This window comes from Roseovarius sp., assembly GCF_040219995.1.
Classification (GTDB): Bacteria; Pseudomonadota; Alphaproteobacteria; order Rhodobacterales; family Rhodobacteraceae; genus Roseovarius.
On the sequence record NZ_JAVJUC010000030.1, the window covers coordinates 1 to 88,343 of the forward strand.

General features: G+C 61.6%; 91 protein-coding genes. 53 read left to right on the forward strand and 38 right to left on the reverse strand.

What is annotated here, in order from left to right:
- Positions 1 to 540, forward strand: a 540-nt coding sequence (locus RID11_RS13370; protein WP_350139979.1) for an acetamidase/formamidase family protein, incomplete at its 5' end; no start/stop codon positions are given.
- 57 nt (positions 541 to 597) lie between these two features.
- Positions 598 to 933, forward strand: a complete 336-nt coding sequence (locus RID11_RS13375; RefSeq protein WP_350139981.1) for an FmdB family zinc ribbon protein — start codon at positions 598 to 600, stop codon at positions 931 to 933.
- A gap of 43 nt (positions 934 to 976) precedes the next feature.
- On the opposite strand, the gene mdoH is transcribed toward RID11_RS13375, so the two are convergent.
- From mdoH to RID11_RS13410, 7 genes are all read right to left on the reverse strand, one after another.
- The gene (gene mdoH / locus RID11_RS13380; RefSeq protein WP_350139983.1) at positions 977 to 2,860 is read right to left on the reverse strand and encodes a glucans biosynthesis glucosyltransferase MdoH; all 1,884 of its coding nucleotides are present in this window, start codon (positions 2,858 to 2,860) and stop codon (positions 977 to 979) included.
- Complete coding sequence (locus tag RID11_RS13385; RefSeq protein ID WP_350139985.1) at positions 2,848 to 4,386, reverse strand: OpgD/OpgG family glucan biosynthesis protein; 1,539 nt, start codon at positions 4,384 to 4,386, stop codon at positions 2,848 to 2,850. Before RID11_RS13385 ends, mdoH begins: the two co-directional genes overlap by 13 nt.
- The gene (locus tag RID11_RS13390) at positions 4,350 to 5,579 is read right to left on the reverse strand and encodes an OpgC family protein (protein WP_350139987.1); all 1,230 of its coding nucleotides are present in this window, start codon (positions 5,577 to 5,579) and stop codon (positions 4,350 to 4,352) included. The genes RID11_RS13385 and RID11_RS13390 overlap by 37 nt, the downstream gene beginning before the upstream one ends.
- A 36-nt stretch (positions 5,580 to 5,615) precedes the next feature.
- Positions 5,616 to 6,992, reverse strand: coding sequence for a tetratricopeptide repeat protein (locus tag RID11_RS13395; protein WP_350139989.1), 1,377 nt, complete (start codon positions 6,990 to 6,992; stop codon positions 5,616 to 5,618).
- 209 nt (positions 6,993 to 7,201) lie between these two features.
- Positions 7,202 to 7,672 (reverse strand): DUF302 domain-containing protein, encoded by a 471-nt coding sequence (locus RID11_RS13400; protein WP_350139991.1) that lies wholly within the window; start codon positions 7,670 to 7,672, stop codon positions 7,202 to 7,204.
- A gap of 78 nt (positions 7,673 to 7,750) precedes the next feature.
- Positions 7,751 to 8,926, reverse strand: a complete 1,176-nt coding sequence (locus RID11_RS13405; RefSeq protein WP_350139993.1) for a CaiB/BaiF CoA transferase family protein — start codon at positions 8,924 to 8,926, stop codon at positions 7,751 to 7,753.
- An 11-nt stretch (positions 8,927 to 8,937) separates the two neighbouring features.
- The gene (locus RID11_RS13410; RefSeq protein ID WP_350139995.1) at positions 8,938 to 10,566 is read right to left on the reverse strand and encodes a thiamine pyrophosphate-binding protein; all 1,629 of its coding nucleotides are present in this window, start codon (positions 10,564 to 10,566) and stop codon (positions 8,938 to 8,940) included.
- Positions 10,567 to 10,774: 208 nt separating this feature from the next.
- On the opposite strand from RID11_RS13410, the gene RID11_RS13415 reads away from it, so the two are divergent.
- The 6 genes from RID11_RS13415 (at position 10,775) to RID11_RS13440 (ending at position 14,583) form a co-directional block, all read left to right on the forward strand.
- Complete coding sequence (locus RID11_RS13415) at positions 10,775 to 11,386, forward strand: ribonuclease D (protein WP_350139997.1); 612 nt, start codon at positions 10,775 to 10,777, stop codon at positions 11,384 to 11,386.
- A 2-nt stretch (positions 11,387 to 11,388) separates the two neighbouring features.
- Positions 11,389 to 12,003, forward strand: coding sequence for an LPS export ABC transporter periplasmic protein LptC (lptC, locus tag RID11_RS13420; protein ID WP_350139999.1), 615 nt, complete (start codon positions 11,389 to 11,391; stop codon positions 12,001 to 12,003).
- Positions 12,004 to 12,044: 41 nt separating this feature from the next.
- The gene (lptA, locus tag RID11_RS13425; RefSeq protein WP_350140148.1) at positions 12,045 to 12,506 is read left to right on the forward strand and encodes a lipopolysaccharide transport periplasmic protein LptA; all 462 of its coding nucleotides are present in this window, start codon (positions 12,045 to 12,047) and stop codon (positions 12,504 to 12,506) included.
- Complete coding sequence (gene lptB, locus RID11_RS13430; protein WP_350140001.1) at positions 12,503 to 13,267, forward strand: LPS export ABC transporter ATP-binding protein; 765 nt, start codon at positions 12,503 to 12,505, stop codon at positions 13,265 to 13,267. The genes lptA and lptB overlap by 4 nt, the downstream gene beginning before the upstream one ends.
- Positions 13,268 to 13,509: 242 nt before the next feature.
- Positions 13,510 to 14,073, forward strand: a complete 564-nt coding sequence (hpf, locus tag RID11_RS13435) for a ribosome hibernation-promoting factor, HPF/YfiA family (RefSeq protein ID WP_350140003.1) — start codon at positions 13,510 to 13,512, stop codon at positions 14,071 to 14,073.
- A gap of 45 nt (positions 14,074 to 14,118) precedes the next feature.
- Positions 14,119 to 14,583 carry a PTS sugar transporter subunit IIA gene (locus RID11_RS13440; protein ID WP_350140005.1) on the forward strand — a complete coding sequence of 155 codons (465 nt, stop codon included), beginning with the start codon at positions 14,119 to 14,121 and terminating at the stop codon, positions 14,581 to 14,583.
- Between the two features lie 258 nt (positions 14,584 to 14,841).
- Here the strand turns inward: RID11_RS13440 and RID11_RS13445 are convergent, their stop codons facing one another.
- The 5 genes from RID11_RS13445 to RID11_RS13465 all read right to left on the reverse strand — a co-directional run bounded on the left by RID11_RS13445 (position 14,842) and on the right by RID11_RS13465 (position 20,372).
- Positions 14,842 to 16,269 carry a nodulation protein NodH gene (locus RID11_RS13445; protein WP_350140007.1) on the reverse strand — a complete coding sequence of 476 codons (1,428 nt, stop codon included), beginning with the start codon at positions 16,267 to 16,269 and terminating at the stop codon, positions 14,842 to 14,844.
- A gap of 6 nt (positions 16,270 to 16,275) precedes the next feature.
- Positions 16,276 to 17,976 (reverse strand): DUF5927 domain-containing protein, encoded by a 1,701-nt coding sequence (locus RID11_RS13450; RefSeq protein ID WP_350140009.1) that lies wholly within the window; start codon positions 17,974 to 17,976, stop codon positions 16,276 to 16,278.
- A gap of 19 nt (positions 17,977 to 17,995) precedes the next feature.
- Complete coding sequence (locus RID11_RS13455; protein ID WP_350140011.1) at positions 17,996 to 18,982, reverse strand: glycosyltransferase family 2 protein; 987 nt, start codon at positions 18,980 to 18,982, stop codon at positions 17,996 to 17,998.
- Between the two features lie 140 nt (positions 18,983 to 19,122).
- Positions 19,123 to 19,674, reverse strand: a complete 552-nt coding sequence (locus tag RID11_RS13460; RefSeq protein ID WP_350140013.1) for an ActR/PrrA/RegA family redox response regulator transcription factor — start codon at positions 19,672 to 19,674, stop codon at positions 19,123 to 19,125.
- A gap of 71 nt (positions 19,675 to 19,745) precedes the next feature.
- Positions 19,746 to 20,372: an SCO family protein gene (locus RID11_RS13465; RefSeq protein ID WP_350140015.1), complete on the reverse strand. Its 627-nt coding sequence runs from the start codon at positions 20,370 to 20,372 to the stop codon at positions 19,746 to 19,748.
- A gap of 89 nt (positions 20,373 to 20,461) precedes the next feature.
- Here RID11_RS13465 and regB point away from each other — a divergent pair, with 89 nt between their 5' ends.
- From regB to hslV, 10 genes are all read left to right on the forward strand, one after another.
- Positions 20,462 to 21,847, forward strand: coding sequence for a sensor histidine kinase RegB (gene regB, locus RID11_RS13470; protein ID WP_350140017.1), 1,386 nt, complete (start codon positions 20,462 to 20,464; stop codon positions 21,845 to 21,847).
- 70 nt (positions 21,848 to 21,917) lie between these two features.
- The gene (locus tag RID11_RS13475; protein ID WP_350140019.1) at positions 21,918 to 23,438 is read left to right on the forward strand and encodes a PAS-domain containing protein; all 1,521 of its coding nucleotides are present in this window, start codon (positions 21,918 to 21,920) and stop codon (positions 23,436 to 23,438) included.
- Between the two features lie 40 nt (positions 23,439 to 23,478).
- Positions 23,479 to 23,955 (forward strand): tRNA (adenosine(37)-N6)-threonylcarbamoyltransferase complex ATPase subunit type 1 TsaE, encoded by a 477-nt coding sequence (gene tsaE, locus RID11_RS13480; RefSeq protein WP_350140022.1) that lies wholly within the window; start codon positions 23,479 to 23,481, stop codon positions 23,953 to 23,955.
- Positions 23,948 to 24,958: an aminoglycoside phosphotransferase family protein gene (locus tag RID11_RS13485; RefSeq protein WP_350140024.1), complete on the forward strand. Its 1,011-nt coding sequence runs from the start codon at positions 23,948 to 23,950 to the stop codon at positions 24,956 to 24,958. The genes tsaE and RID11_RS13485 overlap by 8 nt, the downstream gene beginning before the upstream one ends.
- Positions 24,955 to 25,638 carry a nucleotidyltransferase family protein gene (locus RID11_RS13490; protein ID WP_350140025.1) on the forward strand — a complete coding sequence of 228 codons (684 nt, stop codon included), beginning with the start codon at positions 24,955 to 24,957 and terminating at the stop codon, positions 25,636 to 25,638. The genes RID11_RS13485 and RID11_RS13490 overlap by 4 nt, the downstream gene beginning before the upstream one ends.
- The gene (gene addB / locus RID11_RS13495) at positions 25,631 to 28,570 is read left to right on the forward strand and encodes a double-strand break repair protein AddB (RefSeq protein ID WP_350140027.1); all 2,940 of its coding nucleotides are present in this window, start codon (positions 25,631 to 25,633) and stop codon (positions 28,568 to 28,570) included. The genes RID11_RS13490 and addB overlap by 8 nt, the downstream gene beginning before the upstream one ends.
- The gene (gene addA / locus RID11_RS13500; RefSeq protein WP_350140029.1) at positions 28,567 to 31,923 is read left to right on the forward strand and encodes a double-strand break repair helicase AddA; all 3,357 of its coding nucleotides are present in this window, start codon (positions 28,567 to 28,569) and stop codon (positions 31,921 to 31,923) included. The genes addB and addA overlap by 4 nt, the downstream gene beginning before the upstream one ends.
- 60 nt (positions 31,924 to 31,983) lie before the next feature.
- Positions 31,984 to 32,304: a thioredoxin gene (gene trxA / locus RID11_RS13505; protein WP_350140031.1), complete on the forward strand. Its 321-nt coding sequence runs from the start codon at positions 31,984 to 31,986 to the stop codon at positions 32,302 to 32,304.
- 81 nt (positions 32,305 to 32,385) lie between these two features.
- A complete protein-coding gene (locus RID11_RS13510; RefSeq protein ID WP_350140033.1) occupies positions 32,386 to 33,534 on the forward strand; it encodes an amidohydrolase in 1,149 nt (382 codons plus the stop codon).
- Between the two features lie 63 nt (positions 33,535 to 33,597).
- Positions 33,598 to 34,155, forward strand: coding sequence for an ATP-dependent protease subunit HslV (hslV, locus tag RID11_RS13515; RefSeq protein ID WP_350140035.1), 558 nt, complete (start codon positions 33,598 to 33,600; stop codon positions 34,153 to 34,155).
- On the opposite strand, the gene RID11_RS13520 is transcribed toward hslV, so the two are convergent.
- On the reverse strand, positions 34,152 to 34,388 hold the full coding sequence (locus RID11_RS13520) for a BrnA antitoxin family protein (RefSeq protein ID WP_350140037.1): 237 nt from the start codon (positions 34,386 to 34,388) through the stop codon (positions 34,152 to 34,154). The genes hslV and RID11_RS13520 overlap by 4 nt on opposite strands.
- Entirely contained in the window at positions 34,372 to 34,680 is a 309-nt protein-coding gene (locus RID11_RS13525; protein ID WP_350140039.1) for a BrnT family toxin, read from the reverse strand. Before RID11_RS13525 ends, RID11_RS13520 begins: the two co-directional genes overlap by 17 nt.
- A 182-nt stretch (positions 34,681 to 34,862) precedes the next feature.
- On the opposite strand from RID11_RS13525, the gene hslU reads away from it, so the two are divergent.
- The gene (gene hslU, locus RID11_RS13530; protein ID WP_350140041.1) at positions 34,863 to 36,170 is read left to right on the forward strand and encodes an ATP-dependent protease ATPase subunit HslU; all 1,308 of its coding nucleotides are present in this window, start codon (positions 34,863 to 34,865) and stop codon (positions 36,168 to 36,170) included.
- 68 nt (positions 36,171 to 36,238) lie between these two features.
- On the opposite strand, the gene RID11_RS13535 is transcribed toward hslU, so the two are convergent.
- Positions 36,239 to 37,084 carry a DUF3037 domain-containing protein gene (locus RID11_RS13535; protein ID WP_350140043.1) on the reverse strand — a complete coding sequence of 282 codons (846 nt, stop codon included), beginning with the start codon at positions 37,082 to 37,084 and terminating at the stop codon, positions 36,239 to 36,241.
- On the reverse strand, positions 37,075 to 37,860 hold the full coding sequence (locus RID11_RS13540; protein WP_350140045.1) for a HipA family kinase: 786 nt from the start codon (positions 37,858 to 37,860) through the stop codon (positions 37,075 to 37,077). The genes RID11_RS13535 and RID11_RS13540 overlap by 10 nt, the downstream gene beginning before the upstream one ends.
- A 395-nt stretch (positions 37,861 to 38,255) precedes the next feature.
- Between RID11_RS13540 and RID11_RS13545 the strand changes: the two genes are divergently transcribed.
- Together RID11_RS13545 and RID11_RS13550 are read left to right on the forward strand one after the other, a co-directional pair.
- Entirely contained in the window at positions 38,256 to 38,843 is a 588-nt protein-coding gene (locus tag RID11_RS13545; RefSeq protein ID WP_350140047.1) for an NYN domain-containing protein, read from the forward strand.
- Positions 38,844 to 38,957: 114 nt separating this feature from the next.
- Positions 38,958 to 40,181, forward strand: a complete 1,224-nt coding sequence (locus RID11_RS13550; RefSeq protein ID WP_350140049.1) for an MFS transporter — start codon at positions 38,958 to 38,960, stop codon at positions 40,179 to 40,181.
- Here RID11_RS13550 and RID11_RS13555 read toward each other — a convergent pair.
- The 3 genes from RID11_RS13555 to RID11_RS13565 are packed head-to-tail and all read right to left on the reverse strand — an operon-like array spanning position 40,164 to position 42,456.
- Positions 40,164 to 40,760, reverse strand: a complete 597-nt coding sequence (locus RID11_RS13555) for a Smr/MutS family protein (protein ID WP_350140051.1) — start codon at positions 40,758 to 40,760, stop codon at positions 40,164 to 40,166. The two genes, RID11_RS13550 and RID11_RS13555, sit on opposite strands and share 18 nt — an antisense overlap.
- Positions 40,757 to 41,800, reverse strand: a complete 1,044-nt coding sequence (gene mltA, locus RID11_RS13560) for a murein transglycosylase A (RefSeq protein WP_350153162.1) — start codon at positions 41,798 to 41,800, stop codon at positions 40,757 to 40,759. The genes RID11_RS13555 and mltA overlap by 4 nt, the downstream gene beginning before the upstream one ends.
- Positions 41,797 to 42,456, reverse strand: a complete 660-nt coding sequence (locus RID11_RS13565) for a Tim44/TimA family putative adaptor protein (RefSeq protein ID WP_350140055.1) — start codon at positions 42,454 to 42,456, stop codon at positions 41,797 to 41,799. Before RID11_RS13565 ends, mltA begins: the two co-directional genes overlap by 4 nt.
- A 109-nt stretch (positions 42,457 to 42,565) precedes the next feature.
- Between RID11_RS13565 and RID11_RS13570 the strand changes: the two genes are divergently transcribed.
- Together RID11_RS13570 and secB are read left to right on the forward strand one after the other, a co-directional pair.
- A complete protein-coding gene (locus RID11_RS13570) occupies positions 42,566 to 43,039 on the forward strand; it encodes an FxsA family protein (RefSeq protein ID WP_350140056.1) in 474 nt (157 codons plus the stop codon).
- A 65-nt stretch (positions 43,040 to 43,104) separates the two neighbouring features.
- A complete protein-coding gene (gene secB / locus RID11_RS13575) occupies positions 43,105 to 43,602 on the forward strand; it encodes a protein-export chaperone SecB (RefSeq protein ID WP_350140058.1) in 498 nt (165 codons plus the stop codon).
- A gap of 1 nt (position 43,603) precedes the next feature.
- On the opposite strand, the gene dnaQ is transcribed toward secB, so the two are convergent.
- From dnaQ to RID11_RS13595, 4 genes are read right to left on the reverse strand one after another with little or no spacing between them, the layout of a single operon-like run.
- A complete protein-coding gene (gene dnaQ / locus RID11_RS13580; RefSeq protein ID WP_350140059.1) occupies positions 43,604 to 44,332 on the reverse strand; it encodes a DNA polymerase III subunit epsilon in 729 nt (242 codons plus the stop codon).
- Complete coding sequence (coaE, locus tag RID11_RS13585; protein ID WP_350140061.1) at positions 44,325 to 44,918, reverse strand: dephospho-CoA kinase; 594 nt, start codon at positions 44,916 to 44,918, stop codon at positions 44,325 to 44,327. The genes dnaQ and coaE overlap by 8 nt, the downstream gene beginning before the upstream one ends.
- Positions 44,915 to 45,748 (reverse strand): shikimate dehydrogenase, encoded by an 834-nt coding sequence (locus RID11_RS13590; protein WP_350140063.1) that lies wholly within the window; start codon positions 45,746 to 45,748, stop codon positions 44,915 to 44,917. Before RID11_RS13590 ends, coaE begins: the two co-directional genes overlap by 4 nt.
- Positions 45,745 to 46,344, reverse strand: a complete 600-nt coding sequence (locus RID11_RS13595) for a Maf family protein (protein ID WP_350140064.1) — start codon at positions 46,342 to 46,344, stop codon at positions 45,745 to 45,747. The genes RID11_RS13590 and RID11_RS13595 overlap by 4 nt, the downstream gene beginning before the upstream one ends.
- A gap of 546 nt (positions 46,345 to 46,890) precedes the next feature.
- Here RID11_RS13595 and rho point away from each other — a divergent pair.
- The 6 genes from rho to RID11_RS13625 are packed head-to-tail and all read left to right on the forward strand — an operon-like array spanning position 46,891 to position 53,674.
- Entirely contained in the window at positions 46,891 to 48,162 is a 1,272-nt protein-coding gene (gene rho, locus RID11_RS13600; protein ID WP_350140066.1) for a transcription termination factor Rho, read from the forward strand.
- Between the two features lie 21 nt (positions 48,163 to 48,183).
- The gene (gene mnmE, locus RID11_RS13605) at positions 48,184 to 49,470 is read left to right on the forward strand and encodes a tRNA uridine-5-carboxymethylaminomethyl(34) synthesis GTPase MnmE (RefSeq protein ID WP_350140068.1); all 1,287 of its coding nucleotides are present in this window, start codon (positions 48,184 to 48,186) and stop codon (positions 49,468 to 49,470) included.
- Positions 49,471 to 49,482: 12 nt separating this feature from the next.
- The gene (gene mnmG, locus RID11_RS13610; RefSeq protein ID WP_350140070.1) at positions 49,483 to 51,345 is read left to right on the forward strand and encodes a tRNA uridine-5-carboxymethylaminomethyl(34) synthesis enzyme MnmG; all 1,863 of its coding nucleotides are present in this window, start codon (positions 49,483 to 49,485) and stop codon (positions 51,343 to 51,345) included.
- Positions 51,342 to 51,947: a 16S rRNA (guanine(527)-N(7))-methyltransferase RsmG gene (gene rsmG / locus RID11_RS13615; RefSeq protein WP_350140072.1), complete on the forward strand. Its 606-nt coding sequence runs from the start codon at positions 51,342 to 51,344 to the stop codon at positions 51,945 to 51,947. The genes mnmG and rsmG overlap by 4 nt, the downstream gene beginning before the upstream one ends.
- Positions 51,940 to 52,749: a ParA family protein gene (locus RID11_RS13620; protein WP_350140075.1), complete on the forward strand. Its 810-nt coding sequence runs from the start codon at positions 51,940 to 51,942 to the stop codon at positions 52,747 to 52,749. The genes rsmG and RID11_RS13620 overlap by 8 nt, the downstream gene beginning before the upstream one ends.
- 19 nt (positions 52,750 to 52,768) lie before the next feature.
- Positions 52,769 to 53,674, forward strand: a complete 906-nt coding sequence (locus tag RID11_RS13625; protein WP_350140076.1) for a ParB/RepB/Spo0J family partition protein — start codon at positions 52,769 to 52,771, stop codon at positions 53,672 to 53,674.
- A gap of 12 nt (positions 53,675 to 53,686) precedes the next feature.
- Here RID11_RS13625 and hemW read toward each other — a convergent pair whose 3' ends face one another.
- From hemW to rph, 3 genes are read right to left on the reverse strand one after another with little or no spacing between them, the layout of a single operon-like run.
- Entirely contained in the window at positions 53,687 to 54,871 is a 1,185-nt protein-coding gene (gene hemW, locus RID11_RS13630; protein ID WP_350140078.1) for a radical SAM family heme chaperone HemW, read from the reverse strand.
- Positions 54,834 to 55,442, reverse strand: coding sequence for an RdgB/HAM1 family non-canonical purine NTP pyrophosphatase (gene rdgB / locus RID11_RS13635; protein ID WP_350140080.1), 609 nt, complete (start codon positions 55,440 to 55,442; stop codon positions 54,834 to 54,836). The genes hemW and rdgB overlap by 38 nt, the downstream gene beginning before the upstream one ends.
- Positions 55,435 to 56,151, reverse strand: a complete 717-nt coding sequence (rph, locus tag RID11_RS13640; RefSeq protein WP_350140082.1) for a ribonuclease PH — start codon at positions 56,149 to 56,151, stop codon at positions 55,435 to 55,437. The genes rdgB and rph overlap by 8 nt, the downstream gene beginning before the upstream one ends.
- A gap of 116 nt (positions 56,152 to 56,267) precedes the next feature.
- Here rph and hrcA point away from each other — a divergent pair, with 116 nt between their 5' ends.
- Positions 56,268 to 57,332, forward strand: a complete 1,065-nt coding sequence (gene hrcA, locus RID11_RS13645) for a heat-inducible transcriptional repressor HrcA (RefSeq protein ID WP_350140084.1) — start codon at positions 56,268 to 56,270, stop codon at positions 57,330 to 57,332.
- Between the two features lie 9 nt (positions 57,333 to 57,341).
- Complete coding sequence (locus RID11_RS13650) at positions 57,342 to 57,902, forward strand: nucleotide exchange factor GrpE (protein ID WP_350140086.1); 561 nt, start codon at positions 57,342 to 57,344, stop codon at positions 57,900 to 57,902.
- Between the two features lie 15 nt (positions 57,903 to 57,917).
- On the opposite strand, the gene mutS is transcribed toward RID11_RS13650, so the two are convergent.
- Positions 57,918 to 60,536 (reverse strand): DNA mismatch repair protein MutS, encoded by a 2,619-nt coding sequence (gene mutS / locus RID11_RS13655; protein ID WP_350140150.1) that lies wholly within the window; start codon positions 60,534 to 60,536, stop codon positions 57,918 to 57,920.
- 164 nt (positions 60,537 to 60,700) lie between these two features.
- Between mutS and RID11_RS13660 the strand changes: the two genes are divergently transcribed.
- A complete protein-coding gene (locus tag RID11_RS13660) occupies positions 60,701 to 62,956 on the forward strand; it encodes an NADP-dependent malic enzyme (RefSeq protein WP_350140088.1) in 2,256 nt (751 codons plus the stop codon).
- A gap of 60 nt (positions 62,957 to 63,016) precedes the next feature.
- The gene (locus RID11_RS13665; RefSeq protein ID WP_350140090.1) at positions 63,017 to 63,886 is read left to right on the forward strand and encodes a ribokinase; all 870 of its coding nucleotides are present in this window, start codon (positions 63,017 to 63,019) and stop codon (positions 63,884 to 63,886) included.
- Here the strand turns inward: RID11_RS13665 and msrA are convergent.
- The gene (msrA, locus tag RID11_RS13670) at positions 63,877 to 64,551 is read right to left on the reverse strand and encodes a peptide-methionine (S)-S-oxide reductase MsrA (protein WP_350140092.1); all 675 of its coding nucleotides are present in this window, start codon (positions 64,549 to 64,551) and stop codon (positions 63,877 to 63,879) included. The two genes, RID11_RS13665 and msrA, sit on opposite strands and share 10 nt — an antisense overlap.
- 148 nt (positions 64,552 to 64,699) lie before the next feature.
- Between msrA and RID11_RS13675 the strand changes: the two genes are divergently transcribed.
- Positions 64,700 to 65,608, forward strand: coding sequence for a D-amino acid aminotransferase (locus tag RID11_RS13675; RefSeq protein ID WP_350140094.1), 909 nt, complete (start codon positions 64,700 to 64,702; stop codon positions 65,606 to 65,608).
- On the opposite strand, the gene tmpT is transcribed toward RID11_RS13675, so the two are convergent.
- Positions 65,605 to 66,243, reverse strand: coding sequence for a thiopurine S-methyltransferase (tmpT, locus tag RID11_RS13680; protein ID WP_350140097.1), 639 nt, complete (start codon positions 66,241 to 66,243; stop codon positions 65,605 to 65,607). The two genes, RID11_RS13675 and tmpT, sit on opposite strands and share 4 nt — an antisense overlap.
- Before the next feature lie 118 nt (positions 66,244 to 66,361).
- Between tmpT and RID11_RS13685 the strand changes: the two genes are divergently transcribed.
- A complete protein-coding gene (locus tag RID11_RS13685; protein ID WP_350140152.1) occupies positions 66,362 to 67,084 on the forward strand; it encodes a sulfotransferase-like domain-containing protein in 723 nt (240 codons plus the stop codon).
- 110 nt (positions 67,085 to 67,194) lie between these two features.
- Complete coding sequence (locus RID11_RS13690; RefSeq protein ID WP_502949358.1) at positions 67,195 to 67,608, forward strand: DUF7282 domain-containing protein; 414 nt, start codon at positions 67,195 to 67,197, stop codon at positions 67,606 to 67,608.
- 57 nt (positions 67,609 to 67,665) lie between these two features.
- On the opposite strand, the gene RID11_RS13695 is transcribed toward RID11_RS13690, so the two are convergent.
- Positions 67,666 to 68,892, reverse strand: a complete 1,227-nt coding sequence (locus RID11_RS13695) for an argininosuccinate synthase (RefSeq protein ID WP_350140101.1) — start codon at positions 68,890 to 68,892, stop codon at positions 67,666 to 67,668.
- A gap of 105 nt (positions 68,893 to 68,997) precedes the next feature.
- Here RID11_RS13695 and ilvA point away from each other — a divergent pair, with 105 nt between their 5' ends.
- Positions 68,998 to 70,236, forward strand: a complete 1,239-nt coding sequence (ilvA, locus tag RID11_RS13700; protein ID WP_350140103.1) for a threonine ammonia-lyase IlvA — start codon at positions 68,998 to 69,000, stop codon at positions 70,234 to 70,236.
- Here the strand turns inward: ilvA and RID11_RS13705 are convergent.
- The gene (locus RID11_RS13705) at positions 70,233 to 70,568 is read right to left on the reverse strand and encodes an Hpt domain-containing protein (RefSeq protein WP_350140105.1); all 336 of its coding nucleotides are present in this window, start codon (positions 70,566 to 70,568) and stop codon (positions 70,233 to 70,235) included. The genes ilvA and RID11_RS13705 overlap by 4 nt on opposite strands.
- A gap of 141 nt (positions 70,569 to 70,709) precedes the next feature.
- Between RID11_RS13705 and RID11_RS13710 the strand changes: the two genes are divergently transcribed.
- Positions 70,710 to 71,993: a PP2C family protein-serine/threonine phosphatase gene (locus tag RID11_RS13710; RefSeq protein ID WP_350140107.1), complete on the forward strand. Its 1,284-nt coding sequence runs from the start codon at positions 70,710 to 70,712 to the stop codon at positions 71,991 to 71,993.
- Here RID11_RS13710 and RID11_RS13715 read toward each other — a convergent pair.
- The gene (locus RID11_RS13715; RefSeq protein WP_350140109.1) at positions 71,968 to 72,411 is read right to left on the reverse strand and encodes an NUDIX domain-containing protein; all 444 of its coding nucleotides are present in this window, start codon (positions 72,409 to 72,411) and stop codon (positions 71,968 to 71,970) included. The genes RID11_RS13710 and RID11_RS13715 overlap by 26 nt on opposite strands.
- A 78-nt stretch (positions 72,412 to 72,489) precedes the next feature.
- Here RID11_RS13715 and hslO point away from each other — a divergent pair, with 78 nt between their 5' ends.
- The 5 genes from hslO to RID11_RS13740 all read left to right on the forward strand — a co-directional run bounded on the left by hslO (position 72,490) and on the right by RID11_RS13740 (position 77,023).
- The gene (hslO, locus tag RID11_RS13720; RefSeq protein WP_350140111.1) at positions 72,490 to 73,485 is read left to right on the forward strand and encodes an Hsp33 family molecular chaperone HslO; all 996 of its coding nucleotides are present in this window, start codon (positions 72,490 to 72,492) and stop codon (positions 73,483 to 73,485) included.
- Positions 73,454 to 74,077, forward strand: coding sequence for a CoA pyrophosphatase (locus RID11_RS13725; RefSeq protein WP_350153159.1), 624 nt, complete (start codon positions 73,454 to 73,456; stop codon positions 74,075 to 74,077). The genes hslO and RID11_RS13725 overlap by 32 nt, the downstream gene beginning before the upstream one ends.
- Positions 74,074 to 75,219, forward strand: a complete 1,146-nt coding sequence (locus RID11_RS13730) for a CCA tRNA nucleotidyltransferase (RefSeq protein WP_350140113.1) — start codon at positions 74,074 to 74,076, stop codon at positions 75,217 to 75,219. Before RID11_RS13725 ends, RID11_RS13730 begins: the two co-directional genes overlap by 4 nt.
- On the forward strand, positions 75,216 to 76,439 hold the full coding sequence (locus RID11_RS13735; RefSeq protein ID WP_350140115.1) for a class I SAM-dependent RNA methyltransferase: 1,224 nt from the start codon (positions 75,216 to 75,218) through the stop codon (positions 76,437 to 76,439). Before RID11_RS13730 ends, RID11_RS13735 begins: the two co-directional genes overlap by 4 nt.
- Positions 76,440 to 76,522: 83 nt before the next feature.
- Positions 76,523 to 77,023: a L,D-transpeptidase family protein gene (locus tag RID11_RS13740; protein WP_350140117.1), complete on the forward strand. Its 501-nt coding sequence runs from the start codon at positions 76,523 to 76,525 to the stop codon at positions 77,021 to 77,023.
- Here the strand turns inward: RID11_RS13740 and dalA are convergent, their stop codons facing one another.
- Positions 77,024 to 77,542, reverse strand: a complete 519-nt coding sequence (gene dalA, locus RID11_RS13745; protein WP_350140119.1) for a divisome-associated lipoprotein DalA — start codon at positions 77,540 to 77,542, stop codon at positions 77,024 to 77,026. It lies immediately after the preceding gene.
- 169 nt (positions 77,543 to 77,711) lie between these two features.
- Between dalA and RID11_RS13750 the strand changes: the two genes are divergently transcribed.
- Together RID11_RS13750 and RID11_RS13755 are read left to right on the forward strand one after the other, a co-directional pair.
- Complete coding sequence (locus RID11_RS13750; RefSeq protein WP_350140121.1) at positions 77,712 to 78,314, forward strand: L,D-transpeptidase; 603 nt, start codon at positions 77,712 to 77,714, stop codon at positions 78,312 to 78,314.
- Between the two features lie 144 nt (positions 78,315 to 78,458).
- Positions 78,459 to 78,647, forward strand: coding sequence for a hypothetical protein (locus RID11_RS13755; RefSeq protein WP_350140123.1), 189 nt, complete (start codon positions 78,459 to 78,461; stop codon positions 78,645 to 78,647).
- Between the two features lie 76 nt (positions 78,648 to 78,723).
- Here RID11_RS13755 and hemH read toward each other — a convergent pair whose 3' ends face one another.
- Both hemH and RID11_RS13765 read right to left on the reverse strand, forming a co-directional pair.
- Positions 78,724 to 79,788 (reverse strand): ferrochelatase, encoded by a 1,065-nt coding sequence (hemH, locus tag RID11_RS13760; RefSeq protein ID WP_350140126.1) that lies wholly within the window; start codon positions 79,786 to 79,788, stop codon positions 78,724 to 78,726.
- Between the two features lie 60 nt (positions 79,789 to 79,848).
- On the reverse strand, positions 79,849 to 80,667 hold the full coding sequence (locus tag RID11_RS13765) for a methyltransferase domain-containing protein (protein ID WP_350140128.1): 819 nt from the start codon (positions 80,665 to 80,667) through the stop codon (positions 79,849 to 79,851).
- Between the two features lie 15 nt (positions 80,668 to 80,682).
- On the opposite strand from RID11_RS13765, the gene RID11_RS13770 reads away from it, so the two are divergent.
- Genes RID11_RS13770 through RID11_RS13785 form a run of 4 tightly spaced genes read left to right on the forward strand, consistent with a single transcriptional unit; the run spans position 80,683 to position 82,978 of the window.
- Positions 80,683 to 81,414: a double zinc ribbon domain-containing protein gene (locus tag RID11_RS13770; protein WP_350140130.1), complete on the forward strand. Its 732-nt coding sequence runs from the start codon at positions 80,683 to 80,685 to the stop codon at positions 81,412 to 81,414.
- Between the two features lie 30 nt (positions 81,415 to 81,444).
- Positions 81,445 to 81,702 (forward strand): glutaredoxin 3, encoded by a 258-nt coding sequence (gene grxC / locus RID11_RS13775; protein ID WP_350140132.1) that lies wholly within the window; start codon positions 81,445 to 81,447, stop codon positions 81,700 to 81,702.
- A 4-nt stretch (positions 81,703 to 81,706) separates the two neighbouring features.
- The gene (locus RID11_RS13780; RefSeq protein WP_350140134.1) at positions 81,707 to 82,537 is read left to right on the forward strand and encodes a carbon-nitrogen hydrolase family protein; all 831 of its coding nucleotides are present in this window, start codon (positions 81,707 to 81,709) and stop codon (positions 82,535 to 82,537) included.
- Positions 82,538 to 82,978: a MarR family winged helix-turn-helix transcriptional regulator gene (locus RID11_RS13785; RefSeq protein ID WP_050663809.1), complete on the forward strand. Its 441-nt coding sequence runs from the start codon at positions 82,538 to 82,540 to the stop codon at positions 82,976 to 82,978.
- Here the strand turns inward: RID11_RS13785 and ubiG are convergent.
- On the reverse strand, positions 82,962 to 83,711 hold the full coding sequence (gene ubiG / locus RID11_RS13790) for a bifunctional 2-polyprenyl-6-hydroxyphenol methylase/3-demethylubiquinol 3-O-methyltransferase UbiG (RefSeq protein WP_350140136.1): 750 nt from the start codon (positions 83,709 to 83,711) through the stop codon (positions 82,962 to 82,964). The genes RID11_RS13785 and ubiG overlap by 17 nt on opposite strands.
- 49 nt (positions 83,712 to 83,760) lie before the next feature.
- On the opposite strand from ubiG, the gene pip reads away from it, so the two are divergent.
- Complete coding sequence (gene pip / locus RID11_RS13795; RefSeq protein ID WP_350140138.1) at positions 83,761 to 84,735, forward strand: prolyl aminopeptidase; 975 nt, start codon at positions 83,761 to 83,763, stop codon at positions 84,733 to 84,735.
- A 46-nt stretch (positions 84,736 to 84,781) separates the two neighbouring features.
- Positions 84,782 to 85,843: a cell division protein ZapE gene (gene zapE / locus RID11_RS13800; protein WP_350140140.1), complete on the forward strand. Its 1,062-nt coding sequence runs from the start codon at positions 84,782 to 84,784 to the stop codon at positions 85,841 to 85,843.
- Here zapE and RID11_RS13805 read toward each other — a convergent pair.
- Positions 85,840 to 86,769 carry an ABC transporter ATP-binding protein gene (locus RID11_RS13805; RefSeq protein WP_350140157.1) on the reverse strand — a complete coding sequence of 310 codons (930 nt, stop codon included), beginning with the start codon at positions 86,767 to 86,769 and terminating at the stop codon, positions 85,840 to 85,842. The genes zapE and RID11_RS13805 overlap by 4 nt on opposite strands.
- Positions 86,770 to 86,843: 74 nt before the next feature.
- Between RID11_RS13805 and RID11_RS13810 the strand changes: the two genes are divergently transcribed.
- Complete coding sequence (locus RID11_RS13810) at positions 86,844 to 87,023, forward strand: zinc-finger domain-containing protein (protein WP_350140142.1); 180 nt, start codon at positions 86,844 to 86,846, stop codon at positions 87,021 to 87,023.
- 9 nt (positions 87,024 to 87,032) lie between these two features.
- The gene (locus RID11_RS13815) at positions 87,033 to 87,767 is read left to right on the forward strand and encodes a DsbA family protein (RefSeq protein WP_350140144.1); all 735 of its coding nucleotides are present in this window, start codon (positions 87,033 to 87,035) and stop codon (positions 87,765 to 87,767) included.
- A gap of 368 nt (positions 87,768 to 88,135) precedes the next feature.
- On the opposite strand, the gene RID11_RS13820 is transcribed toward RID11_RS13815, so the two are convergent.
- The coding region (locus RID11_RS13820; RefSeq protein ID WP_350140146.1) for a hypothetical protein at positions 88,136 to 88,343 on the reverse strand (208 nt) is incomplete at its 5' end.

The window sequence follows — 88,343 nt, forward strand, 5'->3', positions numbered from 1 at the left end:
CGCGGGGCGACCTGCTATTTCCCGGTCTACGTCGACGGGGCAGGCCTTTCGATGGGCGACCTGCACTTCAGCCAGGGCGACGGCGAAATCACCTTTTGCGGGGCCATCGAGATGGCCGGATGGCTGCATATCCAGGTCGAACTGATCAAGGGCGGGATGGAGAAATACGGCATCAAGAACCCGATCTTCAAACCCTCCCCGATCACGCCGAAATACGACGATTACCTGATCTTCGAGGGCATTTCCGTCGATGAGAGCGGGCACCAGCACTATCTCGACGTGCATGTCGCGTACCGTCAGGCCTGTCTGAACGCGATCGAGTATCTCAAGAAGTTCGGCTATACCGGCGCACAGGCCTATGCCATCCTCGGCACCGCCCCGGTGCAGGGCCATATCTCGGGCGTGGTGGATATTCCCAACGCCTGCGCAACGCTCTGGCTTCCGAACGAGATTTTCGAGTTCGACATCATGCCGGGCTCTGACGGGCCGACCAAACATCTCGATGGCTCGGTCGATATCCCGCTCGCCCCCGATCTCTGATCATGCGTTCGGGCGGGTCGCTCACGGCCCGCCCAGCCCCCAAACCCGGAGACAGACATGCCCTATTATGACTATAGCTGCCCCGATTGCGGTCCGTTCACCGGCTTTGCCGCCATGGCCGACTTTGACCGACCCTGCGCCTGTCCGACCTGCGCCGCATCCTCACCCCGCGTGCTGCTACGCGCGCCCGCCTTCGCCAACATGGACGGCGCGCGGCGCACGGCCATCGCCACCAATGAACGCGCGCAACATGCCCCGAAATCCACCAAATCGCACGGCCCCGGCTGTTCGTGCTGCGGTTCGGCGTCAAAGAAACTGCCCAGTCGTACACTGCACCGACCCGACGGCTCCAAGAGCTTTCCGGCGGCACGGCCATGGATGATCTCGCATTGATCCGAGATCCCGCGCCGCCCGCTCCCGGACCACGAAACAGTCTCTATTCCGCCGCAATCGGCGGCGCATCCGCCGCGCGGAACAGAGCGCGATGCGCGCGCGCATCCTGCAGGATCGGCGGCGTGTCGATCATCTCGGGCGTCGCCATCACGTCACGCAAACCGCGCCATTCGCCCAGCCGCAGCCCCGACAGCATCGACAGCGGCACGGCGGCGATCAGGCTGATCGCGATCGGCAACAGCCAAAGCGATACCGTGCCCGCCGCCATCCCGACGACAAGCAGCGCCCCGCTCACCGTCTCCAGCAGGTGGAATTTCAGCACCGTGCCGGGGCTGTAATCGCCGCCCTTGCGCGCCTGCGGGGACCAGATCGGGCGCATCCCGATGACCGAACGCAGCACCGCCACCAGCTGTTGCACCATCATGATCGGCGCGAACAGGATCGACAGCAGGATCTCGACCACCAGCGACACGGCAAAACGTGCCGCCCCGCCAAAGCTTCGGATCGGCACATCCGTCAGCCCAAGCGCCACCGCGCCCATCAGCTTGGGGGCCAGCAACATGCCATACATGAAGAGCAGGATCAGAACCGAACTCACCCGGCTCATTTCCGGCCACACCGGGTAGAGCGGGTTTTCCAGCGAGAAATAGCTGATCACGCTGTTATGCCCATTGCCCAGAAGCGCCCAGATCACCAAGAGCCCGAACCAAGCAGGCGACAGAAGATAGCTCATCGCGCCGTGAAAGAGGTGAAAGCGCGACACCGCATGAAAGCCGCGCGTCGCCAGCAGGCTCAGGTGTTGCAGGTTGCCATGGCACCAGCGCCGGTCGCGCAGCGCATAGTCGATCAGGGTGGCAGGCGGCTCCTCATAGCTGCCCTTGACCGAGGGCATGAAGCGCACCGCCCACCCGGCCCGCCGCAACAGCCCCGCCTCAACGAAATCATGGCTCAGGATCAGCCCACCCTGCCCGGTCAGCGACGGCATCTCCGGCAGCCCCGCGCAATCGGCAAAGGCCCTTGTGCGCAGGATGGCGTTATGGCCCCAGTAATTGCCCTCAGACCCGGTCCACCCTGCCAGCCCCTCGGACAGCAGCGTGCCGTAGACCGCCGCCGAAAACTGCTGCATCCGGCCAAAGAGCGTGTCCGACCCCACCACCATCGGCGCCGATTGAATGAGGCCCGCCGTGGGATCTGCCGACATCTCGTCCGACAGTGCGACAATCGCCTCGGCGCTCATCAGGCTGTCGGCGTCGAGCACCAGCATCGCGTCATGCGCCGCCCCCCAGTTTTCCAGCCATTGCCCGATATTGCCCACCTTGCGCCCGGTATTCTGCACCCGGCGGCGATACCAGACCGCGCAATCGGGCGGCAGTGCCGCGCGCAACGTGGCAAAGGCACGCTGCTCGGCCATCGCGATGGCCGCGTCCTGCGTGTCCGAAAGGATGAACAGATCAAAGCGGTGCGCAGGCCCCGCCGCGCGCAGCGCCGACATCATGGCGCAGGCATTGCCGAACACCTCTGACGTGTCCTCGTTATAGATCGGCACCAACAGCGCCACGTTCAGCGGTGCGGGCGTGGCACGCGCCTGCGCGCGCTTGTGCATCATGTGACAGGCCAGCCCCAGCGTCGCCGTGCCGACGGCCAGCGCGATCCAGAAAAACGTGACCATCACCAGCGCCAGAAGCACCCATTCCAGCCACCACATACCCCCGACCGACAGCCAGTCGCCAAAGGCAAGGCCCAGCGCGCCAGTGGTCAGCGTGGCAGGCAGAAAGGTGGCCGCGCGCCGCCACCAGTAATTCAGATTGGGTCGCCAGGCGGGCGCGTTGGGGTCGTGATGCGCCCGGTTCAGGCTCTGAATCGGGTGATCCAGAGGGGCAGGCGGCGGCATATGCGCCGCGCCGGGAAAGGGGCTCAGGCGGTCCATCGGTAGAGCCACACCTCCGACACGCCGCGCCCCTCGTGGAACAACTGCGCCCGGATTTCAGCCGCCGTCACCTCGCCGGGGTCAAACGAGAACGCAAGGCGCGGACCGCCGGTTTCGGGATTGCGCTGCACCAGACCCTCCGAGGTCTCAAGCCGGTTGGAATAGACGTAGAGCACCAGATCTTCGTACTCCTCGGGCAGCGCGTCATGCGGGGCAAAATCGACCGTCACCACCTGACGCATGTCATTGGGAAAGCCGCGCCCGATCCGGGTCTCGATCACCCGCGCCACCGGTTTTTTCTCCTCGATCCCACCGGTCCATGTCATGCCGTAGCTGAAACTGTGCTCGGCCCCCTCGGCCAGCGGCTCACGCGGACGCCAATAGGCCACGATATTGTCGTAGATTTCCTTGTCGGTCGGGATCTCGACCAGCGTGACCGCCCCGCGCCCCCACCCCTCGCCCGGCGTGATCCACAGGCTGGGGCGCTCATGATAATGCGCCTCAAGATCGTGGAAATCCGAATAGGCGCGCGACCGCTGCGACAGGCCAAAGCCCTGCGGATTGGTGTCCACAAAGCTCGAGATTTGCAGATCGCGCGGATTGCCGAGGGGCCGCCAGAGCATTTCACCATTGCCGTTGAGGATGCTGAGCCCATCGCTGTCATGCACAGCGGCACGGAAATCATCGAAGCGGTGACGATTGGTGGCGTCGAAATAAAACATCGATGTCAGCGGCGCGATGCCGACATTCTCCAGCGCCACGCGCGGCAGCAGCGTGCAGCGCACCTCCACATCGGTCTCCGCCCCCTCGGGACGCATCGTGAAATGGTAAATCCCGGTCACCGACGGGCTCTCCATCAGGGCGTGCACCTTGTGAGTGCTGACGCCGGGGGCGGGTTTCTCGATCCAGAACCGGGTAAAATCGGGAAATTCCTCACCCTCCGCCCCGCCGGTATCTACCGCAAGGCCTCGCGCCGACAGGCCATAAACCAGATCGCGCGCGATCACGCGGAAGTAGCTGGCCCCCTGAAACACCGCGTATTCCTGGAAAATCCCCGGTTTCTCCAATTCCGCCCGCAGGCGCAGGCCGGAATAGCCCAGATGCCCGTCAAGCGGCAGATCGGGGGCCTGATCGGTCTTGTCGAACAGCGAGAAATCGAACGGCAGGGTGCGCGTCATCCCATCTTCGACAAGGTTCACCTCGACCGTATGCGGGAAATACAGCCCCGGCAGAAAGAGATCGACTTCGAGCGTGCTATCCGCCTCGGACCAGATCGCATCCTTGCTGCGAAACCAGATCGAGCGATATTCGTCATAGCTCATGTCACGCCACGCCTGCGGCACGGTCGGGCGCTTGGCAAAGGGCTTTGCCGCCACCTCGCGCGCAAGGTCCAGCAGCATAGCTTCGGAAAACGGCTGCGCCTCCTGCGCGTGGGCGAAACCCGGCCAGAGCGCAAAGGCACTCAGCGATTTCAGAAGATCCCGCCGGATCATTTCGCGGCCCGCCACGGCTGCGATTTGAACCATGCGACGCTATAGGCCACCACGATCAACGCGCCAAAGCCCACGAAATTGGCCAGTACCATGTTCCACGTCGTGCGCCCGATCTGGTCCATCACGAACCCCGAAAGCCGGGCAAACACCATCGAGAACACGAACACCGCCAGCGATTGCTGCCCGACCTTGAGGATCATCTTCAGAAGCCCGCCCCAGATACGCGAAAATAGCCCGCTGCCCACCGCCCTCAGGCGCGCGCCGCCGTCACCTGCCGCAGCCCAGCACAGATAGGCGAGGGCAAGGAAATGCACGTAGCGCAGAATTCCGAAATCTGACTTGTTGAACAGGCCCGTGTTGTCGATGCGCCAGCCGCGCGCCCAGTCAAAGCCGAACTCGCGCATGCCGATATGCGACAGCGGCACATTGGCGATGACGATCACCAGCGCCAGCCCGATCAGCCACATGTTCACCGGCGGTTTCGGAATCCAGCCGCGCATCAGGGCAAAGCCGGTAAAGAACACAAGCTGCCAGCCGAACGGGTTGAAGAACCACTTGCGATCCGACCACGGCTCGGCCGGAAAACCGAGATGCAGGTCGATCAGGCCCAGCGTATCTAGCAGCGCGCGTTGCGCGAACAGCCAGATCAGCGCCATCGTCCCGAACACCGCCCAGACACTGATCCGGCTCAGCGCCATCATCAGCGGCATCATCACCAGGATGACCATATACATCGGCAGGATGTCGAAATAGTTGGGCACGTAGGTCAGCGTAAACAGCCCCAGCAGCTGCGGCCCCGGATCGGCAAAGAACTTCCACAGGTTCAGCGTGCCGATATAGGTCTTGTCGAAGTCGCCAAAGCTGTCAAAGGCCGCCAGCAACGTGGCGATGGCAAAAAACATGCCCAGATGCGCCCAGTAGACCTGCCACACACGATAGCCGACGCGCCCGGTGCCAAGCGTCCATCCCGCCCGGTCAAAGGTGCGGCCAAAGGCGATCGCCGAAGCCATGCCGGAGCAGAACACAAAGATCTCGGTCGCGTCCGAAAAGCCCCAGCGCGCCGGAATCCAGCTGGTAAAGAAATTGCTCGGGGTATGGGCGCAGAGGATGATGAACATCGCCAGCCCGCGAAAGAAATCCAGCCGGATATCGCGGGTCGTGGCAGCCGGGGCAGCCGCCTCTTTGGCACGGCGCTGTAGCATGGCCGGATCAGCAACACTCGTCATCGCGGTGTCGGCTCCTTCTGAGATGTCGTGCCGGGTCTACTCGGCGGGCAGGCGGTCGGCCTCGTCCCACTCGCCGCGCGAGGCGTTGATCAGGTCCAGACGCGTGCTTGCATAGCTGTCGAGACGCCCGGCGCGCTGCGTCGCGCGCTCCTGCAGGATGGTCTCTGCCTCGTCGAGAAAGCCGCCGCGGATCGCACAATCAATGGTGAGCCGCTCAAAGACATCACGTTGGGCATGACTGCCCCCGGCCAGTTGCATGGAACGACGCGCCCTTCCAAGGTTGAGAAACGCCGTCTTGTAATCCCCTTCCCCGAAGGCCTCAAGCCCCGTCGCAGCCGACAGCCCCGGATTGGCCATGCGCGCCATCAGATCACCTGCATTGGACTTCTTCGCATCGCGGTGCAGCCGCGCCATCATCTGCTTGATCGCCGTTTCACGATTGTCGCCAACCAGCGCCAGCATGTAATGCAGATCCGCGAAGATCAGGCAGGCATCCTCAGAGCGCCGCTCGGAGATATCAGCCAGTTCCTCCCAGCGGTCGCCCACGTCATGGCCCTCCAGCTCCAGCCGCATCAGCAGCGAGGTGGCGTTGGAAATATCGCGGAAATCGTCGGTTTTGTCTTGGCGAATCTCATGGTCATAGAGGGCGAAAACAGACTCTATCTCGCCCTGATCGAGATGCATCAGCGCCTTGTGCCACCACACGTGGTAGCGAAAATTGTTGCAATGCGCCCAGGCCCCTTCGCGCCCCTCCAGCCAGTCGAGCCCGGCGCGCGCATTACAGGTCATGTCAAAGACATGCGCCACCGCATGCAGCCCCCAGGCATCGTCGGGCGAAACGCTCAGCCCCATGCGCCCGGCGGTTTCCGCACGGGCGTAATCGCCGGTTTCCTCAAGCGAGAAGGCGTGACAGCCAAAGAGATAACCGCGCGCCGGGTTCTGCGCATCATAGGCGGGCAAAAGCGCCTCCAGCGAGGCCCGCATGCCGTGCCGGTCACCGAGGATGAAGCGAGTGGCGTGGCTGATCTTCATCGCCAGCGCATCCTCGGGCCAGCGCGCCAGCACCGCCTCCATCTCGCGCACCGTCTCGGAGGGGCGCCCGTCGAGCCATGCGCCAAGGCCGCGCACATAGCCCATCTCGCGTGCGGTAGGATTGCCCTCGCGCGCACAGGCAAGCGCCGCCTGATAGGCCTGCTGTGCGGTCTCATTCATCTCGGACTTGCCCAGCATCAGGCAGAACAGCCCCTTGGTGGCATGCGCCATCGCGAATTCCGGCGCCTCTCTCAGCACCGTGCCAAGATAATCGGGCGTTGTCGCGGCATGGGCAAGAAACGCCAGCACCATCCGGTCCCATGCCGCAAGGGCCACGGGGGACGATACGGAGATCTCGTACCCGAATTGATCATTACGCATAGCCCGGTATCCTTTTCGCCAATCATTCACTACTCAGCTAGCCCGCTATGTATGACACCCGCAACAAATGCGGGACGGACCTCACCAACACGTTATCCCGAGTTTAACTCATATGATGGGACCAGGGCAGGGTTGCTGCCGCATAAGGCGAACGATATCGGCGTCTTTCTGCCCAAAGGCGGAACAGGCCGCCGACCGTCGCCCAAGGATCACTCCGCTATGGCGGATTTCGCGACAGTTTCGAAAACCCCGTCCAGTTCCGACGCAAGATCGCGCAATTTTTCGCCGCCCTCGTCGAAATAGGGCGAGAAAACCGCCGTCGGCGTCTTGTAGCTCAGGCTCGCAGTGCCGTCGGCGTCTTCGGTCACATACATCCGAATCGGGGCCTCGATCCCTGCGGCGACGCTCGCCTCCAGCATCCGGCGGGCATAGTCGTTGCGGTAGAGGCCAAAGACCCGGTTGCCGGGGATGGTATGCCCCTGCATCCTCGCCCCGTCCGAGGCGCTCGCCTGCGTGACAACGGCGATAGGCGCGGCACTCACCGCGTCACGCACCGCCTGCACCAGATCGGCAAAGCTCTTGCCGGTGTCGTGGATCACCCAGCCCTCGCGCGGCTCCAGCGCCTGCGCGGGCGCGGCAAGAACAGTGAGGATTGCGAGAAGTTTCAGAAATCGTTGCATGAATACACCTCCGGGTTGATACCCCGAGGGCTACGCGGAACCACACGCCGCAGCAAATCACGTGCCCGCGAGCCGAGGTTACAGATCGTCCCTTAGCCGCTTCAGCACGGTGTCTGTATCGGCCCCTGTGGCAGGCGGGGCAGAGCGATAGCTGACCGGCGTGCGCGAGAATTTGAGCGGATTGCCAATCAACCGCACCTCGCCCGTCGCGGTCTGCGGCGCGGGCAGGGTGACGGTCATCCCGCGCGCCTGCGCCTGATCGCTTTCCAGCGCCTGCTCAATCGTGTTGACCGGCCCCACAGGCACCTTGCGCGCCTCCAGCCCGTCGATCACGTGCTGCATCGTGCGCTCCGCCAGTGCCTCCGCGATCATCGGCACAAGGGTGTCGCGATGCGCCAATCGCGCCGTGTTAGTGACGAAACGCGGGTCGGTGGCCCAGTTGGGCTGCTCGAGGTAATCGCAGAACCGGGCATATTGGCTGTCATTGCCCACCGCGACGATCACATAGCCATCCGAGGTGGCAAAGACCTGATAGGGCACGATATTCGGGTGCGCGTTGCCCGCCCGCGTCGGCGCGGCGCCCGAGGTCAGGTAATTCAGCCCCTGATTGACCAGCCAGGACATCGTCGTATCCACCAGCGCCAGATCAATATGCTGCCCCTCACCGGTCGCATCCCGGTGCCGCAACGCCGCCAGAATGCCAGTCGCCGCATAAAGCCCGCAGACCACATCGGCCACCCCGACGCCGACCTTCATCGGCTCTTCGCCCGCCTCGCCGGTGATCGACATGATCCCGCCAAAGCCCTGCGCCATCAGGTCATAGCCGGGCTTGTCGCGGTTCGGCCCGGTCTGGCCGAAACCGGAAATCGAGCAATAAACAAGCCCCGGATAATCGGCGCAAAGCGTCTCGTGATCGAGCCCGTATTTGCGCAGGCCCCCAGGTTTGAAATTCTCGATCACCACATCCGCGCGCCCGGCCAGATCGTGCAGCATGCTCTGCACTTGGCAGTCGGTCAGGTCCACCGCCACCGATTTCTTGTTGCGATTGGAGGACATGAAATAGGCCGAGAGGTCCGTCGCCTGCCCCGCCGCATCCACCGCAAAGGGCGGCCCCCATTGCCGGGTATCATCCCCCTCAAGGCTCTCGATCTTGATCACCTCGGCCCCCAGATCACCCAAGAGCTGCGTGCAGGTCGGCCCCGCCAGGATACGGCTGAGGTCGAGAACGACGAGACCATCCAATGGGCCGGGCATGGACACCTCCTTCAGATACGGTTGTCGTAAGAGCCGCGGTCGATCTCGGCGGCGATGACGGTGAACCTGTCGGCCTGTTGCGCCTCTTTCAGCGCCGCGCGCAACTCCGCCCGGTTCGTCACCCGCACGCCATTGCCGCCAAAGGCGCGCCCGATAGCTGCGAAATCGTGATGGCCGAAATCGACGGCGAGATTGAGCATCTGCCGCTCGCGCTGCTTCTTCTCGATCAGCGAAAGGCTCGCATCGACAAAGACGACGAAGATCACCGGCAGGTTCAACTCCGCCACGGTCGACAACTCGCCCGCCACCATCAGGAACCCGGCATCGCCCGAGAAACTCACCACGGTGGCCTCGGGCGTGGCAATCTTGGCCCCCATGGCCAGCGGCACGGCGCAACCCATGGTGCAAAGCGCCGTGGATTGCAGCACCGAGCGGGGGTGATGCGTCACCCACATCTGCGACAGCAGGATGCGATGCGCGCCGCTATCGACAGTAATAATGCTGTCCTCGGGCAGCACCGCACGCGCCTCGGCGATGACGGCAGCAGCGCCCCAGTCATCATCGCTCGGAAAGGCCCGCGCCAGCGCCGCGCGCGCATCGCCCACCTCGCCGCCGGGCCATGTGGCGCGGGGCGTCACCCCCTCGGCAATCGCCGCCAGCGACGGCCCGCAGGCACCCACCACATTCATCGTCGCCTGATGCATGTATTGATCATTCGGCACGGCGGCGATGTCGATCACCCTCACCTGCGCCGGGTCCCAGATCTCGCGCCAGCCGGGGCGCATCTCAATGGGGTCGTAGCCGACGCAGAGGATCAGGTCGGCCCGCTCCACGAACGGGACCAGCACCCCATCGGCGAGCGGCGAAAGACCCGCTCCGCCAAGGCACAGCGGGTGCGTCTCCGGGATGATCCCTTTGGCCTTGTAGGACGTGATCACCGGAATGTTCAGGCGTTCCACCACCTCCAGAATCGCCGCCCCCGCGCCCTCGTTGACGGCATCGAGCCCCACGATCATCACCGGCCGCTCCGCCCCCGCCAGCCAATCGCGCGCCTTCTCCGGCGCCGCAGGCACCATCGGCACCGCATCGGGGCGGCGGCGCAGCCGTGGCAGGGTCACGCGGCTGTCGGCCACGGAAATCGGCACGTCGATAAAGACCGGGCCGGGGCGGCCCTCGGTGGCGATGCCCACCGCCTTGTCGGCGATGATGTCGGCCCCTTGGGCGGTCAGGCGAAACGTCGCCTTGGTGATCGGTGCCAGAACCGCCTCGTGATTGAGGATCTGATGGCTATAGGTCAGCGCCTCATCGGCATCGACACAGCCGGAAATCACGATCAGCGGCACCCGGTCCTGATGGGCGTTGGCGATGGCGTTCACCCCGTTCAGCACCCCCGGCCCCAGCGTGGCAATCAGAATGCCCGGCGCGCCGGTGCGATGCCAGACCCCCTCGGCCATGAACGCGGCGGCATTCTCATGCCGCGCCAATGTCACCTCAATCCCGGCTCGCGCCAGCGCATCCATCACTGTCAAAACCTCGCCCCCCGGCATGCCGAATGCGTGGCGGCAGCCCGCCTCATAGAGCCTGCGTGCAAGGTAATCGGCGGCGCGATTATCGGTCTGGTCGGGGTTGTTCACGAGCATGGGGTCTGTCTCCTCTTGCGGCACTTTGTGGCCGAGCACCGGGCCGACCGCAAGCCGCTTTGCCCCTCCCCGCTGCGGCCCGGGCTGGAATTCCCGCCATGGGCGGCTTAAATCCGGGTTGAGGCAAGGGTCGAAACGGCCTAAGCAAATCGGGATTTCGATCCCGTATGACAGTCAGCCCGCGCCGCGCGGGGCACAAGGATACCCGATGGCAAACCACCTTTATCAGAACGACCTGCCCGACGGGCTGGATCTCGGCCCCGTCGTGGCGATCGACTGCGAGACGATGGGCCTCAACCCGCATCGCGACCGGCTGTGTGTCGTGCAGCTCTCAGGCGGCGACGGCAACGCACATCTGGTGCAGGTGGCCAAGGGTCAAACCAGCGCGCCCAACCTGGAGCGGCTGTTGCGCGACCCGGATGTGCTCAAGCTCTTTCACTTCGGGCGGTTCGACATCGCGGCGATGTACAATGCCTTCGGTGCGTTGGCCGAACCGGTCTATTGCACCAAGATCGCCTCGAAACTCATCCGCACCTATACCGACCGGCACGGCCTGAAATACCTGCTTCAGGAACTCTTGGGCGTCGATATCTCCAAGCAGCAGCAGACCTCTGATTGGGGTGCCGAGGCGCTGACTGAGGCGCAGCTTGAATATGCCGCCTCCGACGTGCTCTACCTGCACCGCCTGCGCGAGGAACTCGACAAGCGGCTGGCCCGCGAGGGGCGCACCGACATGGCGCAGGGCTGTTTCGCGTTCCTGCCGATGCGCGCGCGGCTCGATCTGACCGGCTGGCCTGAAATCGACATTTTCGCCCATTGAGCATGGCGCGCGCGGATAACACCTATTCGCGGGTCGTGGCGGGGATGAAGGTCCTTCTGCCGCTCATCGCGCTGGGCCTGTTATCGACGCTGTTCCTGATCTCGCGCACCGTCGATCCGTCGAAATCCGTGCCGGTGGCACAGGTCGACGTGGAAAAACGCGCACAGGACATGGGCGCCTCCAACCCGAGCTTTGCCGGGGTCACCGATACCGGCGACGAAATCCGCTTCGACGCCGATATCGCGCGGCCCGGCCGCGACGTCGACGGCCCGATCACGGCGGATGCCGTCACCGCGCAAATCCGGCTCGTGGCGGGCACCATCGTCGATATCACTGCACGCACGGCCGAATTCAATCAGCGCGCGATGCAGGCGCAACTGCGCGGCGATGTGCGGATCACCACCTCGACAGGCTACGTGATCGACACCCAACGCCTCGATACCGACCTCGACGCGCTCAACGCGACAACCCCCGGCACCGTCACCGCAACCGGGCCGCTGGGCGATCTGACAGCGGGGCAGATGGTGCTGCGAAACGCAAACGGGGATGGCGCGGCGGAATTGCTTTTCACCGAGGGGGTGAAGCTGATATACCAACCGCCAGATGTGGGGGACTGAGGCCAGTGGGTAAGATCAAACTTTTCGCCGCGGCGGTCGTGATGGGCTGCCTGCCGGGTCTGGTTCTGGCGCAGGGTGCGCAAGTGGCCTTCGGTGACACTCAGCAGGATCGCAGCCTTCCGGTCGAGGTGACGTCGGACAATCTGAACGTCAACCAGAACGACAACACTGCCATTTTCACCGGCGACGTGGTTATCGCGCAGGGCGAGATGCGTCTCGCGGCCCCCCGCGTCCTCGTGGTCTACCTCGAGGATCAAAGCGGGATCGAACGGCTCGAGGCCACCGGCGGTGTCACGCTGGTCAGCGGCGAGGATGCCGCCGAGGCCGCCCGCGCCGATTACAACATCTCTACCGGCATGATCGAGTTGCGCGGTGATGTCCTGCTCGTGCAGGGCCAGAGCGCGATCACCGGCGAGACGATGCTGGTCGATACCGGGGCCGGCACCGCGCGGGTACAGGGCCGGGTCAAGACCGTGCTGCAGCCGGGCGGTGACGATCAATGACCAAGCCCGAACTTGTCCTTGCGCATGAAAACGATGGTGGCGGCCTGCGAGTCGAACATCTGCGCAAGAGCTACAAGAAACGGGTGGTGATTCGCGATGTGTCGCTCTCGCTCGGCCAGGGTGAGGTGGTGGCGTTGCTGGGGCCCAACGGCTCGGGCAAGACCACCACGTTCTACGCCATCGCCGGGCTGATCTATCCCGAGGGCGGCCATATCTATATCGACGGGCGCGATGTCAGCGCGTTGCCGATGTATCGCCGCGCCAAGCTGGGCATCGGCTATCTGCCGCAGGAAATGTCGATCTTTCGCGGCCTCTCGGTCGAGGACAACATCATGGCGATCCTCGACATCGCCGAGAGCAAGCGAAAGCGGCGGCGCGAGCGGCTGGAACAGTTGCTCTCGGAATTCTCGATCGAACATCTGCGCCGCGCCCCCGCGATGGCGCTTTCGGGTGGCGAGCGGCGGCGCGTGGAAATCGCCCGCTGTCTGGCGGCGAATCCGAAGTACCTGTTGCTCGACGAACCCTTTGCCGGGGTCGATCCGATTTCGGTGGGCGATATCCGGCATCTTGTGGCCGATCTCAAGAAACGCGGCATCGGCGTGCTGATCACCGACCACAACGTGCGCGAGACCCTCGAGATCGTCGACCGTGCCTATATCCTGCATGACGGCAAGGTTCTGATGTCGGGCAGCCCTCGGGACGTGGTCGAGAACGAGAATGTCCGCCGCGTCTATCTCGGCGACAGCTTCCGCATTTCGTGATCGTCCCCGTGTCGGCGAATCCGCTCTTCCGTGTCGCAAATCCGATTGACAAGACGCCGGGAAAGCGCGTCAATTGGGGTATGACATGTTGTATTCTCGCGCTGTTCCCCGAATGGCCCCCGCGTCGCGGGCCTGTCTCGGGACAATCGAGACACATGTCGTTTATCAGCATCCGAGGCTAGGAACGTTCGCGGCGCAGGCGCGCCGCGCCCGGACCCGGTTCGTCAAGCGAAGGAGAGAAGATGCGTTATCAAATCAGTGGAAAGCAGATCGATATCGGCGAGGCGCTTCAAACGCATGTCAAGGATGAGCTGGGCGCAGCGGTGGCCAAATACGCCGAACGTCCGACCGATGCGCATGTCATCTTTTCCAAGAGCGCGAGCGAATTCGCCTGCGAGGCGATCGTGCATCTTTCCACCGGATTGACCGCGCAGGCCAGCGCCAAGGCGCATGAAATATACGGAGCCTTTGACGCCTGCTGCGAGAAAATGGAAAAACAACTCCGGCGATACAAGCGCCGCCTGAAAGACCACCATCGCGAGCGTGCGGAGCCGGTTGAACTCTTCGGCGCTTCCTCTTATATCCTCGCGGCGAATGGCGGGGAGGTGGAATCGGAACCCGAAAGCCTGCAACCGATCATCGTGGCCGAGATGGAGACGCAAATCCCCTCTCTTTCGGTCGGCGAGGCGGTCATGCAGATGGAGCTTGCAGGGGCACCGGTTCTTGTCTTCCGCAAAGAGGGAAAAGAGACGGTCAATGTCGTGTACCGCCGTGATGACGGCAATATCGGCTGGATTGACCCGTAACATAAGGTGACGGGCGGCAATGCCCCTGTCAGTGCGGTTCGACAGATGGACTTACCTATGATCCTCAAGCCTGAGGCCGTGCGCATCCTGTCCGGTGCCACCAGCAAGAAACGCCTGATGCAAGAGCTTGGGTTCATCGTCGAATCGGCCTACGGCGTGCCGCATGGCACCGCCGTCGAGGCGCTCTTGGAACGCGAAAGCCTCGGGCCCACCGGGGTGGGAAATGGCGTTGCCCTGCCGCATGCCCGGATCGACGGGCTCGATCATGTCGTGGGCGTGCTGACGCTGTTGGAAAAGCCGATTGATTTCGACGCGGTGGATCGTCAGCCGGTCGACCTCGCCTTTGCACTTTTCGCGCCCATCGACGCGGGGGTCGAGCACCTCAAGGCGCTCGCCCTCGTCTCGCGCACGCTGCGCGATACCTCGCTCTGCGCCAAGCTGCGGGCCAATACCGATCCGATGACGCTCTATACCATCGTCACCGAGGCGCAGGCGGCACAAGCCGCCTGAGCACCTCCGGGTTAAAGTGATCGTTTGGCTTGGTGCTGCCGTTGCCGTTATGCCCCTGCGCGGAATCAAGGGCGAAGCCCGCCGCGCATCCCCGGGCCGCCCCCCCGCCCGGCGATTTGGCTGCAACCATCGCTGCACGGGGATGTGTTTCGGATTAGGCGGAAATAAAGCGCTACAAAACTGTGGTTGGATCGCCGCACCGCGGCCCGTCGATGCGCGGCTCACAGCAACGGCAGCTCCATGCCAATCCCGACCGCGCTAACGCCAGGCCCCAAACCCGAACAGCACATAATCACGCTGATAAACCGTGCGCGCCAGATCCTCGATTCCATCGTCGTAGATATCGACAAGCGCAAAGGGCGCTTGCGGTGCCACCTTTGGCGGCGCGGGCGGTTTCGCGTAACCGACTTGCCGCGCAAGCGCGGCAAGATAGCCCGGCATCTCGTCCTCGCGCAGGATCATGTCAGGCGCACCGAACTGCGCCATCCCCTCGACGGCCGCCGCCTGCGTGCACCAATGGGCATCGACCCGGATCGCCGTCTGCCCCGCCAGATTGGCCTTGAGAAACTCCAGAAACGCCACGAACGCGGCCTTGTGCGCCGCCAGATCATAGCCCTCATCCGGCACGGTGCCCGGGATCGGCAGCTTGTGGAAATTGCGCAGGGTGCGGCGGATATCGCGATAGCATCCCGGCCCCTTGATCAGGATTTTCTCGCAAAACGCGGCATGCGCGCGCGCCACCGGATGACGCAGCACCGTGAACCGCCGATGCCCCGGCTTGCGCCGCATCCACTGACGCAGCGCCTTTTGATTGAGCTTGGTGGGCAGCGTCTCCTCGCGCACCTGATCGAGCGCCGCAAGCCACGCGCGCACTTCGGCCTCCGGCCCCGACCGGATCGGCATGTAAAGCAGCGGCGCCCTTGCGGCACTGACAAATCCGGGCACGGCGGCCCCGCGGCGCGGCTCGAAATTCGGCGTCCGGGTCACGTTGTAGGGGTCGCGCCCCGCCAGCGCGTGCTCCATCTCCTTGAAGTTCGAAACCTTGCTCTCCAGCGGCTCGGGGTTCTGCGGCTTGAGCGAGGCGTCGAGCGCCCCAAGCCGTGCCTCACAGCCCAGATACCGCGCCAGCCCGTTCATCACCTCCAGGCTCTGCAAATCCTCGTAGGCGACGTAAAACGCCGTCTGCCCGGTCGCCTGTAGCCGGTTTAGCAGGAACACCTGAAACGCCTGCAACGTCGCCACATGTGTCTCGAACTCGCCCGGATCAAAGGCAATCGGCGCATCGCGGCGGCGTTTCACATTGGTCAGCTTCCACTGCCCGGTGGCCTGCGCGATCTTCCATGACACGTAGCTGTCGACCGGGTTGCGCGTCAGGATGATCTTGGCGCAACGCGGATCATCCAGCGCATGATCCAGAACGCGCGGGTCATGGTCGTGAAAGAACCGAAAGCCGCCAATGCCCTGCGATTGCCCCTTGATCGCACCGATCAGGCGCGCCGGCTCCTCGTCCCGCTCGGCCTGTGTCAGCCCCAGCAACTCGGTCTTGTTGGGATAACCGATGAAATGCGGGTTGAACGCCTCGCCATGGCATTCAATCCCGTCAAAAGCGTTCAGATTGCTTTCCAGAAAATTGGAGCCGGTGCGCATTTCCGCGAACACGACGAAATAGTCAAACGGGCCTGTCATTCACTCTTACCGCACCAGATAGGGTTTGCGCGCGTCCTGCTGCGGACTGTGGGTGCCCTGCTCAACCGGGAAATCGCCCATCAGATAGGGATGCATCCCCTGATTCTTGAGGTTCTGCAGGAATTGCCCGAATCCGGTCAGGTCAGCCATACGCGGCACCTCGGCCAGACCGCGCAGGTTCTGCTGGCCGATCTCGTCGATAATGGTCTGCAACGGTTCCATCGGGGCCTCGATGAATTCCGCCATGGTCCAGATCCGCACCCGCGCCTTGATCCAGGACGAGCGCAACACCTTGAGGTGCTGGCTCTCGATCTGCTGCAAGAGCGCCGCCTCGCGCCGGATATCGGCAAAATTACGGTTCGACTTGAACAGCGGCACCGCCCATGCCCCGGAGATCACCGAGATCTGCGCATTCGGGTCCTTGGCGATATACCACTCGATATCCTCGATCATGTCGCGCGGCCCGAACTGGAAACACTGCCGCTCGCCGCGCGTGTTCCAGATCAGGCTGGCCAGAAACGCCCGCGGGTTGTAGTCGCGCAGCGCCGCGCTGTCCGAAAGCGCGCCGTTCATCACCGTCTGCCCATCCGAGAACTCGGCCCGTTCCGGCGCGAAAAGATGGCCATGCACCCGCATCCCGGTCATCCGCGCCAGCCACGGCTCGAAATTCTCAAACAGATCGCTGAACCCCTGAAACACCGAATAGGGCGCACAGGTCAGCCCGTTTTCGCGGGTCTCCACCGGAAAGCGGCTCTGCATGTAAAGACCGGGCCGCCCGCGCGTGCGCCGCTCCACCGCCTTGGCGAAAATGCGGTCGATCTTGCCGGGGTTGGGCTCTGTGCGCTTCATCGCCCCCGCCTGATCTGTCAGAAACGCCTCATAGAGACGGTCGGCAAACGGCCAGATCTTGCGCGCCACGAAACAATCAGAACGCCGCAAAAGCTGCAGGTGATCGTCGTAGAAAATATGCGGCTTGCCCTGATAATCAAACTTCGACAGGGTCAGCGACCGGCTCTCGATCTGACGCGAATATTGCCGGGCAAGGGTCTGGAAATAGCTCTCGTCCGGGATCCACACCTTGGAAAAATACCGGTCATAGACCCGCCGGTAAGGATCATCCAGAATGGCCGACAGCGTCTGCCGCGTCAGACACCACCACTGGCTGCCCATATGCGGCACGATGCCGTTGGGAATGCGCCGCTTGAACCCGATAAGGCGTTGCAGCCCCACGTATTTATCAAAGAGATAGCGATGGTTCCGCCAGGAAAACGGAAACCGCAGGGTAAAGCGTTCCTGATCCAGCCCCCCGATCGTCCACGGCACATCCGCCGTCGTCGCGCTCTCGATGAAATCGGTATGCGGGCGCACGGCAAGATAATCGATCAACTCCTGCACCGGCCGCAACGGCAGGCAGGACCCCGAGGCAAGATAGACATGGCGCACGGTCTGGAACTCGCGCAGCATGATCTCGGCGGCGCCCTGCGTGGCCGCGACCAGGCCCCAGGTGCCCCATTCACAGCGATGCCGGGGCGCAAACCGCACATCCTCGATATCCGACAGAGCATTTACAAAGGCGCTATAGGTCTTGCGCGGCACCGCCTTGTCGACATGGATCACCAGCGGACAGCCCGACGCCGCCCAATGCCGCGCCACCTGTTCGGCCCGGCCAAAGGCGGTGTGGACCAGCATGATAATCCCGACGCTCATGCGTGTACTGCCCCGTTGCTCATGCCCAGTTCCCCTTGGACATCAGCCCGAGGATTTCTAGTTGACGCCAGTTTATATATTTTTCCGACCATTTGCACCAAAGTTCGGGATTGTGCTGAACCACCTCGGCATAGGCCTTGTATTCGACGCTCGCCGAATAATGCTGGCGGCGGGTCAGTTCCTCGGCGGCCTTGGCGGTAAAGGTATCCAGAAACTTGGCATGGAGCAGGATACCGCTCGCCTTTTCGCCACCCCACTCGTCATAGGTCAGGTTCAGACCACGCGGCAGCACCATATGGGTTGAGCTTTCGTAGGCATAGCGCCGATGCCACTTGATCAGCGGCGTCTTGTTGAGCGCGGGCGCCTTTTTCGGGTTGTCGGGAAAGAACACGCGGGCGCGCGGCCCGCCCTGAATCCACAGGTTGCCGTATTTCTTGTTCTTTTCGATCATGTAGTTGCCGGGATCGAACCAGGCGGCAATCTCCAGCGGGTTCTGCCCGGCGCGGTAGGGCACCGCGTCGATCCGCCCCTTTGGATACATATCGAGCAGCATCGCGCCAAAGGACTTGACCTGAGAGGTATCCAGCCAATCGGTCAGCGCGCGAATGGGCCGGGTGTCACAGAACGGGTAGACAAAGAACTCGTCGGGGTCGACCACCAGCGTCCAGTGCCCGTGCCCGTATTTCGATTGCAGCCAGTTGAGCCAATCAATTCCGAACCGCGCGCCCTTGTAACTCGCCTTGGTGGACCACAGCGACACATCCTCCTGCTGCGCCAGATAATCCGCACCGCCATCGGTGCTGTCATTATCCACAATCAGGAAATGCGTAATCCCCAGATCGCGATAGTAACGCAGGAAATAGGGCAGGCGGACATGCTCATCCCGCATGGTCGAAAAAAGCAGCACGTCACCGGGGCGAATACGGTCGGTGCGGTCCACGACAGATCGCAACGAGAAATGCTTGCGAAAGGCACGCACCTTTGCCCGTTTGCGCCGCAGCCGCATCCGGTATGATTGCCACGCCCCCACGAGATCGGACCTCCGTTTATCTTTTTTTGATCGCCACAGTCTATCTAACGGCTGTTAATACAACCTTTTTGAGGACAAATTCGATTAATTTCCGGAATCGTTGCCGAAATCAACGGTCAGCGCGGCGAGCGTTTCGCCAGAATCCGCTGCAGCGTGCGCCGGTGCATGTTCAGCCGACGTGCCGTCTCGCTGACATTGCGGTCGCACAGCTCATAGACCCGCTGAATGTGTTCCCAGCGAACCCGGTCGGCGCTCATCGGGTTCTCCGGCGGCGGCGGCAGGTCCGCGCCATTGGCCAGAAGCGCATTGGTGATATCCGTGGCATCGGCGGGCTTCGACAGGTAATCCGTCGCCCCGATCTTGACGGCGGCCACCGCAGTGGCAATCGCGCCATATCCGGTCAGCACCACGATCCGGCTGTCGGGCCGCTTTTCGCGGATCACCTCGACCACGTCGAGCCCGTTGCCATCCTCAAGCCGCAGATCGCAAACCGCATAGGCAGGCGGCCGCGCCGTCGCAATGGCACGCCCGGCGGCCACCGATCCGGCAGTCTCGACATCGAAACCGCGCTTTTCCATCGCCTTGGCCAGACGGCGCAGAAACGCCTCGTCATCGTCCACAAGAAGCAGCGTCTTGTCGTCACCGATATCCTGCATGCCCTCGGCCATGCCGCTCCTCCTGTTTACGCGCCGTTGCCAGATGTTCTAGCCCGCACCCGGCCCCCCGTCAAAACAAACGCTTAGCTGGCTTCGATAAAACATTGCACCCGGTCTGCCATCTGCTCTGCCGTGACGTCGCGGCGAAAGAACTCGACAAAGCCGTGTTCGGGCAGCGACAGGTAGGTCATGGTCGAATGATCGACGAGGTAAAACTCGTCATCGCCCTCGTCACGCGCCTGAAAGAAGGTGCGGTATGCCTTCGATGCCTCGCGCACCTGCTCTTCGCTCCCGGTCAGGCCCAGCATGCGCGGATGCAGGTAATCGGTAAACTCCGCCATCACCTCCGGCGTGTCACGCTTGGGGTCGATGGAAATGAACACCGGCTTCACCATATCGCCCCGCTCTTCGAGGGTGTCCACCGCTTCGGCATTGCGCGCGGCATCCATCGGGCAGACATCCGGGCAGAACGTATAGCCGAAATAGATCAGCGTCGGCTGGTCGATCACGTCCTTGTCGGTAACCGTCTCGCCGGTCTCGCTCACCAGCTCGAACGGGCCGCCGATCTGCGCCGCACCGCCCGCCACATTCGACGCCCGGCATTGCGCGAACTGATCCGCGTCACCGGACCCGGCGGTCACCATGTAATAGGTCGCGCCCAAACCCAGGACAACAACAACGGCAGCGGCAATGGCAAACAGGCGGGTCATGTGGATTTCCTTGCGTTTCGGTGGACGGGGTGCAACCTTCCTTCTATCTAGCATCCCTGACCACGCACGCAATGGACATGCCCCCTGATATGACCGATACCGCGCCCGGTCTCTTCAAGGCCCGCAACAGGGGCAACTGGATTCGCCTGCGCACGCTCGTCCTGTTGCGCTGGTGGGCGATCATTGGGCAGGCCAGCGCGCTGATCATCGCCGACCGGGTCTATCAGCTCAACCTCGAAATGGGTCTGTGCTTTCTGGTGATCGGGGTGTCGGTCGCCTCGAACCTTGTCGCCGGCTTCGTCTTTGCCGAGAACAAGCGCCTGTCGGAACAGGACACCTTCCTCGTCGTGCTCTTCGACATGCTCCAGCTTGGTCTGCTGCTCTATCTCACCGGGGGCATGCACAACCCCTTCACCATCCTGATCGTCGGCCCCGTCACCGTCTCCGCTTCGGCACTGTCAGGGCGCTCGACGGCGTTTCTCGGCATGATGGCCATCGTGATCGTGACATTGCTGATGCAATTCTACCTGCCCCTGCGCACCGAAGAGGGCTTCGTGCTGCGCGTGCCCGACGTGTTCCGCTTCGGCAGTTGGGTGGCGATCGTGATCGCAGTGCTGTTCCTCGGCGTCTATTCGCGCTGGATCGTGCAGGAAATGCGCGCCATGTCCGATGCGCTTCAGGCCACGCAGATGGCCCTCGCCCGCGAGCAGAAACTGACCGATCTCGGCGGCGTCGTCGCTGCCGCCGCGCATGAATTGGGCACGCCGCTGGCGACGATCAAGCTGACCAGCGCGGAATTGGCCGAAGAGCTGGAAGACCATCCCGAACTGCGCGACGATGCCCTCCTGATCCGCGAACAGGCCGACCGCTGCCGCGATATCCTGCGTTCCATGGGGCGGGCGGGCAAGGATGATCTGCACCTGCGCCGCACCCCGCTCACCGCCCTTGTCGAAGAGGCCGCCGAGCCGCATGTCGACCGCGGCAAGCACATTCATTTCGATCATGCCGCAGGCGGCGCGGATCTGCTCGACCAGCCCACCGTGTTGCGCCGCCCCGAGGTGATCCACGGGCTGCGCAACCTGATCCAGAACGCGGTGGATTTCGCCCGCGCCAATGTCTGGGTCGAAACCCGTTGGGGGGACAATACGATCACCCTGCGCATCATGGATGACGGGCGCGGCTATCCCGCCGATATGCTGGGCCGGATCGGCGATCCGTTCATCCGCCGCCGCGCCCCCGCAACCGACCCCCGCCGCCCGGAATACGAAGGCATGGGCCTCGGCCTTTTCATCGCCAAGACCCTGCTGGAACGCTCCGGCGCGGATCTGACCTTCGCCAACGGGGCCGATGCAACCGGGGCAGAGGCGCTCGATGCCGCCCGCAGCGGTGCCCTGGTCGAGGTGACATGGCCGCGCAAGGCCTTCGAGGTGCCCGATACGCCTGCGCTGGGCGAAAACCAGCCCATCCGCGGCTGACGGATCAACGTTAAGACGGTCTTAACCAGTTTGCGTCACGCTTGTCGGAAACGGCTCGACGAGGTGCCTGATGGCGACGATCACTACAACGGAAATCGCGGCCCTCCTCGCTGGCGCAGCGCTGGTCTCGCTCGCCGTGATCTGGCTCGTGGGGCTTGTGCCCAACCGGGCCCGGCCCAGCGCCGAACGTCCCGCCGCGCCGGAATGTCATTTCCTGTTTCGCGGCGCGACCCTCATCGACCATGACGCCGGTGCCCTCTGGCCCGAGGACAGCGATGCCGCCGATGACGACTGGTCACGGTTCAGCAGCTGGCTCGGGTTCCGGTTCGGCACCCTCCCCACCGATCCGCTCAGCATCACGGTGGGCAAACCGCTGACCTTCGACAGCACCCTGCCGGATGATCCCGCGCGGCTCGAACTGAACGCCAGCGCCCACAGCCTGCGCGCCACCCTGCACGAGGGCGGGCCGTCCTGCCCCGCACATCTGCACGAAGGGCGACGCCGCCTGATGGTGCTGGATGTGCCCAAGGCGGCGCTGCATGCGGCACCGCAACCGGTCTGGATTCACGGCACCGGCGGTCACCTGATCTGGCAGAACGACGCGGCCCGCGCATTCCACCCCGAGAGCATCGCCCGGATGACCGCCGCGCTCGGCCCGCTGCCCGAACCGACCGAAACCCGAACCCAGCGCATCAGCGTCCCCGATGCCGACGGCGCCGCACCGGATCGCTGGTTCGATCTCACCGTCACCCGCATGCAGGCGGGACACGCCTTTTATGCCTGCGACGTCACCGCCCTTGTCAGCGCCGAAACCGCACAGCGCGATTTCGTGCAGACCCTGGGGCGCACCTTCGCCGACCTGCCGACCGGGCTGGCGGTGTTCGATCGCGCCAAATCGCTGGCGCTGTTCAATCCGGCCCTGATCGACCTCACCGGCCTGCCGGTCGGCTTTCTCAGCGCCCGCCCCAATGTCATGAGCTTTTTCGACATGCTGCGCGATGCACAGGTCATGCCGGAGCCCAAGAATTACGCCAATTGGCGCAGCCAGATCACCGATATGGTCAGCGCCGCGCGCGGTGGGCTCTATCAAGACTGCTGGAGCCTTGTGACCGGCCAGACCTATCGCATCACCGGGCGGCCCCATCCCAACGGCGCTGTGGCCTTCCTGTTCGAGGATATCACGCCCGAAGTCTCGGAGGCGCGTCATCACCGCACCGAAATGGACTTGCGGCAGGCCGCGCTCGACCATCTGACCGAGGCGATCGCCGTGCTGTCACCGGATCGCCGGGTGATGTTCTGCAATGCCGGTTTCGGCGCGCTGCTCGGCATCGACCCGGACAGCAGCATCGCAGAGACGACGCTGCGCGACGTCATCGCCGCCTGTCAGGCACGTTTCCCGCAGACCACCGCCTGGCCGGCGCTGGAGCGCAAGATCGCCACCGGTGCCGCCACAACGCAGAGCATGACGCTCGCGGACGGGGCCGGGCGGCTCGATCTGCGGCACGCCCCGCTCGGGCGGGGAAACACCATGCTGTCGCTCTGCCATCACGCGGCAAAAGGCGCAGCCCTGATGCACGAACGCACCGGCTGATCCGGCTTGCGGGCAGGCGTGGCGCGTGTAGTGTCGGGCCATGTCCGGACCCTGCCGCACCCTCACCCTCGCCAGCCCCGATGCGACCTGCGCCTTTGCGCAGGCGCTTGGCTCACGGCTGTCGGCCGGTGACGTCCTGCTCCTCTCCGGCGGGGTCGGCGCAGGCAAGACCCATTTCGCCCGCTGCCTGATCCGCGCGCTCCTGCGCACGCCCGAAGACGTGCCTTCGCCCACCTACACGCTGGTGCAGACCTATCCCGGCACCCCCTGCGAGATCTGGCATGCCGATCTCTACCGCCTCAGTGACCCCACCGAGGTGATCGAACTCGGCCTCACCGAGGCGTTCGAGACCGCCATCGCCCTCGTCGAATGGCCCGACCGCCTCGGCGATCTCGCCCCTCCCGGCGCCCTCACCCTTGATTTCGCGCCCGCTGAGGCCGAGGACACACGCCACCTCACGCTCACATGGTCCGATCCACGCTGGACGGCAAAGCTTAACGGCCTCACCGATGACTGACCGCAGCGCCGCCATGGCCGATTTCCTCGCCGCGACCGACTGGCACACCGCCGAGGCACGCCCGCTCGCCGGTGACGCCTCGAACCGCCGCTACCTGCGCCTGCATCGCCCCGATGGCGCGCGCGCCGTGTTGATGGATGCCCCCCCGGACAAGGGCGAGGATACCCGCCCCTTCACCCGCATCGCCCGCTATCTGACGGGCCTTGGCCTCTCCGCCCCGGCCATTCTCGCCGAAGACGCGACCCGCGGCTTTCTCATCCTCGAGGATCTCGGCGACGCGCTCTTTGCCCGCGTTCTGGAACGCACGCCAGACGATGAAATGAGGCTCTATACCGCCGCAACTGACGTCCTCGTCGCGCTGCACCACCACGCCCCACCGGCCGATCTGCCCCCCTACTCCCCGCAACTCATGGCCGACATGGCCGCGCTCAGCTTCGACTGGTATCTCAAGGGTGCCACCGGCGAGGACAGCCCCAGGCGCGCCGCGTTCCACACCACGATGCACGACCTGCTTCAGCTCCACGCTCCGGAACAGGACGTGCTCATCCAACGCGACTATCACGCCGAAAACCTGCTCTGGCTGCCCGAGCGGTCGGGTGTGGCCCGCGTCGGCCTGCTCGATTTTCAGGACGCGATGCGCGGCCACCGGGCCTATGATCTGGTCTCGGTCCTGCAAGACGCCCGCCGCGATGTCGCCCCCGCCACCGAATCCGCGATGATCGCCCATTACATCGCCGCCGCCGATGTCGATCCCGACAGGTTCGCCGCCGCCTATTCCGCCTTGGGCGCACAGCGAAACCTTCGCATCCTCGGGGTCTTCGCCCGGCTCTGCCTGCGCGATGGCAAGGCCCAATACATCGACCTCATCCCCCGCGTCTGGCACCTCCTGCAACGCGACGTCGCACATCCGGCACTCGCCCCCCTCGCCTCCCTCGTGCACAGCACATTCCCCACCCCGACCCCCGCAATCCTGACCCGCCTCAAGGAGCAGCGCGCGACATGACACTGCCGGTCATGCTCTTTGCCGCCGGGTTCGGCACACGGATGGGCGCGCTCACGAAAACGCGCCCCAAACCGCTGATCGAGGTTGCGGGCAGGCCGCTCATCGACCACGCGCTCGATCTCGTCACCGCCTACGGCCCGCCCCGCACGGTGGTCAACCTGCACTACCTGCCCGACCAGATCACCGCGCATCTGGCGGGGCGCGACATTCTCTTTTCCCACGAGACGCCCGACATCCTCGAAACCGGCGGCGGCTTGCGCGCCGCCCTGCCGCTCCTCGGCCCCGGACCGGTCTTTACCATGAATACCGATGCGGTCTGGCACGGCCCCAACCCGCTTTCGCTGCTCGCCGACGCGTGGCACCCTGAGCAGATGGACGCACTGCTGCTCTGCATCCCCAGGGCTCAGGCCATCGGCCATTCCGGCACCGGCGATTTCCTGATCGCCGAGGACGGGCGCGCCACACGCGGCCCCGGCCTGATCTATTCCGGCCTGCAAATCATCAAACCCGACCTGCTGCACGAGATCGACGACCCCGCCTTTTCGCTCAACCTCCTCTGGGATCGCATGCTGGCCAAGACCCGCCTCAGCGCCCTGCCCTATCCCGGCCAATGGTGCGACGTCGGCCACCCCGACGGTATCCCACAGGCCGAGGCGATGCTGGGACACGGCGATGTTTGACCCCACCGACACCCCCCGCGTCTTCGGCCTCGCCCCCGGCGTCGATTTCCCGCGCGCGCTGGTCGAAGGCCTACGCGCCCGCCATGCCGGTCAACCGCCCGAGACGCTCGCCCGCGTCACCCTCATCGTCAACACCCGCCGCATGGCCCGTCGCATCCGCGACCTCTTCGATCAGGGCCCGCCCTGCCTGCTGCCCCGCATCAGCCTCGTCACCGATCTGGGCGAGATGTGGGATCTCGCGCATATCCCCGACCCGGTGCCGCGCCTGCGCCGGCGGCTGGAACTGGTGCAGCTGATCTCGACCCTGCTCGACACTCAGCCCGATCTCGCCCCGCGCAGCGCGATCTTTGATCTCTCCGACAGCCTCGCCGGTCTGATGGACGAAATGCACGGCGAAGGCGTGCCGCCACAGGTGATCGAGGATCTCGACGTCACCGATCAATCCGGCCACTGGGCGCGGATAAAATCGTTCCTGGGCATAGTTCGTCACTATTTCGAGGCCGATCCCGAAAACCCAGACGTCGAAACCCGGCAGCGCCTCGTGATCGAACGGCTGGCCGACCTCTGGGCCGAGACCCCGCCGCAATCGCCGATCATCGTCGCGGGATCCACCGGCTCGCGCGGGGCCACGCAACTCCTGATGCAGGCGGTGGCACGCCTGCCGCAAGGCGCGGTAGTGCTGCCCGGCTTCGATTTCGACGCGCCCGCCCATGTCTGGGACGCGCTCGCCGATCCGATGACCTCCGAGGACCACCCGCAATACCGCTTCGTACGGTTCGCCCAAGGCGCGGGCATCGCCCCGCAGGACATACGCCCATGGTCCGACGACACCCCCCCGCACCCCGCGCGCAACGCGCTCGTCTCGCTCGCCCTGCGCCCCGCGCCGGTCACCGATCAATGGCTGCGCGACGGGCCAAACCTGTGCGATATCGGTCCCGCCATGGCCGATGTCACGCTGATCGAGGCGCAATCGACCCGCACCGAGGCGCTCGCCATCGCGATGCGCCTGCGGCAGGCCGCCGAGGACGGCCAGACCGCCGCCCTCATCACGCCCGACCGCACACTCACCCGTCAGGTCACCGCCGCGCTCGACCGCTGGCACATCCTGCCCGACGACAGCGCCGGTCAGCCACTGCACCTGTCGCCGCCGGGGCGGCTCCTGCGGCACGTGGCCGATCTCTTTCGCCACCCGCTCAGCGCCGACGCGCTGCTGACCTTGCTCAAGCACCCGCTCACCCATCGCGGCACCGCGCGCAACGATCACCTGCGCCTGACCCGCGATCTGGAACTGCACCTGCGCCGCAACGGGCCGCCCTACCCGACCCGCAATAGCATGATGGAATGGATCAAGGACGACGCCGACCCGTTCCTTGTCGATTGGGTCGACTGGCTCTGCGATTGCTTCACCGACCGCGCGCAACCCGACGATGCCCCGCTCGACACCCGCGTCGAGGCGCATGTCATGCTCGCCGAACGCATCGCGCAGGGCTGTCACGAGGACGGATCCGGCACGCTCTGGCAAAAGGAGGCGGGGCAACAGGCCCACAAACTCATCACCTCCCTGCGCGACGAGGCAGGCGCGGCAGGCGCGCTAAACGCCACGGATTACGCCAGCCTCTTTCACAGCATCCTCTCCGGCGAAGAGGTCCGCGACCCGGCCGAACCGCACCCCCTTATCCTGATCTGGGGCACGCTCGAGGCGCGGGTGCAGGGCGCCGATCTGCTGATCCTCGCCGGTCTCAACGAAGGCAGTTGGCCCGAGGCCCCCAAGCCCGACCCGTGGCTCAACCGCGCGCTGCGCCATCAGGCCGGGCTCTTGCTGCCCGAGCGCCGCATCGGCCTCTCGGCGCATGATTTCCAGCAGGCGGTCGCCGCGAAAGAGGTCTGGCTCACCCGCTCGGTGCGCTCCGACGATGCCGAAACCGTGGTGTCGCGCTGGCTCAACCGGGTGCAAAACCTGCTCTCGGGCCTGCCCGGTCGGGGCGGCCCCGAGGCGCTCACAGCCATGCGCGCCCGCGGGCAGGCCTGGCTCGATCAGGTCGCAGCACTGGAATCCCCCGGCGAGGTGCCCCGCGCCCCGCGCCCGGCCCCCGCACCCCCCGCCACCGCGCGGCCCGATCACCTCAGCGTCACGGAAATCAAGCGCCTGATCCGCGACCCTTACGCGATCTACGCGCGCCACGTGCTGCGCCTGCGCCCGCTTGATCCGCTGATGAAACTGCCTGACGCGCTCCTGCGCGGCACCGTGTTGCACGAGATACTGGAGCTCTTCGTCAAGCACGCGCTCGATCACCCCGAACAGGGCACGCGCGAGGCTTTGCTCGCCATTGCAGACGCTGTTCTGGCCCAAAAGGTACCCTGGGGCGAGGCGCGCGCGCTCTGGCTCGCACGACTGGAACGGGTCGCGGACTGGTTCATAGAAACCGAGGCCAAGCGCCGCGCACAGGCCACGCCCGCGCGGTTCGAGGAAAAGGGCCGCGCCGAGATCCCGGAACTCGGGTTCACCCTCTCGGCCAAGGCCGACCGGCTCGATCTCGACGCGCATGGCCGGATGTATATCTACGACTACAAGACCGGCACGCCCCCCACGGCCAAGGAACAAAAGAATTTCGACAAGCAATTGCTGCTCGAGGCCGCGATGGCAGAACGCGGCGGCTTTGGCGATATTGGCCCGGTCCCGGTGATGCGCGCCGCCTTCATCGGGTTGGGCAGCACCCCCAAGGAGGTCGCGGCCCCGCTGGATGAGGAGCCCCCCGATCAGGTCTGGTCAGAGTTCAAGGAGCTGATTTCGGCCTATTCAGTGCCGCATAAGGGCTATGTCGCCCGCCGCGCCATGCACAGCTCCGAGGATCGCGGCGATTACGATCAACTCGCCCGCTTCGGCGAATGGGACGTGACCGATCCCCCGGATGAAAGCGGGGTGGGCCAATGACCGCGCGCGACGCCGCCACGCAGGCGCAGGTCGATGCCGCCCGGCCTGACCTCTCCACATGGCTCTCGGCCAATGCCGGATCGGGCAAGACCCGCGTGCTCACCGACCGCGTCGCGCGCCTCCTGCTCGACGGGGTCAATCCGCAGCATATCCTCTGCCTCACCTATACCAAGGCCGCCGCGAGCGAGATGCAGAACCGCCTGTTCCAGCGGCTTGGCGCTTGGGCGATGCTGGGCAATCGCGATCTGTCGGACGCGCTGCGCGAGTTGGGCCACGAGGCCGTGATCGACGATGACACCCTGCGCCGCGCCCGCCGCCTTTTTGCTCAGGCGATCGAGACCCCCGGCGGCCTGCGCATCCAGACCATCCACTCCTTTTGCGCCGCCCTCCTGCGCCGCTTCCCGCTTGAGGCGGGCGTCTCGCCGCAGTTCACCGAGATGGAAGACCGCACCGCCCGCCTCTTGCGCACCGAAATCGTCGAGGATCTGGCCGCCGGCCCGCAGGCCGACACGCTTTATGCCATTGCCCGGCACTATTCCGGCGAAACTCTCGATGATCTGACCGCAGAGATCACCCGCCACCGCAGCGGTTTCGCCCGCCCGGTCAGCGCGGCCGATCTTGCCGACGCCTTCGACCTGCCCGAGGGACTGAGCATGGCCGAGATCGAGGCGCGCGTGTACCTCGGCAATGAATCCAGCCTGCTCGATCACCTCATCCCGGCACTTCAGGCGGGATCGTCCAACGACACCAAGGCCGCAGCCAAGCTCTCGCGGATCACCGCGCTCGATCACCGCGCCCTGCCGATCTTCGAGGATGCCTTCCTCACCGGGCCCGGCGCGAAATCGCCGTTTTCCGCCAAGATAGGCACGTTCCCGACCAAGGCCACACGCGAAGCCCTAAGCCCCGTGATCGACCAGATCGAACACTGGATGCTGCGCGTCGAGGACACCCGCCAGACCCGCCTCGCCGTCCTCGCGCTCCAGAAAACACGCGCGCTGCATGACTTCGCCCACGCTTTCCTGCCTGCCTATGAGCACGCCAAGCAACTGCGCGGCTGGCTCGATTTCGACGACCTGATCCTGCGCGCCCGCGATCTGCTCACCGATCCCGCCGTCGCCGCCTGGGTGCTCTACCGGCTCGATGGCGGCATCGACCATATTCTTGTCGATGAGGCGCAGGATACCAGCCCGGTGCAATGGCAGGTCATCGAACGGCTGGCGCAGGAATTCACCAGCGGACAGGGCGCACGCCCCGACACCCGCCGCACGATCTTCGTCGTCGGCGACAAGAAACAGTCGATCTATTCCTTCCAGGGGGCCGACCCCCGCGAATTCGACCGTATGCAGCGCGACTTCGGCGCGCGGCTGGAAAACACCGGCACACCGCTGCAATCGCGGGTGCTGGCCTATTCCTTCCGCTCGTCCCGCGCCATCCTGACCACCGTCGATTGCTGCTTTGATCAAAGCGAGGATAGCGGTTTTACGCCGGAAGAGGGTCACAAAGCGTTTTTTGAGGCCCTCCCCGGCCGCGTCGATCTCTGGCCCCTAATCGAGAAGCCCGAGAGTGAAGAGCCCCCCGCCTGGCACATGCCGGTCGACGTGCAGGCCACCAATCACCCCGCGATCATCCTCGCCCGGCAGGTCGCGGCGGAAATGCGCGCCATGCTCGACCGGGGCGAGACGATCCCCGACCGCGACGGCTTTCGCCGCATCCGCCCCGGCGATTTCCTGATCCTCGTGCGCCGCCGCTCGACGCTCTTCCACGAGATCATCCGCGAATGCAAGGCGCAGGGCCTGCCCATCGCCGGGGCCGACCGGCTAAAGGTCGGCGCGGAACTCGCGGTGCGCGATCTGGCCGCGCTGCTCTCCTTCCTCTCGACGCCCGAGGATGATCTCTCGCTCGCCACCGCGCTGAAATCGCCGCTTTTCGGCTGGTCCGAGACCCAGCTTTACGACCTCGCCCACCACCGCAGCCAGCGCTACCTCTGGCAGGCCCTGCGCGACCGCCGCGCGGAATTTCCCGCCGTGCTGGAGATCATCGACGACCTGCTCGATCACGTCGATTACCTGCGCCCCTATGAGCTGATCGAGCGCATCCTCACCCGCCATGACGGGCGGCGCAAACTGCTCGCCCGCCTCGGGGCCGAGGCCGAAGACGGCATCGACGCGCTCCTCTCGCAGGCCATGGCCTATGAACAGCGCGCCGTCGACAGCCTCACCGGCTTTCTCGTCTGGATGGAAACCGACGATCTCGAGATCAAGCGCCAGATGGACAGCGCCAGCGACCGGATTCGCGTGATGACCGTGCACGGCGCCAAGGGGCTGGAGGCGCCGGTGGTGATCCTGCCCGAAACCGGCGCCTGGCGCGCCTCGCCCACGCCGCAGATCGTCGCACCATATGACGTGCCGCTCTGGACCGGGCTCGCCCCCGAAATGCCTGCCGTGATCCGCGACGCCGTCGATCAGCGCCGCGCCGCGCAAGAGGCCGAGCGCGACCGCCTGCTCTATGTCGCGATGACCCGGGCCGAGAAATGGCTGATCGTCGCGGCGCATGGTGATCTCGGATCAAGCGGCAACACCTGGTATGAAAAGGTCGCACGCGGGATGGAGGCGGCAGGGGCCACTACCCATAGCTTTGCCCAAGGGCCGGGCTTGCGCCTGCAACACGGGCTTTGGGCCGAAACAGAGACACAAATAGGCGACGAGCAATCGCGCAACATCCCACCTCTTGCACCTGTTTTCGAACACCCCGCGCCCCCAGCGCCCGAACGGATCAAGACGCTCAGCCCTTCCGATCTCGGCGGCGACAAGGCCCTGCCGGGCGAGGATGGGCTTGATGAAGAGGCCGCTTTCCGTCGCGGCCGTCAGGTGCACCGCCTGCTCGAATTCCTGCCGCAGGTGCCCGCCCCCGACTGGCCCGCCACAGCGGCCCGCCTGCTCTCCAACGGCCCGGATGCTGCGCAGGGCGAGGAACTGGCCCTCCTGCTGGCCGAGGCCGAAAAGGTCCTGACCCGGCCCAGCCTTGCCCCGCTTTTCGCCGGTGATGCCCTAACCGAGGTGGCGATCACCGCCGATCTTGGCCCCGCCCGCCTGCATGGCGTCATCGACCGGCTGATCCTCGCCCCCGATCATGTCCTGGCGGTGGATTTCAAGACCAACGCGATGGTCCCCGACACCGTCGCCGACTGTCCCGACGGCCTCTTGCGGCAGATGGGCGCCTATGCCCACGCCCTCGGCCAACTCTACCCCGACCGGCGCATCGAGACGGCGATCCTCTGGACCCGCACCGCCACCCTCATGCGCCTGCCGCACGAGAGCGTGAGCGCGGCCCTCGATTCCGCCGGGATCGCTTGACGCGACCCGTCCGGCTCCATAGGTTCAGCGTCGAAACCCTGACCGCTAGGAGACATGCACATGGCCACCGTTGCCGTAACCGACGACACCTTCGATGCCGAGGTGAAGAATTCCGATATCCCCGTCGTGGTGGATTTCTGGGCCGAATGGTGCGGCCCCTGCAAACAGATCGGCCCGGCCCTCGAAGAGCTGGCGACCGAGATGGAAGGCAAGATCAAGGTCGCCAAGGTCGATGTCGACAGCAACCCGAATTCCGCCGTCGCCATGGGCGTGCGCGGCATTCCGGCGCTGTTCATCTTCAAGAACGGCGAAGTGATCTCGAACCGCGCCGGCGCCGCCCCCAAGGCCGCGCTGCAAAGCTGGATCGAAGACAGCATCTGACGCCGTCAGGCTACCTCTTGGATTGGGGTCGCGCAGCGCGCGGCCCCTTTTATTTGCCCGCAAAACACGCATGATCGCCGCATGACCCTGACCAATTCCGATATCGCCGAGCTGATCACGCTGCGGCATGATCTGCACCGCCACCCCGAGATTTCGGGCGAGGAGGGTGAGACCGCACGCCGCATCACCACGGCGCTTGAGGCCTCGCCGCCCGATACCTTGCTGACCGGTCTCGGCGGTCACGGTGTGGCGGCTGTCTATGCCGGGGCCGAGAGCGGCCCGACGGTGCTATTCCGCTGCGAACTCGACGCGCTGCCCATCGAAGAGCTGGGCGATCTGCCACACTGCTCGACCCGTCCCGGCAAGGGCCATCTTTGCGGCCATGACGGGCATATGACCGTGCTGATGGGGCTCGCGCGGCTCCTGTCGCGCCACCGCCCCGCACGCGGCCGCGCCGTGCTGCTCTTTCAACCGGCCGAGGAAACCGGGGCAGGGGCCGCCGCCGTGCTGGCCGATCCGAAATTCGAGACTATTTCACCCGATTACGCCTTTTCGCTGCACAACATGCCGGGCTTGCCTCTGGGGCATATCGGCCTCATCCCCGGCCCGGTCAACTGCGCCTCGCGCGGGATGGCGGTCTTCCTCACCGGCAAATCCGCCCACGCATCAGAGCCCGAAAACGGCACCTCGCCGATGGCGGCCCTCAGCAGCCTCATGCCGCGCCTCACCGCGCTCAGCCATGGCACGCCGCAGGACACGCATTTCACCCTCGCCACGGTGACTCACGCCCAAATGGGCGCGCCCGCCTTCGGCATCGCCCCGGGCGAGGCCACACTCTACGTCACGCTGCGCACGCTGACCGATGATCGCATGGCCGCGCTGTGCGAGGCCGCCGAAATGCTGGTGCAGGAGGCGGCCAACGCTCATGGCCTGACATTCGCCCTCACCTATCACGACATCTTCGCCCATTGCGAAAACCACCCGGATGCGACCCAAATCCTGCGCAACGCGCTCGACACGCTCACCATCACCCATGACGACAGCGGCCTGCCGATGCGCGCCTCCGAGGATTTCGGCCGCTTCGGCCACAGCGCAAAATCCGCCATGCTGTTCCTCGGCGCAGGCACCGATCACGCAGCACTCCACAATCCCGATTACGACTTTCCCGACGATCTGATCCCCATAGGCGCGCAGATCTTTCACCGGGTGGCGCGCGACCTGCTCGGGTGACGTCACCCTTGCACCCATCTCCCACCCCTTCCATATAGGGCGGACCAGAACGGAGGCCCTGACATGAGCGATTTTCCCGGTTGGCACGGCACCACCATCATCGGTGTGCGCAGGGGCGGCGAGGTCGTCGTCGCGGGCGACGGGCAGGTCAGCCTCGGCCAGACCGTGATCAAGGGCAGCGCCCGCAAGGTGCGCAGGCTCAGCCCCGGAGGCTATGACGTGGTGGCGGGCTTCGCCGGCTCCACGGCGGATGCCTTCACCCTTCTGGAACGGCTCGAAAGCAAGCTCGAGGCCACCCCCGGCCAGTTGCAGCGTGCCTGCGTCGATCTCGCCAAGGAGTGGCGCACCGACAAATACCTACAAAAGCTCGAGGCGATGCTGATCGTCACCGATGGCGATCAGCTTTACGTCATCACCGGCGCGGGCGACGTGCTCGAGCCCGAGCATGATATCGCCGCCATCGGCTCCGGTGGCAATTTCGCCCTCGCAGCCGCCCGCGGCCTCGCGGAGAAAACCGACCTCTCCGCCGAAGACATCGCCCGCAAGGCCATGTCCATCGCCGCCGATATCTGCGTCTACACCAATGGCAACCTGACGGTGGAGAAGATCGCGAAATCCTAACCGGATTTGTCGACCGCCTCCATATAGGCCCGCAACACGGCGTTCATGCGGGTCTGATAGCCCTTGCCCTGGCTGCGGAAAAACTCGACGATGTCCGCGTCGATCCGCAGCGAAATCAGCTTCTTCGGTTCGGGCTCCACAAGCCGCGCCTTGGACCAGTCAACGTCGATTTCCTGGTCGCCTTCATGATCCGGAGCCGCCTTGACGCGCTCCCAATCAGTTTGGCTCTTCATCCTGCGTATCTCGTCGAGCGACATACGCGTCATATGCTTCTCGCTCATCGCGTCTTGCCTTTCGAACTGTGATGATCCGAATTGTCTCGCCGCGCATCGTGAACACTGCCGCGAGATAGGTCTCGTTTACGTAGCCAATCGCAATCTCGCGTGTCTCGATGTCACTGCGTCCTGAGAGTAGGAGGTAGTTCGTTTCAAAAACTTCCACCGCATCCAGAAAGTCTAGGCCGTGTTTTTGCAGAGCAGCTCGCCGTTTGTTTTCATCCCACTGGTAGTTTCCATCATTATTCATTTCAATTAACCCAATTCAGATTCGAGGTTTCGAAGTTTGGGTCGTCTGTCCCTGCCCGCTTTCATCGTTATGCTCGATGCTCCGCGCAAGATTATAAATACACTTTGTAGCTACAAATATCAACCCCTTCAAATCCCCGCCCACACTGCGTATCTCTGCACAAACCGGTAAAGGAATGCTGAATGACCGACCTGACCCCGCGCGAGATCGTCTCGGAACTCGACCGTTTCATCATCGGACAGAAGGACGCCAAGCGCGCCACCGCCGTCGCCCTGCGCAACCGCTGGCGCCGCAAGCAGCTCTCGGATGACCTGCGCGACGAGGTTTACCCCAAGAACATCCTGATGATCGGCCCCACCGGCGTCGGCAAGACCGAGATCTCCCGCCGCCTCGCCAAACTCGCCCGCGCCCCCTTCATCAAGGTCGAGGCCACCAAGTTCACCGAGGTCGGCTATGTCGGCCGCGACGTCGAACAGATCATCCGCGATCTCGTCGACAGCGCCATCGTGCAGACCCGCGACTACATGCGCGAAGACGTCAAGACCCGCGCCCAACAGGCCGCCGAGGAACGCGTCATCACCGCCATCGCAGGCGAAGACGCCCGCGAGGGCACCCGCGAGATGTTCCGCAAGAAACTCCGCGATGGCCTGCTGGACGACACCGAGATCGAGATCGAAATCTCCGACAGTTCCAACCCCTTGGGCATGATGGACATTCCCGGCCAGCCCGGCGGCCAGATGGGGATGATGAACCTCGGCGATATCTTCGGCAAGGCGTTCGGCAACCGCACCACCACCAAGCGCATCACCGTCGCCGACAGCCACGATCTCCTGGTCAGCGAGGAGGCCGACAAGCTCTTGGATGATGAGGCCGTGACCCGCACCGCACTCGAATCCGTCGAGCAGAACGGTATCGTCTTTCTCGACGAGATCGACAAGGTCTGCGCCAAATCCGACGCGCGCGGCGGCGATGTCTCCCGCGAGGGGGTGCAGCGCGACCTGCTGCCGCTCATCGAGGGCACCACCGTCTCGACCAAGCACGGCGCGGTCAAGACCGACCATATCCTCTTCATCGCCTCCGGCGCCTTCCACATCGCCAAACCGTCAGATCTGCTGCCCGAACTGCAAGGCCGCCTGCCCATCCGGGTCGAGCTGCGCGCCCTGACCGAGGCCGATTTCGTCCGCATCCTGACCGAGACCGACAACGCCCTCACCCGCCAATACACCGCCCTCATGGGCACCGAGGAGGTGACGGTCGACTTCACCGAAGACGGCATCGCCGCGCTCGCCCGCATCGCCGCCGAGGTCAACCAGTCGGTCGAGAACATCGGCGCGCGGCGGCTCTACACGGTGATGGAACGGGTGTTCGAGGAGCTGTCCTTCACCGCCCCCGACCGCGCGGGCGAGTCCGTGACGGTGGATGCGGCCTTTGTCGAGGAGAACCTCGGCGAGCTGATGCGCTCGGCGGATTTGTCGAGGTATGTTTTGTGAGGGATGAGTTTCGCTTATGAAATAGTAGGCATAGATCTAATGGTCTGTTTCTTGATCTTTTGTGCAAATCAATGAACGCGGCTAGCCGCCGCTATCAAAGCATCGGCCACTACCTGACTTTCATCTTCATCAACAATTGCTTCGGCCACGTTGGCCTCACGCAACAAGTCAAGCGCTCCCATGTATTCGCGTCGTAGTTCATGCTTTCTGGGTGCCCCCGCGACAATATAAGGACAAACCTCCGGGTTTTCTCTCAGCCGCGTCAAGGTTCCGACGAGCCTCGAAGCTTTTCCGAAAAGAGTGTCAGCATTCGCCATGTCCAATGAGATTGGCTGCACGACATGTAAACGACCATTCTGGTAAGCGTGTCTAAAGCGGACTTCTCCGAAACGAGGGGTTTTGACGATTTTTTCTTCGAGCATTAGGTCCACAGGCGCAGCTCTTAGCTTCTGTTGGAAAACAGAATACACGTCTTCATCTGATCGAGATTCACGACCTGCATCCGCATCCCATCTACTGACATAACGTGTAAACAGGCGGTCAAGCTCGTCTTTGGGTGACGACGTCATCCCCGCTCCAGGCTCAAGCCAGCGCAGCGAGCTATCGTCCTCAGGAAGTAATTTTCGGGCAACACTGTCTGACGTAAGCTTGCTATCAAACAACGAACCTTGCTCCATCTTTTGACCAATTGAAGTAACCTTTGCTTCAATTGCACGGATAACCTGCCGGAACCCGTTTGCCCCTAAATCTGGATAGGCCTGCGTTAGCCGTGGGCTCGCTGTCCTGCCTCTCATTCTAAGAAAGCCTTGCTCTGGCGCAGATAGCAAAACACCAACATTCAAGGCTTCACCTATCCATGCATCATGACGATACTGGAGTACAGAAAACGTGTACAGTGTCTGACTCAGTTGCATCTGTTTGCTTCAACCTGCATGTGAACGGCGTCAATGTTATCAACAGCCTCGAGAAGATACTCTGTGATTTTGTTCGCAACGTGGCGCGACCACTCATCGAATACGGGTTCGTTCGCATACCCTACAATTTTGGCTGTGGGCAAGGATTTCCAACGCTGAACGGACTCGCCAAATGACGCTTTTTTATTTCGCTTGATCCCCCGCCACAGCGGATGCTCGTCAATCTCTCCGACATCATTCACCACACCGCCCTCTTTCCATGGCTTAGGTGTGATGGCACGTTCTTCATCAGTGCCGGCCGCATCAACAAAGCTCTCCTCCTGATCTATCATACCATAAGTATCATTTTTTATCAGAAGGTTAGGATTTGGTATGACACGGTCCCAGTTCTGGATCATTGTGTCGAACAAATAAATTCCTGTCGCCATTTCGAGTTGAACATCGCGTACGCTCATTGCTTGGGACCATTCTGACCACCCAGGGCCTAGTGAGACAGAACCGATCAATAGCTTTGGACCCGCCTCTAAACGCTGCGCGAGTGTTGCGCCTGACCCGGTCTTAATGGGAGTGTGACCATAAATAACGGAGGCCATCTGCAAAAGTTCCGGTGTCACCTCAACCGCTACCACTCTGGCGCAAGGCAAGCCCAAATCCTGAGCCAAACGAGTCGCGATCCATTCTCTTTCGAGACAATATGGAGACTTTGCTTCATGCAACTCAGGGGATTTCAGGTACGCCTCGATAGTATCGCCAGCCGAATTTACTAGCTCCACCATTGGTGGTCGAGCCCTACCACTCTCCGCACGTCGATGGATCATTGATACTCGCCACCGCATACCGCCCTCAATCCCACGCCGTACTCAGTAAATCTCCAAGCAAGCCGATCATCCATTTCTGTTCAGTGTCTTAACACAATACATATTCTTTGCCCTAGTCAACGTTCGCTATCAGAGAGCCGCCGTCCGGCAAGCGCAAGGTTGGCATTCATGGTCATCACCACCCACGTCATTCCCGCGAGAGCAGGAATCTCTCTTTTGCCCACGTCCCACCCACTTCACGAGATCCCCGCCTGCGCGGGGATGACGGGCTAGCGACCCGCCGGGGTGCAATTCCCTCCATTTCACCAAATCTCGCGCTTCCCCCTCCGCAGAACCCGCGCTAAACACCTCTCATGATTGTTCCGGTCCTGCTTCTGTTCCTGTCCCTTGTCGGTGTCGCCGTGGCACTGGTCCTGCCCGGCTACGAGGATTTTATCCTGCTGGCCGCACCCTGTGCCATCGCCGCCCTCATGGTGCTGCTGGGTGCCCTCGTCGCCCGGATCAAGGCCCCGCCCGAGGCCGAGCCGAACCGCATCCTGATCGACGGCTCCAACGTCATGCACTGGAAGGACAACACCCCGCAGATCGCCACGCTGCGCGAGGTCATCGGGCATCTGCGGGACTTGGGCTTTGCGCCGGGGGTCATATTCGACGCCAATGCGGGCTATCTGCTGACCGGCAAGTACAAACATGACGACGCCATGGCCGGGTATCTCGGGCTGGCAGAGGATTGGGTGATGGTCGTGCCCAAGGGCACGATTGCCGACAGCTACCTGCTAACCGTGGCGCGCGACGTGGATGCGCCCATCGTCACCAATGACCGCTACCGCGATTGGGCCGGGGAATATCCCGAGATCGCCGAACCGGGGCGGCTCATCCGGGGCGGCTATCGCGACGGGGCGCTCTGGCTCGACGATATCGCCGCGCCTGTGCCCGCTTGAGGGCGATTTAGGCCCCGTTTTTCGACACCGACGCAATACCGACAGAATACCGACGCGATACAGCCCGCGTGAAAACCGCTTTTCTCTCCCCCCGTTTCACGCAAGGAAGGGGACATGCCGATTCTCGCATTCCTCCGCGACAACGCGCCCTGGCTCACCGCCGGGGTGTTGCTGACCTTTCTCAGCAGTTTCGGGCAGACCTATTTCATCTCGGTCTTCGCCGGTGAAATCCGTGCGGGGTTCGGGCTAAGTCACGGGGAATGGGGCGGAATTTACACCCTCGGCACCACCGCCTCGGCGCTGGTGATGGTCTGGGCCGGGGGCCTGACCGACCATTTCCGCGTCCGCGTGCTGGCCCCCATCGTCCTCCTCCTGATGACCGGCGCCTGCCTCTTCATGGCGGTAAACCCGGTCTGGTGGCTGCTGCCACTGGTCATCTTCACCCTCCGCTTCACCGGCCAAGGCATGATGAGCCACCTGGCAGTCGTAGCCATGGCCCGCTGGTTCATCGCCAGCCGGGGAAAAGCGTTATCTATCGCGACCTTAGGCAACGCGGTGGGGGAGTCTCTGCTGCCCCTGATCTTCGTTTCCCTGCTGATAATCCATGACTGGCGGGTGCTGTGGGTGGCCGCCGCGGTGATGGCCCTGATCGGAATTCCGCTCCTCCTCCTGCTCCTCCGCCGCGAGCGCACGCCGCAAAGCTGGGCCCAGACCAGCCAGTCGCTCGGCATGGACGGGCGGCACTGGACACGGGGCCAGACGCTGCGGCATTTCCTCTTCTGGTTCATGATCCCGGCGCTTCTGGGGCCCTCGGCCTTCAACACCGCGTTCTTCTTTCACCAGGTGCATATCGCTGAAATCAAAGCGATTTCCCATGTCGAGCTGGTGGCGATGTTCCCGCTCTATACGGTGGTGGGGATCGGTGCGATGGTCCTCTCGGGCTGGGCGCTCGACCGGCTGGGCACGGGGCGGCTCTTGCCCTTCATGCAGTTGCCGATGGTTGTGGCCTTCACCCTCTTTGCGTTTTCCGAGGGCACGGCGATGCTGATCCTCGGCTTTGTCTTCCTGGCGCTAACCACCGGGGCGAACAGCACCCTGCCCAATGCGTTCTGGGCAGAATTCTACGGCACCGCGCATATGGGCAGCATCAAGGCGATGGCGGCGGCGATCATGGTCTTCGGCTCGGCCATCGGGCCGGGACTGACCGGCCTCGGGATCGACCTCGGCCTCGGGATCGAGGCACAGTTCCTGCTGATCGCGGGGTATTTCATCTTCACCAGTGTGATGATGGCCATTGGCGTGACCCGCGCCCGCCCGCAGCTATCGCTGACGTCGTAGATAGACGTAATAGGCCCCGCCGCCGCCATGCTTCAGATGCGCCTCGCTGATTTGCAGGACCAGCGGCGCGAGCGGCATCATCTTGAGCCATTGCGGCACGTTGTGGCGCAGCACGCCGTGGCGGACCGGGATCGGCCCGCCGGGATCGCGATGCTTGCCCTTGCCGGTGACGACCAGCACGAGGCGCAGCCCCGCGGCATGCGAACGCTGGATGAAAGTGTTGAGCGCGGGATGCGCCTGATCGAGCGTCATGCCATGCAGATCAAGCTTGGCCTCGGGCATCAACTTGCCACGTTTCAGGCGGGCATGAGCCTTCTTGTCCATCTTCACCGGGGCATTGCCGATGCGTTCGGCAATTCCGGGCAGCACATCATGGCCGTGCGGCTGGCCGTTGGCGGATTGGCCAATAGTAAACGGCGCGACCGGGGCGGCGCGCGGTGTGACAGGCTTGGGCTTGGGCTTTGCAGTGTCGGTCAGGGTGCCGGGTAGCGGCTTGCGTTCGGGTGCGAGCGGCGTTGCCTTGCGTGCCACCTCCTCCCAGAGGGCCAACTCATCCGGGCGCAGGCGGCGGCGGCTCACGGCTCTTGCTCCATCAGCATTGCATAGGCGCGCTGAATCGGCATCAGCACGGCCATGCGCCCCGGATCGCGCAGCTTTCCGGCGGCAAGACCCGCCGCATCACCGGTGCCGAAGAATATATCGGCGCGCTGTGCCCCTTTGATCGCTGATCCGGTATCCTGTGCAATCATCAGGCGGTGCATGGGATCGGCGCCTGCCTTCTCGATCCAGACCGGTGCGCCGAGCGGTACGAACGCAGGATCTACCGCTACCGTGCGCCCGGTGGTCACGGAGCGGTTCATTGCACCCAAGGGACCTCGCTCGGCGGGCACCTGATCAATCCGGCGAAAGAACACGTAGGACGGATTGTGCATCAAGAGCTCACGCCCTTCGACCGGGTTGCGCCGCACCCAGTTCTTGATCACCTCGGCGCTGACTTGGTGTACGTCATATACCCCGCGTCTCACCAACTCGACCCCGATAGAGCGATATTCATGTCCGTTCGCACCGCCATAGCCCACACGGATCACGCGGCCGTCCGGTAGCCTGATCCTGCCCGATCCCTGAATTTGGAGAAAGAACAGCTCCACCGGGTCATCAACCCATGCGATTTCAAGGTCTCGCCCGCGCATCACGTCGGTTTCCAGTATGTCGCGCCGGGTCAGCCACGGATTACTGCGTTTCGCCTCGGGCGGTTCACGATAAACGGGATAACGATAACGCGCATCAGGCCGCAGTGCGCCGTTCAGTTCCGGCTCGAAATAGCCAGTGAAAAGCGCCCGCTTGCCGTCGTTGATCACGACGGGGCGAAAGAACAACTCGAAAAACGCACGCGCATCGGGGCGCTGTCCGGCCAACGCACAAAGCGCTGTCCAGTCCGGATCATCGAGATCGGCACAGGTGTTAAGAAACACTTCGAGGGCAGCGGCGTGGTCATCAGCCTTCCACCCCTGTAAATCTGAGAAATCTAGGATGTCGTGGCGGATATCCTGCGCGACTGCGGGCAGGCCCGGCCCAGAGAGGGCCAGCACCAACATGATCGCCCGCAGCGCGCCCGTCATTCGCCCGTGGCAACAAGCCGCCAGTTCGGATCGTCCGAGCCCATGACACGCTCGTAGGTCCAGATATCTTTCTGACGCTTGCTTTGTCCCGGCGCGCCCTCGATGATTTCACCATTGGCGTCACGCACGACCGAGATCAGCTCTCCCACGCAGCGCACATCAATCTCGGCGCTCTTGGTGTCGGAATTGAATCTTGCATCGACAAGGGCAAGATCACGGACACCGAGAAATTCCGCCTCGATGGTCAGGCCTTGTTTCTCGCGATCATCGACGACCTGCGCAAACGCCTCATAGACATCCCGGTCCATGAACGGCATCACTTCGTCAAGCTTGCCCTGCTCAAATGCCATGAGGATCATCTCATACGCGCCTCGCGCGCCTTGCAAGAAGCCGGTAACATTGAAATCGGGTTCGATGCGCTTCATCTCGGCCAAGGCAGCGGCGGCATCGGAATCCTCGGGCACGTGGTCGATGATGTCATGATCAGGGCCACCTTCGATCACCTCGAATTCCCGGCGGGGGGCCTGTCCGGTCCGAGGCTGGGTGCGCGGCGGGCCTTCATAACCATCCCGTGTGCCCAGAACACTCTTCAGCCGCAAGATCAGGAAAATGGCGATACCGGCGAGCACCAGTAACTGCAGGATGGGCGAATTCATGGGCACCTCATGTTGTGCGGGGCATGGTAAGCTCTGTCGCTCGTCCTTATGTAGGGGACGTGATGGACCAAGTCCACCGTGAGGACCAGAAAACGAAGGAGGGTCGCGCATGTGGCTGTTGCTTGCATTCATCGCTGTCCCGTTGATCGAGATTGCATTGTTTATTCAGGTGGGCGGGTTGATCGGACTTTGGCCGACATTGGCTATCGTAATCCTGACCGCGCTGCTCGGGACGTGGCTGTTGCGCATGCAGGGCGCAGCAGCACTCGCCGACCTACGACGCAGCTTCTCCGAGGTCGAGGACCCGTCAGAGCCGTTGGCCCATGGCGCTATGATCCTGTTTGCCGGGGCGCTCTTGCTGACACCGGGGTTTTTTACCGATGCCGTGGGCTTTGCGCTTCTGACACCGCCGGTGCGCAGGCGGATCTTCATCGAATTGCGTAAACGGGTGCATGTGGCCCGTTTCGAGGCGGGATCGCAGCCGCGACCCGACCCACAGCCCGACATCATAGACGCAGATTATGAAGATCTTGATGCCTCAAAAAACAGTTCTGGCAAGCCCTCGGGCTGGACTAGGCATTGAGGCACCGCGCACCGCCTGCTATGGAACACGCGATATTCGTTTGAGCCATCCATCAGGAGAGTCCCATGGCAGACCAGGAAAACGGGGCAGCCGCCCAGGAAACCCCGCAGGTGCGCATGCACATCATGACGCAATTCGTGCGCGACCTGTCCTTTGAAAACGTCCTTGCGCAGCGCGGCACTGGCGGCGAGGTTCAGCCTGACGTTCAGGTCGCTGTCAATCTCGACGCCAAAAAGCGCTCGACGGAGCATCAGTATGAGGTGGCGACCAAACTCAACATCACCTCACGGAACAAGGAAAGCAAAGAGACGCTATTCGTGCTCGAAATGGACTATGTTGGCGTGTTTCATGTCGAGAACGTGCCAGAAGACCAGCTTCATCCCTTCCTGTTAATCGAATGTCCTCGGATGATCTTTCCGTTCATCCGCCGTATCGTCAGCGATATGACACGCGACGGTGGCTTCCCACCGCTCAATCTTGAAAACATCGACTTTGTCCAGCTTTATCGCAATGAGATCGCGCGCCGCCAGGCAGAAGCGGGAACCCAGACCGCAGACGTCTGATCTAACGCGACCAGAGTGCTGCGTCGCCCATCTGCTCGACAAATGCGGAATGGGCGGCGCTTTCCTTCGCACTGAGACGCGCGGGCAGGGGTCTTGGGCGTTGGCCAGGTCGCCAGTTTGCGTCCGAACCACTCGCGACCTGATGCGTCACATGACTCGATGACAGGACAAGATCGGGCTGCCGCCCTCCGATCAATTCCAGATAGACCTCCGCTAGAATTTCCGAATCGAGCAACGCTCCGTGCAAAGTTCGCGCGGTGTTGTCGATTGCAAAACGCCGACATAGTGCGTCGAGAGATGCCGGTGATCCAGGGAATTTCTGCCGTGCCATGGTCAACGTGTCGATGGCCTGCGCCCATGGCAGTTGCGGCAGGCTGAGCCAGCCGAGCTCCGCGTTAAGGAATTTCATGTCGAACGCAGCATTGTGAATTACCAGCTTGGCGTCGCCAATAAACTCGACAAAGGCCTGAGCCACGTCACGGAACAGCGGCTTATCCTTCAGCGTCACCTCACCGGGGCGCGGCGGGCGCGGCGCGGCAAGAAGATCAGGGCCAATACCGTGCACGCCAAAGGCTTCATCAGGCATGCCCCGTTCAGGATTGATATATTGGTGATAGGTTCGCCCGGTCGGCATGTGATTATAAAGCTCGATGGCCCCGATCTCGACAATTCGGTCACCGCTTTCAGGATCAAAGCCCGTCGTCTCCGTATCGAGAACGATTTCACGCATTGAGTCGGGTCCTTTCGATATGGTCGAGCACGCCTCGCACCTGTGCGCGGGCATGATCAAGATTGTCAGTTTCGATCACATAATCTGCACGGATGCGTTTCTCGGCATCCGGCATCTGGTTTTGCATGATCGCCTCGACTTCCTCTGCATCCATGGTCCCGCGCGCCATCACACGGGCGCGTTGCTCTTCGGGCGTCGTTGAAACGACCACGGTCGCATCAAGATACCGCTGTGCCCCGGTCTCGAACAAGAGCGGAATATCAAGCACAGTGATCGGCGCGGTTTGCGCGTTGATAAATGCCTGTCGATCACGCGCTACTAGGGGATGCACGATGGCCTCGATCTTGTGCAAGGCAGCCGGATCATGACGAATGGTCTGTTTGAGTGCCTCGCGGCAAACGCTGCCTTCGCGCACCACATCGGGAAAGGCGCGCGCCAAAGGGGCAACTGCAGATCCACCTAAGGAATACAGCCGGTGCACGGCAGCATCGGCATCCCAGACCGGACACCCCTCATCAGCAAACATGGCAGCTGTCGTGGATTTGCCCATCCCGATGGATCCGGTGAGACCAAGGCGAAAGGTCATCGCAAGGCTGCAGCGCGGGTCGCACTATCTACCGTCGGGCGCGTCCCAAACCAACGCTCAAAGGCGGGTACGGCCTGATGCAACAGCATGCCGAGCCCGTCTACGGTGACACAGCCCATCTTCTCGGCCTCTATCAAGAGGTGTGTCTTGAGGGGCGCGTAAACCAGATCAGTGACAACCGTGCCTTTGCGCAAACCATCAAGGGGCACACGAAGCGGTGGGCTCCCGATCATGCCAAGCGATGTAGTGTTCACAACCGTCGAAGCTTCGTCCATCATGTTCCCAGCCTGAACCCAGTCAATGACTGTCAAACGACGACCGAATTCCTGCTGCAAAGCATCGGCGCGCACCCGAGTGCGGTTGGAAATCAGGATTTCTGGTACTCCTACATCAAGGAGGGATGCTACGACGGCCCGCGCTGCGCCTCCTGCACCAAGGATTGCGGCCGGTCCCGCCTCGGGACGCCAATCGGGCGCGTTCTGGCGCAAATTCTGGATAAACCCGTACCCATCTGTATTGTCCGCGTGGATTTTTCCGTCTTTGCGGAAAATAAGCGTATTGGCGGCACCGATCAGTGTTGCGCGATCGGTGACAAGGTCAGCAATTTCAAGAGCACGCTCTTTATGAGGGACGGTAATATTCACCCCTACAAACCCCGCCTTTGGCAAACTGCGCAGGATTTCCTCAAGATCATTGGCCTCGACATGCATTGGCACGTAGTAACCGGAAATGCCCAGTGACTTTAGCCAATGGCGGTGCAGTTGCGGGGATTTCGAATGGGCGATCGGGCAACCGATGACTCCGGCCAAGGGAATTTTGGCATGGCTCATGTGGGCAAATCTCCTCGCAGGGTCAGAAAAGACAAAAGATCAAGCAGGGGAAGCCCCAATACGGTGAAATAATCCCCTTCTATACGAGAAAACAAGCGCACTCCTTCAGCCTCTAGCTGGTAGGCTCCGACACTCGCACCGATTTCCGGCCAATTCCGTTCAAGATACCCCTCAAGCCAGGCTTCTGAAAAAGCGCGCATGGTCATGCGCACAGCACCAACATGTCGCCAGACCGGCTTGCCCGACTCGCACAGCACCGCGGCAGACAAAAGATCATGCCGTTTACCCCGCATGCAAAGCAGTTGGCTGCGGGCTTCTTCAAGACTGCGGGGTTTCGATAACAGACGCCCCTCAAGATTGAGAACTTGATCACAACCGAGGACAAGCGCCTCCGGTTTTTTTGAGCTGACACGCAGTGCTTTGAGTTCGGCGAGCGCGTCGGCAATATCGCGAGGCGTGGTTTGCTCTGCCAACAGACTGTCACGCAAAACCGATTCGTCCACTCGGGGTGGCACGACGTCGATCTTAAGTCCCGCGTTCTCCAGAAGCTGGCGTCGGATTTCAGAACCGGAAGCGAGTGTCAGGGTGAGTGTCATGTGGATAACCTTAAGGAAATGTTAAGGGTGTCTTTAGGAGATTCCGAACGAAGTTCCGCGAAACGCCGACTATCATCATCCTTCGCATAGTTTCAGCGATACTGTGGCTCTGATATCCCGATCTGACAAGGATGACTCCTGGCATGTTGAAATCCCTCCGCCGGGTAAGTTGTCAACAGGCTTGACAGATATCTGCGCCGCATACTCATGTAATCAACATATTGATATTTCTATATTAATTTCATCGCAACCCAGATATTTTCACTGCGTTGTTAAACAATTCACAACCTTACCAACAAGTGGATAACACAATGCGCGAATATTTGATCCACAGGTATCGCCCTGCCTACAACCAACTACAAATCCTTTTCTCTCTTATTTATTAATAAGGTAGACCGAGCGTCGTCGCTGCCATCTGACATTCAGGAATGATTGACCTTCGACGCCATCGGGCTTAAGACACGGTCTAAGCGCCCGTCCGGGTGGCCGCGACCTTCCCATATTACCAAAGACATGCCCGTTGCCGGTATGACCATAGGATGTATCATGTCTGACGACCGTCTGAACCTGTCCGATCTCAAAGCGTTGAGTGCCAAGGAACTGCTTTCGATTGCTGAGGAACTCGAAATCGAGAACGCCTCGACAATGCGAAAAGGCGAGATGATGTTCTCGATCCTCAAAGAACGTGCCGATGAAGGCTGGATCGTGTTCGGCGATGGTGTGCTAGAAGTGTTGCAGGATGGGTTTGGTTTCCTGCGTTCGCCCGAGGCGAATTATCTTCCTGGTCCGGATGACATTTATGTATCTCCGGAAATGATACGCCAATACTCCTTGCGCACGGGTGACACCATAGAAGGGGAGATGCGTCAACCGGATGATAATGAACGGTATTTTGCGCTCACGTCGGTTACGCAGATCAACTTCCAAGAGCCAGAACGTGCTAAGCACAAGATTGCTTTTGATAACCTGACGCCGCTTTATCCCGACGAACGTTTGACGATGGAAGTTGAGGATCCGACGATCAAGGATCGTTCTGCTCGATTGATAGACCTGGTGGCACCAATAGGTAAGGGGCAACGCTCGCTGATTGTCGCGCCACCGCGAACGGGTAAGACCGTTCTGTTGCAGAACATCGCCAATAGCATCGAAAAAAACCATCCCGAATGCTACCTGATCGTCTTGCTGATTGATGAGCGTCCCGAAGAAGTCACGGATATGCAGCGGTCGGTGAAGGGCGAAGTTGTAAGTTCGACCTTTGACGAACCGGCAACACGCCACGTCGCGGTCTCCGAAATGGTGATCGAGAAGGCAAAGCGTTTGGTTGAGCATAAGCGGGACGTGGTCATCTTGCTCGATTCAATCACGCGTCTCGGTCGGGCATTCAATACGGTGGTCCCCAGCTCTGGCAAAGTTCTGACAGGCGGTGTCGATGCAAACGCCCTACAACGACCCAAGCGGTTCTTTGGTGCCGCTCGGAATATCGAGGAAGGCGGATCGCTCACCATCATTGCCACCGCATTGATCGATACTGGTAGTCGGATGGACGAAGTGATTTTCGAAGAATTCAAAGGGACAGGTAACTCTGAAATTGTGCTTGACCGTAAAGTTGCAGACAAGCGTGTGTTCCCGGCGATCGACATTCTGAAATCGGGCACTCGCAAAGAGGACTTGCTGATCGACAAGACCGACCTTCAGAAGACCTTTGTTCTGCGGCGTATCCTCAACCCTATGGGTACTACGGATGCGGTAGAGTTCTTGCTTTCCAAGCTGAAGCAGACGAAGTCGAATGCTGAATTCTTCGATTCTATGAACACCTAAGCCTATCTGCGAGGTCGTGTGATGGATACGATCTATGCCGTTTCGACTGCCCGGGGAAAGGCTGGAGTGGCCGTGATCCGAGTTTCTGGACCGGATGTGGAGCATGTTGCAAACGCGGTCTGTGGAGGTGTGCCGTCGCCCAGAAAAGCCACCTTGCGTGTTTTGCAGAATAATGAGGGAGAGCGCCTCGATGAGGCGCTGGTGATCCATTTTCCAGGGACTGCGAGCTTTACCGGGGAACCGGTTATTGAATTTCAGGTGCATGGGAGTGTCGCGGTCGTATCCGCGGTGCTCGACTGCCTGAACCGTTTTGATGGTCTGCGTGCTGCGGAGCCTGGGGAGTTCACGCGGCGAGCACTCGCGAATGAGCGGTTGGACCTGACACAAGTCGAAGCGCTTGCTGATTTGATCGACTCTGAAACCGAGTCGCAAAGACGGCAAGCGATGCGTGTCTTGTCCGGTGATCTGGGGCGGAAGGCGGGAAAGTGGCGGCAGTCTTTGATACGGGCGACCGCGCTTTTGGAGGCAACGATTGACTTTGCTGACGAGGACATTCCTGAAGATGTATCAGCGGATGTGTTGGCCTTGGTCGATCAGGTCATTCACGACTTGTCCATTCAGATCGCGGGAGTAGGTGGCGCAGAACGCATCCGGGACGGGTTCGAGGTCGCGATTGTTGGCCCCCCCAATATTGGGAAATCCACGTTGCTAAACGTCTTGGCCGGTCGTGATGCGGCGATAACGTCTGAGCATGCGGGTACAACACGTGACGTCATTGAGGTGCGGATGGATTTGCATGGACTGCCGGTCACTCTACTGGATACGGCGGGTCTCCGTGCGACGGAGGATGCAGTGGAAAGCATCGGGATTTCCCGGGCACGGGATCGGGCGAGTGCGGCAGATCTTCGGGTTTTTTTGACATTTGATGGCGTAGCCCCTGTTGATCTTTATCGGGACGAGGACATCATATTAAGAGGCAAGGGTGATCTGCTTGGCGGAGTTGGGCAATCCATTTCTGGCCTGACGGGTCATGGCGTCGATGCGCTTGTCCAACAGATCGGGGCTCTTCTTGAGAATCGCGCGGCGGGGGCTGGAATCGCGATCCGTGCACGACATGAGGATGCGATGCGGCGCGGCGCCTCTTCACTGCAGCGTGTGAGGCAGATGGTTTCAGAGGCAGATCCAGACATCGATCTTGTGGCAGAAGAGCTGCATACTGCTATTCGTGCCCTTGATTCTCTGGTAGGGCAGATCGATATCGAGTCTGTGCTGGATGAGATTTTCGCAAGTTTCTGCCTTGGCAAATGAGGTGCGTTTCACGTGAAACATTTTGACGTCATTGTAATCGGCGGTGGTCATGCGGGCGCGGAAGCGGCCCATGCCGCTGCACGCATGGGCGTGTCAACGGCGCTCGTGACGCTGTCCAGGCGCGATATTGGCGTGATGTCATGTAATCCGGCGATCGGTGGTTTGGGGAAAGGTCATCTCGTTCGTGAGATAGATGCCCTAGACGGCGTTATGGGTCGGGTCGCTGATCAATCTGGGATACAATTTCGCCTGCTTAACCGTCGCAAAGGACCTGCCGTTCAAGGGCCTCGCGCACAGGCTGACCGCAGGCTTTATCGAGAGGCGATGGCGCGTGAGATGCAGCGACAGCCAAACCTCACTATGATCGAGGGCGAGGTTGCCGATTTCCTGATGGCATCGGGAAGCGTAACCGGGGTGTCGCTTGGGGATGGAAGCGAAGTCCAAGCAAAGGCGGTAATCCTGACCACGGGCACGTTTCTTCGCGGGGTGATCCATATCGGTGATGTGTCGCGGCCCGGTGGTCGTATGGGCGACCCCCCAAGCGTTCGGCTCGCCGCGAGAATCGATAGTTTTGGTTTACCGCTCGGACGCCTAAAGACGGGAACGCCCCCGCGTCTTGATGGTAAAACAATCAACTGGGACGGGCTGGATCTACAGCCACCTGATGATCAGGCCGTCATGTTCTCTTTTCTTTCAAAGGCGCCTGTTGCGCGCCAGATTTCTTGTGGGATCACCCATACAAACGAACGAACGCATCACATCGTTCGCGAGAATCTTGGAAGATCCGCAATGTACGGGGGCCACATAGACGGTGTCGGGCCGCGGTATTGCCCGTCGATTGAAGATAAAATTGTCCGGTTCTCCGAGAAAAACTCGCATCAGATCTTTCTGGAACCGGAAAGTCTGTATGATGATGTGATCTATCCAAACGGTATTTCGACATCTTTGCCCGAATCTGTTCAGGCAGACTACGTCCATTCAATCGCCGGGCTTGAGGAAGCGAAAATTCTGCAGCCGGGATACGCAATCGAATACGACTATATCGATCCTCGAGCCTTGACGCAGAGCCTTTCTCTGAAGGATGTTTCCGGCCTTTTTCTAGCGGGGCAGATCAATGGCACAACCGGATACGAAGAAGCGGCAGCGCAAGGGTTGGTTGCTGGGCTTAACGCCGCTCGGTTCGCGCGGGATGAAGATCCAGTCCGCTTCAGCCGCACGGACAGTTATATAGGCGTCATGATAGATGATCTAACGACCCGCGGGGTGTCTGAGCCGTATCGTATGTTCACCTCTCGCGCGGAGTTCCGGCTTTCGCTAAGGGCGGATAATGCGGATCAACGCCTGACACCACTTGCGATAGATCTCGGGTGCGTCAGCAAGGAACGCCAGCATCAGTTTCAAGCAAAAATTGACCGTCTCACGAAGGGGAGGGCGCAACTGGAGGCTCAGAGCTATACCCCCAAAGCTCTCCAATCTGCGGGATTCAACGTTAATCAAGACGGGGCCCGCCGCAACGGGTTTCAAGTTCTGGCGTTTCCTAAGACTACGTTTGACGATTTGACTTCGCTTGATCCTAGGTTGGCAAATGTTGATGAGGAAATCAGGACTCAGCTGAAGAACGACGCAACTTATGCCAATTACATTGCCAGACAGGCGCGGGATGTCGAGATGTTGCGCCGTGACGAGTCTCAGGCAATTCCGCCCGACTTTGACTTTGGTAACATCCAAGGCCTGTCGAATGAACTTAAAACAAAGCTTGTGGCAACAAGGCCTCAGGACCTTGCCCAGGCAGCACGGATTGACGGGATGACTCCTGCCGGTTTAACCCTTATCCTTGCGCGGCTCCGGCAAGATCGACGGTCACGATCTGCATGAACGACCTAGGCAGTGTTTCACGTGAAACAAAGGAGCGTCTCAATACCTACGCCACGCTCCTAAAAAAGTGGAATCCGCGTATCAATCTTGTGGCACGTTCTACTATCGACAGCCTGTGGGCCCGCCATTTCGTCGATTCTGCTCAAGTTTACAGTCTTGCTCCTTCCAGTGTTACACACTGGGTCGATCTCGGATCAGGGGGCGGATTCCCTGGCCTTATCGCTGCTATTCTAGGAACCGAGCGCGCCAACGGATTTCGGACGACGCTTATAGAAAGTGACGCCCGGAAATCTGCCTTTCTTCGATCCGTAATCCGTGAGACAGCTATAAACGCTACGGTAATCACAGAGAGGATAGAAACCGCTCCGCGACAGAATGCAGACATATTGTCAGCGCGCGCATTAGCAGACCTCTCCACGCTGTTGTCCTTTGCCGAACGCCACATGGCTCCTGAGGGACGCGCGCTCCTTCCCAAAGGAGAAAACTGGCGCAGAGAGTTACCTGAGGCGCAATCAAAGTGGCAATTCGATTACCAAATTGATAATAGTAAGATAGAAATCGGCCCCGTCATATTGAGTGTTACAGGAGTGCTCCGTGCGTGATCCGCAGAGTCAGACCAGCCCGAGAATTATTGCTGTCGCCAACCAGAAAGGTGGCGTTGGGAAGACGACGACTACGATAAATCTTGGAGCAGCGCTCGCCGAAGCCGGATTGCGCGTGCTCATCGTCGACCTTGATCCACAGGGTAATGCCTCCACAGGCCTTGGCGTCGAGCCGGAGGCGCGTGATTACACGACTTATGATCTTCTGCTTGATGATGTGCCCCTTGATCAGATCGTGCAAGAAACACCGCATGATAATCTGAGCATAATCCCCGCAACGGTCGATCTTTCGTCGGCGGATATTGAGCTAATGTCCAATGAAAAGCGCAGCTTTCTTTTACATGACGCCCTGCGGCAGCACGCAATGAGTGTGTTGGCGCTTGACTTCATTCTTATTGACTGCCCTCCTTCCCTCAGCCTGCTGACGGTGAATGCGATGGTCGCCTCGCATTCTGTCCTCATTCCTTTGCAAAGCGAGTTTTTTGCGCTGGAAGGCCTCTCACAGCTTATGCTCACAATTCGCGAGGTTCGTCAGACTGCTAATCCCAATCTTCGCATCGAGGGTATTGTGCTTACCATGGTGGATGCGCGCAATAATCTTTCGGCACAGGTTGAAAAGGACGCGCGGGATAATCTTGGTGATCTTGTGTTCCAGACCCGCATTCCAAGAAATGTCCGTGTGAGCGAAGCGCCATCCTATGCGCTCTCGGTATTGAGCTATGATCCAAATTCAAAGGGCGCGCAGGCATATCGCGATCTTGCACGCGAAGTGATGCGAAAACACACCCGGGCTGCGGCCTGAAAGAAAGAGGAAGTCGGCGATGAGCAGTAAGAAAGTCCAGAATCGTGGTCTTGGGCGAGGGCTGTCTGCGCTCATGGCCGATGTCAACGACGCGAGTCCGAGCCGGGATGAGAACTCAGCAGCACAACCTGATATGATGGTGCCAGTTGAAAAGGTTCATCCAAATCCGAATCAGCCACGTCGCCACTTCGATTCTGACTCGTTGGCCGATCTTTCGCGCTCAATCGGGGAAAAAGGCATTATTCAGCCCCTTATTGTGCGTCGCAATCCAAACCGCGATGGCGAATTCGAGATTGTTGCGGGCGAACGTCGCTGGCGCGCCGCCCAGATGGCGAAGCTTCATGAGATTCCCGTCATTCTTCGCGATTTCAATGATACCGAGGTGCTTGAGGTTGCGATTATCGAGAATATCCAGCGTGCAGACCTCAACCCAGTTGAAGAGGCGACGGGATACAGCCAGCTGATGACAAAATTCGGCCACACCCAAGATAAACTAGCCGATGTTCTGGGCAAAAGCCGTAGCCATATCGCCAATGCCGTCCGCCTGCTGAACCTGCCTGACGAGGTGCTGACATATCTGCGTGACGGGCGCCTATCGTCCGGCCACGCTCGGGCCCTCATCACTGCAGAAGATCCGACTGCCTTGGCCCGACAGGTCATTCAGAAATCCCTTTCGGTTCGTGAGACCGAGAAACTTGCCAAATCAGGCGAAACGGCGGGAAAAAGTCAAAAGAAATCCGGTACTTCAACTGGTTATGCAGGCTCCAAAGATGCCGATACAAAGGCGCTGGAGGACGATCTTTCGGCGAATCTGTCCATGGAGGTCACCATTGATCATCGTCCGGGACAGGAGCATGGGCAGCTGACGATCCGCTATACTTCGCTTGAGCAACTTGATCGGCTGATCGGTATGCTCAGCATCTGATCAAGATCAGATTTAAGGAAGCAGTTCCGTGATCACGGCATTCAGTACCGCGCGACCCCTCCGCGTCGCTCGTAGCCTAGTACCCTCCATTTCGAGCATCCCGATCTCGCGCAAATGCTCAAGCGTCCTATGATCAAGTGGAGCACCGTTCAGCGCCGCGAAGCGCCCCGTATCGATACCTTCGGTCACCCTCAAGCCCATGAGTAAGTATTCACCAGCCTGCATTGAGCCCGAGAGAGCCGCGCGTCGTGTTTCTGTTTCACCGCCCTCCGCCTCACGTAGCCAGCGGTCGGGCTGAAGCCAAGTCTCCGTTGCATAGCGCTGACCTCCGCAGGTAATTCGGCCATGTGCTCCAGGGCCAATGCCTACGTAATCGCCATATCGCCAATAGATTAGGTTATGCCTAGATTCTGACCCTGATCTGGCGTGGTTAGAGATCTCATAGGCTGACATGCCAGCAGCATCACAGATCTCTTGAGTGACATGGTACATGTCCGCCGCCAGATCATCCTCTGGCAGCCCGCGTAGATTGCCCGCCGCATACCGATCACCAAAAGCTGTACCGCCCTCAATCGTCAATTGGTAGAGTGAAAGGTGATCTACAGCCATTCCCAGGGCGCGACCCAGCTCTTCTCGCCATGATCCAAGATCCTGGTCCTGTCGCGCATAAATCAGATCGAAACTGACACGATCAAAATTTTCTTTCGCAATATCAAAGGCTTGAATTGCTTCTCTGACGGAATGAATACGCCCCAATCGACGTAAATCCCGATCATTTAAGGCTTGAACACCCAATGAGACACGTGACACGCCTCCGTCCGCATAGGCCCGAAAACGCCCGGCTTCGACCGATCCCGGATTGGCTTCCAGCGTCACCTCGAGATCATTTGCAACGGGCCAGGCACGATATATAGCCTGTAGAATCTCGGCAACCGTCTCTGGAGCCATAAGGCTCGGCGTGCCGCCGCCAAAGAATACACTGTTGACGACACGTCCCGGCAATTCAGCGGCATAACGATCTATCTCGCGCACATAAGCCGCGCGCCACCGAGACTGGTCAACCTCGCGCGCCACATGGCTGTTGAAGTCACAGTAAGGACATTTCGCCTCACAGAACGGCCAGTGAAGATAGAGGCCAAACCCACCGTTTTGCCAATCTTCAACCAAAACAACCTGCGACGAATTTCTCAAACGCATCCGCCCTATGGCTGATCTGGTTCTTTTTCCAACGACCCATCTCACCAAAGGTGAGTTCATGGCCTATCGGTTGAAAAATCGGATCATATCCATGCCCTTGGTTCCCCCGCATCGGCCACACGATCCAGCCTTCGACTGTGCCCTCGAAGACATCATCCTGCCCATCCGGCCAGGCCAGCACGAGAGTGCAGCAAAACCGCGCCGTCCATGGCTGAGGCTGTTTGCTTGCGACAAGCATGTCATGCGCCCGGGTCATGGCCATGGCGAAGTCGCGACCGGTGTCTGTTTCAGCCCAATCGGCGGTGTAAACCCCTGGTGCGCCGCCGAGTGCGTCAATCACAATTCCCGAATCATCTGACAATGCGGGCAACCCCGTGACTTTTGCAGCGGCGTGCGCCTTGATGCGCGCATTTCCGATAAAGGTGGTCTCGGTCTCCTCGGGTTCGCAAAGGCCTTTCTCAGCCGCACCGATGACCGTCACGCCGAATGGCGCCAAAAGCTTCGATATCTCTTCCAGCTTGCCTGCGTTATGCGTTGCCACCAATAGCGTATCACCAGTGAATTTAGGCACCCGTCGCCTCGCGTTGTTTGGCGACAAGCGTGTCTACGCCCTTTTCGGCAAGATCGAGTAGCGTATTCATCTGTTCCCGGCTATATGTTGCGCCTTCGGCGCTCATCTGCACCTCGATCAGCCGTTTCGATGCTGTCATGATGAAATTACCGTCCACTCCGGCCTCGCTATCTTCGGGATAATCGAGATCAAGGACCGGTTGCCCGGCATAGATACCACAGGATACCGCCGCCACCGGATCGACCATCGGATTGCTAGCCACGTCACCCGCTTTCATCAGCTTTGCGACTGCAAGCCGCAATGCGACCCATCCGCCGGTGATTGAGGCGCAACGCGTGCCACCATCGGCTTGGATCACATCACAATCCACAGTAATCTGCCGCTCTCCTAATGCAACGCGATCCACCCCGGCGCGCAAAGACCGCCCGATCAGCCGCTGAATTTCCACGGTCCGACCGCCCTGCTTGCCCGCGGTCGCCTCGCGCCGCATCCGGCTTCCGGTGGAGCGGGGCAGCATGCCATATTCTGCCGTTACCCAGCCAAGACCCGTCCCCTTCACAAAGGGCGGCACCCGATCCTCGATCGTCGCCGTGCACAGAACATGCGTATCGCCCATCTTGATCAGGCAAGAGCCCTCGGCATGTTTCAGCACGCCGGTTTCGATTGAAACTGGCCGCATTTCACTTAAATCTCTACCCGAAGGCCGCATTTCTTTCCCCTTTTCGATCTGGCTTGGGGATACATGCGCCGGGCCCCGAATGGCAAGCCCGATTGACCTTTGCCGCAGCCCGTCTTTAATGGCGAGCTAGACAGGAATCGTGCCGAATGAATGACGCCAGCAAAATCCTGGATCAGCTCAACGATCGCTCGCGCGAAGTGTTTCGTCGCGTTGTCGAGAGCTATCTCGCCAATGGTGACCCAGTCGGATCGCGTACGCTAACGCGTGATTTCAGCGAGAAGGTCAGCGCGGCGACGATCCGCAACGTCATGCAGGATCTTGAATATATGGGCCTCCTCGGAAGCCCCCATATAAGCGCCGGACGCATTCCTACCCAAGACGGCTTACGCATGTTCGTCGATGGTCTGCTCGAAGTGTCTGATCTGGAACTGACCGATCGCCGCATGATCGACGCGACCGTGACCAGCAATTCTCAGGATGTGGGCGGTATCCTGGATCGTATCGGATCGGCGCTTTCAGGTGTGACGCGTGGAGCGTCTCTTGTGCTCGCCCCCAAGCATGAGGCTCCGATCAAGCATATCGAGTTCGTCAGTCTTGCACATGACCGTGCGCTCGTGGTCCTGGTGTTTTCTGATGGTCACGTCGAGAACCGTATATTTACGCCGCCACCGGGTCAGACCCCAAGTTCGATGCGCGAGGCCGCGAATTTCCTCAATGCGTTGATCGAGGGGCGGACGCTCTCGGATGTGCAGCGGGTGATCGCCTCCGAGATCGACAAGCGTCGACAAGAGATTGACAGCCTGTCCCAGGCGCTGGTCGAAAGTGGCCTCGCCGTGTGGCAGGGCGAGGGCGACAGCTATGAGCGTCTGATCGTGCGTGGCCGTGCGAATCTGCTCGATTCCGGGGCCGAGGATGAAGACCTCGACCGCATTCGCATCCTGTTTGACGACCTTGAGCGCAAGCGTGACATCGCCGAGTTCCTTGAATTGGCCGAAGATGGCGAAGGCGTGCGCATTTTTATTGGCTCTGAGAACAAACTTTTCTCACTTTCGGGTTCCTCTTTGGTTGTCTCTCCATATATGAACGCTGACCGTAAGATCATTGGCGCAGTCGGGGTCATCGGTCCGACGCGCCTGAATTATGGGCGGATCGTGCCGATCGTGGACTACACCGCGCAACTGGTAGGCAAACTGATCTCCGACCGGAGTTAGAGGTGATAAATGGCAGAGCCGAAAGAAGACAGCTTCCTTGACGATATCGAAGAGGCGGCGGCAGAAGAGCAGGAATATTCCGGAGGCGAAATCTCCGACGAGGCTGCGGAGCTAGACGCGCTCAGGGCCGAGCGTGACGCACTTCAGGACAAGTTCATGCGCGCCCTCGCAGATGCCGAAAACGCGCGCAAGCGTTCCGAGAAGGACCGACGCGAGGCCGAGAATTACGGCGGCTCCAAGCTTGCACGCGACATGCTGCCCGTGCATGATAATCTCAAGCGCGCGCTCGACACGGTAACCGAGGACCAGCGTGCCGGTTCCGCTGCCCTGTTCGAGGGGATCGAATTGACCCTGCGTGAGTTGCGCAACGTCTTTGCCAAGCATGGCATCACCGTCATCGACCCGCAGGTTGGCGACCGGTTCGACCCCCAGCATCACGAGGCGATGTTCGAGGCCCCACTGCCCGGTACCAAGGCGGGGGAGATCATTCAGGTCTCTGCCCAGGGCTTCATGCTGCATGATCGCATCCTGCGCCCGGCGCAAGTCGGCGTCTCGTCCAATCGCGACTGACGACAGGGCGGGGCATTACCCCGCCTTGTCCGCCAACCCCTTCAATTCATAAAGCAAATCCAGCGCCTCACGGGGGCTGAGCGTGTCGGGAAGAACATCATCCAGCCGCGTCTCCACCTCCGAGCGGCGCAGCGGCGACGGGGCAGGGGGCGGCGTCGCGGCAAAGAGCGGCAGATCGTCGATCAGCGCCTTTTGCGCTCCACCTCCCTCGCGCTCTCCCTTCTCCAGAGCATCAAGCACCACGCGCGCCCGCGCCACGACCGCGTCGGGTAGTCCTGCTAGCTTTGCCACCTGAACGCCGTAACTGCGATCGGCTGCGCCGCGCCGTACCTCATGCAGGAAAATCACCTCGCCGTCATGTTCCCTGACTGCCACGGTGGCGTTGTCCACCCGGTCGAGCTTGTCACTCAGATTGGTCAGCTCATGGTAATGCGTTGCAAAGAGCGCCCGGCAGCCATTTACGTCGTGCAGATGTTCCAGCGTCGCCCAGGCGATGCTCAGCCCGTCATAGGTCGCCGTGCCGCGCCCGATTTCGTCCAGGATGACCAGCGCATGATCGTCCGCCTGGTTGAGAATCGCCGCCGTCTCGACCATTTCTACCATGAAGGTCGAGCGCCCGCGCGCCAGATCATCTGACGCGCCCACCCGGCTGAAAAGCTGGCTGACCATCCCGATATGCGCCAATCGCGCAGGCACATAGCTGCCCATCTGCGCCAAGAGCGCAATCAGCGCATTCTGCCGCAAAAACGTCGACTTACCAGCCATGTTCGGCCCGGTCAGCAGCCAGATATCACTCTCTCCGCCAAGAGCGCAATCATTGGCGATGAAGGGCGCGGCACCCTGGGCACGCAAGGCCCGCTCTACCACCGGATGCCGCCCGCCTTCGATCTCAAGCGCACGGCTCCCGTCCACCTTGGGGCGACACCACTGCTCGGCCTTCGCCAGATCGGCCAATGCCGTTGCAAGGTCGAGCTCGGACAAGCCACGTGCAACCTGCGCAATTTCTGCCGACTGCTCCAGAATCGCGGCCTTCAGGCTATCATAGAGCCGCTTCTCGATCTCTAGCGCCCGACCTCCGGCATTGAGGATACGGGTTTCCATCTCGCTTAGCGGCACGGTGGTAAAGCGGACCTGATTGGCCGTCGTTTGGCGATGCTTGAACGTTTCGTTCAGCGGCGCCGCCAGCATTTTCTCTGCATGGGTCGCCGTTACCTCGACGAAGTAACCTAACACGTTGTTATGCTTGATCTTAAGCGAGTTGATCCCGGTCTCACGGATATAGTCGCCCTGCATGCCCGCAATCACACCGCGCCCTTCATCGCGCAACTTGCGCGCCTCATCCAGATCGGTGTCATACCCCGGCGCGATGAACCCGCCATCGCGCGCCAGCAAGGGCGGTTCTGCGACAAGCGCCTGGTCAAGCAGATCGAGCAGCGCGTCCTGCCCGGTCAGCCCAGAGATGGCATCGGCGAGCAGGGGCGGCAACTCGATGCCCGCCAGACGTTCCGCGATCTCCGCCGCCTGCGCCAGCCCGCTCCGCACTGCCGCCAGATCACGCGGTCCGCCCCGGTCCAGACCCAGCCGAGATAACGCGCGGTCCAGATCGGGAACCCGGCGCAACGCCTCACGCAAATCTGCTGACAGGCGGCCCTGTTCCACGGCAAAACCCACCGCATCCAGCCGATCCTGTACCACCTCCAGCACCCGGCTCGGGCTTGAGAGCCGCCGCTCCAGCAACCTCCCGCCCCCCGCCGTCACCGTCCGGTCAATCGTGGACAGCAGCGATCCTGCTCGTTTTCCATCCAGCGCGTGGGTGAGTTCCAGATTGCGCCGGGTTGCGGCATCAATCTGCATCACTCGCGCCTGCACCTCTCGGGCCGGATGGCGCAGCAATGGCAGCTTGCCCTTCTGCGTGATCTCCAGCCATTCGACAATCGCCCCCATCGCCGCAGTCTCGGGGCGGGTGAATTGCCCATAGGCCTCCAGTGTGCCGACGCCAAACAGCGCGCAAAGCCGCCTCTCACCTGCCGTGCTGTCAAACGCCGCCTGTCCCAAAGCGGTCAACGACGCACCGCAGTCAGACACTGTATCAGCCAAAATCGCCTCATCCCCCTCCGAAACCACAACTTCCCGCGGCGTCAATCGCGCAAGTTCAGGCCCAAGCCGCGCGGCAGAGAGCGGCATCACGTGAAACGCACCGGTAGAAATATCGACCCAGGCCAGCGCCCCGTCGCCGCGCACTTGCGCGAAGGCCGCAAGATAATTGTGCCGCCGCGCTTCGAGCAGGCTTTCCTCGGTCAGCGTGCCGGGGGTCACCAGCCGCACCACCTCACGCCTCACCACCGATTTCGAGCCGCGTTTCTTCGCGTCCGCCGGATCCTCCATCTGCTCGCAGACCGCAACCCGAAACCCCTTGCGAATGAGCGTCAGCAGATAGCCCTCGGCGGAATGCACCGGCACCCCGCACATGGCGATATCCTCGCCCTGATGTTTGCCTCGCTTGGTCAGCGCGATATTCAGCGCCTCGGCCGCCGCCGCCGCGTCATCAAAGAACAACTCGTAGAAATCGCCCATCCGGTAAAACAGCAACGCCCCCGGATACTCGGCCTTGATCTCCAGATATTGCGCCATCATCGGCGTTACGGTAGCGCCTGCGCTCGTCACTTCTGCCCCCTGGTCTGATTATCGATGACCTTACAAATCCGCAGCGACGCACGAAAGCCCAAACCGCGTTTCAGTTGAGGCTACTGCAAAGCCCCGCTATGCAGAGTGAAATTCATTCGTGCACGGGCCCAATCATGGCAAATAGCAAATACACCCGCGAAGAGGCGCTCGCCTTTCACCTCGAACCGACTCCCGGCAAGTTCGAGATTCAGGCCACCGTGCCGATGACAACGCAGCGCGATCTCAGCCTAGCCTATTCCCCTGGCGTGGCCGTGCCCTGCGAGGAAATCGCTGCCAATCCTGAACTGGCCTACGATTATACCAACAAGGGCAATCTCGTGGCCGTCATCTCCAACGGCACCGCCGTTCTTGGGCTGGGCAACCTTGGCGCGCTTGGCAGTAAGCCGGTGATGGAGGGCAAGGCGGTGCTTTTCAAACGGTTTGCTGACGTCAATTCGATCGACATCGAACTTGATACTGAAGACCCTGAAGCGTTCATCAACGCGGTCCGCCTGATGGGGCCGACCTTTGGCGGCATCAACCTCGAGGATATCAAGGCCCCCGAATGTTTCATCATCGAGCAACAGCTCAAGGATGTGATGGATATCCCTGTCTTCCATGATGATCAGCACGGTACAGCAGTGATATGCGCTGCGGGCCTCATCAACGCGCTGCACCTTTCAGCCAAGAAAATTGAGGATGTGCGCATCGTGCTCAACGGGGCAGGGGCGGCTGGTATCGCCTGCCTGGAATTGCTGAAATCAATGGGCGCGCGGCATGAGAACTGCTTGATGTGCGATACCAAGGGTGTGATTTTCCAAGGCCGCACTGAGGGCATGAACCAATGGAAATCCGCCCATGCGGTCAAGACTGATTTGCGCACGCTGGAAGAGGCAATGCGGGGCGCAGATGTGTTCCTTGGCGTTTCGGCCAAAGGGGCTGTCACCCAAGACATGGTCGCCTCGATGGCCGACAATCCGGTGATCTTCGCCATGGCAAACCCCGATCCCGAGATCACGCCAGAAGATGCCCATTCTGTGCGCCCGGATGCGATCGTCGCCACAGGTCGCTCGGATTACCCCAATCAGGTCAACAACGTGTTGGGCTTTCCCTATCTTTTTCGTGGGGCGCTTGATGTGCATGCGCGCGCGATCAATGACGAGATGAAGATCGCCTGTGCCGAAGCTCTGGCCAGGCTCGCCCGGCTCGATGTGCCAGACGAGGTGGCGATGGCCTATGGCCGCAAGCTGACCTTTGGGCGCGATTACATCATTCCAACACCCTTTGATCCGCGCCTCATCCATGTGATTCCCCCTGCCGTGGCGCGGGCGGGGATGGACACCGGGGCAGCCCGGCGGCCCATTGTCGACATGGACGCCTATGAACTGTCGCTCAAGTCTCGGATGGACCCGACGGCGAGCATCCTGCGCGGCCTAAATGCCCGCGCCCGCAACGCACAAGCGCGGATGATATTCGCCGAAGGCGACGATATACGGGTGTTGCGCGCCGCAGTGCAATATCAGCGCACCGGATTGGGCAAGGCGTTGGTTGTCGGGCGTGACGAGGACGTCAAGGCGAAGCTCGAAGGGATCGGTATGGGCGATGCGTTCCGCGAACTCGAGGTGGTAAATGCCGCCAAGACCGACAAACTCGATGAATACAAGGCGTTCCTTTACCGTCGTCTGCAACGCAAAGGCTTTGACCGGCATGATATTCACCGCCTCGCGGCGCGTGACCGGCACGTGTACTCGGCGCTGATGCTGGCGCATGGGCATGGGGACGGACTGGTAACTGGCGCGACCCGCAAATCTGCCCATGTGATGGAATTGATCAACCATGTCTTTGATGCCGATGCCGAGCATGGCGCAGTCGGAGTCACGGCACTTTTGCACAAGGGGCGGATCGTGTTGATTGCTGACACGCTTGTGCATGAATGGCCCGATGAAGAGGATCTTGCCAATATCGCCATGCGAGGAGCAGGTGTCGCGCGGCACTTGGGGCTGGAGCCGCGCGTTGCCTTTGTCAGCTTCTCGACCTTCGGTTATCCACGCTCGGAACGGGCTGAGAAAATGCACCGCGCGCCCCGGGTGCTTGAGCGGCGCGGTGTCGATTTCGAATTCGAGGGCGAGATGACCGTCGATGTGGCTCTCAACGCGCGTGCGCAAGAGAGCTACCCGTTTCAGCGCCTCACCGGGCCGGCCAATGTGCTTGTTGTGCCTGCGCGCCATTCTGCCTCGATCTCGGTCAAACTGATGCAGGAAATGGCGGGGGCCACGGTGATCGGTCCGATTCTCTCGGGCGTCGATGCGTCGATCCAGATTTGCTCGTCCAACTTCACTGCCAGCGATATCCTGAACATGGCTGTCCTGGCGGCATGCAAGGTGGGTTGATGGTGGCGCGGTGGCCGCAGTTCGCATGAGTATTTTTGGCAATATGAAGCGGGGGACGGCATGATCTATTCTCTAGGTTCGATCAATGCCGATCACATCTATCGCCTGTCGCACCTGCCCGCTCCGGGAGAGACGTTGGCCGCCGATACGTATACTCGCATGCTGGGCGGCAAGGGGGCCAATCAGTCCATTGCCGCTGTCCGGGCGGGTGCGCGTGTCGTGCATATCGGCGCGGTCGGGCAAGATGGTGATTGGATGCGCGCCGCGCTTGCCGCAGCAGGGGTCGATGTTGACCACGTGGCCACGCTCGACAGCGCCGCTTCAGGTCATGCGGCCGTCATGGTCGAAGAGGGCGGTGAAAATTCCATCGTAATCCATCCTGGGGCCAATCGAATGTTGGAAGCACCGCATATCGAGGCTGCGCTGATCAATTCGCGCCCCGGCGACTGGTTGATGATGCAGAATGAAACCAGCGGACAGGTTGAGGCGGCAGAGCTTGCGCACACGCGTGGTTTGCGGGTCGCCTATTCCGCTGCTCCTTTAGATGTGGATGCGGTGCGCGCGGTGATGCCATTCGTGTCGCTCCTCATCCTCAATACCGTAGAGGCCGAACAGCTTTCACAGGCGCTGAACGTGGTGGATGTGCCTATGCGACTTGTGACTAAAGGGGCGGGGGGCGCTGAATGGGTTAAGGAAAATTCGGACAAGCCTCTCTTTGTTCCGACCTTTTGCGTGTCGGCAATTGATACGACTGGAGCAGGGGACTGTTTTGCCGGATACGCGGTGGCGGGCCTGGCCACTGGTCTTGCCCCGGTGCAGGCCCTTCGGCGTGCCGCTGCCGCAGCGGCCCTTCAGGTCCAGCGCCGAGGCGCGTCAGAGGCAATTCCGACCGCCGAAGAGGTCGATGCGTTTCTCAGTGCTCAAGATTGACCGACGAAAGGCGCGTCGTCACCCCACAGTGCCCTGACCCGGGCATCGCGCCCGCAGGCGTCCCGATACAGCTTGTAGGCGCTGGCCTTGGTCCGAGGGCCAAAGCGGGTCAGGATGATATCACCACTCTTGTAATAATCCTGATGATAGGCTTCGGCTGGCCAGAACCGATCCAACGGCAGGATCGGCGTCACAATCGCTTGGCCCAATGCTTTGGCCGCATCCTCCTTAACGGCTTTCGCAAGAGCATTTTCTGCTCCATTAGAGACGAAGATCCCGGTCTGATAACTCTGTCCGCGATCACAGAATTGCCCGCCGGCGTCAGTTGGATCGATTGAGCGAAAGAATAGGCGCAGCAATTGCTCGCGTGTGATTTGCGCGGGGTCGAAGGTGATTTTCACTGCTTCCAGATGACCGGTGCCGCCGCGGGTGACCTGTTTGTAGGTCGGGTTATCGACCGCGCCGCCAGCAAAGCCCGATTTGGCCTCGATCACGCCTTTGACCTTCTCGAAATCTGCCTCCACGCACCAGAAGCAGCCGCCCGCGACCACTAGCGTATCCGCCTCTGCTGCGTGCGCCTCGTTTGCCTGCATGCACAGCCCTACCACGATCAGCGTTGCCAATGTCGCTGCCTTGAGTTCCCTCAGATATGCCACCATCGTCATGCCCTCCTTATTCTTGTCAGTTTGACGCAAAAACAGCGTCGCTCCAACTTACGACGCCGTGATGTCACGCGCTGTTGAGAGATATTTCGCCCTTGGCACCGGATTTCGGCAGACATACGCTGCACCTAACACATGCTAGGGGATCATGATGGAAGACCAGCAAACCACCCATGCCGCACAAGAGGATGCGCGCAATGAGCAGATTCTGATCTGGCTCAATGGGCGCATCGTGCCCAAGTCTGAGGCGCTGATTAGCGTTTATGACAGTGGTTTCATGCTAGGCGATGGCGTTTGGGAAGGGTTGCGCCTTTATAACGGCACGTGGGCGTTTTCAGGGGAACATCTCGACCGATTGTTCGAGGCCGCCCGTGCCATCGATCTTGACATCGGCATGACTCGGGACGAGGTGTTTCAGGCCGTAACAGAGACACAGCGAGCCAATGGCATGACCACCGATGCGCATGCCCGGTTGATGGTGACACGGGGCATCAAGACCCGGCCCTTTCAACATCCTTCTCTCAGTCAGCAGGGGCCGACGATAACCATCATAATGGAGCACTCGCAGCCGAAAATCGCACGCCCCATTCGTCTTGCCACCGTACCGCATATCCGTGGCTTGCCGATGACTCAGGATCCGAAACTCAACTCGCACTCCAAGCTGAATTGCATTCTAGCCTGCATCGCGGCGGAAAAGGCGGGCGCCGACGAGGCGCTCATGCTCGATATCCATGGTTTCGTGAACACCACCAATGCCTGCAATTTCTTCATTGTGCGCAATGGCGCGGTCTGGACCTCGACTGGCGATTACTGCATGAACGGCATCACGCGCCAGAAGGTCATCGACCTTTGCCGCGCAAACGCCATCCCCATTTATGAGAAGAACTTTTCACTCGTCGAGACCTATGGTGCCGATGAGGCGTTTTTGACAGGCACCTTCGGCGCACAGACCCCGGTAGGCGAGATCGACGGTCGCCGGATCGGAGACGGCAGGCAAGGGCCGATCACCACCTGTATTCAGAACCTCTACAAGGCACTGATCCAGCGTGAAGCAGCCTAGAGAGGTTGTAACAACATCGCCTTTTCCCGCGCCGGAACGATGCCTTTTAAACCTCCCGGAACTACCGCCTCGGCCAATACCTTAATCGCGAAGCGTGCGCCGTGACAGCATTCCACCTCGTCCTGCGTGATTGAAAACGGAGGTCCCTCCATAACGTTTTGATCATATTCGAACGTCACGAGCAGCTGCGGTGCGCAGCGCGTGATTTCTGCCAGATGCGCAGCATATTCCGTGCGTGTCTCTCCGGGCAGCGCTACCAGCGCTGCGCGGTCATAGACCGCATCTACCTGGCCAACGACACTGGCGCTCAACTCGAAGATATCTCCGACGAATATATCGACACCCTCCGCAGCGTAGCGGCGATGACGTTCTGTATCTGTTACCTCTGGTGTGACGCCCATTTCGGAAAATAGATCATGGACCGCGATCTCACTCAATTCTGCCCCGGCAACTTGGTAGCCCTGTGATAAGAGCCATGGGATATCAACAGCTTTTCCACAGAGCGGTAGAAACATGCGTTGCCCCGGAGCCAGTTTGAGCGCTCCGATATGCGCTTCCAGCATCCGGTTGACCTTGCCCTCGTGAAAGCCGAGCCGCCCCTCTTGCCAGCGATCGTGCCAGAACTTCGCGTCCATTGCCTGCCTCTTCTGTTGCATCGGTGATTCGACGATCCTAGACAGGATTAACATGCTGTGAACATGGGGGATGGACATTTGACGATGACGAATGCTCACATTGCCGGGCGGGGCTGAGATGCGCATCGCCATGTGGTCCGGGCCACGGAACCTTTCCACCGCGATGATGTACAGCTTTGCCGCGCGTGGCGATTGCGCCGTGGTGGACGAGCCGTTCTATGCCGCCTATCTCGCGCAGACCGCGCTCGATCACCCGATGCGCGATGCGATCATGGCCGCGCAGCCGCAAGATCCAGCGCGCGTGGTGGAGCAGCTTTTAGGCCCTGTTCCGGCGCAAAAGCTGCATTTCTATCAGAAACACATGGCCCAGCACATGATCCCCGGCGTGCCGCGCGACTGGGTGAATGAGCTGACCAACGTCTTTCTCATCCGCCACCCCGCGCGCGTCGCCGCCAGTTTCTCGGCCAAGTACGACAATCCGACGCTCGCCGATATCGGCTTTGTCCAGCAGGCAGAACTGTACGATCAATTGGTATCCGCAGGGCAATCGCCCATCGTCATCGATTCCGCCGATATCCGCCGTGACCCCGAGGGAATGCTAAAACGGCTCTGCGCTGCCATCGGCCTCGACTGGACGCCCGCCATGCTCGCGTGGCCGCGCGGCGGCCATGCCGATGACGGGGTCTGGGCGGCGCATTGGTATGCGGCGGTGCATGACAGCACCGGCTTCGCCCCCGCCGAGGGGCCGCCGCCCACGCTTGATGGTCCGCGCGCCGCATTGGCCGAGGCGGCGATGCCCGCCTATGAGCGGTTGCAAGACGTCAAGCTGCGGCTTGCCTGATGAGTTGCCGCCGGAAAAATCCGGTCGACTTGAAACTATCTCCACTCGACTCCGTGTCTTGTGCTGTGCCGGGTAAAAGCCCGGTCGAAGCCATGACAAAGGAGTTCACTATGAAGACGACTGTTCTTGCAACGACTTTTGCCCTCACCGCTGGTGTCGCGATGGCGGATGATCACGGAATGCACCCGATGGTGATGGCCGAAGACCAAAGCGTCGCCAACGGTATCGTGAGCGCCGAGAAGGTGGTCGCCGATAAAAACGGTTGGCTGGTCGTGCATCGCACCGGCGAAGACATGAAGCCCGGTCCGGTTGTCGGCTATGCACCCCTCCGCAAGGGCGAGACGAATGATGTCGCCGCGATTCTGCAAGAAGATGTCGCCACAGGCGATATGCTCATGCTGATGGTGCATGCCGAAGACGGTGGGATGCAGACCGGCGTATTCGAATACACCTTGGGGGCCAAGGAAGACGGCCCGATCAAGATGGATGGGAACCTTGTGATGACGGTCGTCACCGCGAAGTGACCGGATACGAAAAAGGCGGCCCGTCGCCGGGCCGCCTTTCTTTTCAATATTGAGGGCTTAACCCTTCAGGCGCCGGTTCCGCGCCGCGAGCAGCTTCAGACGCAGGGCGTTCAACTGAATGAAACCCGCCGCGTCCTTCTGATCATAGGCCCCGGCATCCTCCTCAAAGGTCACATGTGCCTCGGAATAGAGGCTGTGATCGGACCAGCGCCCGACGGTCGTCGCCGCCCCCTTGTAGAGCTTGAGCCGCACCGTGCCGCTGACATGTTCCTGGCTCTTGTCGATGGCCGCCTGCAACATCTCGCGTTCCGGGCTGAACCAGAAGCCGTTGTAAATCAGTTCCGCATAGCGCGGCATCAGCGAATCCTTGAGATGCCCCGCGCCACTCTCGAGCGTGATCTGCTCGATCCCGCGATGCGCCTCGAGCAAAACCGTGCCGCCAGGGGTCTCGTAAATACCGCGTGACTTCATGCCCACGAACCGGTTTTCCACGAAGTCGAGCCGCCCGATGCCATGCTTGCCGCCCAATTCGTTGAGCTTCGTAAGGATTGTGGCCGGGCTCATCGCCTCGCCATTGATGGCCACCGCGTCACCCTTCTCGAACGTCACCTCGATGAGTTCCGGGGTATCGGGTGCCGCCTCGGGGCTGAACGTGCGCTGATAGACATAGTCCGGCGCGGCCTGCGCCGGGTCTTCCAGCACCTTGCCCTCGCTTGAGGTGTGCAACAGGTTCGCATCGACCGAAAACGGTGCCTCGCCGCGCTTGTCCTTGGCGATCGGGATCTGGTTTTTTTCCGCAAACTCAAGCAGCCGCGTGCGGCTGGTCAGGTCCCATTCCCGCCAGGGCGCGATCACCTTGATATCGGGGTTGAGCGCATAGGCCGCCAGTTCGAACCGCACCTGATCGTTGCCCTTGCCGGTCGCGCCATGCGCCACGGCATCGGCCCCGGTCTCGGCGGCGATCTCGACCAGACGCTTGGAAATCAGCGGGCGGGCAATCGAGGTGCCCAGCAGATAGAGCCCCTCATAGAGCGCATTGGCACGGAACATCGGAAACACGAAATCGCGCACGAATTCCTCGCGCACATCCTCGATATAGATGTTTTCCTCTTTGATCCCAAGGAGTTTCGCCTTTTCCCGCGCCGGTTCCAGCTCTTCGCCCTGCCCCAGATCGGCGGTAAACGTCACCACCTCGCAGCCATATTCGGTCTGCAGCCATTTCAGGATGATCGAGGTATCGAGGCCCCCGGAATAGGCCAGAACAACTTTCTTGGGCGCGGACATGTGTTTCCCCTCTCTCGCGGATATCGCAGCGCGCTTAGCCGGTTTTCCGTGCCGGGGCAAGGTGCGCCCCTTGCCAGCACGCCCCGATTGCGGCACTGAAACGGAATGACCGAGTTTCAGGATAACGCCCGCACCGCCGAGGCCGCCATGCGCGCCGTGTTCGAGCCGACGCCGCTGCAACGCAACGATCACCTGTCGGAACGTTACGGGGCCGAGATCCTGCTCAAGCGCGAGGATCTGAGCCCCGTGCGCTCCTACAAGCTGCGTGGCGCTTTCAACGCGATGCGCAAGGCTCTGGCAGCCCGGCCCGAAACCGCGCAGTTCGTCTGCGCCAGTGCCGGCAATCACGCGCAGGGCGTGGCCTTCATGTGTCGGCATTTCGGGGTCAAGGGCGTGATTTTCATGCCGGTGACGACACCACAGCAAAAGATCGGCAAGACCGAGAAATTCGGGGGCGATGCGGTGTCGATCCGCCTGACCGGCGATTATTTCGACGACACGCTGCATGCCGCCCAAGCCTATTGCGCCGAGGTGGGCGGGCATTTCCTGTCGCCGTTCGACGACGAGGACGTGATTGAGGGGCAGGCCAGCGTCGCCGTCGAGATCGAAGCGCAGTTGGGCGGGATGCCCGATCACCTGATCCTGCCGGTGGGTGGTGGCGGGCTATCGGCCGGGGTGCGCAGCTACATGGGCGGTAGCGTCAACCTCACAATGGTCGAGCCTGCGGGCGGTGCCTGTCTTGCCGCAGCCCTTGCCGCCGGAAAACCGGTGCGCCTGCGCCATATCGAGAATTTCGCCGATGGCGCCGCCGTGGCGCAGATCGGTGCGCGCACCTTTGCGCGGCTCGCTGATCTTGATCCGGCGCAGGCTCGGGTGATCGACGAGGACCGGCTGTGCACCACGATGCTGGAAATGCTCAACATTGAGGGCATCGTGCTGGAACCTGCGGGCGCGCTCGCCGTTGATGCACTCAAGGATATGGGGGACGCGATCCGGGGCAAGACCGTGGTTTGCGTCACCTCGGGCGGCAATTTCGATTTCGAACGCCTGCCCGAGGTCAAGGAGCGCGCGCAGCGCTACTCGGGGGTCAAGAAATACTTCATCCTGCGCATGCCGCAGCGCCCCGGGGCGTTGCGCGATTTCCTTGAAATACTTGGGCCCGAGGACGATATCGCTCGCTTCGAATATCTCAAGAAATCGGCGCGCAATTTCGGCTCTGTCCTGATCGGGATCGAAACGACGCGACCCGAGAATTTCGTTCATATCCTGCGCAAGCTGGACGATACTGGGTTTGACTACCGCGATATCACCCGCGACGAGGTGCTGGCGGAGTTCCTGATCTAGGCGGCCATTACATCTGCCATGAGCCCGGCCAGGAACGCCGCCTTGGACTGGTCGAAACAGCTGAGAATATCCGTCAGGTCAACGCGCTCGCCCTGTCCTGCCGCCGCAGTTGCCTCCCCCGCATGGCACAGGTCCGAAAATGCAACGAATCCGAGATTGAGTGCGCTCCCCTTGAGGAAATGTAACTGTCCTTCGATGTCGAGCGCTTCGCATGGCGCACGCAGCCTGTCAATTTCGGTCTCGACCTCCTCGAGAAACAACTCGACGACCTCTTCGAACGCATCGGTCCCGATTTCATCCCGCAGGTTTCGAACGCGGTTCCAGTCGATCATGCTCCACCCTCCTTCGACCCTGCAAGAGTGTCCGTCAAACCCTTCGATAATGTTAATCTGCACATCGAAACCCGCACAATTTTAGCATTCACCCATCGTTAAGCCCGCCTGAGCTATCGCAAGGAGGAACAGGCCAAAGGGATGATCGTGCGGGTGCTCAGACCAGAAAGCGGACGGGTGGAGACAGGCGGCGATGTCATCCGCCGCGTGCTTGTCGTCGATGACAGCCGCGCGCAGCGCCGCATCCTGACTGCCTCATTGCAACGCTGGGGCTTCGACGTGCGAGAGGCGGACTCGGGCGGTGCCGCGCTCCGGATCTGCGCCGATTACGCGCCCGATCTGGTGCTCAGCGACTGGATGATGCCGGGCATGACTGGGCTCGAATTCTGCCGGGTGTTCCGCGACATGGCCCGCGACAGCTATGGCTATTTCATCCTGCTGACATCCAAGAGCGACAAGGACGAGGTGGCGATCGGCCTCGATGCCGGGGCGGACGACTTTCTGACCAAACCGGTCAATGCCGCCGAATTGCGCGCCCGCATCGCCGCCGGGGCGCGCATCCTGCAAATGGAGCGTGAGCTGACCGACAAGAACCGGCTGATCACCTCGACCCTCGGTGAACTGCAATCGCTCTATGATTCGCTCGACAGCGATCTGATCGAAGCCAAGAAGCTGCAACAGTCACTGGTCAGTGAACGGTACCGCGATTTCGGCACCGCCGAGGTGTCATTGCTTCTGCAATCAGCGGGGCATGTGGGTGGCGATCTCGTGGGCATGTTCCCGATTTCCGAGGGCCGTATCGGTCTCTATGGGATCGACGTGTCCGGGCATGGCATCAGTTCTGCGCTGATGACGGCGCGGCTGGCCGGGTACCTGTCATCGTCGGTGCCCGAACAGAACCTCGCCTTACAGAAAACGCGCGGTGGCGGCTTTGCCCCGCGCCCACCCGCCGAGGCGATCGCCATGCTCAACCGGGTGATCATGTCCGAGATGGAGACCGAGCATTATTTCACCATCGCGCTCGCAGATGTTGACCTAGTGAGTGGCCATGTCATCATCGCGCAAGCGGGCCACCCCTACCCGGCGCTGCAACGCGCGGGCGGCACGGTGGAGTTCATCGGTCATGGCGGCCTGCCCGTTGGGCTGATCGACGCTGCTGAATTCCAGCAATTTGAGGTCACGATGGCCCCCGGTGACAGGCTCTTGATCCATTCCGACGGCGTCACGGAGTGCGCAGCGCGCGATGGCGCGCTGCTCGACGAGGCAGGGCTTGCCCGCATCCTGCGCGATCTGCGTCAGACGCGGGGCCGTGCCTTTCTCGAATCACTGATCTGGAAACTGTCGGATTTCGCCGGTGACGCCGATTTTCAGGATGATATTTCCGCTGTCCTGCTGGAATTCAGACCAGACCCAATGCCCGGCTGACGAAATGCCGATCCCCTGAATTGCCAAGCTGCGTCGCGGCATTCTCCGGCGTGATCCAGACCGCGTGATGCCCCGGCTCTGTCGGCGCGCCCAGGGCGCGCACCGGATCGGCGCGGTAGATCACGCAGAGCTTTTCCGCCCAGAACCCATATTCCGGCATATAGGTGAACCGCCGGAATGCCCCGATCCGCCTTGGCCGCGCAATGATCCAGCCGGTTTCCTCATGAACCTCTCGGTGCAGCGCGCGCAGCGGATGCTCGCCCGGGTCGATCCCGCCGCCGGGCAGTTGCAGTTCCGGCACCGGCTCGGCCTGATGGGTCACCAGCAGATGCCGCCCCCGCGGCAGGATCGCATAGACCCCCGGCCGCAACCGATAGCGAATATCGTGGCGCGGTGCCTCGCCGAATCTCCGGATCATGGCTTGCCCCCTTGGTGCCCCGTCTTGTCCTGCCTACATACACGCGATATGCCGAACCAAGGCGCATAAGGAAACCCCATGACTCTTGGACAGAAAATCGCCTGGGACGATACGATCCTGCCGTTCCAGCTTGACCACGCCGACATCCGGGGCCGCGTGGCGCGGCTCGACGGGGTGCTGGACGGTATCCTGAAACAGCATGATTACCCGCCGCAGGTCGAGGCGCTGATCGCCGAAATGGCGCTTTTGACCGCGCTCATCGGTCAGACAATCAAGCTGCGCTGGAAGCTGTCGCTCCAGGTCCAGACCAAGGGTGCTGTGCGGATGATTGCCACCGATTACTACGGCCCAACTGACGAGGGCGAATCGGCGCGCATGCGCGCTTATGCCAGCTTTGATCCCGACCGTCTCGATGATGGCGCGCCATTCGGGCAGTTGGGTGAGGGATATTTTGCCGTACTGCTCGATCAGGGCCAGGGCACGACACCCTATCAAGGCATCACCCCGATCGCTGGAAATGCGCTGTGCAACTGTGCCGAGGCTTATTTCGCACAATCCGAACAACTGCCCACGCGCTTTGCTCTCAGCTTTGGAAAATCACGTGAGGCCGGTGGGATGGAGCATTGGCGCGCCGGTGGTGTGATGTTGCAACACATGCCCAAGGCCTCGCCCTTTGCCAGTGACGGCGGGTCGGGTGAGGAGGGACTATTGCAGGCACGTGATATCGTCGATGGTGACGATGCCGAGAACTGGAATCGCGCCAACATGCTGCTCGACACTGTCGAAGATCTCGAGCTGATCGGGCCGTCCGTGGCGCCCACGGATCTGCTCGTGCGACTGTTTCACGAAGAGGCCCCGCGCGTTTTCGACCTGCAACCGGTGCGCTTTGGCTGCACCTGTTCCGAAGAGCGCGTGCGCAACAGCCTGTCGATCTATTCGGCCAAGGACATTGAAAAGATGACCACCGATGACGGCATCGTGACCGCTGATTGCCAGTTCTGCGGCGCGCATTACCAGCTTGATCCCGCAACGCTGGGCTTCGATGCGCCAAAGGGGCCCGGTGACGGTGCGTGACCCGCTTGCCCCGATCCTCGCGGCGCTCGGGTCCGGGCGCGCGGGGTCGTCGGATTACGACCTGAACCCCGAGGTACGCCTGCCGCCGGGGCGCAAGCTGCGCGCGGCGGGGGTGCTCGTGCCGGTGCTTTGCGGCGGCGGCGCGCCGCGCGTGATCCTGACCAAGCGGTCCTCCGCGCTCAAGCATCACCCCGGCCAGATCGCCTTTCCCGGCGGCAAACAGGATGCGGGCGATCCCGACATCACCGCCACCGCCCTGCGCGAGGCGCAGGAGGAAATCGGCCTCGATCCGGCGCATGTTGAAACGCTCGGTTTTCTGCCCCGGCACGAGACGGTGACGGGCTTTGACGTGACCCCGGTTCTGGCCCGTATCTCCGCGCCCTTCACGCCCCTGCCAGAGGCTGGAGAGGTTGAAGAAGTGTTCGAGGTACCGCTCGCACATCTGCTGGAGTTAGCCCGGTTCAGGGTCGAAAAACGCCGCTGGCGCGGGGATTGGCGGCGCTATTACGCGGTGCCGTTCGGCCCCTATTACATCTGGGGGGCCACCGCGCGCATCCTGCGCAACATGGCCGAAATGGCGGGGCCGCGATGAAGGTTTCTGGCGACTGGATCACCGCGCCCGCCACGCAGGCGGTCTGCGCCGCGCTGACAAACGCCGGGCATCAGGCGCTCTTCGTCGGCGGCTGCGTGCGCAATGCGCTTTTGGGCGTGCCGGTCGGCGATATCGACATCGCCACCGACGCCCTACCACAAGCGGTGATGCAGCTAGCAACCGATGCCGGGCTGAAACCCGTGCCCACCGGCATCGACCACGGCACCGTCACCGTGGTTTCGGATGGCAAGCCGCATGAGGTGACCACCTTTCGCGAGGATGTGGATACGTTCGGGCGTCACGCGCAGGTGGCCTTTGGCACGGACCTCCATGCCGATGCCCGCCGCCGCGATTTCACCATGAATGCGCTTTACGCCCGCCCCGACGGCACCTTGATCGACCCTCTGGGCGGCATTGACGATCTGACAGCCCGCCGCGTGCGGTTCATTGGCGATGGCGCGACACGGATCGAGGAAGATTACCTGCGCATCCTCCGCTTTTTCCGCTTTCATGCCTGCTATGGTGACGCCGAGGCGGGGCTTGATCCCGACGCGCTCGCCGCCTGCGCGGCCCATCTCGACGGTCTGGCCGGGCTCTCGCGCGAGCGTGTCGGAGCCGAAATGCGCAAACTGCTTGCCGCGCCTGATCCTGCTCCCTCGGTAGCCGCGATGCAGATGACTGGCGTGCTATCGGCGATCCTGCCGAGGGCAGATGCACGGCCGCTCGCGCCGCTCGTCCATCTTGAATCAGAGACGAATACGGCCCCAAACGCCCTGCGCCGACTTGCTGCCCTGGGCGGAGAGGATATCCCCGACCGTCTGCGCCTGTCGCGGGCCGAGGCCAGGCGGCTCACGCTTTTGCTCAACGGCGCGTCCGCCACCCTGCCGTCCGCCGAGATTGGCTATCGTTACGGCGTGACGGATGGCATGGATATACTGCTCCTGCGGGCCGCACTTCTCGATACTCCGCTTGATCCGAAAGCCTCAGACATTCTCAAACGCGGTGCGACGGCCACGTTTCCGGTCAAGCCTGCCGATCTCATGCCGGATTACACCGGTCCCGCCCTTGGCCAAAGGCTGCAAGAGCTGGAGGATCGCTGGATCGCCTCGGGTTTCACGCTAAGCCGTGAGGACCTGCTATGACGACACATCAGATCACACGCCTCGGCCATCAGGGCGACGGAATCGCCGAAGGCCCGATTTTCGTACCGCTCACCCTGCCGGGTGAGGAGATAGCCGGCTCGCCCGATGGCCAGACCCTGCGTGATATTCGCATTGTCACCCCCTCACCCGATCGCGTGACGCCACCATGTCGGCATTTCAAATCCTGCGGAGGCTGTCAGTTGCAGCACGCATCGGAGGATTTCACCGCCCGGTGGAAACGCCAGGTCGTCGAAACCGCGCTCGCCGCGCATGGTATTTCCGCCGAGATAGGGCCTGTTCTAACCTCTCCGCCCGGCTCCCGCCGCCGGGCGACACTGGCCGCAAGGCGCACGAAAAAGGGCGCGATGGCAGGCTTTCACGCGCGCGGCAGCGACACGATCATCGAGATCCCCGATTGCCGCCTGCTGCATCCCGAGTTGATGGCGGCCCTGCCGCTGGCCGAAGATCTTGCGCTGGACGGGACAAGCCGCAAGGCCCCGCTTGCCGTGAGTGTCACGCTCTCACTCGGTGGTCTCGACGTGGCGGTACGCGGGGGCAAGCCGCTGGACGGACCGTTGCGTATCATGCTGGCGGGGCTGGCGCAGAAACATGATGTGGCGCGATTGGCCTGGGATGATGAGGTCATTGTCACCCGCCGCGCGCCGCAACAAGAGTTCGGCCCGGCCCTCGTGACCCCAGCGCCGGGGGCCTTCCTTCAGGCCACCGCAGAGGGCGAAGCCGTTCTTTTGGCTGAAACAGAGACGATCTTGCAGGGCGCGTCCCGCATCGTCGATCTCTTTGCAGGATGCGGCACCTTTGCCCTGCCGCTGGCGCGTCGCGCACCCGTTCATGCGGTTGAAGGTGATCGCGCCATGACCGTGGCGCTCGACGCGGGCTGGCGACACGCCCACGGCCTCAAACCCGTCACCACCGAGGCGCGCGATCTCTTTCGTCGCCCGCTACTACCGGACGAGCTGTCCGGCTTTGACGGCGCGGTGATCGACCCGCCCCGCGCCGGGGCTGAGGCACAGATTGCCGAGATTGCCCGCGCCCGCCTGCCGCGCCTGGCCTATGTGTCCTGTAATCCGGTCACCTTCGCCCGCGACGCTCGGCATTTGCTGTCACGGGGCTACGTAATTGGGCCGGTACGTGTCATAGATCAGTTCCGCTGGTCGGCGCATGTCGAACTGGTTGCCGGGTTCACCCTGACTAACACGTGATTCGTGTCAAAAACTGCTACCCTAGAACAGTTGAACCGTTGTAAGACAACTGCAAAACAACCGGGCAGCAGACGGTGACAGGCATGATATTCACACGGCGTTTTGCATTGCTTGCAGGGGTGGCCGCCCTTGCGGGATGTGCACAGAAATCCAAGTTCCGCAGCTATTATGGCCCTGAGGTGACCCGTGTGGTCGTCAACAAGGGCGAGCGCGAAATGTTTCTTCTGCATCATCGTAAGGTGCTTAAGCGCTACAAGGTCGAATTGGGCTTTGCTCCCGAGGGACACAAGCAATTCGAGGGAGATGGCCGGACGCCCGAGGGCGAATACCTGATTGATCGGCGCAATCCCGACAGCTCGTTTCACCTGTCGCTCGGAATTTCTTACCCCAACGAGGCCGATATTGCTTTCGCCAAAGCGCTTGGAAAATCGCCGGGGGGGGACATCTTTATCCATGGCGAGCCGAACGCGCTCGCGTTCCTCAGCCCGGATTGGACAGCAGGCTGCATCTCGGTCACGAATCGCGAGATGGAAGATGTGTATGCCATGATCCTCAATGGCACGCCGATCACGCTGAACGCGTGATCACGAACCTAGGATCATCGTCCACCAGATTTTGCCGCCCGGTTCCTGTAGCCAGTCAAAGCCCATGCGCGTTGCTTCGGGGTTGAGGATCACACGTCGTGTGGTCTCTTCCTGCATCCAGGCGGCGAGGGTTTCGAGTTCCGTCTCGTAGGTCTCGGATATCGTCTCGCCCACCAACTCGCCCTCGTATCCGACCCGACGGATGCGATCCACCGGCGACGACCCGTCAGAGCCGAAATGCCACGGCCGGTTCTGCACCGACATGTCGCGCGAATGGGTGGCGGCGGCTGCGGTCAGCTTTTCGTCGAGGGTAAGCGGCCCGGCCCCGGCGGCCTGACGCAGAGAGTTCACCGAGTCTAGCATGCGGAATCTGATCTCGCGTTCCTGACCGGCGCGAATGGGATAGACCCGCGGCAGCGGTTTGCCATCCGCTCCAATCTGCGGTGATGGCGGTGGTGGTGCGGCACAGGCCGACAATGCCAACAAAGCCGACAGACAAAGGATCAAGAGACGCGCCATGATGTCAAACCACTCTTTTTTGTTCTACAGTTCGCTTTAGCCCGCCTTGCGATGCAGTTCAAACCCACATCGGCGGAACCGTGCGGCCCGAAGGTGGTTTGAATTGCGACTGCGGCCTTTACGCCATATATTGAAGTCTGATGAGATAGGTATGAGTGGAGACCCAAAGATGACCTCTGATGTCCGGGACACGTGGAACCGTCGCGCCTTTCTGGCCGGAAGCTGCGCGATGATCGGCGCGCCTGCGATCGCTCAGGGAGTAGATGGCCCCGATACCGTCGAGAATGAACGCGACGTCACCACCACTGTGCGCCGCAATATCTCGGCCTTCCGCACGCTGGATTGGCAGCCCTATTTTTCAAACCTGCGCAACGGGGCGATCCTCGTCGATATCGATTCCCGAGCGGTGCATTTCTGGAGCGAAGACCAGAGTGTTTACAAACTCTACCCGTCCTCCGTGCCTTTGACCGAGGATCTGACGCGCCGTGGTCGCACTTCTGTGGTGCGAAAGGTCGAAGGTCCAAGCTGGCGTCCGACCCCATCTATGCTCAAGCGCAACCCCGAATGGCCGCCCTATGTCGGTCCTGGCCCGGATAACCCGCTCGGGACTCACGCGCTTTATCTCAGCTGGACCTATTACCGCATTCACGGCACGCATGACACGCGCAAGATCGGGAGGCGCTCGTCAAACGGGTGCGTCGGACTCTATAACGAACATATCGCGCAACTCTTCGCGTTGACCAAAGTCGGCACTCAAGTGTTGCTTATTTGACGAAAAAGCGACCGGATATGCCGCCGAAGGCTCAAGATACGTTTGCATTCCTGACATTTTGCTGCTTAGAAAACTTTACGAGGTAAGTCTTGGGTGCCTGTTGCTGCGCTGTTGCAGCGTCACACCTGTATCTGGAGGATAATTATGAAGAAACTCGTTCTCGCGGCCGCTTTGTCTGCTGCTGCTTCGACCGGTTTTGCCGGCAACCTGTCCGAGCCCGTGATTGAGGCTCCGGTCATCGTTGAAGAAACCAACGCAAGCTCGTCGGCAGCCGCCGTCTGGGTTCCGCTGGTTATTCTGGCGATCGTCGCTGCTGCAGTTGCCGCAGACTGATCGAATTACCGATCCAAAGAGAAAAGGCAGCGGGTTCCGCTGCCTTTTTTCGTTACTCGTCTCGATTTAAGGTGCCTCAGTCCAGCCAACCCATGAGGTTACTCTCCACGATGGATGACAACGCCCTGATATGCGCGTCATCGTCATTGAGGCAGGGAATATAGGTGAATTCCTCGCCGCCTGCCTCTTCGAAACTTTCGCGGATTTCCTCGTTGATCTCTTCCAGCGTCTCGATGCAGTCGGCAGAAAAGGCCGGGGCCATCACGGCGATGCGTTTCTTGCCGTCCTCGCGCGCCAGCCGCGCCACTTCGTCGACCGTATAGGGCTTTAGCCACTCCTCGGGGCCGAACACCGACTGGAACGTGGTGGTGATCTCGGTATCCTCCCAGCCAAGCCTTTCCTTGAGCAGCCGCGTCGTTTTCTGGCAGTGACAATGATAGGGGTCGCCCTGCATAAGGTAGCGTTTGGGCATGCCGTGATATGACACGACAAGAATCTCGGGCCGCTTTTCGATCTGCGAATAGGCGCGCTCGACCGATTCGGCGAGCGCCTCGATATAGAGCGGATTCTCGAAATAGGGCTCCACCACGCGGGCGATCGGCTGCCATGTCTCGTCCATCAGCGCGCGAAAGAACTGGTCGTTTGCGGTGGCCGAGGTGGCCCCCGCGTAATGCGGATAAAGCGGAAAGAACAGGATGCGCGTGCACCCCGCCTCGACCATCGCCCGGACCTTGGACTTGGTCGAGGGGTTGCCATAGCGCATGCAGAAATCGACCATCACCTGATCGTCGTAGCGCTCTTCCATCGCCTTGGCCATCTTCGCGGTCTGGTCGCGGGTGATGGTCATCAGCGGGCTCTCGCCCTTGTCCTCGTTCCAGATGGATTTATACGCCTCGCCGCTCGTAAAGGGCCGCTTGGTCAGGATGATAAGCTGCAATAGCGGTTGCCATTTCCAAGGGCTGTAGTCGATCACCCGCCGGTCCGACAGGAACTCGTTAAGATAGCGGCGCATCGGCCAATAGCTGTAATGATCGGGCGTCCCGAGATTGGCCAGCAGCACGCCGGTCTTGGCCTTCGGCACCTTGGGGTGATCGGCAGGGGCATGGGCGGGGCGTGCGGCATCACGGCTGGCATCGAGCATGGCTTTGGTCAATCCTGTCAGTCTCGGGTCAGGGGTGACATATAGGTTCGCAGCCCAAGGTCAATCTTTCAGCGGTTTTTCCTCTGCACCGAGTGCGTCCGCCAGCCGTGCCTTGGCCGATCCGGGGCGCAAGGGTTGTGGCTGGCTTTCGTCAGGCGACCAGCCTGTCAGGAAAATCATCTCGAACGTCGCGGGAATGCGGCCTGCGCCCGTCCCGAATTCACGCGCGTATATGTCGCAGGCCCGGTTCAGGACCGCGCGCCGCATCATCCGTCTGGGCCTGGTGCTCATCGCATTGGTCTCGCCCATGGCGCGCAGGTCGCGCATCAGGTGCCAGGGATCGCGATACTCGACGCTAAGCGGCAGCCGGTCGGCGACCGGCAGGGTATAGCCCGCCCGCTGCAACAGTGCGCCGAGATCGCGGATTTCCCCCATCGGCAGGATACGCGGCGAGAGGCCCCCGGTCACATCCGCCTCGGCCTGCGCCAAGGCCGCGCGCAACTCCTGCAAACTGCCGCCCCCCAACAGCGCCCCCAGCATCAGCCCATCAGGCCGCAACGCGCGCCGCATCTGAATGAGCTGGCCCACCGGGTCGCTTGCCCAATGCAGGCACATGGCATGGATCACCAGATCATGCGCGCCCGGCTCCAGCGCCAGCGTGTCATCATCCGCGACCACCCGCGCCTCCGGCAGGCGCGCCTGCCAGAATTCGGGAAAACCCGTCACCACGGCGGGCGCGGTAAAGGATTTGTTAACCACCGCCAGACGATCCTCTAGCTCATCCGCCGCCACCTCGTGGAGGAACAGCGCCGGGGCCCGCGCCGCGCGCAGGCGGTTGCGGATCAGGGCAGGACGGTCGGTGAGCGGTGTCTGGGTCATAGGCAGGAGACTAGGGTGCACAGAGCGGCATTTCAAACAGCGGTCCGATTGATCTATCCGTCGCGTTGTACGCTTTGCGGCGTGACTGTCGATAGCGATTTCGGCCTGTGCGGCCCGTGTTGGCGGGATACGCCGTTCATTTCCGGGCTGGTCTGCGATGCCTGCGGTGTGCCGCTGCCCGGCGAGGCGGGCGCGCAGGCCGAGTTCTGCGATGAGTGTCTCACCCATGCCCGGCCCTGGTCACGTGGGCGCGCGGCGCTGCTCTATCAAGAGAATGGCCGCCGCCTCGTGCTCGCGCTCAAGCATGGCGACCGGCATGATGTCATCCGCCCGGCGGCGAAATGGCTTGCGCGCGCCGCCGCGCCGCTCTTGCAGCCCGACACCCTGCTTGCGCCGGTGCCGCTGCACTGGACGCGCATGCTCCGGCGTCGCTACAACCAATCCGCCCTGCTGGTGCAGGCGCTTGCGCGTGAGACCGGCCAGCCGCACTGCCTCGATCTGTTGCATCGCAGCAAGCGGACGCAATCGCTCAATGGCCTCGACCGCGCTGCGCGTCACGCCATGCTGAGCGATGCAATCCGCGTCAACCCGGCCCGCCGCACGTTGATCGTGGATCGCCCGGTGCTCATCGTCGATGACGTGATGACCTCGGGTGCCACGCTCTCGGCCGCAGCACAGGCCGCTTTCGCGGCTGGCGCGCAGGATGTGTGCATTCTGACACTGGCGCGTGTCGCCAAGGATGCTTAGGTTCCCGTCAAACAAAACGGAACGCGCACCATGCAACCAGTCGAAGTCTACTCCTCGCCGCTCTGCGGCTTTTGCCACGCGGCCAAACGCCTGCTGAAACAGAAGGGCATCAACTTCTCCGAGATCAACGTTCTGGCGCAGCCCAAGCGCAAGGCCGAGATGATGCAACGCGCCAACGGTCGCCATACCGTGCCGCAGATCTTCATCGGAGAAACTCATGTCGGCGGCTGCGACGAGCTTTATGCGCTGGAACGCGCGGGCAAGCTCGATCCGATGCTACAGGGCTGATCCGATGCGCGCGGCCCTCCTGCAACTGACCAGCAGCGACCAGCCAGAGGACAACCTGGCCACGGTCCGCGCAATGATGGAGGAGGCCGTGTCGCAAGGTGCGGAGTTTATCCTCACGCCCGAGGTCACGAATTGCGTCTCGACCAGCCGCAGCCACCAGAATGAGGTGCTGCATCCCGAGGAAACAGACCCTGTTCTGGCCGGATTGAGGGCCGAGGCCGCCCGGCACGGTGTCTGGCTGCTGATCGGCTCGCTCGCACTCAAGACCGATGATCCCGACGGGCGCTTTGCCAATCGCTCTTTCCTGATTGACCCGCAGGGCGACGTTCAGGCGCGCTATGACAAGATCCACATGTTCGACGTTTATGTGACGCCCGAGGAAACCTATCGTGAATCCGATGGCTTTCGGCCCGGCGCGCGCGCGGTGCTGGCAGAAACTCCGTGGGGCAAGCTCGGCCTGACGATCTGCTACGACATCCGCTTTCCCGCCCTGCATCGCCGCCTCGCCCATGCCGGGGCCGAAATCCTGACCGTGCCCGCCGCCTTTTCCCCCGTGACCGGTGCCGCGCATTGGGAAACCTTGCTGCGCGCCCGCGCCATCGAGACCGGCTGTTTCGTGCTGGCCCCCGCACAAACCGGCACCCATACCGCCACAAGGGGACGGACCCGCACAACGCATGGGCACAGCATGGCAATCGCGCCCTGGGGCGAGGTTCTGGCCGATGGCGGCACCGATCACGGGATCGTGATGGTTGATCTTGACCCCTCGGAGGTGGCACAAGCACGCAGGCGCGTGCCTTCGCTGCGCCATGACCGCGTGTTTGATGGCCCCTGAATGGACGAGACAACCAGTAATTCCCTTGCGGTGGCGCTCTTTAGCGAGATCCTCACCAATGAGCAGCTGATCCGCAACCGGCTGAGCCGTGTGCTGCCGAAGGGTATGGAAATCTCGCATTTCTCGGTTTTGAACCATCTCGCCCGGATCGGCGATGAACGCAGCCCGGCGCAACTGGCCAAGAGCTTTCACGTCACACGCGGCGCGATGACCAACACACTGTCGAAACTGGAATGGGCCGGCTACGTTCATATCCGCCCCGATTGGGACGATGCGCGGCGCAAGATGGTCGCGATCAGCCCCTCTGGCCGTCAGGCGCGCGATGCGGCGATGGCGGCGATTACCCCGATGGTTTCGGACCTCATTCGCGATCTGGGCGAGGACCGTGTGCGCGCCAGCCTGCCGGTGCTGCGCGAATTGCGCATCAGGCTGGAGATTTGACGCTCGCCGTCACGTAATTCACGCTCAAATCCCGATCCGACAGGCGCCATTGCCATGTCACCGGGTTAAACACGAAGCCCTTGCGATCCACCGGCGTCAGCCCAGCCTGCGAAATCACGCCGTATAGCTCGTCCGGGGTGATGAATTTCGACCATTCATGCGTGCCCTTGGGCAGCCAGCGCATCACGTATTCCGCGCCGACGATGGCCATGGCGAAACTCTTGGGGTTGCGGTTGATCGTCGAGCAGACCATCAGCCCGCCGGGCTTCAGCAACTGCTGACAGGCCGTCAGATAGGCCAGCGGGTCGGCCACATGCTCGACCACTTCCATGTTGAGCACCACGTCAAACTGTTCGCCCTCTGCGGCCATATCCTCGGCCGTGGTGTGGCGATAGTCGATCTCCAGCCCCGATTGCTCGGCATGCACCTGCGCCACCGGGATGTTGCGCGGGGCGGCATCGGCGCCCACGACATCGGCCCCAAGCCGCGCCATAGGCTCGCTTAGCAATCCGCCGCCACAGCCGATATCGAGAATGCGCAAACCCTCGAACGGCGCATTCACCTGAAGGTCACGATCGAATTCCGCCGCAATCTGCGACGTGATATAATCCAGCCTGCAAGGATTTAGCATATGAAGCGGCTTGAATTTGCCGTTCGGATCCCACCATTCGGCGGCCATCGCTTCGAATTTCGCGACCTCGGCGGCATCTATGGTGCTCTGCGCGGCTTGCATTCCGGTCTCCCTATGGCTCAATTGGTAACGTGCGATATATAGGACATTCATGGATAAAGTCTCGGGCCATAAAAGCGCAGTACAATATCTCTTTCCCCCGGTCGAACCCTTCGACCGGCAGATGCTTGATGTGGGCGACGGTCACACGATCTATGTGGAGCAGTCGGGCCGGGCCGATGGCCTGCCGGTCGTTGTCTTGCACGGCGGGCCGGGCGGCGGATGCAGCCCGGCGATGCGGCGGTATTTCGATCCCGAGATCTACCGAATCATCCTCTTCGATCAGCGCGGCTGTGGTCGTTCGCGCCCGCATGCCAGCGTCGAGGCCAATACCACATGGCATCTGGTGCGCGATATCGAGCAGATTCGCGAAACCCTCGGCATCGACCGCTGGATCGTCTTCGGCGGCAGTTGGGGTGCCACGCTGGCACTGATCTATGGCCAGACCCATCCCGACCGCGCGCTGCATCTGGTGCTGCGCGGCGTGTTTACCATGACAGAAGGCGAGCTCGACTGGTTCTATGGCGGCGGCGCCGGGGCGTTCTGGCCGGAAACCTGGGTGCGTTTCGTGGCGCTCATCCCCGAGGAGGAACGCCACGACCTGATCGCCGCCTATCACAAGCGGCTTTTCTCCGGCGATCTGGCGCAAGAGATCACCCATGCCAAGGCGTGGTCGGCCTGGGAAAACGCGCTTGCCACGGTGCAATCCACCGGTGTCGGCGGCGACAGCCCGGCGGATTACGCCCGCGCCTTCGCCCGGCTTGAAAACCACTATTTCACGCATCGCGGCTTTCTCGAGGAAGACGGGCATATCCTTGCGCGCATGGACCGGCTGCGCGACGTGCCCGGCACCATCGTGCAGGGCCGCTATGACATGATCTGCCCGCCGATCACTGCGCATAAGGTGGCCGCGCTCTGGCCGAAATGCGATTTGCGGATGATCCCGGTCGCCGGTCACGCGCTGTCAGAGCCGGGAATCAGCGCCGATCTGGTGGGTGTCATGCAGAAACTCGCCCGCCGCGCCTGAGCATTCGCGCTTTTCCCGCGCCCCGCATCGCGATATTCCGAAGGGTATGGAAACGCTGCCCCAACTCTATGACCGCCTGGTGTCAGAGGGTGAATTGACCCGCGACGACGCGCAGGAGGCGGTCTTGCCGGAATTCGAGCGCATTCGCGCCACCCTCGCCGATGCGCCGCGCAAGGGCTGGTTCCGCCGCGCGCCAGAGCCGCCCAAGGGCCTCTATATCTGGGGCGGGGTCGGGCGCGGCAAATCCATGCTGATGGACATGTTCGTCCAGACCCTCGACGTGCCCAGCAGGCGTGTGCATTTCCACGCCTTCATGCAGGAAATCCATGCCGGGCTGCACGCCGCGCGCGCCCGCAACGAGGCCGACGCGCTTGCCCCGGTTGCCGCTGACGTGGCAAATTCCGTGCGGCTGCTAGCCTTCGACGAAATGCAGATCACCGACATCACCGACGCGATGATCGTGGGGCGGTTGTTCGAGGCGCTTTTCGCGGCCGGGGTGGTGGTGGTCACCACGTCAAACCGGGTGCCGGATGATCTCTACAAGAACGGGCTTAATCGACAGTTGTTCATGCCCTTCATCGCGCTGGTCAAGGAGCGCATGGTCGTTCATGAAATGGTCGGCCCCACCGATTACAGGCAAGACCGTCTTGCCGGAAGCCAAACCTATTTCTCGCCTCTCAATTCAGAGAATCGCGCCGAGATAGAGACGATATGGCAGGATCTGACTGGTGGTCAGGGCAGCCCGCATGACATCATTGTCAACAAGCGTGCGGTTGAAATTCCGGCCTTTCACAACGGGGTCGCACGGGCCACCTTCTACGACCTCTGCGGGCGCCCCCTTGGCCCCGCCGACTACCTTGCCTTGGCCGAGGCATCGCGCGTGCTGATTCTGGAAAACATCCCGCAACTGGGCCGAAGCAATTTCAACGAGGCCAAGCGCTTCGTCACCCTGATCGACGCGCTTTACGAGGCGCATGTGCGCCTCATCTGCTCGGCAGCGGCAGAACCGGAATACCTCTACCTCGAGGGCGAGGGCTCATTCGAATTCGAACGCACCGCCAGCCGCCTGCGCGAAATGCAATCCGATGGCTGGGGTGAAGACGCCTAGCGGCTGCGTGTCAGATCCAGGAACACATCCTGCAAATCCGCCTGCTCGGTCTTGACGTCACGGATCGAGATCCCGGCGTTGTGCACAGCGGCCAGCACCGCCTCTGCAGGGGTCTCGGCAGAATGATAGGTGATTTCCAACGAACCGCCGTCGCGTCGCGACACGGTCAAGCCCGGTGCCTCGGGCAAGGTCTGTACCGGTCCGTCAGGTTGAATGATCATCGTCTTCGCATCAAGCCGCCCCAACAGGTTTGCGGTCGAATCCCGCGCCACCACCTCGCCCAGGTTGATGATCGCGATCTCGTCGCACATCTCCTCGGCCTCTTCGAGGTAATGCGTGGTCAGGATGATCGTCATCCCCTCTCGGTTGAGCTTTCGCACGTTTTCCCACAGCATCTGTCGCAACTCGATATCGACGCCGGCCGTCGGCTCGTCCAGCACCAGAATATGCGGATGATGAACCAGCGCCTTGCCTAGCAAGAGCCGCCGTCGCATGCCGCCCGAAAGGGTGCGTGCATAGGCCTCGGCCTTGTCCTCCAGCCCGATCAGCCGCAGGATCTCGTCAGTGCGGCGCTGCGCACGCGGCACGCCGTATAACCCGGCCTGCACCTCCAGCGCGCCGCGCGGAGTGAAGAACGGGTCGAGATTTAGTTCTTGCGGCATCACCCCGATCGAGGCACGGCTCTGACGCGGGTTGCGATCCTGATCAAAGCCCCAGATCGTTACCTGACCGGCGGTTTTAACGACCAGCCCGGCCAGAATGTTGATCAGTGTCGATTTCCCCGCCCCGTTCGGGCCCAGAAGACCAAAGACCGATCCTTGTGGAATATCCAGATCGACCCCCGTAAGGGCCTGTTTCGCAGGGCTCTTGCCCTGACCGTCGTAGGTTTTGGTCAGTCCCCGGATTTCGATGGCATTTGCCGCCATGCTGCTCTTGCCCCTCGGCTTGGCTTCACTCATATTCGCACCTAGTGGAAAGCACGGCAAAAGGAAACGCCCCCATGGTAACCCAGGCCCCGGAAACCCGTATCGTGGACAGCTACCGAGTCGCCTGCGATGGGGGTGAAGGCGCATTGGGTCATCCCCGCGTCTGGTTGAAAATCTCACCCGAGACGGGCTATGTCGAATGCCCCTATTGCGACGCCAAGCTCATTCATCGCGATTTCGAGGGCAAGGTCTGAGGGCCTGTCATGCTGGGCCGCCGCACGGCCCTTGTGATGGCTGCGGCGGGTGGTGCAGGGGCGTTTTTCGCCCTGCCACGTATGGCCGAGTTTTTTGCACCAACGCTGACTTTCGAGCCACTACCCGGAATTGACGGATTCCGTCAGTTGGCCGGCGGTGCGGTCTCCAGGGGCAATCCGGCATTGGTGGGGATTGATCAGGCTGATGCACGGCTGTCCGACAGGTCAGTTTGCGCGCATCTCTTCGCGGCACCGAAACCGGCTAATCATGTGCCGATCGCTTATTTCTCGGATGCGCGCTGTGTCTACTGCCGGGTGCTGTCGCCGCTCCTCCATGAACTGGAAGCCAGCGAACCGATCACCGTCACATGGCACGAGTTGCCTTTGCTTGGTCCCGCGTCACGCCGCGCTGCCGAGGCCGCCTTGGCGGCCAAACGTCAGGGCGCTTACACATTCTTTCATGACCGATTGATGGGCACGCCATTTCTGCCGAATACGGCCTATATCAGGCAAATTGCCTTGGACGCGGGCATTGATGTCGAGCAGTTGCTAATGGACATGCAGGGTGCCGACGTCGCTGATACCATCGCGAGAACGGCCGGCCTCGCTCGCAGGTTTGGATTTTATGGCACTCCGGCGCTCGTCGTGGGCAGAACGGCGGTGCTTGGCAGTATCGACGGGCGAAAACTGCGCCGATTGATCGGAATTGAGGCGAAAATGACCGATCCTGCTCCCTGTTCCTGAGCCTTACGATATGCGCCAGATACAAAAACTGAATCAATCAAAACAATTCAGAGCCCAGATCTCGCAGCTAAAGTCAGATCATTGCAAAATCGTTGAATTGTTGCCGTGACACGATAATCGGCCTGTCCTTGCGCGGTGTGCGAGGTTGTTCGTCTTCCGTGTGTTCTGTCTTGGGAGGGTCTTCGCTTTTACGTGGCATCTGTCTTCTCCGTTTTGAAGCAGACCGGCCGAAACGCGCCGACCGGCGCTGCGGGTTGGTTTCGTGCAGAGCGGCCAGCCTGAATTGGAACTAGGATTGGACGGTCATAAAAATGGACTGGCCGCTCTACACGACCAACGTGCCAAAAGGTTTAGCCTTGATCTATGGGTCAATTGGAAAAACTTTGTCTCGAATTTGGACAAAGTGCGGCCAAACTGTGGCGAAGCGCCCTCTGCCATGAAGCCGCTGGCACCTTGGGCGGCTTCGTGGCAAACAAGCCCGGCAGGGTCAAGTGAGGGGGCGCGACATGAGCACCGGATTCGGAAAAGGCTGTCATCTTCATCTGATCGACGGCTCGGCCTTCATCTTTCGCGCCT

Excerpts from the sequence above, each read along its gene's own strand:
- RID11_RS13440 (WP_350140005.1), top strand. The coding sequence starts at position 14,119 with ATGGACTTACCTATGATCCTCAAGCCTGAGGCCGTGCGCATCCTGTCC.
- RID11_RS13730 (WP_350140113.1), top strand. The coding sequence starts at position 74,074 with ATGAAGGTTTCTGGCGACTGGATCACCGCGCCCGCCACGCAGGCGGTC.
- lptB (WP_350140001.1), top strand. The coding sequence starts at position 12,503 with ATGACCAAGCCCGAACTTGTCCTTGCGCATGAAAACGATGGTGGCGGC.
- trxA (WP_350140031.1), top strand. The coding sequence starts at position 31,984 with ATGGCCACCGTTGCCGTAACCGACGACACCTTCGATGCCGAGGTGAAG.
- RID11_RS13475 (WP_350140019.1), top strand. The coding sequence starts at position 21,918 with ATGGCGACGATCACTACAACGGAAATCGCGGCCCTCCTCGCTGGCGCA.
- grxC (WP_350140132.1), top strand. The coding sequence starts at position 81,445 with ATGCAACCAGTCGAAGTCTACTCCTCGCCGCTCTGCGGCTTTTGCCAC.
- mutS (WP_350140150.1), bottom strand. The coding sequence starts at position 60,536 with ATGATGGCGCAATATCTGGAGATCAAGGCCGAGTATCCGGGGGCGTTG.
- RID11_RS13395 (WP_350139989.1), bottom strand. The coding sequence starts at position 6,992 with ATGCGTAATGATCAATTCGGGTACGAGATCTCCGTATCGTCCCCCGTG.
- RID11_RS13705 (WP_350140105.1), bottom strand. The coding sequence starts at position 70,568 with ATGATCGACTGGAACCGCGTTCGAAACCTGCGGGATGAAATCGGGACC.
- RID11_RS13375 (WP_350139981.1), top strand. The coding sequence starts at position 598 with ATGCCCTATTATGACTATAGCTGCCCCGATTGCGGTCCGTTCACCGGC.
- RID11_RS13550 (WP_350140049.1), top strand. The coding sequence starts at position 38,958 with ATGCCGATTCTCGCATTCCTCCGCGACAACGCGCCCTGGCTCACCGCC.
- RID11_RS13570 (WP_350140056.1), top strand. The coding sequence starts at position 42,566 with ATGTGGCTGTTGCTTGCATTCATCGCTGTCCCGTTGATCGAGATTGCA.
- coaE (WP_350140061.1), bottom strand. The coding sequence starts at position 44,918 with ATGACCTTTCGCCTTGGTCTCACCGGATCCATCGGGATGGGCAAATCC.
- lptC (WP_350139999.1), top strand. The coding sequence starts at position 11,389 with ATGGCGCGCGCGGATAACACCTATTCGCGGGTCGTGGCGGGGATGAAG.
- RID11_RS13650 (WP_350140086.1), top strand. The coding sequence starts at position 57,342 with ATGGCAGAGCCGAAAGAAGACAGCTTCCTTGACGATATCGAAGAGGCG.
- RID11_RS13455 (WP_350140011.1), bottom strand. The coding sequence starts at position 18,982 with ATGCGGCTGCGGCGCAAACGGGCAAAGGTGCGTGCCTTTCGCAAGCAT.
- RID11_RS13485 (WP_350140024.1), top strand. The coding sequence starts at position 23,948 with ATGACTGACCGCAGCGCCGCCATGGCCGATTTCCTCGCCGCGACCGAC.
- RID11_RS13660 (WP_350140088.1), top strand. The coding sequence starts at position 60,701 with ATGGCAAATAGCAAATACACCCGCGAAGAGGCGCTCGCCTTTCACCTC.
- mdoH (WP_350139983.1), bottom strand. The coding sequence starts at position 2,860 with ATGGACCGCCTGAGCCCCTTTCCCGGCGCGGCGCATATGCCGCCGCCT.
- msrA (WP_350140092.1), bottom strand. The coding sequence starts at position 64,551 with ATGACGATGGTGGCATATCTGAGGGAACTCAAGGCAGCGACATTGGCA.
- tsaE (WP_350140022.1), top strand. The coding sequence starts at position 23,479 with ATGTCCGGACCCTGCCGCACCCTCACCCTCGCCAGCCCCGATGCGACC.
- RID11_RS13540 (WP_350140045.1), bottom strand. The coding sequence starts at position 37,860 with ATGGTGGAGCTAGTAAATTCGGCTGGCGATACTATCGAGGCGTACCTG.
- RID11_RS13415 (WP_350139997.1), top strand. The coding sequence starts at position 10,775 with ATGGCAAACCACCTTTATCAGAACGACCTGCCCGACGGGCTGGATCTC.
- RID11_RS13740 (WP_350140117.1), top strand. The coding sequence starts at position 76,523 with ATGATATTCACACGGCGTTTTGCATTGCTTGCAGGGGTGGCCGCCCTT.
- dnaQ (WP_350140059.1), bottom strand. The coding sequence starts at position 44,332 with ATGCGTGAAATCGTTCTCGATACGGAGACGACGGGCTTTGATCCTGAA.
- RID11_RS13535 (WP_350140043.1), bottom strand. The coding sequence starts at position 37,084 with ATGCAACTGAGTCAGACACTGTACACGTTTTCTGTACTCCAGTATCGT.
- RID11_RS13460 (WP_350140013.1), bottom strand. The coding sequence starts at position 19,674 with ATGGCCGAGGGCATGCAGGATATCGGTGACGACAAGACGCTGCTTCTT.
- RID11_RS13545 (WP_350140047.1), top strand. The coding sequence starts at position 38,256 with ATGATTGTTCCGGTCCTGCTTCTGTTCCTGTCCCTTGTCGGTGTCGCC.
- RID11_RS13405 (WP_350139993.1), bottom strand. The coding sequence starts at position 8,926 with ATGCCCGGCCCATTGGATGGTCTCGTCGTTCTCGACCTCAGCCGTATC.
- rph (WP_350140082.1), bottom strand. The coding sequence starts at position 56,151 with ATGCGGCCTTCGGGTAGAGATTTAAGTGAAATGCGGCCAGTTTCAATC.
- RID11_RS13565 (WP_350140055.1), bottom strand. The coding sequence starts at position 42,456 with ATGAATTCGCCCATCCTGCAGTTACTGGTGCTCGCCGGTATCGCCATT.
- rho (WP_350140066.1), top strand. The coding sequence starts at position 46,891 with ATGTCTGACGACCGTCTGAACCTGTCCGATCTCAAAGCGTTGAGTGCC.
- RID11_RS13785 (WP_050663809.1), top strand. The coding sequence starts at position 82,538 with ATGGACGAGACAACCAGTAATTCCCTTGCGGTGGCGCTCTTTAGCGAG.
- RID11_RS13765 (WP_350140128.1), bottom strand. The coding sequence starts at position 80,667 with ATGACCCAGACACCGCTCACCGACCGTCCTGCCCTGATCCGCAACCGC.
- RID11_RS13750 (WP_350140121.1), top strand. The coding sequence starts at position 77,712 with ATGACCTCTGATGTCCGGGACACGTGGAACCGTCGCGCCTTTCTGGCC.
- RID11_RS13590 (WP_350140063.1), bottom strand. The coding sequence starts at position 45,748 with ATGAGCCATGCCAAAATTCCCTTGGCCGGAGTCATCGGTTGCCCGATC.
- lptA (WP_350140148.1), top strand. The coding sequence starts at position 12,045 with ATGGGCTGCCTGCCGGGTCTGGTTCTGGCGCAGGGTGCGCAAGTGGCC.
- RID11_RS13780 (WP_350140134.1), top strand. The coding sequence starts at position 81,707 with ATGCGCGCGGCCCTCCTGCAACTGACCAGCAGCGACCAGCCAGAGGAC.
- mnmE (WP_350140068.1), top strand. The coding sequence starts at position 48,184 with ATGGATACGATCTATGCCGTTTCGACTGCCCGGGGAAAGGCTGGAGTG.
- hslO (WP_350140111.1), top strand. The coding sequence starts at position 72,490 with ATGACTCTTGGACAGAAAATCGCCTGGGACGATACGATCCTGCCGTTC.
- RID11_RS13450 (WP_350140009.1), bottom strand. The coding sequence starts at position 17,976 with ATGAGCGTCGGGATTATCATGCTGGTCCACACCGCCTTTGGCCGGGCC.
- regB (WP_350140017.1), top strand. The coding sequence starts at position 20,462 with ATGACCGATACCGCGCCCGGTCTCTTCAAGGCCCGCAACAGGGGCAAC.
- RID11_RS13410 (WP_350139995.1), bottom strand. The coding sequence starts at position 10,566 with ATGCTCGTGAACAACCCCGACCAGACCGATAATCGCGCCGCCGATTAC.
- hslV (WP_350140035.1), top strand. The coding sequence starts at position 33,598 with ATGAGCGATTTTCCCGGTTGGCACGGCACCACCATCATCGGTGTGCGC.
- addB (WP_350140027.1), top strand. The coding sequence starts at position 25,631 with ATGTTTGACCCCACCGACACCCCCCGCGTCTTCGGCCTCGCCCCCGGC.
- RID11_RS13755 (WP_350140123.1), top strand. The coding sequence starts at position 78,459 with ATGAAGAAACTCGTTCTCGCGGCCGCTTTGTCTGCTGCTGCTTCGACC.
- hpf (WP_350140003.1), top strand. The coding sequence starts at position 13,510 with ATGCGTTATCAAATCAGTGGAAAGCAGATCGATATCGGCGAGGCGCTT.
- RID11_RS13525 (WP_350140039.1), bottom strand. The coding sequence starts at position 34,680 with ATGAATAATGATGGAAACTACCAGTGGGATGAAAACAAACGGCGAGCT.
- RID11_RS13675 (WP_350140094.1), top strand. The coding sequence starts at position 64,700 with ATGGAAGACCAGCAAACCACCCATGCCGCACAAGAGGATGCGCGCAAT.
- RID11_RS13490 (WP_350140025.1), top strand. The coding sequence starts at position 24,955 with ATGACACTGCCGGTCATGCTCTTTGCCGCCGGGTTCGGCACACGGATG.
- ilvA (WP_350140103.1), top strand. The coding sequence starts at position 68,998 with ATGACCGAGTTTCAGGATAACGCCCGCACCGCCGAGGCCGCCATGCGC.
- pip (WP_350140138.1), top strand. The coding sequence starts at position 83,761 with ATGGATAAAGTCTCGGGCCATAAAAGCGCAGTACAATATCTCTTTCCC.
- hemW (WP_350140078.1), bottom strand. The coding sequence starts at position 54,871 with ATGCGTTTGAGAAATTCGTCGCAGGTTGTTTTGGTTGAAGATTGGCAA.
- RID11_RS13465 (WP_350140015.1), bottom strand. The coding sequence starts at position 20,372 with ATGACCCGCCTGTTTGCCATTGCCGCTGCCGTTGTTGTTGTCCTGGGT.
- RID11_RS13735 (WP_350140115.1), top strand. The coding sequence starts at position 75,216 with ATGACGACACATCAGATCACACGCCTCGGCCATCAGGGCGACGGAATC.
- RID11_RS13390 (WP_350139987.1), bottom strand. The coding sequence starts at position 5,579 with ATGACGAGTGTTGCTGATCCGGCCATGCTACAGCGCCGTGCCAAAGAG.
- RID11_RS13710 (WP_350140107.1), top strand. The coding sequence starts at position 70,710 with ATGATCGTGCGGGTGCTCAGACCAGAAAGCGGACGGGTGGAGACAGGC.
- RID11_RS13690 (WP_502949358.1), top strand. The coding sequence starts at position 67,195 with ATGAAGACGACTGTTCTTGCAACGACTTTTGCCCTCACCGCTGGTGTC.
- hrcA (WP_350140084.1), top strand. The coding sequence starts at position 56,268 with ATGAATGACGCCAGCAAAATCCTGGATCAGCTCAACGATCGCTCGCGC.
- RID11_RS13385 (WP_350139985.1), bottom strand. The coding sequence starts at position 4,386 with ATGGTTCAAATCGCAGCCGTGGCGGGCCGCGAAATGATCCGGCGGGAT.
- RID11_RS13725 (WP_350153159.1), top strand. The coding sequence starts at position 73,454 with ATGCGCCAAAGGGGCCCGGTGACGGTGCGTGACCCGCTTGCCCCGATC.
- RID11_RS13805 (WP_350140157.1), bottom strand. The coding sequence starts at position 86,769 with ATGGCGGCAAATGCCATCGAAATCCGGGGACTGACCAAAACCTACGAC.
- secB (WP_350140058.1), top strand. The coding sequence starts at position 43,105 with ATGGCAGACCAGGAAAACGGGGCAGCCGCCCAGGAAACCCCGCAGGTG.
- RID11_RS13815 (WP_350140144.1), top strand. The coding sequence starts at position 87,033 with ATGCTGGGCCGCCGCACGGCCCTTGTGATGGCTGCGGCGGGTGGTGCA.
- RID11_RS13400 (WP_350139991.1), bottom strand. The coding sequence starts at position 7,672 with ATGCAACGATTTCTGAAACTTCTCGCAATCCTCACTGTTCTTGCCGCG.
- hemH (WP_350140126.1), bottom strand. The coding sequence starts at position 79,788 with ATGCTCGATGCCAGCCGTGATGCCGCACGCCCCGCCCATGCCCCTGCC.
- addA (WP_350140029.1), top strand. The coding sequence starts at position 28,567 with ATGACCGCGCGCGACGCCGCCACGCAGGCGCAGGTCGATGCCGCCCGG.
- RID11_RS13625 (WP_350140076.1), top strand. The coding sequence starts at position 52,769 with ATGAGCAGTAAGAAAGTCCAGAATCGTGGTCTTGGGCGAGGGCTGTCT.
- RID11_RS13665 (WP_350140090.1), top strand. The coding sequence starts at position 63,017 with ATGATCTATTCTCTAGGTTCGATCAATGCCGATCACATCTATCGCCTG.
- RID11_RS13595 (WP_350140064.1), bottom strand. The coding sequence starts at position 46,344 with ATGACACTCACCCTGACACTCGCTTCCGGTTCTGAAATCCGACGCCAG.
- RID11_RS13810 (WP_350140142.1), top strand. The coding sequence starts at position 86,844 with ATGGTAACCCAGGCCCCGGAAACCCGTATCGTGGACAGCTACCGAGTC.
- RID11_RS13695 (WP_350140101.1), bottom strand. The coding sequence starts at position 68,892 with ATGTCCGCGCCCAAGAAAGTTGTTCTGGCCTATTCCGGGGGCCTCGAT.
- rsmG (WP_350140072.1), top strand. The coding sequence starts at position 51,342 with ATGAACGACCTAGGCAGTGTTTCACGTGAAACAAAGGAGCGTCTCAAT.
- hslU (WP_350140041.1), top strand. The coding sequence starts at position 34,863 with ATGACCGACCTGACCCCGCGCGAGATCGTCTCGGAACTCGACCGTTTC.
- dalA (WP_350140119.1), bottom strand. The coding sequence starts at position 77,542 with ATGGCGCGTCTCTTGATCCTTTGTCTGTCGGCTTTGTTGGCATTGTCG.
- RID11_RS13685 (WP_350140152.1), top strand. The coding sequence starts at position 66,362 with ATGCGCATCGCCATGTGGTCCGGGCCACGGAACCTTTCCACCGCGATG.
- tmpT (WP_350140097.1), bottom strand. The coding sequence starts at position 66,243 with ATGGACGCGAAGTTCTGGCACGATCGCTGGCAAGAGGGGCGGCTCGGC.
- RID11_RS13510 (WP_350140033.1), top strand. The coding sequence starts at position 32,386 with ATGACCCTGACCAATTCCGATATCGCCGAGCTGATCACGCTGCGGCAT.
- RID11_RS13520 (WP_350140037.1), bottom strand. The coding sequence starts at position 34,388 with ATGAAGAGCCAAACTGATTGGGAGCGCGTCAAGGCGGCTCCGGATCAT.
- mltA (WP_350153162.1), bottom strand. The coding sequence starts at position 41,800 with ATGACGGGCGCGCTGCGGGCGATCATGTTGGTGCTGGCCCTCTCTGGG.
- RID11_RS13715 (WP_350140109.1), bottom strand. The coding sequence starts at position 72,411 with ATGATCCGGAGATTCGGCGAGGCACCGCGCCACGATATTCGCTATCGG.
- zapE (WP_350140140.1), top strand. The coding sequence starts at position 84,782 with ATGGAAACGCTGCCCCAACTCTATGACCGCCTGGTGTCAGAGGGTGAA.
- RID11_RS13445 (WP_350140007.1), bottom strand. The coding sequence starts at position 16,269 with ATGACAGGCCCGTTTGACTATTTCGTCGTGTTCGCGGAAATGCGCACC.
- ubiG (WP_350140136.1), bottom strand. The coding sequence starts at position 83,711 with ATGCAAGCCGCGCAGAGCACCATAGATGCCGCCGAGGTCGCGAAATTC.